Annotated in this window: 97 protein-coding genes (1 of these 97 only partly in view); 48 read left to right on the forward strand and 49 right to left on the reverse strand. The window is 49.5% G+C overall.

The genetic code is table 11. The features are described 5' to 3' along the window. Positions 1-661, reverse strand: partial view of an L-ribulose-5-phosphate 4-epimerase gene (locus tag ACN0TT_RS06865; protein WP_417761400.1) — the 5' portion only. 32 nt of this gene lie to the left of the window's left edge; only the first 661 of its 693 coding nucleotides appear in the window; it begins with the start codon at positions 659-661; its stop codon lies off the left edge, out of view. Next, on the reverse strand, positions 661-2,316 hold the full coding sequence (locus tag ACN0TT_RS06870) for a ribulokinase (RefSeq protein WP_417761401.1): 1,656 nt from the start codon (positions 2,314-2,316) through the stop codon (positions 661-663). The genes ACN0TT_RS06865 and ACN0TT_RS06870 overlap by 1 nt, the downstream gene beginning before the upstream one ends. 1,266 nt (positions 2,317-3,582) lie before the next feature. On the opposite strand from ACN0TT_RS06870, the gene ACN0TT_RS06875 reads away from it, so the two are divergent. Further along, entirely contained in the window at positions 3,583-4,986 is a 1,404-nt protein-coding gene (locus ACN0TT_RS06875; protein ID WP_417761402.1) for an anion permease, read from the forward strand. 67 nt (positions 4,987-5,053) lie between these two features. Beyond that, on the forward strand, positions 5,054-6,562 hold the full coding sequence (locus tag ACN0TT_RS06880; protein WP_417761403.1) for a fumarate hydratase: 1,509 nt from the start codon (positions 5,054-5,056) through the stop codon (positions 6,560-6,562). A gap of 223 nt (positions 6,563-6,785) precedes the next feature. Here the strand turns inward: ACN0TT_RS06880 and ACN0TT_RS06885 are convergent, their stop codons facing one another. The 4 genes from ACN0TT_RS06885 to ACN0TT_RS06900 all read right to left on the reverse strand — a co-directional run bounded on the left by ACN0TT_RS06885 (position 6,786) and on the right by ACN0TT_RS06900 (position 8,216). Then, complete coding sequence (locus ACN0TT_RS06885; protein ID WP_417761404.1) at positions 6,786-6,956, reverse strand: energy transducer TonB; 171 nt, start codon at positions 6,954-6,956, stop codon at positions 6,786-6,788. Continuing rightward, positions 6,953-7,162, reverse strand: coding sequence for a hypothetical protein (locus tag ACN0TT_RS06890; protein WP_417761405.1), 210 nt, complete (start codon positions 7,160-7,162; stop codon positions 6,953-6,955). The genes ACN0TT_RS06885 and ACN0TT_RS06890 overlap by 4 nt, the downstream gene beginning before the upstream one ends. A gap of 161 nt (positions 7,163-7,323) precedes the next feature. Next, on the reverse strand, positions 7,324-7,674 hold the full coding sequence (locus tag ACN0TT_RS06895; protein WP_417761406.1) for a hypothetical protein: 351 nt from the start codon (positions 7,672-7,674) through the stop codon (positions 7,324-7,326). A 23-nt stretch (positions 7,675-7,697) separates the two neighbouring features. Then, the gene (locus ACN0TT_RS06900; protein WP_417761407.1) at positions 7,698-8,216 is read right to left on the reverse strand and encodes a GNAT family N-acetyltransferase; all 519 of its coding nucleotides are present in this window, start codon (positions 8,214-8,216) and stop codon (positions 7,698-7,700) included. Positions 8,217-8,352: 136 nt separating this feature from the next. Between ACN0TT_RS06900 and ACN0TT_RS06905 the strand changes: the two genes are divergently transcribed. Then, on the forward strand, positions 8,353-9,294 hold the full coding sequence (locus ACN0TT_RS06905) for a GGDEF domain-containing protein (RefSeq protein ID WP_417761408.1): 942 nt from the start codon (positions 8,353-8,355) through the stop codon (positions 9,292-9,294). Positions 9,295-9,379: 85 nt separating this feature from the next. After that, entirely contained in the window at positions 9,380-9,880 is a 501-nt protein-coding gene (locus ACN0TT_RS06910; RefSeq protein WP_417761409.1) for an META domain-containing protein, read from the forward strand. A gap of 28 nt (positions 9,881-9,908) precedes the next feature. Here the strand turns inward: ACN0TT_RS06910 and ACN0TT_RS06915 are convergent, their stop codons facing one another. Further along, entirely contained in the window at positions 9,909-10,169 is a 261-nt protein-coding gene (locus ACN0TT_RS06915; RefSeq protein ID WP_417761410.1) for a hypothetical protein, read from the reverse strand. Between the two features lie 191 nt (positions 10,170-10,360). Between ACN0TT_RS06915 and ACN0TT_RS06920 the strand changes: the two genes are divergently transcribed. The 6 genes from ACN0TT_RS06920 to ACN0TT_RS06945 all read left to right on the forward strand — a co-directional run bounded on the left by ACN0TT_RS06920 (position 10,361) and on the right by ACN0TT_RS06945 (position 14,860). Next, on the forward strand, positions 10,361-10,810 hold the full coding sequence (locus ACN0TT_RS06920) for a GNAT family N-acetyltransferase (protein WP_417761411.1): 450 nt from the start codon (positions 10,361-10,363) through the stop codon (positions 10,808-10,810). Further along, the gene (gene yjjX, locus ACN0TT_RS06925) at positions 10,810-11,343 is read left to right on the forward strand and encodes an inosine/xanthosine triphosphatase (protein ID WP_417761493.1); all 534 of its coding nucleotides are present in this window, start codon (positions 10,810-10,812) and stop codon (positions 11,341-11,343) included. The genes ACN0TT_RS06920 and yjjX overlap by 1 nt, the downstream gene beginning before the upstream one ends. A gap of 15 nt (positions 11,344-11,358) precedes the next feature. Beyond that, entirely contained in the window at positions 11,359-11,979 is a 621-nt protein-coding gene (locus ACN0TT_RS06930) for a GNAT family N-acetyltransferase (RefSeq protein ID WP_417761412.1), read from the forward strand. 86 nt (positions 11,980-12,065) lie between these two features. After that, the gene (locus tag ACN0TT_RS06935; protein WP_417761413.1) at positions 12,066-13,103 is read left to right on the forward strand and encodes an NADP(H)-dependent aldo-keto reductase; all 1,038 of its coding nucleotides are present in this window, start codon (positions 12,066-12,068) and stop codon (positions 13,101-13,103) included. Positions 13,104-13,187: 84 nt separating this feature from the next. Then, complete coding sequence (locus ACN0TT_RS06940) at positions 13,188-14,414, forward strand: aminotransferase class V-fold PLP-dependent enzyme (protein ID WP_417761414.1); 1,227 nt, start codon at positions 13,188-13,190, stop codon at positions 14,412-14,414. Between the two features lie 5 nt (positions 14,415-14,419). Continuing rightward, positions 14,420-14,860, forward strand: coding sequence for a SufE family protein (locus tag ACN0TT_RS06945; protein WP_417761415.1), 441 nt, complete (start codon positions 14,420-14,422; stop codon positions 14,858-14,860). A 68-nt stretch (positions 14,861-14,928) separates the two neighbouring features. Here ACN0TT_RS06945 and fdhE read toward each other — a convergent pair whose 3' ends face one another. Genes fdhE through fdnG form a run of 4 tightly spaced genes read right to left on the reverse strand, consistent with a single transcriptional unit; the run spans position 14,929 to position 20,384 of the window. After that, entirely contained in the window at positions 14,929-15,828 is a 900-nt protein-coding gene (gene fdhE, locus ACN0TT_RS06950; protein ID WP_417761416.1) for a formate dehydrogenase accessory protein FdhE, read from the reverse strand. A 1-nt stretch (position 15,829) separates the two neighbouring features. Then, on the reverse strand, positions 15,830-16,456 hold the full coding sequence (locus ACN0TT_RS06955; protein ID WP_417761417.1) for a formate dehydrogenase subunit gamma: 627 nt from the start codon (positions 16,454-16,456) through the stop codon (positions 15,830-15,832). Next, positions 16,453-17,364: a formate dehydrogenase subunit beta gene (fdxH, locus tag ACN0TT_RS06960; RefSeq protein WP_417761418.1), complete on the reverse strand. Its 912-nt coding sequence runs from the start codon at positions 17,362-17,364 to the stop codon at positions 16,453-16,455. The genes ACN0TT_RS06955 and fdxH overlap by 4 nt, the downstream gene beginning before the upstream one ends. A gap of 2 nt (positions 17,365-17,366) precedes the next feature. After that, positions 17,367-20,384, reverse strand: a complete 3,018-nt coding sequence (gene fdnG / locus ACN0TT_RS06965) for a formate dehydrogenase-N subunit alpha (protein WP_417761494.1) — start codon at positions 20,382-20,384, stop codon at positions 17,367-17,369. A 1,122-nt stretch (positions 20,385-21,506) separates the two neighbouring features. Between fdnG and ACN0TT_RS06970 the strand changes: the two genes are divergently transcribed. Continuing rightward, positions 21,507-21,659 (forward strand): hypothetical protein, encoded by a 153-nt coding sequence (locus ACN0TT_RS06970; RefSeq protein ID WP_417761419.1) that lies wholly within the window; start codon positions 21,507-21,509, stop codon positions 21,657-21,659. A gap of 314 nt (positions 21,660-21,973) precedes the next feature. Here the strand turns inward: ACN0TT_RS06970 and ACN0TT_RS06975 are convergent, their stop codons facing one another. The 4 genes from ACN0TT_RS06975 to ACN0TT_RS06990 all read right to left on the reverse strand — a co-directional run bounded on the left by ACN0TT_RS06975 (position 21,974) and on the right by ACN0TT_RS06990 (position 26,392). Next, complete coding sequence (locus ACN0TT_RS06975) at positions 21,974-22,579, reverse strand: HupE/UreJ family protein (RefSeq protein WP_417761420.1); 606 nt, start codon at positions 22,577-22,579, stop codon at positions 21,974-21,976. A 133-nt stretch (positions 22,580-22,712) separates the two neighbouring features. Beyond that, positions 22,713-23,030 (reverse strand): hypothetical protein, encoded by a 318-nt coding sequence (locus tag ACN0TT_RS06980; protein ID WP_417761421.1) that lies wholly within the window; start codon positions 23,028-23,030, stop codon positions 22,713-22,715. 434 nt (positions 23,031-23,464) lie between these two features. Beyond that, the gene (locus ACN0TT_RS06985; protein WP_417761422.1) at positions 23,465-25,369 is read right to left on the reverse strand and encodes a peptidase U32 family protein; all 1,905 of its coding nucleotides are present in this window, start codon (positions 25,367-25,369) and stop codon (positions 23,465-23,467) included. A gap of 123 nt (positions 25,370-25,492) precedes the next feature. Continuing rightward, entirely contained in the window at positions 25,493-26,392 is a 900-nt protein-coding gene (locus ACN0TT_RS06990; protein ID WP_417761423.1) for a LysR family transcriptional regulator, read from the reverse strand. Between the two features lie 222 nt (positions 26,393-26,614). Here ACN0TT_RS06990 and ACN0TT_RS06995 point away from each other — a divergent pair, with 222 nt between their 5' ends. Beyond that, positions 26,615-27,139, forward strand: a complete 525-nt coding sequence (locus ACN0TT_RS06995) for an NAD(P)H-dependent oxidoreductase (protein ID WP_417761495.1) — start codon at positions 26,615-26,617, stop codon at positions 27,137-27,139. Positions 27,140-27,323: 184 nt separating this feature from the next. Here ACN0TT_RS06995 and ACN0TT_RS07000 read toward each other — a convergent pair whose 3' ends face one another. Both ACN0TT_RS07000 and ACN0TT_RS07005 read right to left on the reverse strand, forming a co-directional pair. Beyond that, positions 27,324-27,854 carry a hypothetical protein gene (locus tag ACN0TT_RS07000; protein WP_417761424.1) on the reverse strand — a complete coding sequence of 177 codons (531 nt, stop codon included), beginning with the start codon at positions 27,852-27,854 and terminating at the stop codon, positions 27,324-27,326. A gap of 220 nt (positions 27,855-28,074) precedes the next feature. After that, a complete protein-coding gene (locus ACN0TT_RS07005; protein WP_417761425.1) occupies positions 28,075-28,350 on the reverse strand; it encodes a hypothetical protein in 276 nt (91 codons plus the stop codon). A gap of 250 nt (positions 28,351-28,600) precedes the next feature. Between ACN0TT_RS07005 and ACN0TT_RS07010 the strand changes: the two genes are divergently transcribed. Both ACN0TT_RS07010 and ACN0TT_RS07015 read left to right on the forward strand, forming a co-directional pair. Beyond that, entirely contained in the window at positions 28,601-29,764 is a 1,164-nt protein-coding gene (locus tag ACN0TT_RS07010; RefSeq protein ID WP_417761426.1) for an ABC transporter substrate-binding protein, read from the forward strand. Positions 29,765-29,793: 29 nt separating this feature from the next. Then, positions 29,794-31,875: a methyl-accepting chemotaxis protein gene (locus ACN0TT_RS07015; protein WP_417761427.1), complete on the forward strand. Its 2,082-nt coding sequence runs from the start codon at positions 29,794-29,796 to the stop codon at positions 31,873-31,875. 85 nt (positions 31,876-31,960) lie between these two features. Here the strand turns inward: ACN0TT_RS07015 and ACN0TT_RS07020 are convergent, their stop codons facing one another. The 6 genes from ACN0TT_RS07020 to ACN0TT_RS07045 form a co-directional block, all read right to left on the reverse strand. Then, positions 31,961-32,317, reverse strand: a complete 357-nt coding sequence (locus ACN0TT_RS07020; protein ID WP_417761428.1) for a hypothetical protein — start codon at positions 32,315-32,317, stop codon at positions 31,961-31,963. 72 nt (positions 32,318-32,389) lie between these two features. Further along, positions 32,390-32,800 (reverse strand): hypothetical protein, encoded by a 411-nt coding sequence (locus ACN0TT_RS07025; RefSeq protein ID WP_417761429.1) that lies wholly within the window; start codon positions 32,798-32,800, stop codon positions 32,390-32,392. Between the two features lie 424 nt (positions 32,801-33,224). Beyond that, positions 33,225-34,475 (reverse strand): tyrosine--tRNA ligase, encoded by a 1,251-nt coding sequence (gene tyrS / locus ACN0TT_RS07030; protein WP_417761430.1) that lies wholly within the window; start codon positions 34,473-34,475, stop codon positions 33,225-33,227. Positions 34,476-34,566: 91 nt separating this feature from the next. Next, a complete protein-coding gene (locus ACN0TT_RS07035; RefSeq protein WP_417761431.1) occupies positions 34,567-35,367 on the reverse strand; it encodes a response regulator transcription factor in 801 nt (266 codons plus the stop codon). Positions 35,368-35,592: 225 nt separating this feature from the next. Further along, the gene (locus ACN0TT_RS07040; protein WP_417761496.1) at positions 35,593-36,303 is read right to left on the reverse strand and encodes a 16S rRNA pseudouridine(516) synthase; all 711 of its coding nucleotides are present in this window, start codon (positions 36,301-36,303) and stop codon (positions 35,593-35,595) included. Further along, positions 36,293-36,940, reverse strand: a complete 648-nt coding sequence (locus ACN0TT_RS07045; RefSeq protein WP_417761432.1) for a helix-turn-helix transcriptional regulator — start codon at positions 36,938-36,940, stop codon at positions 36,293-36,295. Before ACN0TT_RS07045 ends, ACN0TT_RS07040 begins: the two co-directional genes overlap by 11 nt. A gap of 126 nt (positions 36,941-37,066) precedes the next feature. Between ACN0TT_RS07045 and ACN0TT_RS07050 the strand changes: the two genes are divergently transcribed. Together ACN0TT_RS07050 and ACN0TT_RS07055 are read left to right on the forward strand one after the other, a co-directional pair. Next, a complete protein-coding gene (locus tag ACN0TT_RS07050) occupies positions 37,067-37,669 on the forward strand; it encodes an NADPH-dependent FMN reductase (RefSeq protein ID WP_417761433.1) in 603 nt (200 codons plus the stop codon). A gap of 10 nt (positions 37,670-37,679) precedes the next feature. Next, entirely contained in the window at positions 37,680-38,099 is a 420-nt protein-coding gene (locus tag ACN0TT_RS07055) for a VOC family protein (RefSeq protein WP_417761434.1), read from the forward strand. 61 nt (positions 38,100-38,160) lie between these two features. Here ACN0TT_RS07055 and folM read toward each other — a convergent pair whose 3' ends face one another. Both folM and ung read right to left on the reverse strand, forming a co-directional pair. Continuing rightward, the gene (folM, locus tag ACN0TT_RS07060; protein ID WP_417761435.1) at positions 38,161-38,865 is read right to left on the reverse strand and encodes a dihydromonapterin reductase; all 705 of its coding nucleotides are present in this window, start codon (positions 38,863-38,865) and stop codon (positions 38,161-38,163) included. Positions 38,866-38,891: 26 nt separating this feature from the next. Further along, positions 38,892-39,560 (reverse strand): uracil-DNA glycosylase, encoded by a 669-nt coding sequence (ung, locus tag ACN0TT_RS07065; RefSeq protein ID WP_417761436.1) that lies wholly within the window; start codon positions 39,558-39,560, stop codon positions 38,892-38,894. 147 nt (positions 39,561-39,707) lie between these two features. Here ung and ACN0TT_RS07070 point away from each other — a divergent pair, with 147 nt between their 5' ends. Together ACN0TT_RS07070 and ACN0TT_RS07075 are read left to right on the forward strand one after the other, a co-directional pair. Further along, complete coding sequence (locus ACN0TT_RS07070; protein ID WP_417761437.1) at positions 39,708-40,097, forward strand: tautomerase family protein; 390 nt, start codon at positions 39,708-39,710, stop codon at positions 40,095-40,097. A 105-nt stretch (positions 40,098-40,202) separates the two neighbouring features. Beyond that, on the forward strand, positions 40,203-40,529 hold the full coding sequence (locus ACN0TT_RS07075; protein ID WP_417761438.1) for a DUF3144 domain-containing protein: 327 nt from the start codon (positions 40,203-40,205) through the stop codon (positions 40,527-40,529). Positions 40,530-40,631: 102 nt separating this feature from the next. Here ACN0TT_RS07075 and ACN0TT_RS07080 read toward each other — a convergent pair whose 3' ends face one another. Then, positions 40,632-41,648 carry a zinc-binding alcohol dehydrogenase family protein gene (locus ACN0TT_RS07080; protein ID WP_417761439.1) on the reverse strand — a complete coding sequence of 339 codons (1,017 nt, stop codon included), beginning with the start codon at positions 41,646-41,648 and terminating at the stop codon, positions 40,632-40,634. Positions 41,649-41,772: 124 nt separating this feature from the next. Between ACN0TT_RS07080 and ACN0TT_RS07085 the strand changes: the two genes are divergently transcribed. Then, the gene (locus ACN0TT_RS07085; RefSeq protein ID WP_417761440.1) at positions 41,773-42,666 is read left to right on the forward strand and encodes a LysR family transcriptional regulator; all 894 of its coding nucleotides are present in this window, start codon (positions 41,773-41,775) and stop codon (positions 42,664-42,666) included. 27 nt (positions 42,667-42,693) lie between these two features. Here ACN0TT_RS07085 and ACN0TT_RS07090 read toward each other — a convergent pair whose 3' ends face one another. From ACN0TT_RS07090 to hemG, 3 genes are all read right to left on the reverse strand, one after another. Next, positions 42,694-43,311 carry a LysE family translocator gene (locus tag ACN0TT_RS07090; RefSeq protein ID WP_417761441.1) on the reverse strand — a complete coding sequence of 206 codons (618 nt, stop codon included), beginning with the start codon at positions 43,309-43,311 and terminating at the stop codon, positions 42,694-42,696. A gap of 353 nt (positions 43,312-43,664) precedes the next feature. Continuing rightward, positions 43,665-44,180, reverse strand: a complete 516-nt coding sequence (locus tag ACN0TT_RS07095) for a cytochrome b/b6 domain-containing protein (protein ID WP_417761442.1) — start codon at positions 44,178-44,180, stop codon at positions 43,665-43,667. Positions 44,181-44,189: 9 nt separating this feature from the next. After that, entirely contained in the window at positions 44,190-44,711 is a 522-nt protein-coding gene (hemG, locus tag ACN0TT_RS07100) for a menaquinone-dependent protoporphyrinogen IX dehydrogenase (RefSeq protein WP_417761443.1), read from the reverse strand. Between the two features lie 369 nt (positions 44,712-45,080). Here hemG and ACN0TT_RS07105 point away from each other — a divergent pair, with 369 nt between their 5' ends. Further along, positions 45,081-45,923, forward strand: coding sequence for a TIGR03899 family protein (locus ACN0TT_RS07105; protein ID WP_417761444.1), 843 nt, complete (start codon positions 45,081-45,083; stop codon positions 45,921-45,923). A gap of 64 nt (positions 45,924-45,987) precedes the next feature. Here the strand turns inward: ACN0TT_RS07105 and cobA are convergent, their stop codons facing one another. Continuing rightward, positions 45,988-46,809, reverse strand: coding sequence for a uroporphyrinogen-III C-methyltransferase (gene cobA, locus ACN0TT_RS07110; protein ID WP_417761445.1), 822 nt, complete (start codon positions 46,807-46,809; stop codon positions 45,988-45,990). Positions 46,810-47,216: 407 nt separating this feature from the next. Here cobA and ACN0TT_RS07115 point away from each other — a divergent pair, with 407 nt between their 5' ends. Continuing rightward, positions 47,217-48,092 carry a phospholipase A gene (locus ACN0TT_RS07115; protein WP_417761497.1) on the forward strand — a complete coding sequence of 292 codons (876 nt, stop codon included), beginning with the start codon at positions 47,217-47,219 and terminating at the stop codon, positions 48,090-48,092. 26 nt (positions 48,093-48,118) lie between these two features. Then, positions 48,119-49,516 carry a hypothetical protein gene (locus ACN0TT_RS07120; protein WP_417761446.1) on the forward strand — a complete coding sequence of 466 codons (1,398 nt, stop codon included), beginning with the start codon at positions 48,119-48,121 and terminating at the stop codon, positions 49,514-49,516. A 592-nt stretch (positions 49,517-50,108) separates the two neighbouring features. Here the strand turns inward: ACN0TT_RS07120 and ACN0TT_RS07125 are convergent. The 3 genes from ACN0TT_RS07125 to ACN0TT_RS07135 are packed head-to-tail and all read right to left on the reverse strand — an operon-like array spanning position 50,109 to position 54,395. Continuing rightward, entirely contained in the window at positions 50,109-50,864 is a 756-nt protein-coding gene (locus ACN0TT_RS07125) for a phosphoadenylyl-sulfate reductase (RefSeq protein ID WP_417761447.1), read from the reverse strand. Beyond that, positions 50,857-52,551, reverse strand: a complete 1,695-nt coding sequence (gene cysI / locus ACN0TT_RS07130; protein WP_417761448.1) for an assimilatory sulfite reductase (NADPH) hemoprotein subunit — start codon at positions 52,549-52,551, stop codon at positions 50,857-50,859. The genes ACN0TT_RS07125 and cysI overlap by 8 nt, the downstream gene beginning before the upstream one ends. A 56-nt stretch (positions 52,552-52,607) precedes the next feature. Further along, positions 52,608-54,395, reverse strand: coding sequence for an assimilatory sulfite reductase (NADPH) flavoprotein subunit (locus ACN0TT_RS07135; protein ID WP_417761449.1), 1,788 nt, complete (start codon positions 54,393-54,395; stop codon positions 52,608-52,610). Positions 54,396-54,810: 415 nt separating this feature from the next. Here ACN0TT_RS07135 and ACN0TT_RS07140 point away from each other — a divergent pair, with 415 nt between their 5' ends. Further along, a complete protein-coding gene (locus ACN0TT_RS07140; RefSeq protein ID WP_417761450.1) occupies positions 54,811-56,337 on the forward strand; it encodes a Re/Si-specific NAD(P)(+) transhydrogenase subunit alpha in 1,527 nt (508 codons plus the stop codon). An 11-nt stretch (positions 56,338-56,348) separates the two neighbouring features. Further along, positions 56,349-57,833 carry a Re/Si-specific NAD(P)(+) transhydrogenase subunit beta gene (gene pntB, locus ACN0TT_RS07145; protein WP_417761451.1) on the forward strand — a complete coding sequence of 495 codons (1,485 nt, stop codon included), beginning with the start codon at positions 56,349-56,351 and terminating at the stop codon, positions 57,831-57,833. Between the two features lie 66 nt (positions 57,834-57,899). On the opposite strand, the gene ACN0TT_RS07150 is transcribed toward pntB, so the two are convergent. The 7 genes from ACN0TT_RS07150 to hldE all read right to left on the reverse strand — a co-directional run bounded on the left by ACN0TT_RS07150 (position 57,900) and on the right by hldE (position 63,881). Then, positions 57,900-58,490, reverse strand: coding sequence for a hypothetical protein (locus ACN0TT_RS07150; protein WP_417761452.1), 591 nt, complete (start codon positions 58,488-58,490; stop codon positions 57,900-57,902). 48 nt (positions 58,491-58,538) lie between these two features. After that, entirely contained in the window at positions 58,539-58,883 is a 345-nt protein-coding gene (locus tag ACN0TT_RS07155) for a hypothetical protein (protein ID WP_417761453.1), read from the reverse strand. 372 nt (positions 58,884-59,255) lie between these two features. Further along, positions 59,256-60,356: a rhomboid family intramembrane serine protease gene (locus ACN0TT_RS07160; protein ID WP_417761454.1), complete on the reverse strand. Its 1,101-nt coding sequence runs from the start codon at positions 60,354-60,356 to the stop codon at positions 59,256-59,258. Between the two features lie 8 nt (positions 60,357-60,364). Continuing rightward, complete coding sequence (locus ACN0TT_RS07165) at positions 60,365-60,937, reverse strand: hypothetical protein (protein WP_417761455.1); 573 nt, start codon at positions 60,935-60,937, stop codon at positions 60,365-60,367. Positions 60,938-61,017: 80 nt separating this feature from the next. Beyond that, positions 61,018-61,491 carry a TetR family transcriptional regulator gene (locus tag ACN0TT_RS07170; RefSeq protein ID WP_417761456.1) on the reverse strand — a complete coding sequence of 158 codons (474 nt, stop codon included), beginning with the start codon at positions 61,489-61,491 and terminating at the stop codon, positions 61,018-61,020. Positions 61,492-61,601: 110 nt separating this feature from the next. Beyond that, the gene (locus ACN0TT_RS07175) at positions 61,602-62,450 is read right to left on the reverse strand and encodes a hypothetical protein (protein WP_417761457.1); all 849 of its coding nucleotides are present in this window, start codon (positions 62,448-62,450) and stop codon (positions 61,602-61,604) included. Then, positions 62,451-63,881 carry a bifunctional D-glycero-beta-D-manno-heptose-7-phosphate kinase/D-glycero-beta-D-manno-heptose 1-phosphate adenylyltransferase HldE gene (gene hldE, locus ACN0TT_RS07180; RefSeq protein WP_417761458.1) on the reverse strand — a complete coding sequence of 477 codons (1,431 nt, stop codon included), beginning with the start codon at positions 63,879-63,881 and terminating at the stop codon, positions 62,451-62,453. 105 nt (positions 63,882-63,986) lie between these two features. On the opposite strand from hldE, the gene ACN0TT_RS07185 reads away from it, so the two are divergent. Then, positions 63,987-64,913 (forward strand): LpxL/LpxP family Kdo(2)-lipid IV(A) lauroyl/palmitoleoyl acyltransferase, encoded by a 927-nt coding sequence (locus ACN0TT_RS07185; protein WP_417761459.1) that lies wholly within the window; start codon positions 63,987-63,989, stop codon positions 64,911-64,913. Positions 64,914-64,921: 8 nt separating this feature from the next. Here the strand turns inward: ACN0TT_RS07185 and ACN0TT_RS07190 are convergent, their stop codons facing one another. After that, entirely contained in the window at positions 64,922-66,649 is a 1,728-nt protein-coding gene (locus ACN0TT_RS07190) for a potassium/proton antiporter (RefSeq protein ID WP_417761460.1), read from the reverse strand. A gap of 747 nt (positions 66,650-67,396) precedes the next feature. Here ACN0TT_RS07190 and ACN0TT_RS07195 point away from each other — a divergent pair. Beyond that, a complete protein-coding gene (locus tag ACN0TT_RS07195) occupies positions 67,397-68,308 on the forward strand; it encodes a L,D-transpeptidase family protein (RefSeq protein ID WP_417761498.1) in 912 nt (303 codons plus the stop codon). Between the two features lie 63 nt (positions 68,309-68,371). Here the strand turns inward: ACN0TT_RS07195 and ACN0TT_RS07200 are convergent, their stop codons facing one another. Then, positions 68,372-69,178: a M14 family metallocarboxypeptidase gene (locus ACN0TT_RS07200; RefSeq protein ID WP_417761461.1), complete on the reverse strand. Its 807-nt coding sequence runs from the start codon at positions 69,176-69,178 to the stop codon at positions 68,372-68,374. 98 nt (positions 69,179-69,276) lie between these two features. After that, positions 69,277-72,135: a bifunctional [glutamate--ammonia ligase]-adenylyl-L-tyrosine phosphorylase/[glutamate--ammonia-ligase] adenylyltransferase gene (gene glnE / locus ACN0TT_RS07205; protein ID WP_417761462.1), complete on the reverse strand. Its 2,859-nt coding sequence runs from the start codon at positions 72,133-72,135 to the stop codon at positions 69,277-69,279. Between the two features lie 215 nt (positions 72,136-72,350). Here glnE and ACN0TT_RS07210 point away from each other — a divergent pair, with 215 nt between their 5' ends. The 8 genes from ACN0TT_RS07210 to ACN0TT_RS07245 all read left to right on the forward strand — a co-directional run bounded on the left by ACN0TT_RS07210 (position 72,351) and on the right by ACN0TT_RS07245 (position 79,016). Next, complete coding sequence (locus ACN0TT_RS07210; RefSeq protein WP_417761463.1) at positions 72,351-73,301, forward strand: hypothetical protein; 951 nt, start codon at positions 72,351-72,353, stop codon at positions 73,299-73,301. 24 nt (positions 73,302-73,325) lie between these two features. After that, entirely contained in the window at positions 73,326-74,225 is a 900-nt protein-coding gene (locus ACN0TT_RS07215; protein WP_417761464.1) for a DUF350 domain-containing protein, read from the forward strand. A gap of 3 nt (positions 74,226-74,228) precedes the next feature. Then, positions 74,229-75,947, forward strand: a complete 1,719-nt coding sequence (locus tag ACN0TT_RS07220; RefSeq protein WP_417761465.1) for a polyamine aminopropyltransferase — start codon at positions 74,229-74,231, stop codon at positions 75,945-75,947. Between the two features lie 78 nt (positions 75,948-76,025). After that, positions 76,026-76,439, forward strand: a complete 414-nt coding sequence (locus ACN0TT_RS07225) for a YjfI family protein (protein ID WP_417761466.1) — start codon at positions 76,026-76,028, stop codon at positions 76,437-76,439. A 10-nt stretch (positions 76,440-76,449) separates the two neighbouring features. Further along, complete coding sequence (locus tag ACN0TT_RS07230; protein WP_417761467.1) at positions 76,450-77,142, forward strand: PspA/IM30 family protein; 693 nt, start codon at positions 76,450-76,452, stop codon at positions 77,140-77,142. Positions 77,143-77,144: 2 nt separating this feature from the next. Continuing rightward, positions 77,145-77,798 carry a hypothetical protein gene (locus ACN0TT_RS07235; RefSeq protein WP_417761468.1) on the forward strand — a complete coding sequence of 218 codons (654 nt, stop codon included), beginning with the start codon at positions 77,145-77,147 and terminating at the stop codon, positions 77,796-77,798. 6 nt (positions 77,799-77,804) lie between these two features. Then, positions 77,805-78,134 (forward strand): hypothetical protein, encoded by a 330-nt coding sequence (locus ACN0TT_RS07240; RefSeq protein WP_417761469.1) that lies wholly within the window; start codon positions 77,805-77,807, stop codon positions 78,132-78,134. 63 nt (positions 78,135-78,197) lie between these two features. Continuing rightward, the gene (locus ACN0TT_RS07245; protein ID WP_417761470.1) at positions 78,198-79,016 is read left to right on the forward strand and encodes an ion transporter; all 819 of its coding nucleotides are present in this window, start codon (positions 78,198-78,200) and stop codon (positions 79,014-79,016) included. 34 nt (positions 79,017-79,050) lie between these two features. Here ACN0TT_RS07245 and ACN0TT_RS07250 read toward each other — a convergent pair whose 3' ends face one another. Beyond that, the gene (locus ACN0TT_RS07250; RefSeq protein WP_417761471.1) at positions 79,051-80,013 is read right to left on the reverse strand and encodes an inorganic triphosphatase; all 963 of its coding nucleotides are present in this window, start codon (positions 80,011-80,013) and stop codon (positions 79,051-79,053) included. A gap of 229 nt (positions 80,014-80,242) precedes the next feature. Between ACN0TT_RS07250 and ACN0TT_RS07255 the strand changes: the two genes are divergently transcribed. From ACN0TT_RS07255 to putA, 4 genes are all read left to right on the forward strand, one after another. After that, on the forward strand, positions 80,243-80,923 hold the full coding sequence (locus ACN0TT_RS07255) for a TIGR00153 family protein (protein ID WP_417761472.1): 681 nt from the start codon (positions 80,243-80,245) through the stop codon (positions 80,921-80,923). 28 nt (positions 80,924-80,951) lie between these two features. After that, positions 80,952-82,220: an inorganic phosphate transporter gene (locus tag ACN0TT_RS07260; RefSeq protein ID WP_417761473.1), complete on the forward strand. Its 1,269-nt coding sequence runs from the start codon at positions 80,952-80,954 to the stop codon at positions 82,218-82,220. 128 nt (positions 82,221-82,348) lie between these two features. Beyond that, the gene (locus ACN0TT_RS07265) at positions 82,349-82,927 is read left to right on the forward strand and encodes a TIGR04211 family SH3 domain-containing protein (protein WP_417761474.1); all 579 of its coding nucleotides are present in this window, start codon (positions 82,349-82,351) and stop codon (positions 82,925-82,927) included. A gap of 250 nt (positions 82,928-83,177) precedes the next feature. Continuing rightward, positions 83,178-86,351, forward strand: coding sequence for a bifunctional proline dehydrogenase/L-glutamate gamma-semialdehyde dehydrogenase PutA (gene putA, locus ACN0TT_RS07270; RefSeq protein ID WP_417761475.1), 3,174 nt, complete (start codon positions 83,178-83,180; stop codon positions 86,349-86,351). Positions 86,352-86,423: 72 nt separating this feature from the next. Here the strand turns inward: putA and ACN0TT_RS07275 are convergent, their stop codons facing one another. Next, complete coding sequence (locus ACN0TT_RS07275; RefSeq protein ID WP_417761476.1) at positions 86,424-87,653, reverse strand: dicarboxylate/amino acid:cation symporter; 1,230 nt, start codon at positions 87,651-87,653, stop codon at positions 86,424-86,426. 503 nt (positions 87,654-88,156) lie between these two features. On the opposite strand from ACN0TT_RS07275, the gene ACN0TT_RS07280 reads away from it, so the two are divergent. Then, complete coding sequence (locus ACN0TT_RS07280) at positions 88,157-88,333, forward strand: helix-turn-helix domain-containing protein (protein ID WP_417761477.1); 177 nt, start codon at positions 88,157-88,159, stop codon at positions 88,331-88,333. A 63-nt stretch (positions 88,334-88,396) separates the two neighbouring features. Here the strand turns inward: ACN0TT_RS07280 and cydC are convergent, their stop codons facing one another. After that, a complete protein-coding gene (cydC, locus tag ACN0TT_RS07285) occupies positions 88,397-90,118 on the reverse strand; it encodes a heme ABC transporter ATP-binding protein/permease CydC (protein ID WP_417761478.1) in 1,722 nt (573 codons plus the stop codon). Next, a complete protein-coding gene (gene cydD / locus ACN0TT_RS07290; protein WP_417761479.1) occupies positions 90,118-91,929 on the reverse strand; it encodes a heme ABC transporter permease/ATP-binding protein CydD in 1,812 nt (603 codons plus the stop codon). Before cydD ends, cydC begins: the two co-directional genes overlap by 1 nt. Positions 91,930-92,209: 280 nt before the next feature. Here cydD and ACN0TT_RS07295 point away from each other — a divergent pair, with 280 nt between their 5' ends. Then, positions 92,210-93,778: a DEAD/DEAH box helicase gene (locus tag ACN0TT_RS07295; RefSeq protein WP_417761480.1), complete on the forward strand. Its 1,569-nt coding sequence runs from the start codon at positions 92,210-92,212 to the stop codon at positions 93,776-93,778. 53 nt (positions 93,779-93,831) lie between these two features. Here ACN0TT_RS07295 and ACN0TT_RS07300 read toward each other — a convergent pair whose 3' ends face one another. After that, complete coding sequence (locus tag ACN0TT_RS07300; RefSeq protein ID WP_417761481.1) at positions 93,832-94,887, reverse strand: DUF3626 domain-containing protein; 1,056 nt, start codon at positions 94,885-94,887, stop codon at positions 93,832-93,834. Positions 94,888-95,646: 759 nt separating this feature from the next. On the opposite strand from ACN0TT_RS07300, the gene ACN0TT_RS07305 reads away from it, so the two are divergent. From ACN0TT_RS07305 to ACN0TT_RS07330, 6 genes are all read left to right on the forward strand, one after another. Next, positions 95,647-96,039, forward strand: coding sequence for a hypothetical protein (locus ACN0TT_RS07305; protein WP_417761482.1), 393 nt, complete (start codon positions 95,647-95,649; stop codon positions 96,037-96,039). 67 nt (positions 96,040-96,106) lie between these two features. Further along, on the forward strand, positions 96,107-96,667 hold the full coding sequence (locus ACN0TT_RS07310) for a hypothetical protein (RefSeq protein ID WP_417761483.1): 561 nt from the start codon (positions 96,107-96,109) through the stop codon (positions 96,665-96,667). Next, positions 96,664-96,915: a hypothetical protein gene (locus tag ACN0TT_RS07315; protein ID WP_417761484.1), complete on the forward strand. Its 252-nt coding sequence runs from the start codon at positions 96,664-96,666 to the stop codon at positions 96,913-96,915. Before ACN0TT_RS07310 ends, ACN0TT_RS07315 begins: the two co-directional genes overlap by 4 nt. Positions 96,916-96,996: 81 nt before the next feature. Beyond that, positions 96,997-97,269 (forward strand): hypothetical protein, encoded by a 273-nt coding sequence (locus ACN0TT_RS07320; RefSeq protein ID WP_417761485.1) that lies wholly within the window; start codon positions 96,997-96,999, stop codon positions 97,267-97,269. 55 nt (positions 97,270-97,324) lie between these two features. Then, the gene (locus ACN0TT_RS07325; protein WP_417761486.1) at positions 97,325-97,852 is read left to right on the forward strand and encodes a M23 family metallopeptidase; all 528 of its coding nucleotides are present in this window, start codon (positions 97,325-97,327) and stop codon (positions 97,850-97,852) included. Between the two features lie 101 nt (positions 97,853-97,953). Continuing rightward, positions 97,954-98,421 carry a DUF2127 domain-containing protein gene (locus ACN0TT_RS07330; RefSeq protein ID WP_417761487.1) on the forward strand — a complete coding sequence of 156 codons (468 nt, stop codon included), beginning with the start codon at positions 97,954-97,956 and terminating at the stop codon, positions 98,419-98,421. 78 nt (positions 98,422-98,499) lie between these two features. Here ACN0TT_RS07330 and ggt read toward each other — a convergent pair whose 3' ends face one another. Further along, positions 98,500-100,284 (reverse strand): gamma-glutamyltransferase, encoded by a 1,785-nt coding sequence (gene ggt, locus ACN0TT_RS07335; RefSeq protein ID WP_417761488.1) that lies wholly within the window; start codon positions 100,282-100,284, stop codon positions 98,500-98,502. A 407-nt stretch (positions 100,285-100,691) separates the two neighbouring features. Between ggt and ACN0TT_RS07340 the strand changes: the two genes are divergently transcribed. Both ACN0TT_RS07340 and ACN0TT_RS07345 read left to right on the forward strand, forming a co-directional pair. Further along, positions 100,692-101,201 (forward strand): GFA family protein, encoded by a 510-nt coding sequence (locus tag ACN0TT_RS07340; protein ID WP_417761489.1) that lies wholly within the window; start codon positions 100,692-100,694, stop codon positions 101,199-101,201. 218 nt (positions 101,202-101,419) lie between these two features. Beyond that, positions 101,420-104,510: DUF4132 domain-containing protein (locus ACN0TT_RS07345; protein ID WP_417761490.1), on the forward strand; the 3,091-nt coding region annotated here is incomplete at its 3' end.

The following is a 104,510-nucleotide window of genomic DNA, read 5'->3' on the forward strand; positions in this document are numbered from 1 at the left end:
GCTTTCTGTAATAATGCTTGTCTGCGATTGCTTGGCTCAACAAAGTGCCTTGTGGCGCCAGTGTACGAGTCAGATAAGACATCTTAGCAATCTCTTCCAACAGCGCAGCGTGGTATACCGATTTAGCTGCATCCGCGCCCCAAGTAAACGGCGCATGACCAGCAACCAGCACCATCGGAGCGGCTTGGTAGTCTTTGTCTTTATAACAATCAGTGATTTGCACACCGGTTTCTTCTTCGTAGTCACGGGTGATCTGCTCAGCAGTCATTTCTGCTGTGCATGGGATCTCGCCGTAAACGAAGTCAGCGTGAGTCGTACCTAAGCATGGGATAGCTAATTTAGCCTGTGCCCAAGCAGTAGCATAGGTAGAGTGAGTGTGGGTCACACCGCCGATGTTTTCAAAGTGACGATACAGGTGGGTGTGGGTTTTGGTATCGGAAGAAGGACGCATTTTGCCTTCTACGATGTTGTTTTCCAAATCCACAATCACCAAATCTTCTGGCTGTAACTTATCGTAAGATACGCCACTTGGCTTAATAGCGATCACACCTTTGTCGCGATCGATCTGAGATACGTTACCAAAGGTGTAAATCACCAAATTACGGGTTTGCAACTCCATGTTGGCTTCATAAGCCTGGCGTTTGAGTTCTTTGTAACTCATTATTTTGCTCCGTTAACGTACTGACCCAGCGCCTGATATTTTTTATACAGGCGGTCATACACGGCTGCATTTTCAGGAATAGGTTGATAGGTTTTACATACAGGTGACGCCATCACAGCCTGCGCCTGTTCAACGGTGTCAAATTCACCCGCCGCGACAGCAGCAAAGATTGCTGCACCGAGCGCACAGCTCTGGTCACTTTCCAATACTTCAATTTGGCAGTTCCACACATCGGCACAAGTCTGCATGACGAAATCTGACTTCTTAGAGATACCGCCGATGGTCACAACTGACTCAATGTTCACGCCTTCTTCGCGGAAACGTTCAGTAATTGCACGCGCACCAAACGCGGTGGCTTCTACCAAACCACGGAAGATTTGTGGGGCGCTACTGCCCATTTTCAAACCCGTGATGGCCATGCTGACGCCTTGGTCGGCATCAGGAGTACGACGGCCGTTAACCCAATCCAGCGCGGTAATACCGTGTTCGCTGATCGGCAATTTAGCGGCGGCGTTAGACATTGCCAGCAGCGTTTTATCTTCGAATGCTTGCGCTAGTGCAGCTTGGTCAACACCTTCGATGGTTGGCAATACTTCGCGAATCGGCCACAACAGCAGGTTTTTGAACCATGCATATAGGTCACCAAACGCTGATTGACCGGCTTCTAAGCCAATCATGCCTGGCAATACTGAGCCATCCACTTGACCACAGATACCGCGTACTGATTTACCCGCCAGCTGCTCTTTTGAGGTCACAGTGATATCACAGGTTGAGGTACCCATAACCTTGGTCAGCACGCCTGGGCGTACTTTGGCTGCAACCGCGCCCATGTGGCAGTCGAACGCGCCATAACCGATAGCAATACCCGCAGGCAGACCCAATTTAGTCGCCCACTCTTCAGTCAGGTGACCTGCCACTTCGCCTGCTGTTTGGGTAGCAGGATTCAGTGTGTCAGCCAGACCGTCTAACAATGGGTCGATACCAACAAAGAATTCGTTAGGTGGGAAACCGCCCCACTCTTCGTTCCACATGATTTTATGGCCAGCTGCGCAGCGACCCATGCGGAATTTTTCTGGGTGGGTAGTCCCCGCCAGAATCGCGGTGATCCAGTCACAGTGTTCAACCCATGAGTAGGTTGCTTCACGTACTTTGGCATCACTACGATAAACGTGCAGCGCTTTAGCCCAGAACCACTCAGACGAGTAGATACCGCCCATGTGTTTGAGGTAGTTCACTGAGTTTTCGCTAGCAGCTTTGGTAATTTCAGCCGCTTCGGCAATCGCTGTGTGGTCTTTCCACAACACGAACATGGCATTTGGGTTTTCAGCAAACTCTGGCGTCAATGCCAATGGCACGCCGTCTTTGTTCACTGCCACTGGGGTAGACCCGGTCGTATCGAAGCTCACGCCGATAACGCGGTCAGCGGCACCTGCGGGTGCAACTTTCCACAGACCTTGGATCACTTGCTCCAAGCTATCGAGGTAATCGAGTGGATGTTGACGGAATTGATCCTTGGACGGCTCGCAATACAAGCCTTTGGACCATCTTGGATAATAAATCAAATGGCTAGCCACCTCTTCACCAGTTGAGGTGTCTACCAATAGGGCTCTGACGGAGTCTGAACCGTAGTCCAAACCTAAGGCATAACGAGACATAACAAACCCTTCGCTTAAACTGAATAATGGCTGAAATAAGTCAATCTTGAACAAATTGTATGATAATAAGACCAAGGCATACTTGTAAAGATACTCCTTGAATTATCCTGCTATTGCCAAACTGCTACCCAGCTCTAAAACTAATGTCATTTTGTGACCAAGCTATAGGCTTGCTATTGCTTTCGCAAATGCTAATTTTCCACCATTATCGTACAAATCACCAGCACTTTATTGGTGATCTTTTCCGATGACTAGCATCGATAAGAACGATGAAAAAACCTGCCACAACGGGGAGTAAGCAATGAATAACCCAAGTGATAATGAGCGCGAATTCTAGCCTGAAACCAGCAGTAGATGGAAATTTATTTGTATAATTTTATGATAATTAACATCGAAATAATTCAGCTAATTTTTTGCTGGGTTTTGTGATCTTGATATTAGCAATCACTCAAACCTACGGTAGCTAGGGGCTGTTTATCTTTAGTGTTTAATTTTTGTTCAAATTAAACGCATTATGAGCAAGGCGCAGCCAGTGACGCTTAGTCAACTAAGCAAACTGGAGGCAACAAAGTTCAAGATGCGCTTAAAGAGGAAGAATGTAGGCGACGTGCGAAGGAAGGTGCGAATAAGTCCCGTGCGGGCTCTGCGGGGCGCGACGACTTGTTCGCCCCCTAAGTTACCGGATCAGATCACGCCATCACCACAGCTGTCCTTTGCACAGTGCCATTTCTATTACCGCTTTTTACCCAAACGCACCTAAGCCAATGACTCAAGCAGGTTGAACCACGGTTGCTTACCACTAACTGGCGAAGGTGCTGTGAGCTTATTGGTTAATTCGCGCACCTCTATTTCGGTTAACAAGCGATCCTATTCACAGTTTTATATTTTTCATGTTTATAAAGCTGAGTGTTTTGGTCGGGCTTTAGTTAGCGAAGTCACACTAATTTCGCTGAAAAAATAACAACCATCTGGCATCAACTGAGGGAAGATAAATAGGGGAAAATTTAAAGTTATTTAATAACAGTTGGTTACAACATTAAAATCTCAACAACCGGCCAGAACCACAACTTTCTTTGCTAACTATCAATAACTTTCATAACTAGTAAAAAATCATCAAAAGCAAACAAATTTACGAATGAATTAGGCTCGCCAATTTAAATCCATCATTCAGTTACTGTTATTACGCGGCGCAGGTTGAACGACCTGTTTAGTGTAAAAACGAACGAACTAATTTAATTATTTTAACTACAGTAATTGGTGCTTACCATGAATAAAAAACTCATCTCATGGCTGATTATTTTGGCAGTTGGGTGTGGGATCTGGTTCACTCCAGTACCAGCAGGGGTAGACCCTAATGCCTGGCATTTGTTAGCAGTGTTTGTTGCCACTGTATTGGGTTTGATTCTCGAACCAATCCCAATGGGTGCAGTAGCTATTTGTGGTATTGCAGCCACAGCAGTTACCGGCACACTGACTATCAAAGAGTCATTAACCGGCTTCTCAAACCACGTCATCTGGTTGATTGTGATGGCATTCTTCATCTCCCGCGCCTTCATTAAGAGTGGTTTAGGCGCACGTATCGGCTACATCTTTATGAAGCTGATGGGTAAACGTACGCTGACCTTATCTTATGGCCTACTGCTGACAGATACTCTGCTGGCACCGGCCATTCCATCGAACACTGCGCGTACTGGCGGCATTGTATTCCCACTGGCAAACTCAGTGGCTGATGCATATGGTTCTCGCGCAGATGAAGGTACGTCTAAGAAGCTAGGGAGCTTCTTGATGACCACCGTTTTCAACGGTACCACCATCACTGGTGCCATGTTCTTAACCGGTATGGCTGCTAACCCATTAGCAGCGAAACTGGCTGGCGACATGGGCATTGAAATCACTTGGGGAGGGTGGGCGTTAGCCGCCATCGTACCAGGGATTGTGTCACTGATTGCTATGCCGTTGATCGCCTACATGATCAATAAACCAGAGATCACCGCCACACCACAAGCACCACAAATTGCTGCAAAAGCACTGGCTGACATGGGCAAAGTAAAGCTGTCAGAGTGGGTAACATTGGGCACTTTTATTGCGCTGATCGCGCTGTGGATTGGCGGTCCATCATTTGGACTGAACGGCACCACCGCTGCAATGATTGGTTTGATTATTCTAGTGAACGCTAACGTACTTAGCTGGGACGATGTGCTGAAAGAAAAAGGCGCTTGGAACACCTTAGTATGGTTCTCCGCACTGGTGATGATGGCAACCTTCCTGAACAAACTGGGGTTAATCAAATGGTTTGGTACTTCAATTGCCGCCACACTGACCGGCCTTGATTGGCCAACAGCGCTGGCATCTCTGGTCGTTATCTACTTCTTTATCCACTACGCATTTGCCTCACAAACTGCCCACGTAGCGGCATTGTACTCTGTGTTCCTCGCAGTAGCTGTACAAATGGGCGCCCCTGGCGTAATGGCAGCACTTATCTTTGGTATGGTTTCTAACCTGATGGGCTGTGGTACTCACTACGGCGCAGGTCCAGCCCCCATCCTGTTCGGTGCTGGCCACACTTCACTGCCAAAATGGTGGGGCATCGGCCTTGTCATGGGTATCTCACAACTGCTGATTTGGGGCGTCGTTGGCGGTATCTGGTGGAAAGTGATTGGTCTGTACTAATCAATTATAGCGGCACCGAGGCGCACGCTTCGGTGCTCGGGTTCTTCAAAAGAGCAAAGGGAACGTCATGACTATTATTAAAAAAGCTGACTTCATCGATAGTATCGAAGAGGCACTGCAATACATCTCTTACTATCACCCACTCGACTTTGTTAAAGCGTTAGAAAAAGCCTACAACGCTGAGCAGAGCCAAGCGGCCAAAGATGCTATTGCACAAATCCTGATCAACTCGCGTATGGCTGCGGAAGGCAAACGTCCAATCTGCCAAGATACCGGTATCGTGACTTGCTTCGTGAAGATCGGTATGAATGTACAGTGGGATAGCGATATGACTGTACAAGAGATGGTGGATGAAGGCACACGCCGTGCTTACACCAGCACCACTAACCCACTGCGTTTATCGGTAGTGGCAGATCCTGCTGGCGCACGTAAGAACACCAAAACCAACGCTCCTGCGGTAGTGCACATCGACATGGTGCCAGGCGACAAAGTGGACGTCATGATTGCGGCCAAGGGCGGTGGTTCTGAAAACAAAACCAAAATGGTGATGTTGAACCCATCAGACGACGTAGCAGCTTGGGTAGAAAAAATGGTGCCGGTGATGGGCGCTGGCTGGTGTCCTCCTGGCATGCTGGGTATCGGTATCGGCGGTACTGCCGAGAAAGCGGCGGTTATGGCAAAAGAAGCGCTGATGGACCCAGTAGATATCCATGAACTGATGGAAAAAGGCGCGGAAACCACCGAAGAAAAACTGCGTTTAGATATCTTCAAACGCGTAAATGACTTAGGTATTGGTGCCCAAGGTCTGGGTGGTTTGACTACGATTCTGGATGTTAAAATCAAGACGGCACCAACACACGCTGCATCAAAACCTGTATGTATCATCCCTAACTGCGCGGCCACTCGCCACGTACACTTCCACTTGGATGGCACAGGACCTGCTGATCTGACCCCGCCAAAATTGGAAGACTGGCCAGAAGTCACTTGGGAAGTGGGCGAAAACGTGCGTCGCGTTAACGTTAACGACCTGAAAAAAGCTGACGTCTCCGAATGGAAAGCAGGTGAGACAGTATTACTGTCAGGCAAAATTCTGACTGGCCGTGACGCTGCCCATAAACGTATTCAAGACATGCTGGCGCGCGGTGAAGACTTCCCTGTCGACTTTAAAGATCGCTTCATTTACTACGTTGGCCCAGTTGACGCCGTTGGCGACGAAGTTGTTGGTCCTGCAGGCCCAACAACCTCAACCCGTATGGACAAGTTCTCTGACATGATGTTGGAACAAGCGGGTCTGATGGGCATGATCGGTAAAGCTGACCGTGGCGAAGCCACTGTTGAATGCATCAAGAAAAACAAAGCGGTTTATTTGATGGCAGTTGGCGGCGCGGCTTACTTAGTGGCAAAAGCCATTAAAGCTGCACGTACCGTCGCTTTTGCTGACTTAGGTATGGAAGCCATCTACGAGTTTGATGTCGTCGATATGCCAGTGACCGTCGCGGTTGACTCCGAAGGTAACAACCTGCACAAAACTGGTCCAGAAATCTGGAAACTGAAAATCGCTGAAATGAACAAGTAATTCAGCCACAGCAGATGAGTCGCCTCTCGTCCCTTGGACGGCTCATCATTCATGCTAAAAAAGCCTACTGCAGTTTGCTCGTGCGGTAGGCTCTTTGTTGATCTTTGGGGCTAAAAAACTGCGCTAATGATTGCCAGCAAGCTGCGGGACTTTGCCGAAATTGCAGTGCGAACTAGCTTCAGCAAGATTACCTCTTGAACCCGACGTCACTTTAAAATCCAATTCAATACTGGTCAGCACTGGCACCTTTATTCTCATTGGCTGCAGTTGCCTGCCAACGCCACTTCTTCAATGCAGCCACCGCTTGGTAATCAAACACGCCCTTCGGGAAACAGTTGGTAATTTGGTAGCCGACCATTTCACCATTGCTACCAATGCCTACCGTTGCCGTCACACAGCCTGATAAGCCCGCCTCGCCGCAGCAATACTGTACTCAGGCTCAACACGCTTTACCGCCAGCCAATACTGATCGACGAGATCCTTTCTAGCCTCACTGCTGAGATCGACATATTTGATTTGGTTGGGGTCTGGTCGATCTGCCACCGTTTTACAACCTGCAAGCGCAACCACCAGCAACACTAAGCCATATTTACTTCGCATATTAAGATGTCCTTATCCCACACTAACACTGGACGGCCACCAGCTCTTTAAGACTGCCCTGCAGCAGATTGCAGCCGCAGCGGATATAACAAAGTGGGGCTAAATTGTAACCAGTTTTTTGTCACCTGAGCCTAAGGCACATAGCGGCGCAATGAGGGGCATTAATAACAGTGATCGAAATGCGCTGTTTCCATGCACATAAAAGCAAGTTGCGCCTCGGGTAACACCGCCACGTCCAGCGTTTGTATTTGCTGCACGATCTGCGATTCCTGCAGCAACGCTAGCTGTGCTTGCGCAGCATTATCCGCTCCACAATCGAGCCAGAACTCACCTAACTGCAGCACAAAATGATGTCGAGGGGCGGAATGCAGACTTACCTCTTTCACTGTTGCCGTCAGTTGCTGGTGCGCTAACGTGGAATACAGAAATCTGGCCATATCAAAGCTCGATAGTGACAGTTTAGCTGTCCGCTCAATCAAGCCTTGTATTTGCTGACGACTCACCTCGGTCATAGGTCACTCCTCACGGTTGAACGCTAATCTTGCAGCAGATAGAAATCACGCCCAGCCAAGGTCATAAAATCCACTATCTGCATGTTGGCATGCTGGCAATGAGCTTTCAGCGAGCGCTCGTTATGCTCGGCCACTAACGCCATCACCTGCCCTGCCACCTTGGCTCTAGCAGCAGCATACAGTAACTTAAACGCGCCAGTACCACGGGCAGCTGGCGCTAACCACACGGGCCCACACACGCTGAGCTTGGCCCAATTGAGCACAATGTCGTTAGTGGCACAGCGGCGGCTTAACTCACGGTATAGCACGGCAGATTGATGGAAAGAAAACGGCGCCATAATAAGATATCCCTGTACCTTTGCATCAATTTCTAACAACCAAATGGCCTGTAGTTGCAGCAACTGCTTGAGCTGCTGTTCATTAAAAAAATCACCTGAGATGCCTTGCTGCAACTCAGCCGCAGAAAACTCATCAAATGTGGCCTGCTGCTCTAACGCTTGAATGGTGGTCAGGTCGACCAAAGTAGCGGTTCTTATCTGCATAACTTATTAATTTTAAAAACCTTAGCTAATTTATATTCATGCTAGCTATATAATATTCCCTAGTGAATTAAGTTGCATAAATGCAATAAAATCACCACACTTAAATACACTTTAATAACATCATGCGGATCCCATCATGCTGCCAGATACCGTCAAGCCAGGCAAAAGCCTACTGGAAGCGGACTCCTATGGATTGAATCTCGTACGCTGGATGCAGCAATGTGAGTTGATGAAGCACTATTATCAAGCAGATCGCGTTTTCGTGCTGCAAAAAACTGATACTGGCTTCGAAATTATTGTTAGTGCTGCAGATGCACACATGCGTTTTGTGCCCGGTAAACACTTCGACGACGATAGTGCACTGCTACAACAGATGATCAGTAGTGATACCGAAGGGCTCAACCTCGACTTAACTCAAACGGAGGTCGGTGCGCTTCCCAAAGAATTTAATGATGCGCTGTGCCTGCTATCACGCCCAGTGGCTTGGCCAGATGGTTCAGAGTTTGGTTGTTTGTGTGTGGTTAATGCCCATGCCAATGAGATCCAGCACGTATCGCCAATGATGCTAGAGCCGTTCCAAATTTTGCTGCAACAAGATCTCGCCCTGCTGTGCCAAAACCACCGTATTGAAGCACTCTCAATGCGTGACCCGACCACGGGCATGCTCAACCAATATGGTTTCATTATGATGGCACCACGGCAGCTCAATCTCGGCCGCCGTTTTGGTGCCCACTGTGGCATTATTTTCTTTGAACTGTGCTATGAAGAATCGCTGGATGCTGACACCAAGCAAAAAGGCCATCGCGAGTTATCGCGGCTATTAGTCAGTACCCTGCGCGCCGCCGATATGGCAGCACTCTATGACGACAACAAATTTGTACTGTTAGTGTTTGTCGACCTTGAGCGCGATTTAAAACACATCGTCCATCGAGTACAAAAGCAGTTTGCGCTTTCGCCACTGCCAATGACCTTAGATGCCAGTAGTCAGTTCTTTGCCCCTGACTCTACCGCTAAGCTCGCGCCAATGTTGGACGAAGCGTTAGCGGGGCTCAATTCAGTAAAAACGGCTCAGCAATAGACCGAGAAAAATAACCAAATAGCAACAGCTAGTTACCGTTTGCGGCTTATTACTAACACTAAGCCGCAAAAAAACGATTATTAGCATGGTTTTTTGCTTCCACTTTAGTAGAAGAATTGCCAAACTAACCACCTGCATTAATTTCTATTTCGTCGTCATGGTTAAAGCGTTTGTTATTCTTGCCCTGTCAACCATTATCGGTGGTTGCCAGACGCCTATCTCAGACAGTCAGTACACCCAAGATCTGTTGGGCAAATGGCGCATCAGCAATATCAATCAACACAAAGCCCCCGCCTACAGCACTGCCTATCTGCAATTTGCAGCCGACGGCATGTTAACTGGCAATAATAGCTGTAACGAATTTCAGGGAAGTTATCAGTTGCATGGTCAGCAACTGCAAATTGCCGCCAACCAAGGCACGATGAAAGCCTGTGTAGATGCGCTAATGGCACAACAGCAGCAGTTAGACCTGACGTTGCCACAGGTGGCGCAAGTAAGTGTAGCGGGCAATAAATTGCTATTGTTAGACGGTGACCGTAATGTGCTCGTTAAGCTCGTCAAAGAGCAAAACGACATGTTACAGTAACGTGTATGGTAACGCGTAGGCAGTGAGCTTACGCGTCAAAACGTACCTCATGGGCGAGATCAAAACGAGTCGGATATAACGATGCAGGCGGCTCATCACGCTCAACCAAGTAATCCCAGTAATCATTATCAAACTTATGGAACACGCCAGACTGTTTGATTTCTTCACGATTAATACACCACCACCAAACGGGCGCCCACAAGCCAAGTGTGGCTGCCGTTAGCACAAAGTGCAGTAAATTAATAATCAGCAAACGCTGGTTTGCTTTTGATTTTATTACTCTTTTCACGGTAACGCTCCGATAACATTTACTTGCTACCGTCCCTAGCACTGTCTATTTACCGCACAATTATACTTTTACATAGACTTTAGTCTAATAAGAATTTGCTATAAAAAATTAACAGATTCTGATTTGCCAGCGACCGCCAGTGGCTGCTAGATTGGCGCCACTTTTTCCGAATTTGCTGAAGTAACCACAGAATGTTGATACGTAAAGGACGCCAACAAGATTTAGCCGATATCGTTGCCTTTAATCAGGCGATGGCATTTGAGACCGAAGGGCTTGAACTGGACGCGGCAACACTTGAACGTGGCGTACAAACCTTATTGGAACAGCCAACACGCGGCTTTTATTTAGTGGCGGAACAACACGGTGAGATCGCAGCTTCGCTGATGGTGACCTTTGAGTGGAGTGATTGGCGCGCCAAAGATTACTACTGGATCCAAAGCGTTTATGTTAAACCCGCCTTCCGCCGCCAAGGCTTGTATCGTGCGCTTTATCAACAGGTGAAACAGCTCGCCGCCGACAATGGCAGCGCCGCCAGTTTCCGCCTCTACGTAGAACACGATAACCTAGTCGCGCAATCGACCTACCAAGCACTTGGTATGGAGCAAAGCCATTACCTGATGTTTGAAGAAAAGCCGGAGTAATCATGAGCGACATTATTACTATCGTGGTTGGCTCCACCAATCCCGTTAAAGTGAATGCCGCCAAAGCGGTGGTTGCCACTCTGCATCCCGCAAGCAGCATTACGGTACAAGCGGTCAAAGCGCCTTCCGGCGTGGCCGACCAGCCGATGACCGACAGCGAAACTAAGCAAGGGGCGATCAATCGAGTGCAATGGTGCCGCGACCATTATCAAGCGGATTACTACCTCAGCATGGAAGGCGGCGTTGATCAGTTTGAACAAGGGCCAGCCACCTTTGCCTACGTCACCATCGCCACCCAAGATAGATTGTGTGTCGGTCGCACCGCCCATCTGCCATTGCCACAACAAGTGTTTGATAAACTAGGCGAACAGGAACTGGGCGATCTTATGGATGCGCTGTTTAATACGGTGAATGTCAAACAAGCTGGCGGGGCTATAGGCTTGTTGACGCAAGGCCATGCCAGCCGCGAGAGTATCTACACTTCAGCGCTGATCCTTGCGAGTGCGCCACTGCGATTTAGCGAGCTGTATTAATCGTTGCACTTAGCTATGGCGCAAGCTATGTTGGTGGCTATTCGGCCACCTCATATTTTGCCCCTCATCATGTCTGACCGTACTCACGCAATTCCCCCCAAAGCACTGGTTCCCGCCAAACAAGCTTGGCGTTGGCGCGTTACACCTAACATCAATATTCGCCCCATCAGTAGCGCCGATAATGCGGCCATGGCGGGCATTATTCGAACAGTATCGGCGGAATATCAACTTACGCCCGAGAAAGGCTACAGCGTAGCGGATGCGAGTCTAGATCAACTGGCTGAAGTATATGCACCAGCAGGCGCTATCTATCTAGTGATTGAGCAACAGAGTCACATCATGGGCGGTTGCGGCATTGCACCGCTGGCAGGTGTAGCCGATACCTGTGAGCTACAAAAGATGTATTTTATGCCGCAAATTCGTGGTCACGGCCTGGCTAGTGCGATTGCAAAATTGTGTATGAACTTCGCCCGCGACTATGGTTATCAGCAGATTTATCTGGAAACAACCCATTTATTACCGGAAGCGCTTCGGCTCTACTATCACTTAGGTTTTCGGCAGTTACCGCAGCATCTTGGCAATACTGGCCACTGTGTGTGCGAGATCCCTATGCTTAAGCCACTACAAGCTGGATAAAATTGCAGCAGCTAGACGCTAGCTATCTGGGCAGCTTAGTAAAAACTTGCTAGCTTGGGATCTCACCTAAGCTACGGGAGTGTTTAATGGAGTATCGCCGAATTCCCCATACTAGCCTTGATGTCAGCCAGTTGTGTCTGGGCACCATGACATGGGGGCAACAAAATAGTCAGGCTGATGCCTTTGCACAACTGGACTGTGCCATCGGCGCCGGTATCAACTTTATTGATACTGCCGAAATGTACCCGGTACCTCCCAAATCCGAAACCCAAGGTGCCACCGAAACCATTTTGGGCGAGTATCTGCGCAGTCGTAAAAACCGCGACAAACTGATTATTGCCACCAAAGTGGCGGGGCCGGGTCGCTGTGATTATATTCGCCCCAACATGGCATTGGACTGGAACAATATTCACGCCGCGGTGGATGCCTCATTGGAACGTCTGGGCATTGATACTATCGATCTGTATCAGATCCACTGGCCACAACGGCACACTAACTTCTTTGGTGAGATGTACTATCCCGATGCGCCGCGTGAAACCAAATCCTCAATTTTAGAATCCCTAGAAGCGCTGGCCGAAGTGATCCGCATGGGCAAGGTGCGCTATATCGGCGTATCGAACGAAACCCCATGGGGCGTGATGAAGTATCTGCAACTGGCTGAGAAACACAGCCTGCCGCGCATCGTCACAGTGCAAAATCCCTATAGCCTGCTCAACCGCAGCTATGAAGTGGGCATGAGCGAAGTGAGCCATCGCGAAGAGTTACCGTTGCTGGCCTACTCGCCACTCGCGTTTGGCACGTTAACGGGCAAATACCTTAATGGTCAGTCACCCGAAAATGCCCGCCTGACCTTGTTTGAGCGGTTCTCCCGCTACACAGGTACCGAACAAGCCATCAAGGCGACTGAGGCATATGTAAATTTGGCGCATAAACTCAACTTAAGCCCAGCCCAATTGGCGTTAGCTTGGGTTAACAGTCGGCCATTTGTCGGTAGCAATATTATTGGTGCCACTAGTGTGGCGCAGTTAGAGCAGAACATTGGCAGTCTTGAACTGGTATTGACGCCTGAGATACTGGCCGATCTGGAAGCCATTTCGACCGAGTTTCGTATTCCCTGCCCATAAGGTGCAGCGCAAATCCCTTGCAATAGGCGGCAGAATCTTTGAAGATCTGCCGCCTAATATGTTATCGCAACCCTGTCGCCTGCTATGAACCACGCTGCCATTCGCTCTCAGTTTCCGCTGCTCAATCGCCAGCAGGAGGAGCAAGACTATCCACTGTGCTATTTAGACAGTGCCGCCACAGCGCAAAAACCTGCGTCTGTATTGCAAGCGATGGATGATTTTTATCGCCAGCACAATGCCAATGTGCATCGCGGCGCTTATCAATTATCGGCAGCGGCCACCGCTGCCGTTGAAGCCAGCCGCGATAAAGTGCAACGGTTTATCCACGCAGCGCATCGCCAAGAGGTGATTTTTAGCCACGGCACCACTGAATCGCTCAACATGCTAGCTTATGGATTAGAGCCACAACTGCAGGTAGGTGATCTTATCCTGGTCGACAGCGCCGCCCATCACGCCAATATCGTGCCATGGCAACAGCTCGCGCAGCGCACTCGTGCGCACGTGCAACCGCTGCCACTCAATGATGAACTGTGCTTAGATGACGCCGCCTTTAATGCCTTGTTAGCCAAGCGCCCCAAGATTGTGGCGTTAGGCCATGTGTCCAATGTCCTTGGTACCGTGAATGACATCGCCGCCCTCACCCAACGTATTCGTGCCGCTGGCGCGATTAGCGTGGTGGATGGTGCACAAGCCATAGCGCATCTACCCGTGGATGTACAAGCCTTAGGCTGTGATTTTTACGCTTTCTCTGGCCATAAAATGTATGGTCCAACGGGGGTGGGAATTTTGTGGGGTAAGCTCGCCCAGTTAGATAAATTGGCACCGATGCTTACCGGTGGTGAGATGATTAAACACGTCAGCTTCAGTGGTACCACCTTTGGCGCATTACCACACCGATTAGAAGCCGGTACTCCGCCCATTGCTGAGATTATCGGCCTCGCTGCTGCGATAGATTTTCTCATACAGTTCGCCCATGCACAAAGCCACCAATATGAGCAACAGCTACTACAGCAATTGCGAGACGGGCTAGCCGCCATGCCAGAAGTCGAACTGTACGCCGCTCACGCTAACAATGTGGGGGCGCTAGCGTTTAATATTCGTGGTGAACACCATCACGATGTCGGCGCCCTGCTCGACCAGCAAGGGATCGCCATTCGCTGCGGCCATCACTGCGCCATGCCGTTAATGTCGCTGATGGCGCTCAACGGCTGCTGCCGCGTATCATTAGGCATCTACAATAATGAGCAAGATGTCGCCCGTTTTCTGGCGGCGTTGCAACAAACCATCGCCCTGCTCACCGAGGACACTTAAGCCCAATGCAGTTACCCGTAGAACAGTTTCTTGAGTTTGATCAGCAATGTACGCCTCTGCTACAAGACGCCGCCATTAAAGTTGCTAATGCTAAGCAGTGGCAGGACAAATATCGTTTGTTAATGCAGCTGGGCAAACTATTGCCCGCCGTTGATGATGCCGCTAAAACCGAGGCTGCACGGGTAGACGGTTGTGAAAGTGCCGCGTGGCTGTTTCACTTTCCATTGGGTGACCTGCATCTATTTTTAGCGGATAGTGATGCGCGTATCGTTAAAGGGTTGATCGTGCTATTACTGGCGGCAACCAATGGTAAAACGGCTGAAGAGATCCACGCATTTGATGCTAGCGCTTACTTTGCTGAACTCGGCTTAGCTGGCCAACTAAGCCCATCACGCAGTAACGGTTTATACGCCCTAGCGGCCCAGATTAAACGCCTCGCCCAATAAAAGAAAAAGCCATGACAACGGAGAGTATTGCCATGGCCGGTATGGGAAACTCATTAACCCGCGATAGGTTAAATTGTCATTTCATCGGCTAGCACGAACGGATTGACTGTAGTTGCATGGAACCCCTCGTCAGATAACTTAGCATCCAAGCCCATAGAGGCTAAGTCGTCGGCGACAGTGTCCATTCGTGGGTCGAGATTTAAAAACAACATTTTGGTATAACCGTGGCAATCGTCGCAGCTTTCAATGCGGATTGGCGCCTGATGCTTCTCAAACGACCATAAACTCATCTCTTGCGCTTGATTACAACTGCTGCAGTGAGCACGCACAAAATGCCATTCAGTTTCACACAAACTGCAATGTAGGTAGCGCAAGCCTTCGCGTGGTTTATCAACCACAACGCTGGCTACTGGGTGGCTACCGCACACCGGACACATTGGTTGCTGTTTGATCTGTGCGACATCCATACGGCTGATCACTGCTGGAGCCCAATGGCTCCAATAAACAGATAACGCGGCCCATAAAAATAAACGATATTCCGCAGGGACTTGGCTGAATTTACCTTGCAACAAACTGCCACCCCACTGTTGTAGCTGTTCGGGCGTTTGGCGGATCAATTGCCGAATCACCTGCACGACATTGCTTGGTGCGGTATCAAGCAGTTCACTGAGTAGCAGCTGGAGTTGGGCTATCCAGTAACCGCTAGTTTGAATACCTTGCAATGGCATCGCGGCGGCGGTGTTAATATCTGGCGCTGGCCCCATGTCGGTGTCGCAAAGGGTTTGCTGGGTTGACACCACCAAGCGGCATAACGCCAGATAATCAGCCAGCGGAGAATCCTTAGCAAGCTCAGCTAAACGCTCTGCGCGGCGTTGATAAATCTCTTTAGGGTTAGCCGCAATCAGCGGTTTGATAGCTAAAGGCGATTTATCGGCAAAACTCATTTGGATCTCGCTGGCAACACTCATTTTATTTATCCTTATGTTCTTCTTCTAACATCATAGGGTGATGTTTACGCGCCCAAGCTTTTGACACTTTGCCGTACAACATGCCCGTAATAGAGCCTTCAATCCAGCAAGCCATCCATACGTGAACCACTAGAGCGATCAGCATCAGGATGCCGCAAGCTGAGTGGATCAGTGTGGCCCAGTTCACCGCTTCAGCAGAGAACATTGGCGCAAAGTATGGTTGCCACATCATGATACCGGTGACGATGAACGCCAATACGAAAATCACGAAGGCTCGGAACAACATTTTTTGACCAGGGTTGTAGTGACCCACGGGTGGAATATTGTCTTCTTTTTGCAGAAGCACCCAAACCACGGCCTTCATCCACGGCAAATCGTACTTGTTCCATTTGTTATGGCTATAGTAACGCATCAGCATTACCGCCAACAAAGCAACCATCACCAGACCGAAGAACGGGTGCATGATTTTTGCCAGTTGTGGGGTGCCAACAATGCCACTCAACCACTGAAACGATGGAAAGAAGAACGAAAACCCCGTTAAGAATGTCACTAAGCCAACAAATACGATGGTCCAGTGGCAGAGTCGGTCAATGAGCTTATGACGAACAATCATCTCTTGCTTACTCATTGCTTTTCCTCCTCTTTTTCAGCCGCGGCGTCGATGTCGATATAGCCAGGCTGATCTTCCTCAACAATGTTACGGCCCACGGTGATGCGGTGCAGCAACGCAAAACCCGCGGTAGCCAACAAGCCAGCAGTACCTAATGGTTTCAACCAATCCTGACGGATTTCGGTAGCTGCAGGAACCACTGGGTCAGCAGGCATACCATAAGTGTCAGGTTTATTAATGTCGTGCAGAATCATCATGTAGTGAGTACCGCCCACGCCTTCTGGGTTGTACAAGCCCGCATTAGTGAAACCACGGTCTTTCAATTGAGCTACACGTTTTTCTGCGTAGAACAGCATGTCTTCACGAGTACCGAAACGCAGAGCACCCACAGTACAAGTTTTCACACATGATGGTTCCAAGCCCACGGCCAAGCGGTCAGAACACAACGTACATTTGTAGGCTTTGTTATCTGTTTTGCTGATTTTAGGCACGTTGAACGGACAAGCACTGGCGCAATAACCACAACCGATACATTTGTCTGAATCAAAGTCCACAGTACCGTTAGCGTGTTGAACGATAGCGCCACCTGTAGAACAGGCTTTCAAACACGCTGGGTCAGCACAGTGCATACAGGCAGTGTGGGTGAACTGCCAACGCAGTTTGTTATCATCCATCACTTCGTGATACTGCATGATGTTCCAGCTTTCTGGCGTCAGCGTCATTGGGTTTTGATAGCTGCCTTGGAAAGTGCCTACTTCTTCACGTAGGTCATTCCATTCAGAGCAAGCAACCTGACACGCTTTACAGCCAGTACATTTAGTGGCGTCGAACAGTTTAGTGACTTCTTTCACACCACCAGTGCGCGCTTGCGCAGAGGGGGTAATGTCGGTAGTGCCAGAGCGACGGATAATATCTTGAGTAGCCATAATTAGAAGCCCTCCGCTTTAGCAATATTCACAAGGAATGCTTTGTACTCTGGAGTTTGCGTATTGGCATCTCCGACCGCCGAGGTCAGCTCGTTAACGATGTAACTCTTCTGAGTCAGCGCTTCATAGCTACCGTGACGTGGAATACCGATGGTGTGTACTTTCTTACCTTGTACATCCAAGGGTTGCAGACGTTTAGTGACATACGCTTTGGTGATGATGTGTGAACGTTTAGAGGTCACTTTCACCCAATCACCGTTAGCAATGCCTTTCTCTGCCGCCAAGACTTCATCGATTTCGATAAAGTGTTGTGGCTGAGTAATCGCGGCCAAGCGACAGTGCGTCGTCCAGTTGTTGAAGTGTTCTGTCATTGAGTAAGTCGTACCTACATATGGGAACTCTTCATTAGTACCAAAGGTTTCACGCATACCTTTGAACATACGAGCAACAGGGTTGTTAGTCACTTTTGGATGCAATGGGTTAGCAGCCAGTGGTGATTCAAACGGCTCATAGTGCTCAGGGAACGGACCATCTTTCAAATCGCGCAGGGCAAACAGATGACCAACACCGTCAGCTTGCATGATGAATGGATGGGCAGAGTCTTCTGCATTCAACTTAGCGTTAAAGTCAGGTACGTCGATACCTTGCCATTTGCCTTCTTTGTACTCGAGCAGTACGCGGCTTGGATCACGTGGTTTACCGTGAACGTCGCAAGATGCGCGGTTGTACAAAATACGGCGGTTAGCAGGCCATGCGAATGACCAGTTAGGTGTAATACCTTTACCTGATGGGTCGCTGTTATCACGACGAGCCATCATGTTGCCTTGTTCGGTCCATTGACCGGTGTAGATCCAGATACCACAAGAGGTTGAACCATCAGCTTTCAACTCAGAGAAGCTATTGAGCAGCTTACCAGTGTTGAGGTCATAACCGTTCATCTCTTTGGCCAGCTCTTCTGAGCTTGGTTCATGCTCGATAACATAATCCCATTTGATCGCTTCGATAGGTTCTGGCAGACGGCCGCCTTCTTCACGATACAAACGTTTCAGTTCCAGCATGATGCCAGACAGAATCGCTGGATCTGACAGCGCTTCACCGGGTGGGTTAGCGCCTTTCCAGTGCCATTGCAACCAACGACCAGAGTTAGCGATAGAACCACTTTCTTCAGCAAAACACGTCGTTGGCAGACGGAATACTTCAGTTTGGATGTTGGCAGTATCAACGTCGTTGAATTGACCCGCGTTACGCCAGAAGCTTGAAGTTTCGTTCGCCAGTGCATCTAGAATTACCAAGAACTTCAGGTTTGATAAGCCTTTAGACACTTTTTGTTTGTCTGGCTGAGAGTTCAAGGTGTTGATGCCTTGGATGAAGTAACCGTTAACTTCACCGTGAACCATCATGTCGATCTGTTTATTGATATCGTACTGTTGGTCCCATTTTGGTAACCAGTCGTAACCGAAATCGTTTTCAGCGGTCGCGTGTTCACCATAGAAAGATTTCAGCAGTGATACGGTAAATGCTGGATAGTTATGCCAGTAGTTAGTTGAACCAGGACGCAGCTGTTTAGGCGTGTAGTGGTTCAAATAAGCTTCTAGGTTGATATCGACATCGTTTGGTAGCTTCAAATAACCAGGTAGACCTTGGCACAGCAGCGCTAAGTCAGTTGCACCTTGTACGTTAGAGTGACCACGCAGTGCGTTAACACCACCGCCCATCACGCCCATGTTACCCAGCAGCAATTGGATCATCGCCATAGTACGGATGTTTTGTGCACCCACACTGTGTTGTGTCCAACCCAATGCATACAGGAAGGTCGCCGCTTTGTTATCTACGTGAGTTGCACCAATCTGTTTACATACATCTAAGTATGCATCTTTAGGTGTACCAGTGATTTCAGATACGGTATCTGGAGTGTAGCGATCAACGTGTTTTTTCAACAAGTTCAATACGCAACGAGGGTGACTCATGGTTGGATCAACTTTAGCGTAGCCTTCGTCGTCCAACTCATAGAACCAAGAAGATTGGTCATAAGTGTTAGTGGTTTCATCAAAACCACTGAACAAACCTTCGTTGAAGTCAAAGTCTTCACGCACGATAAATGGCGCGTTGGTATAGGCTTTTACGTATTCAACGTTGATTTGATTGTTTTCTAACAGATAACGAATCATCCCCAACAGGAAAGTGATGTCAGTACCTGAACGCAGTGGGGCGTAGGTATCAGCCACAGCCGCACTACGGTTGAAACGTGGGTCAACCACAATCAAGCGCGCGTTGTTGTGTTCCATCGCTTCGGTTACCCAGCCAAAACCTACTGGGTGAGCTTCTGCTGCGTTACCGCCCATCACAATTGCTAGGTCGGTATTTTTCATATCGGCCCAGTGGTTGGTCATCGCACCACGACCGAAGGTCGGTGCCATAGCGGCAGGTGTTGGCGCATGACATACGCGGGCGATGTTATCTAAGCCCAGCATACCGATTGCACGACCAAACTTGTGAGTCATGAAACAACCTTCGTTAGCCTGAGCTGACGAGGTCATCATGCCTAAACTGGTCAAACGGTTAACGGTTTGGCCTTTAGCGTTCTTCTCAACGAGGTTCGCATCACGTTCGTCTTTTACCAGACGAGCAATACGTTTAAACGCTTCATCCCAACTGATACGTTGCCATTTATCACTACCTGGCGCGCGTACTTCTGGGTATTTGAGTCGATGAGGACTATTCACGTAATCCACCAACCCAGCGCCTTTAGGACATAATGCGCCGCGGTTGATTGGGTTATCTGCATCACCTTCAATGTGGAAGATGTGTTGTTCAGCATTTTTGCCATTGCTGCTGTGGCTATACATCAATAAGCCGCAGCCTACAGAACAATAGCAGCAGTTGTTGCGCGTCTCTTTCGCTCTGAGCAGTTTAAACTCTCTGACTGCAGCGAATGCCTTTTCAGACATCAAGCCCAGTGCAGAGATGGCAGAAGTTGCAGCTCCTGCAGCACAGAGTTTGAAAAACTGTCGTCTGTTCATTGTCATTTCACACACTCTCTTTTTATGTGCTTTCCTACTGCGGCGAGTGTGCCGCAGGCTTGAGTTCCAGCGGTGCTTTAACTCATGCACGAAGTATCCATAAAAATAACAACCGATGACAAATAACGACACGTGACTTATGTCACACTTGAATTTTATGAGAATATTAACCCGTAAAATTATTAAAAATAAGAATTAAAACCCAAAACTAACAATTATTTCAAAACAAAAAACTTAATTGACGTTTTTTAATGCTGGACATTTTGTCTGGTAAAAATGTCCACTCTGCCTCAAATTTTCCGTTACACCATTTGCATATGTGACTTACATCACCAATTCATCCCTTTCCGCCCTGCAACACCCATAAAATTAGCAAAACCTTATTTGTGAGCCGCCTCTCATTTCCCTTACTTTTATTGTGTGAACTAAGCTAACCTTCAATTATTTAAGCAGTTGTGAGCAATTTCCAGCCTCAAATCCTGGCAGTAAAACGGGACCCAAGTGACCTTGATCGCTAGGGGCTGTTTATCTTTGCTGATTGTTTTTCAGCAGATAGCACGTGATTTAAGCAAGGCAGGTGATGTGCCGTGTAGTTATTCTCCACCAACAGCGCCTAACGCTGAATAAATTGCGCGCTGTCGCTGCCCTAAGGGTTCATTTAAACGCCTGCTGAACTTTGTTGCGCCCAGCTTGCTTAGTTGACTAAGCGTCGCAGGTCTCGCCTCGTTCAAAACGCGTTTAGTTTGAACAAAAATTAAACACTAAAGATAAACAGCCCCAGCCAATTTTGCTGCTATTGAGGGACATCAAGTTAATAATGAGCTAAATGGAATGTTGAATTAGAGCAAATGCACTTCATCGTGGCACCGCTCACCAATTTGGTGCAAAAGTCCGACCACGCCAACACCAAGAAACATACTAATACACTGTATTTGTTATTATTTTACTTTTGGCATGCGAACTGCTTTATAAAAGGCGAACTATAAAACAGGCACTTAAAGTCTGTCGCTCCATCGAATGTGTATCTACAAACTCAGTATGAGTGCACCGAGTTTGTCAGCATCACCGGGTAATGACACCCTAAGTATTACGTAAATCAGGTAATACTTAGGGTGATTTTTTTTGGCCATTATTAACCCCATGATGAGTAAGTTCCTCGCCATTAACGTGCCCTTGCAGCACATAACCCGCCAGCAGCATACCTACTCAGCACAGCATTTTTATCACGGTTATTTTGCACAACTGGATCGCCAACCAAATGCCGGCAACACGTAACGCGTTCACTCGCCTCCAGCCATAGATAAATAACGACCAATCTACGACGCATACAGCGCCTAGAGTCATAAGCATGGGAATATGGGTAATAACCAGATAGCTCAACAGGCACTGACTAACAACCAACACCGAGACACCAGCTGTTAGCTCCTGACTTACGCTTTTAGCTTATGGCTTACAACTTACAACTTAAGACTTAAAACTTACCGCTTAAGCTTACTATCGCTGGTAACTCGCTACTCGTAGCCCGCAGCTCACTATCATCTGTAAAAAAAAGACCGCCGCAGCGGTCTTTTCACAATTGACCACACAAGTTAACGTATTAGCACCAACAAGAAGCCAGCGGCCAACATCAGTCCCCCGTAACCAAGTGCAATATTGCGATGCTGAGTCTTCACGAGTGCATAGCAAGCACTTTCACCTAAAAGACAACAGAGAATTCCTGCAGTGACCAGCGGTCCGCCAAGTAACAATAGCTGGTCGCTGACAGTGGTAGATGAAAGTGGACCTAGATGAGCAAAGCTATAGCCAAAGGCAAACGCCAACACACCAGTTAAGGCTATCGCCCCGTGTACCGACCAACGCACGTTGCCAGCGACTAACATACCGATCAAGAATACCGCCAGTAACATTCCCTCTTCTGCAAAAATCATTGCGACGGTGGCGTGTTGTGTGGCTAATCCACACAGAAGTAGCACCGAAAAACTTAAGGGTAATGCCCAGAGGGCTCGACCGCCTATCTGCATCGCCCAAATACCGACCCCCACCATAAATAATATGATGGCGATGGATTGCCAAAGCGGAAACATTGGCAATTCAGGGGACAGCATTGGCGCATATGCAAACCAACACAAAGATAAAACCAACAAAGTGATAGGAAGTCGGAACGGATGTTCAGCAAGTGCAGTTAAAGTGCGCATACATACCTCGCTATTGGCCTGTGATACACAACTACACCTTAGAAGCATTTTGTTACAACTGGTATGACCTGCTTCAAAAAATGAACAATTCTTTAGCTAAGCTACTGCCTACTTTAGTCTTAGATGAACCGTTTTAGCTACACTGATGCCCTGCTAATGGTAAACGCTCTTCGGCAAATTCATGAGAATAACGCTTGCCAGTGATCACCATTTCATCGCCTTGTAATTGAAACTGTGGCCGCAACATCCAGTCGATACGCCCTAAGAACTGCAATTGATAACGCCCTAAAGGTTTTGGACATTCCAAGTAGACGTAGTGATAACCCTTCGCCATAGCACCAGAGTTACCGGTATCGATGTAGAATTGCTGTTGTCCCAGTTGCAGCTCATTACGATTTTGAGAGACGTAAACTATCTCTGGTGGATTTAACATCAGTCCAATAGCTAACATAGGTATTTGCACCACAGAGATAATGCAAAGCAGCATGATTGTAAGTGTGGGGTAACGTAGTTTGGTCGTAAAATTCGGAAACAAATACAACAGCAGCGCGACGCATATTGCACTCAGAACAAACAACAACTTTAGAACAACTAGGTAGCTATGAATCAACTCCATTCGCATGGGCGAGTGCCAATTCAACCCCCAAAGGGTGCTAGCAGAAAAGGATTCCAACAAGGGAAATAGCACTAAACACCACAACACTATCCAAACTCTGTACTTTACAATCCATTGCCACATACAGCTGGTTCCTTGTCCTATTTACGCTAACTAACCCCTCGTCATTGTTAAATTACCATAAAACAACTACACAGCTAGTGCATGACAGTACGCAAAAAAAAAGCCGACACTAAGGTCGGCTTCGATAACACAGCTTACTGCTGCCATTACAGACGGTTGCTGCCCACCACCATCATTTCGCATTTCTGGCAATCAAATACCAGTTTGAGCGTATCGCTGCCGACTTCCAGCACCATTGGCTCAGCTTTGATCCCCGGCGTTTCTTTCGGGCACAGGTTAAAGCTGTAGCGCAGGCAGTGTTTAGTGATCATCAACGGTGCATCGTTCAGCACTTGGTTCTTCTCATACGCGGCGTCGATCTCAATCACGCCATGTTGTTTGTAGAAGCTTTCCGCTTTATCGTTGAGTACGTTGCCCAAGAAGTTCAAATGCTTCTGCGGATAAGCGGCTTCAGCACTACGCGGCCATTGTGGCGGACGTTGATAGTTATCGACGCGGTATTGCTCAAACGCCTCAATCGCTTCTCGGCGCAGTGCATTTAGCTGACCAGCAGGCACGAACCAAGGCTGTGAAGTGGCAATCTCCACCTTACGAGCGTGGTAACGGGTACCACCGAGTTTGGCCAAGCCTTTTTGCTGCTGGGCAATGGTTTTGTCTGCGTCATTGGCGGCTTGTTTTTCTAGCTCGGCCGCCACTTCAATTTGATGACCATGGTCATCGCTAACCCGCACACCTAAGCCGCTGTCAGTATCAAACAGAGTGATATCGACGTTAATCAAACGCTTCGATGATTCTTTGCTCAGTACCGATTCAAAATCATGGTCGAGGTTACGGAACAGCTCCATGCCCACACGCAGATCGCTCGGTACCTGGTTCGCCAAATAGGCACGGTTACCGTCGGCGCGGTTAACCCGCAGGCCGCTGAGCTTGGCATCAGAGTGAATCGCTTTTTGGAAGTCGATAGTGAAGTAACACAAACCATCACCGTTGTGCAGCTGTTCAACTTCACTGCCGCTGTGGTCAATCTCCAGCCAATCCTTGCCAATGGCGGTAACTTTACCAGCTGACTGGCCTAGATATTTCGGCGTGCGGAAATCATTCAAACCGCCGTGGCGTTGATTAACAAAGTAATCGGTTTTACCACGGTTAAAGCTTTTATCGGGATTCGGTACGAAGGTGTATTCACAACGACCATGGGATGCTGCCTGCAACGCTGGATTGCGATCCAAAATCTTATCCAACTGCTGGCGATAGTGCGCAGTCACGTTTTTCACGTAACTCAAATCTTTCAGACGGCCTTCAATCTTGAATGAACGAATACCCGCGTTGATCAGCGCATCCAAGTTATCGGCTTGGTTGTTGTCTTTCAGTGACAATAGGTGTTGGTTTTCCGCCAGTTGTTCACCATCACGGGTTTTCAAATTACAGGGCAGACGGCACATCTGCGAGCATTCGCCACGGTTGGCAGAACGCTTAGAAAATGCATGGCTCAAGTTACACAAGCCGGAGTAACTCACGCACAGTGCACCGTGGATAAAGAACTCCAAGCGCGTTTTAACGGTGGCAGCAATATCGGCAATCTGCTGTAAGCTCAGCTCACGCGCCAACACCACTTGCGAAAAGCCCACTTGCTCCATAAACGCCACTTTTTCAGGCGTGCGGTTATCGGTTTGGGTACTGGCATGCAGCGCAATAGGCGGCAGATCTAGCTGCAATACCCCCATGTCCTGCACAATTAACGCATCAACGCCAGCATCATATAACTGATGTACCAAGGCATCGGCTTGTTCCAGCTCAGCATCGGACATAATGGTATTGAGCGCCACAAACACCTGCGCACCGTAACCGTGGGCAAACTCACTCAAACGGGCAATATCACTCACGCTGTTACCGGCAGTAGCTCGCGCGCCAAAGGCTGGGCCACCAATATAAACCGCATCCGCGCCGTGGCGAATGGCTTCAATACCGTAGTCGGCGTTTTTAGCAGGTGACAGCAGTTCCAGCTTGTTATCCAGAATGATGTCGTTGCTTGGCGTGTAGATCTGCACCATGTTGAGCTGTTTCCAATATTAGCGAGGCGCGGAGTATAGCAAAAATCCGCCAATGACACAGATCACAATTTGTCGCACGGCTCAGGCAACGACTGAATTACGCGGCGCTGACCACGCTGGTTGTTATTCATCAAATGCCATCGCGCTGATCTGCTGTCTCAACCAACGTTGGCCGTTGTGTCCGTGATTGCGTTCATGCCAGAACATCCCCACCGAAAAGCCAGTGGCCGCTATCGGCGGCGGAACTTGTGTTAAGTCACTGCGGTGACGCACTAAGCGCCGCGGTAGCAAAGCCACCAGCTCGGACTGTGCTAATAATTCTGGCACCAATAGAAATGAGGTGACCGACACAACTACCTTGCGTGTATAACCTTGCGCCGCCAGCAATTGGTCTATAGGCGTGCTAAATACACCGCCATCAAGTGATACCACCACATGTTCTAGTTGCAGATAGTCAGCCAAACTGATGTTATCTCGCAGTTTGGGATGATGTTGACGACCTACCAACACGTAATCTTCATCAAATAGCGGTTTACTGCGTAATGCTAACGGCGCTTCGCTCGGTGACATCAGCGCTAAATCAACATCACCATCACGCATCTGCTGCGCTAATCGTTGCGGTTGCAGCGCACACAAACTCAGTTTGATATTGGGTGCCTGTTGGCGCAGACGCTGAATCATCTGGATACCGATGGCGCTTTGCAAATAATCGGTGCAGGCGATGGTAGCCGTTAACGGTGATAGCCAGGGCTCAAAATGCTGGTGGCTGGTCAAGGTTGCCCGTACCTCAGCCAATGCTTGTTGCAACGGCACCTGCAAAGCTTGCGCCTTGGCGGTCGGTGTCATGCCGCGTTTCGCAGGCAATAGCAGTTGGTCATCAAACAACTGCCTTAAGCGAGCCAATTGGGCACTAACGGCGGGTTGGCTAAGGTGCAAACGCTCCGCCGCTTTGGTGACATTCAGCTCCTGCAATAAGGTTTCTAAGGTCACCAGCAAGTTGAGATCCAACCGTTTATCATCCATAAAAATGATACCTACTCATAAAATCTTTAATTTCATTTATACCTCAGGATTGGTCACTGTAGCTGCACTGGTGCCATCGCGCTATGCAATCTGCCAACAATGAAAGAGAAAATTATGAATAAAACCGTATTAGTGGTGTTCGCCCATCCAGAGCCCAGCTCGTTAACCCGCCAACTGGCAGCTACCTCAGTGCAAACCTTAACCTAGCAAGGGCATACGGTACTGCAATCCGATCTGTACCAAATGCAGTGGAAAGCAACCTTTGACGCCGCCGACTTTCCCAGTCGCAGTGATGCGCAGCGGCTCAATTTCATTGCTGAGTCACAACATGCATTCACTTATGGTCAGCAAACGGCAGATGTGGCAGCGGAACAACAAAAGCTATTGGCGGCCGACGCGGTGATTTTTCATTTTCCGCTGTGGTGGTTTGCTATGCCCGCCATACTCAAAGGCTGGTTTGACCGCGTGTATGCCTACGGTTTTGCTTATGGTTACCGCAATGCGGGCAATCGCTACCGTTACGGTGATGGCGTATTTGCGGGAAAACGCGCGCTATTATTGGTGATGGTTGGTGGGCCACAAAGTGATTACGCACCACGCGGCATTAATGGGCCGTTAGATGAACTGCTATTCCCCGTGACCCACGGTACGCTGTTCTTTCCCGGCTTTGAGGTGCTGCCAACCCACGCCATTTATGGTGCGGGCAAGCTCGACCAAGCAGCCACACAATCTGTCCTTGCCACTTGACAGCTCAGGTTAACGCAGCTATTTGATGAGCGGCCAATACCATTCCGGCGGCAAAATAGCGCTGACTATCAAGATAATCAGCTACATCCTGCGCTTGCCATTGGCGCGACAGGCGTAAGTATTCATAGCGAGCAGATGAAATAAATCGGCATGACGACCAATTGTTTAGTTGCCGTCTTAATGCTTAATAGCCGCTGGCGTAGAACGGCCGCGCGCTAAAGTTTTCTCCTTGATGCTCAACCACCACGGGGAAATAGGCACGATACGTGCGGTCTAAAATCTCATCGCTAACCCACAATAGATAACTGTGGTCATCCAACTGGCCTTTCAGGCGGATGTCGATGATGTGTTGCTCTTCGCTAAAGCGTAACGTGCCCTGCTCGCTGATATTAAACATCGCGCTAAACACCATGTTTTCCCCCGCTCTGCGGCCGACCGAGGTAGGAATAGCGCGAATGCGCAGTTGATCAGCAATTTGCTGCAACACCGCTGCGGGTTCATCCACCGGCGTTAGCGTGGGCGTCAGTGAACATTGCAGATATTCAGATGCCATCATCATGTTGACGGTAGTTTCTGCAATGTTCTCACTGGCACGCAAGGCATTGTAGTGCTCGCAGTCTTTCACACTCGCACCTGATGCCATAACGATGGCATTTTTCGGTGCCGCATGGGCCAAAGGTGTTAATAGACAAGCTAGCAGTAATAGATTTCGCACAGCGTATTCCTTAAATCCGTTTAAATAGGTCAAAATTCAGCGGCGCCAGTGTAGCGAAAACGACGGTAAAAAACATCATTACAACTGCTAATTCAATCACATGCTGGTAGTTTTGCGATAAATTTAGAGTAGGTTTATGCTCCAAATACGGTGTTACCAGCCCCAAAAAAAATATTAAAAATGTCAGGACACAAATTTAACCGAATGCGCCAAAAACTCGTCAGTCTCTCAGCAACTGCAAATACTGCTCAAGCGAGCGAACAATGTGCAATTGCTCTTCGGGTCGCAGCTGCAAGCGGATCTGTTGTTCTGCACCATTGATTTCACAAAACAATGACAAGCCATCGTCATACGGCACAAAGTTAGCGCCGATAAACAGCAGCGTTGTCCCCTCGGGATAAGTGTCGTTATCGTAATCCACGAAAGACTGCATCACACGGTAGGTTTGCCCTGCGTTAAGGTGAGCATATTGTTTATCTAATTGACGGCTATCCATAAATGACTCCACAGACTCTCAGAAATATCAACATATTAAACTTTAACCTACTGATATACATAATATAAAAAATTCAGTTCTGTCTGCCGAAGTTAACACATATAACCAGTTCACGTTTAGCCCAAGATGCGATGCGAATAAGCTCAACACCCACCACACTTTTGTCTAATTTTTACACGCACTTGCAACTTAAAAATCTCTTCTATACTAACTATTCGCCCTAATCAACCATCAACTCAAGGTACTTATTATGCCTAGCATTAGAACCCTTCTGTCTGCTGTAGTTGTGATGACTGCGCTATCTGCAAGCGCAAATTCGTTTGCCGAAACCATCAAAGTCGGTATGTCGGCGGCACTAACAGGCCCCGCTTCAGCGCTAGGTAATGGCGTGCGCGATGGCATTGAAAGTTACTTCAAACGCGTCAATGCCGCAGGTGGTGTTAACGGCAACATGATTGAACTAACCGCGTTAGATGATGGTTATGAGCCAGATCGTGCTGCGCCCAACATGGACCAACTTATTGACCAAGGAAAAGTGCTGGCCGTATTAGGTAACGTAGGCACGCCGACCGCCATTGTGACCGTGCCTATTGCTAACGCCAAGAAAACCTTACTGTTTGGTGCCTACACTGGCGCAGGCGTGCTACGTAAAAGTCCGCCAGATCGTTACATCATCAACTATCGTGCTAGCTATGCAGAAGAAACTGCAGCGATGGTTAAAGGCTTACTTGCCAGCGGCATCAAAGCTGAGGAAATCGCCTTCTTTACCCAAAACGATGGTTATGGTGACGCGGGCTATAATGGTGGCATCGCCGCATTGAAAGCCGAAGGGTTCAACGACACGGACAAACTCGCGCATGGCCGTTACCCACGTAACACCACCAATGTGGAGCAAGGCCTAGGAACGATTCTAGATGCCGAAGTCGAACCTAAGGCCATTATTATGGTGGGAGCCTATGCCCCATGTGCCGCATTTATTCGTCAAGCCAAGCAAGATCTACCCGACACCAAGTTCTTAAACGTTTCATTTGTTGGCAGTATTCCATTACTTAAAGCCCTAGGAGATCAAGCTGATGGCGTCATAGTCACCCAAGTGGTGCCACATTATGAGGCAGACCTACCCGGTGTGAACGATTACCGTAAAGACCTACAAGCCTATAAAGCGGGTGCTCAGCCTGACTTTGTCTCACTAGAAGGCTACCTGTTAGCAAAAATATTTGTCGAAGGTTTGAAGAAAGCACCAGCGCTGGATCGTGAAGGCATCATCAAAGGCTTAGAAAGTCTTAACCAGTTAGATATCGGTATCAATGTCCCCGTATCGTTCAGTAGTAGCAGTCATCAAGCGAGCCATAAAGTATGGCCAACGGTGATCAAGAACGGTAAGTACGAAATTCTTAATTGGTCCGAACTGTAGTCAATTATTCTATTTCACGGGAGGCACCTATGTTTCGACTGTCAATTAGACTGTTGCTCATGATGCTGTCAGTTACCGCCTTAACCTCGGTTATTGTCGTGGCAGGCATGATGTTCTGGATGAGTAACGTCGCTGGTTCGTTGAGCGATTCCATGACACGCTTTGCGGGAGAATCGGAACAACTGATTGATTTAGGACAGGATGCCTCAAAAATGCTGGCAGAAACCTTAAACATAGGTTCTGCCACCGAATTACAACAACTTAATACACCGCCAGAAACACAGTCCTATGCCGATATCAGCCAGCAACAACCGCAATTAACTGCGTTATTAATGCAGTTTAATCAAAGCGAACAGGCGCTTTACCAACTTAAGCAAGCATTGCTGACAAACCGCTTAGCCATTGCGGAGTTGTCGACCAAGGCTGAACAGCAAGTCGAGCTGGTGCAAACGTCAGCAGGCAGTTTGCTTGGCAAAATATCGCTGCAGGATAAACGTGAAAAACGTACGCTAAAACGTGCTTATCAGCAGCTCCCTAGCAGCCCAGATAACGAACAATGGCGGGTATTAACCAGCAGTATGATGGGCTTTATTGAAGGTGATTTTGACAAAGTCGCCAATGCGGCGAGAAAACTTACTGAAGCCATCGCTAAACTAAACACCCTCACCTATGCACTACAAAGTGCGCCCACAGAATCTATCTTGCTCAACTTAGAGAAAAATACCGCGGCACCACTGCTCGCCTTGATCAACGACCAGCTTGCCACGCTGCAAAGCTTTGCTGGTGAAGATGCCGATTTATTGGCATTGGTTAATACGATCAATAAGGAAAAAGACGAACTTTATCAGCAACTTTTTGGTGAAACGTCTATTAAGTCACTACGCAAAAGTAATATTGAATTGCAACAGCAAATGCAGGATGACAGCCTTGCCATTGCAAAACTCGCCGAGCAAGTGCGCGAACTGTCTCAGCAACAAGTGAATCAAGCTCAGCAGCAAAATAGCCAAGCTTTCAATCAGGCCAATAGCACCATTCAACGCCTCAACAGCAGTAGCATCGTGGTGTGTATTGTGGTGATAGTACTGCTGGCTTTGGCCTCCATCGCCATTACTCGGTTTGTTACCAAGCCACTGGATACCATTACTAACGCACTCGCCGATATTGCCCAAGGTGAAGGAGATCTCACACGGCGGTTATCAGTATCTGGCGTGGCAGAAGCCGTCAGTATGTCTCAGCACTTCAATAACTTTATCAGCCGCTTACAGGACACAATTCTTTCCGTTGCCGACGTAGAACGGCAACTGAGCAACACCGTTGCCGCCACCAAAGAGATAGCCGAACGTAGCCATCAACATATTCAACGCCAAAGCAGTGAGACGACATCAGTCGCAGCAGCAGTAGAGGAGCTATCACAAAGTTTTGCCGATTCCGCCGCGGCTGCGAGCCAAGCATTAGCTGCCACCCAACAAGCCTATGAAGAAGCCATCGCTGGTCAATCAACCGTCACTACATCGGCCAAAACCGTGGAGCAATTGGCAAATCGTATCGAACGTGGAGTCGCGGCGATGGAACGCCTCACCGAAACCAGTCGTCAAGTTATGAGTGTGTTATCGGTCATTCGCGACATTACCGAACAAACCAATTTACTCGCACTAAATGCCGCAATCGAAGCTGCTCGAGCGGGTGACCATGGCCGCGGTTTTGCCGTCGTGGCTGATGAGGTGCGCAAACTCGCAGGACGAACTCAGGCATCGGCAAAAGAGATTGCCGATATTTTGGAAGTATTCAATCAAGAATCACAAAGCACCTTAACCATCATGGCCGAAGGACGCGAGCAAGTGCACGAGAGCGTCAATCGCTCGGGAGACGTAGCACAAGCATTTAGCAGTATTAGTAGTAACGTGCTATCAATCCGCGACCTTAACGAACACATAGCCTCCACCACACAATCGCAAAATGAGGCCGCCCACTCAGCAGCGCAAAGTGTGGAACAAATCAACGTGATCAGCGAAGAAACACGCAGTACCGCCAATGAGATCAAAACCTCGGCTGAACAGCTCGGCGTATTGTCTAGCAACTTGCACCGATCACTAAATCGCTTTCGTTTTTGAGGGATAACGTCATTACGTTACGCAAAAGGCCACAAACGTGGCCTTATTAATGTGCGATTACAGCATCAAATAATCGCAGCAACTATCACCCCACAAGCCTACAGCTCATGCCCTGTGCAATGATAATAATCGGCTGCGAGTGATATTCAGGGGTAAAACGATAAATGTTGTAACCCATTTCAACCTCATAGCGTAAGTTCAACGCTACCAGCTCATCACCTTCCGGCATATCGAACACTACCTTGGAGGTATCAGATTGCCACTCAAAGGGACCAAAATAACCAGCGACCTGTTTAAAGGTCAGCAGCAACTCCCACGAATAACATAAGTCTATGCCACCACGAATCACCACATCACTACCGCTATAACTTGCGACTTGAAAATCACACCACAACTTGTTTCTGATGAGCTTATCGGTCTCAGCCACCGTGTTACTTTGCATTAATTTTCCACCGGCTCGGCCTGAACACCCAAGCGCCACAACAAACCAATCTTGATTGCAGTACCTGCTGCTTTACTCAGCAAAATACACTTCATCTAACAGGCCAGCATCATTGAACTTGAACTGCAATTCTCGAGTGGCGCACTGCAAAATGCTATTAGCGATTAGCCGATATTCCAACTGCTGCTGTGTCAGCAACGCTTGCAACTCCACACAGGTGGCATGAGTTATCTCCTGCCCCCACAGCTGCAGCGGCCATAAAGTTTTCAGTTGAAACATGCACACTCGGCAGTCTTCGGTTGGGCGTTCATCAATCTCGCCCCGAAACCCGACCAACAGCCCTTTAAAGTAGAGAAAATTTTCAAGATTGCCGCCCATCCAATCTTCATAGCACGCTGGCTGCCCCCACGCCGAAATGACTTCACTAGGCGACGCACCAAACTTAATCGGCCCGAATCCATTACTAAGGGATATTTCATACATATTTGAGCTTCCATGACATATAGCGTACAGCCAACCATCACCGCAGCAGCGACTCCACTGATGCTGACGTAAAAATGCGAGTCACGGATAGTAACCAAGGTGACGTTATAGTCACAAGTACGACGTTTTCATTTGCTATTGCAATATTCGATGTATTTGATCTATTGCATATTTTTGCCAAACCAGCGTAGAGAATATGTACAGTGTGAAAGGGAATTTACGGAAGGAGCCACAACGTAAAGCCACTGAGCGATTATCTTAGGCATCTAACCAAAATTAGCTGACACCTTCTGCTGTTATCCCCCTTTCTTTTCTGGATTGTTGTAATTATTTACGCAGTCAAACACAGCGATACTAAAAGTATCACGCTCAACCTTCATACGATAGCTAAACCGCATTACCTTTGCTGCCACTTATTGCTAGTTTATTTGCGTTTAATTAAGCAAAAATGCTTCTTACCACGCTGAATTAGCCAGTATTGATCAAACAGTGGAAAACCTACCTGTGAATTATCTGGTGTTATTTTTTCACCATTTATACTAATTGCATTGCTTTCGATTAACTCTCTGGCGACACGTTTTGATTTAGCTAACCCTGACTCAACCAACAATTCTACAATATCTTGCTGAGTGCTTTCGATACTTGGAATACCATCCAATTCTAATTGTCTGATTTCATTATGATTTAGATTCTCAACACTACCTGTAAACAATGCTTGTGTAATACGCTCTGCGCTGATTAGCCCTGATTCACCGTGAACAAAACGAGTCATATTTTGCGCCAAAATCCTTTGTGCCTCGGGTTTGCCGTCTCTGGTTTTATCCTGCAATTCTATATTATCGATTTCATCACAGGACAAGAATGTGTAGTATCGAAGAAGGTTATAAACATCGGTATCCTCTGTGGATAACCAGAACTGATAAAACATATATGGCGATGTTTTTTCCGGATCAAGCCAAACGGCTCCGCCTTCTGTTTTACCAAATTTAGTACCGTCAGATTTAGTTATCAAAGGTAGGGTTAAACCAAACACTTGTTCGCCATTATGACGACGTGTTAAGTCAATACCACTGACGATATTTCCCCATTGGTCATTGCCACCAATTTGTAAGCTGCAACCATGGTTTCGGTTAAGCACTGAAAAATCGTAGGACTGGAGTAAACTGTAACTAAACTCTGTAAATGAAATGCCCTGTTCAGGTCTTTGTAATCGTTGCTTTACGGACTCACGGCTAATCATACTGTTGACTGAAAAATGCTTACCGACATCACGAAAGAAATCGATGACATTAATATTTCTCATCCAGTCAGCGTTATTGACGATGGTCATTGGTTTGCTTAAATGAGGAGCTAACAACTGCTCAATTTGAGTAGTAAGACCTTTGACCCAATCGGCTACCGTTTTTTCAGGATTCAAACTGCGTTCTACAGCTTTAAAACTTGGGTCGCCAATCATACCTGTAGCGCCACCAATAAGCGCTAATGCTTGATGTCCGGCATCTTGAAAACGTTTGAGCATAATAAGTGGAACTAAATGTCCAATATGAAGACTACCAGCGGTGGGATCGAAACCGCAGTAAACTGTTTGTGGCAGGCTAAGTTGTTGCTGTATTTGGTCTAAATCACTGGCTTGAGCAATTAATCCGCGCGTCTGTAGTTCCTGAATGAGTGTCATCTATAGCGTCTTATCTGTATGAATAATGTGATATACAGATTACGAATAGAAATTTATGCGCGATATATCCCTAAAGGGATAATAGATTAATTTAGTGGGTAATAATATGATTGAGAAAAATTTGGAAAAGTTCACTGAGAGATGCCACCCTTAGCTGAGCATAGATACGCTTTCGATGGTTTTTTACTGTTCCTTCTGTAATGTTTAACTGTTTTGCGATTTCTTTAGTATCAAGTCCTTGCAATATTAAACGGGCGATTTGTTTCTCTCTAGTTGAAAGCAAATCTTTACCAAAAGAACGTAGGCCATCTTCTATGAACTCTCGTCTTTGGGCTGTGTAAGACTCAGGGGAAAAGACTGGTTCTGCAAGAAGAAATTCAGTTTGTTTCCAGTGTTGTTGACATAGCGACTGAATAACTGCGAAGTATGATTTTAACGTCTCAACATTTAATAACGAAAATGAATTTCTTGTATGGATGCAACCTAAATAGATAACAACCCAGCGAGTTGCTTCAACTTTAATGAGAATACTTACCTCATCTTTCCAGCCTGTTTGCAGGTAAAATTGATTGCAGTATGTTTGATAGTCCAAATCCCGTTTGACTATGTCTTTTAATGAAAAAACACCTTGCTTTTCATCAATGGTGAGCATTTTGTAGAAGGGGTCATCTTGAAATGCAGAAGTGAGGTAACGGTTGAAAAGTAATTCTCGGTTATTTTCAATGGAATCGTAAAGATAAATGGGGTGTTTTCCTTTACGCAGGCCGAGCATCACTGCGCAGTCATAATTCACTATCGAAGCGATGAAAGCCATTAACTTAGACGTAAAACTCGGTGATTTCAGAGAGGAAATTGAGTCAGCGAGTAGATTACTAAATTGTAATTCTGACATACCGTATTGGACGAAAAATAGAGACTCTAAGCATAACGTAATTAACGAGGGCCTTCAAAAATCTGATCAGACCATTTTGCGACGTGGGGCGCCTTCGTGTTTCCAAAGGGACGAGCATCGCCCTTTGGCTCTGGTGTGGAACGAGCAGTTCACGACTTTAGTAACCGCAGTTTGCATAAGCGAAGCCTAAGCTTTGCAAACATAGCTTGGCTGACACCAGCCAAACTAGCCGACCGAGGCAATCTCCTCCGCCGTCAGCAACCGCGCTTGCCCTTCTGGCAAACTATCATCCAACACAATCTGCCCCACCTGATAACGATGCAGTGCCACGACTGGATTGCGAAAGCGGCCAAACATGCGCTTGATTTGGTGATACTTACCTTCAGTAAGCACCACATCAGCCACATAGTCTGAGATTATCGTCAGTTCAGCCGGTGCGGTGGTAATGCCTTCAAAATCAAAATAGAAGCCGTCACGGAAGGCGCTAATGTAAGCGTCAGTTAGCGGATTTTGCAGCGTCACGCGATAGTGTTTGCGCTTGCTGGCCGAAGGTTGGGCAATCGCCTCGCTCCAACGCGAATCATTGGTGAGCAGCAATAAACCTGTGGTGTATTTGTCCAGCCTGCCCGCAATATGTAGTTGCTGCGTTTGGGCTATCTCGGGCAGTAAACTCAATGCGGTTTGATGCTCGGCATCGCTGGTGGCACTGACCACGCCCGCAGGCTTGTGCAACAGCCAATAGGCTGGCGTCAGTGACTGCAATAACTCACCACGGCATTCGATGCGGCTGAACTCATTAATGATGATATCAACACTGCGGCAACGCTCACCATCTAGCAATACTTCACCTTGGCGGATCCACTGTTGTGCCTGCTTACTGGGCACTTGTAGCCGACTCGCCAAAAAGCGGTCGATGCGTCCCCGTTTACTGTTCATCAGGGCAAGACTCAGCGTTGGTGTGCGGCGTGATGCGGTAGGCGCAGCGGCGTGAGCCATCCAAAATATGTTCCATACGTTCAACCGTTGCCAACGGTTGCAGTAAGGTTTGAAACAGTTGTAACTCCGAGCGGCAGAAGTTGAGGCAATGGCTGGCGGCACTACATATAGGACAGTGATTTTCCAATAGAAAATACACACCATCCTCAACGGCTACACTGGCCATGTAACCTTCTTCGGTACGCTTTTGTGCCAGCGCGGCAAGCTGGGCGGCGAGCTCCTGATGTGGTGCAATCGCACTGGCATACAACTGCTGTTGCCGTTTTTCGCGGTGTTGGATCAGTTGCTCCATACCGCTATCGCCAAACACGCTTTTAACCGATTCGATCAACTGCACACTCAACTCATCATGGCGGTCAGCAAACAGCGATTGGCTGGCTTCCGCTAGTAACCAGTAGCGTGTCGGCCGACCTCGCCCTTCAATGCGATCTTCTACGGTGACCAGTTGCTGTTGCGCTAACGCCTGCAAGTGCTGGCGTACGCCCATGCTGGTGAGTTGCAACATGTCGGCCAACATTTTGGCGGTCTGAGGCCCGTTAACCTTAAGAATATTGACGATTTTATCTGCAGTTTTCATCTTACCTCCGCCCCGCCATTATGCCGTGACCACAGATTAAATAAAGTTTTTTGTTTATTTTATATTTACAAGAATAAATAAAGAGATTACCTTACAAAATAATTAATAAACAAAAAGGTTTATAAAATGAAATTATTGATTGTTAGCGCGAGCCAACGCAGCCCGTCACAAACTCAGCGAGTGGCAAGCTATCTGGCTGAAAATGCACAACAACATGGTTTTGAGCAGATTGAGCTATTAGCGCTTTGTCGAGCAAATTTACCTTTTTGGGACGGCGATGATGCTCACCGTGGTGAACAGTGGCCACACATTGATAAACAGGTGCAAGCCGCCGATGCGCTGGTGCTGTTAACGCCAGAATGGGGTGGCATGGCCTCGCCGTTACTTAAAAATTTTCTGCTGATGTGCGACAAGCAGCAAACCGCTCATAAACCTGCGCTACTGGTGGCGGTGGTTGGCGGGATCAGCGGTGCGTATCCCATCAGTGAATTGCGTATGAATGCTCTAAAAAATAATAAGTTAGTGGCCATTCCTGACCACTTGATCATTCGCAACGTCAAACAGATGCTGCATGTAGACATTCAAAATAGGCATGACCAGCAACTGCGTGAGCGCATCCACTACAGCTTGCACATGTTGGCGCAATACTCTCAGGCGCTGACGCCGATCCGCACGGCTCACATCGGTACCCCTTATCCCAAACAACAAGAATACCTATACGGCATGTAAGGAGAACACCATGGTCTATTTGGAACATTTAAATTTAGTGGTTAACGATATTCCCGCCGCCATACAGTTTTACCAAGCCGCGTTTCCGCACTGGCGCGTACGCGGTGGAGGCGAGCAGATGTGGTACGGCAAATCGCGGCAGTGGCTGCACTTAGGCGATGATTATCAATATCTCACGCTGAATGACGATGGCGAAGGCCGTAACCGCGATCTCAGCGGACATCAAACCGGCTTAGCGCACTTTGCGTTTGTTACCGATAACCTCGCGGCATTGATTGAGCGGATGCAGCAAGCAGGACACCAAGTCGCTAAACCCGGTGATGAAACAGGGCCACGGCGCAACGTTTATTACTTAGATCCGGCTGGGTTTGAAGTGGAATTTGTAGAGTATCGCACCGATATTCCGAGCGAACGTAACACCTATCAATAACGCGTAAATCGGTGCTGCCGCTGAGTCTTGCTCACGCTTAGCGGCGGCACCACCTCTCTCGCTATTTCAGCGTGCGCCCACCATCAAGGTGCAAACACTGACCAGTGATATAACCACTGTTCAGCAGGTAATGCACGGCATCGATAAACTCTTGCTCGCCGCCTTCTTTTGGCAATAACGCTTTGGTCAGCGTTTTCGCGCGGTATTGCTCATCATCATCGGCGTTAAACAACATCAGCGCTGGGGCGATGCTGTTCACTTTCACCTGCGGTGCCAGCTTGGCAGCAAATGACTGCGTTAGGTTTTCCAACGCCGCTTTACTGGCCGCATAAGCTAAATGCTTAGCACTGCCCTTTTGCGCCACATAATCGGTGACATGAATAATGTCACTGCTGGCCGTTATGCCTTGTTGCAGCAACGGCGCCAAGGCGAGGTTGAGCAGGTACGGCACCCGCGCATGAATGCCGAGCATGGTATCGAATACTTTGGCTGGTTCAGCAGACTTTTCCGATAGCCAATCCGATGCGTTATGCACAATGGCACGCAGTGCAGCATGGTTTTGCGTAATATCCGTAATAAACTGCTGTAGCGCGACATCATCCAGCAGATCCAACTGATGCAGCTCAGCGCCGCTATCGCGTAGCGTTTGCAGTTGCGGATAGTCACTGCGATACGTACCTATCACCTGCTCACCTTGCGCCAACAGCGCTGTCGCTAGGGCAAAACCTAAGCGCTTGCCCACCCCTGTAATCAATATTGCAGCCATAGTCGGTTCCTTATGCGAGACGTGGCTTATGGCAGTTGTGGTTGCCAGTCGATAGGCGCTTGACCCCATGCCACCAGCTGGCGGTTAATTTCAGAAAAGTGCTTACAACCAAAAAAGCCACGATAGGCCGACAGCGGCGATGGATGCGGGCCACTGATAATACGGTGGCGCTGTGCATCTAAACGCTGGCCCTTTTTCTGCGCATGCCCGCCCCACAGCACAAAAATCTTAGGTGTTTCGTGTGCGTTGAGCAGATCTATCACATGGTCAGTGAAAGTCTCCCAGCCCGCTTTGGCATGCGAATGGGCTTTGCCCTGTTCCACCGTAAGTACGGTATTGAGCATCAACATGCCCTGCTTGGCCCAGCTTTCTAAAAAGCCGTGCTGAGGGATGTCAAAACCATCAATGTCGGTCGCCAACTCTTTATACATATTAGCTAACGATGGCGGTGCTTTAATGCCGGGTTTGACCGAGAAACACAAGCCATGCGCTTGATCTGGGCCGTGATACGGATCTTGCCCCAATAACACTACGCGCACTTGCGCCAACGGGGTTAACTCAAAGGCGCGAAACACTTCGTTTTCTGGCGGGTAGATCGCTTTGCCACTGGCGCGCTCATTGGCGACAAACTCGGTGAGTTTTTGAAAATACGGCTGCTGCTGTTCAGCGGCAATGAAGTCAGCCCATTGTTGCATGATGATCGATTGTCCAAGCGTCGAATTGTGTGCCCGTAGCTTAGAGATGCAAAGCAATGGATACAAGCCGAAGTTTCAGCGTACAGCACGTGCATCTCGGCCGTGTGAGCCGTACAATGCCTTTTTAAGTACACGGGGGAAATACACATGCCGTTGTTAGTTTTTGATGTGGTAGAAGGCCAAAACGTTAGCGATCTGCGCAAAATGCTCGATTGCGCCCATCAAGTGGTATTAGAAGTGTTCCAAGTACCAGCACGCGATCGCTACCAGATCGTCAATGAACACAAAGCCGGTTTAATGGTGATTGAAGACACTGGCCTAGGTTTTGAACGTTCACGACAGATGACGGTAGTGCGCGTATTTACCAGCCCGCGCTCACAAGAGCAAAAGCACCTGTTTATGCGCCGTTTAGCGGAAGAACTGCAGGAACAATGCGGCATCCGTGGCGAAGATTTAATGATCTCTTTCTTCAGCAATACCCGTGAAGATTGGAGCTTTGGTATGGGTGAAGCACAATACGCGACGGGCAAGTTATAAGCCGTATTAGCTATCACTAAAATATCTGCTGAGATATGCCGCGCTTTGCTTTAGAATTGCGCGATTTTCATAACAACCGTAATGACGACCTGAGAGAGCGGACAGATGACAGACGCCAAAAAAGACACCACCATTTTTGAACTGGCCGATCAATTTATTGCGCTTGCCAATGAGTTAAGCCAAACCGAGCAAGATGTCGGCAAAGTCGGCACTGCGTTGCGTTTTGCCGCTGCCCGCTATAACGCATTCGAGGCAGCCATCAAATCATCCGATTTGGCCAAAGAGAAAGATAGCGCACTAGCGTGGTTCAGCAACGAATACCGTGAAATGCTGCAAGACAACTTGCAAGATCACATTGCTAATCCACCGCAAGCGCCAGCAAATGATGCTGCGGCAGACGACGATAACGGTGTGCAACATTTTCAGCCGTAAGCCACGTTAACAACGCCATAAAAAAAGGGGCCACATCGTAGTGCCCCTTTTATTTTGCGTGCGATTTATGACCGCGGCATGAGTGACCTGATGGTCACGCAGTTAGTCTTCAAAACCACTCAACACAATCTTGCCGCGCGCTTGATGGCTTTCTAACAACTCATGCGCCCGCAGAATGTTGGCGGCATTAATACTGCCAAAACGCTCAGTGGCGGTAGTGCGGATTTTACCGTTGTCGGCCAAACTGGCCATTTCAGTGAGAATGTCATGCTGGCGCTGCATATCTTCGGTAGAGAACATGGAGCGGGTGTACATAAACTCCCAGTGCAATGACAAGCTTTTACGCTTCAACAGTTTGAGATCAAACACTTGTGGGTCATCAATCAGCCCGAGCTTACCTTGCGGTTTCAAGGCGGCAACAATGCGTTCGATGTGATCGTCGGTATTGTTGAGCGATGCCACATATTGCACACCGTCGATACCGAGCGCACTCAGTTGTGGCGCAAAGTCTTGGTGGTGGTCGATAACATAATCGGCACCGAGTTCAGTTAACCACTGTTTGGAGGCATCACGTCCGGCGGTGGCAATCACGGTGACATCAGTGAGCGTTTTCGCCAACTGCACCATGATGGAACCCACACCACCGGCGGCTCCGACGATCAACAAATATTGCAGTGTTGCATGTTCAGCAGGGAGTTGTAAGCGATCAAACAACAGTTCCCATGCGGTCAGTGCCGTCAGAGGCAGCGCGGCGGCTTCGGCATCGCTAAACGTATTAGGGGCTTTAGCGGCAATGCGTTCATCCACCAACTGGAACTCGGCATTACTGCCCGGACGGGTTAAGTCACCGGCGTACCACACGCGGTCGCCTACCTCAAATAAACTCACTTCGCTGCCGACAGCGGTGACGACACCCACGGCATCCCACCCCAGCACTTTGTAGCTGTTCGCTTCGGCACTGGCATTGCTACGGATTTTGGTATCCACCGGATTTATTGAGATGGCATTGACCTGCACCAACAGATCGTGGGCGGCAGGCGTCGGCATGGGTAACTCGATATCCGTTAATGTCTGTTCGGCACCTAGGGCATGTGCTTGTTGATAACCAATCGCTTTCATGGGGTTGTCCTTTATCGCGATAGAAAGAGTACTGCTAATCTAACGGGGATTGCTGCCTTGAAAAACCGGTAAAATTAAATAATAGTTTCAAATGATTTTTGAAAATAACACTCTAGGCATCCGCATGTTGAAAGGACTGCAAGACCTACAGATCCTCTTGGAAACTGCGCGACAAGGCAGTCTATCCAACGTGGCACGCTCAATGGATATGACGCCAGCGGCGATCAGTGCCGCCATTAAACGGGTGGAGCAACAACTCGGCACCACGCTGTTTATTCGTTCCACCCGCAGCTTACGGCTTACCCCACAAGGCGAGCAGTATCTGCAGCAATGTGAGCATGCACTCACCACGCTGAACAACGCCGAAGCGCAACTGCATTCGCAACAAGCCACACTACAAGGGCAGCTGCAACTGTCGTTACCTTCTGATCTCGGACGTCATCAATTTATGCAGTTGCTGGATGAGTTTCTTAGCTTGTATCCGCAGGTGTCACTTAAGTTGCAGGTGAGCGATCACTTAAGCAACCTGTATCGACAGCCATTGGATCTGTTGATCCGTTATGGTGTGCCGCCGGACTCCAACTTGATTTTGCTGCCCTTATTGGCGGATAACTGCCGAGTATTATGTGCCGCGCCTGCTTACCTTGCCCGCTACGGCGAGCCAAGCTCGCCACTCGATTTGGATCAGCACAACTGCTTGTGCTTTATGTTGGCTGACCGCCTACACAACCGCTGGCAGTTTAGCCGTGCCGGAGAAGTGCTGAGTGTTGAAGTGAATGGTGATCGCAGTGCCGATGATGGCGAAATGGTGCATCGCTGGGCACTGGCTGGGCACGGCATTGCCTATAAATCGCGCTTAGATATTGCCGACGATTTAGCTGCGGGAAGATTAGTGCCACTGTGCCAAGGTTGGCGAGGCGAAGCGGCACCGCTAAATATGCTGGTGCCAGATAGATGCCAGTTATCGCCGTTGATTAAGGCGCTGCAGCAGTTTCTACTGAAGCGCCTCAAGCAATAGCGAGCTAATGCCGCTCAGAGTGATGTGCTAGAACAGCGATAACAGCACCCGCAGCGCCAGTAGCAGTAGCACCACACCGGTGATTTTATCGATCAACTGAGCTTTGGCGCGCAGTTTGTCGAGCACGCTTGGCTGCGACAGCATAAAGGCAATGATGGTGTACCACATACCGTCCACAATCACTGGCGTCAGCACAATCAAACTCTTGCCGCCGCTATGTTGTGCCGCCAACACAAACTGACTAAACAGCGCCATAAAAAACAGCATGATTTTCGGGTTCAATAACGATATTGCAAAACCATCGCGTGCCGCCGCCCATAAAGAAACGGCGGCACCTCCTGACAGCTTTTGCTGCATGCCGCCCTGCGCAGCTAACGCTTTCCAACCCAACCACGCTAAATACAGGCCACCGGCTAAAGCAATCGCCTTAAATACCAGCGGATAGTGTTTCAGTAACGCCGCTAAGCCCAACAAGGTGATCAGTGCATAGATACCAATACCAATCGAATGTGCCCACGCACAGGCAATACCACGGCTACGGCCACCACCCAAGGTATGACGCACCACCATGGCTAAACTTGGCCCGGGCGACATCGCCCCTAAGGCACTAATGGCTAATAACCCCAGCCACATGCTGAAACTCATGCTCTTTCCTCAATCATCGCGACAGGCTGTTTATCTTTAGTGTTTAATTTGAACAAAATTAAACACTAAAGATAAACAGCCCCTAAGTCCGCCACTATAGCCTAATTCCTCCTAATGGCCGAGATAACAAGCAAGGAACAGCAGCAAAATGGCGCCGCTTGAGGTCGTTGTAGCAAACGTACTTGGCAATTTAGCGCGTGATAAAAATACCCATCAAGATTTGCCCAACCATGCAGGAAAGCAACAGTAGAGGGCAGATTCGATCAGGGATTGAGGTAGGAGAATAAGCACAGCAGAACAAGCAGGTAGGGTTGTAGCGGTTGACGACAATAATACCGCCATCACTCACAGCATTAATCGCGCACCATATCAATGAGATGGCTTAGCGCGCACACCACATGCACAATCAGCAAACCAATAAACCAATGGGCGGCACTGTGGTGCCACAAGCGCCAACTCGCCGCAGCCTCACTGCCTTGCGTAAAAAACCACAGGGTGCCAGTTGCACTGGTCGCCACTAACGACAGCACGGTAAAGCCTTCAATTAAGCTAAATAGGCCTGCACCACCAGCGGAAGGGATTTTAGCTTTAGCCAGCCCTTTAATGTCGTCAATGATGGGACGCCACTGTAACGCTAACCACGGAAAATATAAGCGCCAGCGGCCATGTACGCAGAGTTTGCCCAAGAACAACAACGACAGCAGCGCCACCACAAAGCCCAACCCCACATGGGATAGATCCCAAAAGCTGGCGTTGGTAGGAATACGCCGCAGCATCATCAACTTGGTGCTACCAATCAGTATTAGCGCACATAACACCATTGCCAATAGATGTACTGACTGCACTAACAGCGCAATAAGCCGTTTCATCGCTTTCTCCTAGGCCGCTGCAAATTGTTGCGCAAAGCGGTTCACTTTCTGCCAATCGGTGAATTCAACGCAGGTATGCCGATCGGTTGGGCCTTTGGTAATCCACATGATAAAGCGGATAATATTGCGATCCATGGCACCGTAACCTTGATAATCCAAGTTGCCGCCAAACACGGCCATCAACTGCGGTTTCCAACCAGACTTTTCCAGAAATGCCTGCATGTATGGATTGGTTTCAGGGGTATTTTTAGCGGGCTTACGCGCCACTAAACTCACCGAAAAGAACCCCGTAATTTTGCTATCCAGCAACGCCTGATGCTCACGAATAAAATCATACACATTAGCGCGATGTTTACCGTGACGAATACTGGCGCCAATCAACACCTTGTCAAATTCACTTAGCGCAGGCGCTTCATCAATCGCCGCCATAGTGACCTGTTCGCCGCACTGGCGTAGTTGCTCTGCCATGGCGTTGCAAATTTTTAACGTTTGCCCGTGGACGGTGGAGTATAAAATCAGTGTATTAATCACTTTAACCCCTGCATATTTATAAAGTTAATTAACGCTATGTTAGGGGCATAATGCCATAATTTTCATGAAACAGATCACGCGGGCCTATCACGGCTAGCAGCAATCCGCCGAATTCAAGACCAGTTCACAAAAAGCTATAGAAACATTAACGTAACACGATTAACCTGTTGGTTATTAGCTAGGGGTTACGCGAATAAATCTTCGCGACACTCTGGATTTGTCAGCAATAGCAGTTCAAGGCAACTCACTGCGGGTTTGCTGGAGCAAGGCTGCTGATGTGCCATGTCATCACGCTCCAGCACCGAGTAAACGCAGGCTCACTCAAAGATAGCCAAGCCACACCGAACTGTCGAATGGATGCCCGATGTTATGACCAGCCAAAGTGATTTACACAGCAGCGAACCGCAAGTTGACAGCCATTTAGAGATGTCGGCGCGCAAAAAGGTATTACGCTTGAGTCGGCAGCTTGGGCTGGCATCAGAAGGCGATTATCGACCGGCCAACGCATCGATTTTGCAGCGCGCGGAAATGCGCCAGCAAAAGCAGTTGGTGCAGCGACAGCACAATATAGAAACCATCTATTCCCTCACGTTAAGTTACACCCCATCCGATGTGACAGGCGTTGATCTCGACCCCGACTGGCTAAACCAATTTCTGCAGATGGCAGAGCAGATCAACAATCGCACCATGCAGGATTTGTGGGCGCGCATTCTGGCTAGCGAAGTAGTCAACCCCGGTAACTTTAGTGTGCGCACCCTAGAAACGCTGACCAAACTCACCCTGAAAGAGGCGCATATTCTGGAAAAAGCGTTAGGTATGGCAGTGAAGATCAATCAAGAATCGCGCTTAAAGCTCCTCAGCGGCTATCGTCGCACTGGCGGCATTGGCCAATATTTTCGTAAACAGACCGCGGTGAATTTAGGCTTATCCAACTTTGGCATGCCCTATTCGCACCTACTGACATTGGTCGACGCCGGTTTACTGCATCGCGGCGATTTTGAAACCGGACTGCTGCCAGCAAAAGCGCCGATTGAACTGCATTTTCCCGCCAGTAAGATCACCTTAAAACCTAAGTCAGGTTATCTGCTGTTTAGCTATTACCGCTTGAGTCCGGTGGGGGAAGAGTTGGCGATGCTGGTGCCGCCCAAAATTGATGAACACTATATTGGTGCAATCAAGGCACTGTTTGCTAAAGACTTTACCGTGGAATAATGCTCAGCTACAGCAATAAAAACGCCGCGATGACCGCGGCGTAAATTGAGCTGACGAGCGGCGATTAATTCTCTTGCAGTTGCGCTACCGTGGCACTGATATCGGCAGTCGCCGTAGTCTGCTCAAACCAATTTAACTCACTGGATAAACTGACCACTTCACCAATCATGATCAATGCAGGCATTTGCAGCTCTGGCGTTTGCGCCAAGGCATCTAACTCTGACAATTTACCGATAAAACTACGTTGCTGTGGGGTGCTAGCTTTAGAGATAATCGCCACAGGAGTCTCTGCCGCGCGTCCAGCTTGCAACAAACCTTGTTGAATGGTGGCCGCGTTAATAATGCCCATGTAAATAACTAAGGTATTATCCGCCTGTGCATAGTGGTGCCAATCCACTGGTTGGCCTTGCTTCTGACAATGGCCAGTAATAAAGGTCACTGAGCGAACAAAGTCGCGGTGCGTCAACGGAATACCTGCATAAGCCGAGGCGCCAGAGGCGGCGGTAATGCCGGGCACCACCTCAAAGTCGATATCAGCTTCAATCAACGCTTGTAGCTCCTCGCCCCCTCGGCCGAAGATAAACGGATCGCCACCTTTTAAGCGGATCACTTTCGAACGGGTATAGGCTTTAGTGACTAACAGACGGTTGATTTCGGACTGGGCAGCGCTGTGTTTACCCGCACGCTTACCGACTTTGATCTTCTCCGCATGGCTCGGGATTAATGCCAAAATATCTTCACTAACCAAGGCATCATATAACACCACATCAGCGGACTTGAGCAAACGCCACGCCTTGACTGTCAGCAAATCTACATCGCCTGGGCCTGCGCCCAGCAAGTAAACTTTGCCTTTGGTTTGGTTATCTGACAGATGTAGCAGTGTCATCGCGCTCTCTCCGCTCGAGTAATAACAGCACTATAACGACAGATTTAAGCGCATATAAATATAAATTAATTAGTTTTTATAACCATTAGCGATATAAGAGCGAAAACTATCGCAGTACCATGGTGAGATTTGGTGCAAATTAAACAGCTTAGCAACGTGACGCCGTTCCAACCTAGCGTCACTAAGCCTCACCGCATTTGAACTGCGTATTGAGCACCTTGCTTACTACAACTCGCTAACAAACCCTCAATCAGTTACTTACACAAAACTGTTCAAATAGCATTGTCAGTGTCATGATGAGTTGCACGATGCTACACTCCGACAGCGACAATTAGATCCAAGTCATTGACTAAAAAGGGAGTTAACAGTTTATGCACTTTAGATTTTCATCTATGTTGTATTTCGCTATGACCAGCCTGTTGCTCAGTCATTATAGTTGGGCAGCCGACGAGCAAGAGTCAGAACCGTCACTACTCGATAAACGCGTTGAGCAGGAGTTAGAAACCTCAGAACAACCGTTTGTCATCACACCACATAAAGTCAATTATCTATTACCGTTTACCTATAACTCATCCGTCAATGACGCGCCGTTTCAAGAAGAGATGGATCGTGATGGCTACGAGTTAGACAATGTTGAAGCTAAGTTTCAAATTAGCTTTAAGTTCCCGCTGGCCTATAACGTGTTTGGTGACAACGGCCACCTGTTTTTCGCCTACACTAACCAATCTTGGTGGCAGGTTTATAACAAAGATATCTCCTCCCCCTTTCGTGAAACCAATCATGAACCAGAATTGTTCATGTTGTTTAACAACGATTGGAAAATCGGCAATTTCACCAACTCGTTTTGGGGTTTTGGTGCGGTGCATCAATCTAATGGTCGCTCCGGCCTATTATCACGCAGTTGGAATCGTATTTACGGCAAGATGATTTTTGATAACGGCCCGTGGGCGCTGCAATTAAAAGCGTGGTGGCGCATTCCCGAAAGCGAGAAAGATAATATTAATGATGCGCGCGGTGACGACAATCCAGACATCAACCGCTACATGGGCAACTTTGAATTCACCACGCTGTATGGTTTAGATAAGCATCGCTTTAGTTTGATGCTGCGTAACAACCTGCGTAGCGACAATAAAGGCGCGGTGCAGTTTACCTGGAGCTATCCGCTTGTGGGCAATTTACGCCTATATACTCAATACTTTAATGGTTATGGTGAAAGCCTTATCGACTACAATGTACATTTACAACGGATCGGCATCGGTATCTCATTAAACGATCTTCTCTAACGGCCAATAACAACGCGAGTGCAGTAGTGCCAAATAGTGATTTTAAAGTCATTCTCTATCTATTTTGGATGGCGCTACTGGTAAGCGCCCTGCAACTCGCCCGTTTTTTATTACAAGATCCGAGCGAGTTGACGACTCTTACCCATGCTCAGTTACAACAAGATCTGCAGCAGCTAGAGCAGGAATTATTAAGTTATAGCGCCTTCGGCACCCTCAACCCTGAATTAAAACAGCAATTGGCCACTCAGCGCGCCGTGGTCGAACAACGTTATCCCAAACAACTGAGCCGCTTTCAGCTCTCTGCCGAAGTAGCCAAGATGGTCGCGCTACTTGATGATCCCGGCAGCAGCGTCGGCAATTGGCGCACGGCTGCACGCCTCCCCGCCACACTACAGCCGATGGACCAACACTGGTTAGCATTGAATGATGCAGAGCGACCCCTTGACGCTAAACTGCCGTTTATCACCCATATTGATGGCGTGCCAATGAGCCGCTGGGAAAGCGCAGCCAAAGCGTTTTTACCTAGTAACGCCTCGCCGCAGCAACTGGCGCAGTTGCTCAGCCACACCTACCTGCTACGACAACAAATCGGATTACCAGATGCCGCCAATGTACGCTTAACCCTGAGCGACTTGCAGCATGATCAACGTTCAATCCTTAAACCGCTATCACCGGCTCGTTTAGCACAACAACTACCGATGAGTCGCTGGCGCTTGCTGTCGCCAGAGGTGCAATTACTGCAAACCAACGACCTCGACCTGTTTGAAAATAACCGCCAACTCAGACTCGACTTACAAAAAGCGCAACGAGCGGCGACCTTAGTGATAGATCTGCGCCATGCCAACGGCCTGAGCAACGCGCTCACGCTGCAACTGGCAAAATCTCATGTCAGACCATCCAGCCAACCGTCTGGCTTTGGTCGTTATAAACGCCACCCGAAGCTACGCAGTGATACGTTGGCAGCCTACGGCTATCAGCCGTTGTCGCAGTTTACGTTATTCCCAGCACTCAAAGTGGTATTGTTACAAGCAGAGCAGCCGAAGCTGAGCGAGTTCTTTGCTCGGCCACCGTTACTGACACCCAAGCAAACACCTGAAGAGTCTCAGCAGCAGTTGCTGTTACTGATTGGCCCAGATTGTCGTTTGGAATGTGAATGGTTAGCGCATGCCGCGGCCAACTGGCCCAACACTTTGCTGCTGGGTACCGATACCAGCGGTGATTATGGCCGCCGTTACACGTTCAGGCTGCCAGCCAGCAATCTTAATGTGACGATTAGCGCTTCGCTGGCCTATGACCATTATGGCAACTTGCTATCGGGTAAAGGCACTCAGGTGGATATTGATGTGGCAGATAGTAAAAATGTTAACTGGCCAATGCTGCTAGAGGCGTTGCGCCAATACCAACAACAATCGGTGGCTCCTTAAACACAAAATCCCGGAAAACCTAGGGGCTGTTTATCTTTGCTGGTTGTTTTTGCAGTAGACAGAGCGTGGTTTAGGCAAGGCAGGTGATGTGCCGTGGAGTTATTCTCCACAAATATCACCTAACGCTGAATAAATGGCGCTCTGTCACTGCCCGCAGGGTTCATTTAAACGCATCCTGAACTTTGTTGCCTCCAGTTTGCTTAGTTGACTAAGCATCACTGGCTGCGCCTTGCTCATAACGCGTTTAATTTGAAAAAAAAGATAAACAGCCCCTACAGAGCCTTCCGGGATTGCGAACACTTTGATGCTGCGCTAACAAGCCAATCAAAGCCAGCGTCACTACATCTAGATCACCCCCAACGAGTCATCAGATTTAGCCGTCAATTCAAGGCCAAATTCGCTGCCTGCCACAGGCGATTTTTCAAACGAAAAACAGATACAGCTGCCATTGAATTTCCCCTCCGGGACTTTTGAGTATAACGCCTTTTTTTTAACGTTGAACAGCGGTTAACACCTTGTGCAAGTTATTCATTTAAATTACTTAAAATAAACTCAATAACATTTTAACATAAATTACACAGGTGTTGGCTGACTAAATCTCGTAGTGCAGACCACATTCACGTTTCAAACCGTTGAAGCGTGTTTCCTCTTCTAACATGCCAGGTTCCAGCGGCTTGGTAGAATGGGTATCGCCGACAGAGACATAGTTTTCATACCACAGTGGGTGGTATGGCAGTTCGTGATCGGTCAGATACAGATGCACATCGCGATCAGTCCAATCGATAATCGGCAGTAACTTATAACGCTCACCATGAATAGCCAACATCGGCAGCGCTTCACGGGTGGATGCTTGCGTGCGGCGCAGGCCAGCAAACCAACTTCCTACCTGCAACTCTTCCAGCGCGTGTTTCATCGGCTCAACTTTGTTCATGCGGTTATATAGCTCTAACCCTTCTAAGCCTTTTTCCCACAGTTTGCCAAAGCGCGCTTCCTGCCATGCTGGCGTTAATTCAGAGCGATAGATCTTCAAGTTCAGCTTTAAGCGCTCGGTTAACTCATCAATAAAGCGATAAGTTTCCGGAAACAGGTAGCCCGTGTCGGTCAGGATCACCGGAATATCTGACTGTTGGTTGCAGAGCAGATGCAACATCACCGCCGCCTGAATACCAAAACTGGACGACAGCGCATGGGTGCCGGGCAGATATGCCAGCCCCCAAGCCACTCGCTGCTCTGCCGTTAACGCTTGCAGATAGCGGTTAATCTGTTCCAACTGCAGCGCTTGCTGCTGTTTATCTTGTTGCAGCAGCGCGACTAAATCGGCACTGCTGACGGGAGATGCATTAGCCATGAAAATCCTTAGCAGCATCGATCACTGCTTTGACAACGCCGACACGCACGACAAAGTCACCAAAGCTTTCATCTGCGTTACGCTCGCTGGCGTATCGGCCAAATAAACCGTCTAGATCTTCGAGGATTTCAGCTTCCTGAATATTCTCACGCACCATTTTGTTCAGACGGGTTCCTTCAAAATTGGCACCTAAATAGAGGTTGTAACGTCCCGGTGCTTTACCCACTAAGCCGATTTCAGCAGCAAATGGGCGAGCACAACCGTTCGGACAACCGGTCATACGTACCACAATCGGTAATTCGCTGATGCCGTGCTTGGCCTGTAGCGCTTCCACCTTGGTCATAAACTCAGGGAAGTAACGCTCAGATTCCGCCATTGCCAGCGGACACGTTGGCAACGCCACGCAGGCAATCGAGTGCTCACGGGTGGTGGTCAGCAGATCGCCGAGCAAACCGTATTCACGCGCCATGGCTTCAATACGATCTTTCTCAGACGCTGGTACTCCTGCAATGATCATGTTCTGGTTGGCCGTCATACGGAAATCGCCTTTATGCACTTTGGCAATCTCACGCAAACCGGTTTGTAGCATTTTGCCTGGTTCATCTTTGATGCGGCCGCATTCAATGAAGAAGGTCAGATGCCATTGGTCATCAATCCCTTTGACCCAGCCAAAGCGATCGCCACGATCTCGCAATACCACATCGCGTTTTGGCTGGAATTTCACGCCAGCGCGCTTTTCCACTTCCGCTTTAAATGCGTCGTAGCCGTGGTCAACAATGGTGTATTTCAGACGGGCACGTTTACGGTTAACTCGGTTACCCCAATCGCGTTGGGTTGTCACCACGGCTTCAGCAAACTTAATCACGTCTTCTTTGTTGATAAAGCCAAAGTCATCGGCCAAGCGTGGGAAGGTTTCCACTTCGCCATGGGTCGAGCCCATACCGCCACCAGCGGTGAGGTTGAAGCCGACCAACTGGCCGTTCTCTTCAATGGCGATTAAGCCAAAATCGTTGGTGTACACATCCACATCGTTATCCGGTGGTACAGCAACCGCCATTTTGAACTTACGTGGCAGATAAGTATCACCGTAAATCGGTTCCACTTCCTCTTCGGTGCTCAGCAACTTTTCCTTATCCAACCAGATCTCGGCATAGGCTTGAGTGTGCGGCAGCATGTGTTCAGACAGATGCTTAGCAATTTCGTACACCTCGGCATGCAGTTCAGACTGCACCGGATTTGGGTTGCACATCACGTTACGGTTCACGTCGCCACAGGCGGCAATCGCGTCCAGAGTGGCGCGATCTAAGCCCTGCACTAACTGTTTCAAGTTGCGCTTTGGAATGCCGTGATATTGAAAGGTCTGACGGGTGGTCAAACGGATGCTGTTAGAAGTGGTCAGTTGCCGTGAAATATCATCGACCGCCAACCACTGCTCGGCACTACACACACCACCCGGCACGCGTGCGCGCAGCATAAAGCTATACAGCGGTTCCAGTTTTTGCTCTTTACGCTCATTGCGCAGATCACGGTCATCCTGCATATAGGTACCGTGAAACTTAAGCACTTGCACATCGTCTTCGCTGATAGCACCAGTGACAGGGTCGGCGATGCCTGCTTCGATGGTGCCGCGCAGATGACGACTACGCGCCTTGATATATTCGTTTGCCGCTAGTTTTTGCTCACTCATGACTTACTCTCTTATTCGGCTGTTAGCAGGTTAGGCTGATTTAAACGTGGCCTAACTCAGTACACATCTTTCTGGAAGCGGCCAGCGGCGCGCAGTTGTTCTAACCATTCACTAGCGCCGGTCTGGTCCATCTCGCCAAACTCAGCCACAACTTCAACTAAGGCCTGCTGTACATCTTTGGCCATACGGTCGGCATCACCACACAGATACAGATGCGCGCCCTGCTGCAGCCATTGCCACAATTCAGCACCTTGCTGTTTGATGCGATGTTGTACGTAAATTTTCTCTTGCTGATCGCGGGAAAACGCCAGTGAGATTTTCGACAATACGCCCGATTTTAGGTACTGCTGCCACTCAGTTTGATAGAGGAAATCTTGCTCAAAATGCGGATTACCGAAGAACAACCAGTTTTGACCCGCTTCATCTTGGCTAGCACGCTGCTGCATAAAGGCACGGAATGGTGCCACTCCTGTGCCAGGGCCAATCATGATTACTGGCGTTTGCGGATTCTCCGGCAAACGGAAGTGTTTATTCCGTTCCACATACACTTTCACTGGCGCGCCTTCTTCAGCGTAGGTCAAAAAGCGTGATGCACCGCCGTAACGCACTTCACCATTGCGCTCATCGGCGACGAGACCAACGGTGAGATGCACTTCGGTGTCTACTTCACTCTGCGCTGAAGCAATAGAGTACAAACGTGGCGTGAGAGGCCGCAGTGCATCCACCAACGTTTGCGCGTCGATGTTATTCAATGGGAACAGTTGCTGCAGGTCGGCCACTTGGTGACTGCGCACAAATTCGCGGGTTTGGGTTTTATCTTCGACAATCGCCAGTAACTCTTGCGCTTGAGATTGCTCAGCCCAGAACTTAACTAACCCCGGATACAGTTGGGTTAACTCTTTGTGTTCCAGCAGCGCTTGCTTGAGGCTCACTCTCTCTTTAGCCACGATCACTGGCGTTGCGCCGTCCAACTGCCATGCGCTCAACAGCGAATCAACTAATACATCATCATTATTAAAGTACACGCCCAGCGCGTCACCCGGCTGGTAAGTAATGCCTGAGTCACCTAAATCGATCTCGACATGGCGCGTATCTTTCACTGAGTCACGGCTGGTGAGTTTTTGGCTCACCATAATCTCGGCGGTGTACGGCTGTTGCTTGCTGTATTGGGATGTCGTTTCGGCAAACGGTACAGAAGGCGATGCCGCACTGGCACTGCTTGATTGCGCCAGCAAAGGTTTAGCCGCAGCAATCACTTCGGTTTGCCATGTCTCGCTAGCTTGTTGATAGTCTAAATCGCAATCAAGCCGTGGCAATAATGGCGCTGCGCCCAGCTTAGCCAAGCGCTCATCAAACTCTTTTCCGGTCTGGCAGAAGAATTCATAGGAAGAATCGCCTAGACTCAATACTGCATATCGTACGCCGTCCAGTTTAGGCGCGCGTTTTGAGGCTAAAAACTTGTGTAACTCAATAGCATCGTCCGGCGCTTCGCCTTCACCTTGAGTGCTCACAACGACGGCCAACAAGGTCTCTTGCTTAAGATTACGGCTGTTGTAGTCCCCCATAGAAACCAAGTTAACCGCCAATCCGGCAGCCTTAGCTTGGTTAGCTAATTCGGTAGCAACACCACGACTATTACCAGTTTGACTGCCATAAAGAATTGTTAATTTACTGTTATTTTCAACAGTAGCAACAGTAGCTGGGGTTGCGTTAGCAGTTGCCGCTAAATAACCGCTTACCCAAGCGAGTTGGACCGGCGTTAATTGCGCCGACAATTGCTTAAGCGTCTCAACCTGTTGTGCTGACAACGGTGACGCCAATGATGACAGATCGTTAAGTGACATGAGCTCAGCCTTCCATTATAGGTATGCACGCAAGCTTAGCGCCGCTTTGACCGGTTAAAAAAGAATAAAATTTACTTTTTTATTCGTATTTGGAATATGCGATTGAGGTCATTTAAGTTAAAAAAATGTGTGCTGGTGCAAAGATTTTGCTCCGACCAGTACAGATTCACGCCGCTTTGCGATTCAGCGCTTGTTTCCGATGCTGGAGTTGCCAAAATGGCTCTAGCACGAATGTGCCATGAAGGAAAGTTACGCACTCACAATCCAACTTCCCGTTCATGCGGAGCAACAAGTAACAGTCGAATATATCGATTACAAAGCGTATATTGATTGATTCCGACCTATACAACAGATCGTTTTTCTGCGCGTTTCAAGCAACAGGAAGGCGTTAATTATTCAAAATCAGGGAATAGTCATGCAAATTGGAATACCGAGAGAAAGTCTCGCCGGTGAGACTCGGGTCGCTGCAACCCCTGCCACCGTAGAGCAACTAAAAAAGCTCGGCTTCGAAGTTACTGTTCAAGCGGGCGCGGGGGCGTTGTCCAGCTTTGATGATAAGGCCTTTGAAGCTGCCGGAGCCACTGTGGCCCCAGACGTATGGCAAGCCGACCTGATCTTCAAGGTCAATGCACCCACCGAAGAAGAGATTGGCCAAATCAAAGATGGGGCAACTCTGGTGAGCTTCATCTGGCCAGCACAGAATCCTGAGCTGGTAGAGAAGCTGTCTCAACGCAACATCAATGTGATGGCAATGGACATGGTGCCGCGTATATCACGCGCTCAATCTCTGGATGCTTTGTCATCTATGGCTAACATTGGTGGTTACCGTGCGGTGGTAGAAGCTGCCCACGAGTTTGGCCGCTTCTTTACTGGTCAAATTACCGCAGCGGGTAAAGTGCCACCAGCCAAGGTGTTGGTGATTGGTGCTGGGGTAGCGGGTCTGGCAGCCATTGGTGCCGCGGGTTCGTTAGGCGCCGTGGTTCGCGCCTTCGACACGCGCCTCGAAGTGGCAGAACAGATTGAATCTATGGGCGGTCAATTCCTCAAACTCGAGTTTGACGAAGACGGCTCATCATCTGACGGTTACGCCAAAGTAATGTCAGAGGAATTTATCAAAGCGGAAATGGCCTTGTTTGCTGAACAAGCCAAAGAAGTGGATATCATCATCACCACCGCACTGATCCCAGGTCGCCCAGCGCCACGGCTGATCACCAAAGAGATGGTGGATTCAATGAAGCCCGGCTCAGTGATCGTCGATATGGCGGCACAAACTGGCGGTAACTGCGAATACACCAAACCGGGTGAGCTGTTTGTTACCGACAACGGCGTGAAAATTATTGGTTATACCGATTTGCCGGGACGTCTGCCAGCGCAATCGTCACAACTTTACGGCACTAACCTCGTCAACCTGATGAAGTTAATGTGTAAAGAAAAAGATGGCAATGCAGTGCTCGACTTTGAAGACACGGTAATGCGCAATATGACCGTGGTCAAAGCGGGTGAAGTGACCTTCCCGCCACCAGCGATTTCCGTGTCGGCCGCACCGCAAAAACCTGCGGCTAAAGCTGCGCCAGCAAAAGACGACACGCCAAAACCTCCATCAAAACTCAAATACATTTTGGGTGCGGTGGGAATGGTGGCTTTTGCTGCGGTGGCCTCAGTGGCACCAGCGGAATTTTTGTCGCACTTCACCGTGTTTATGCTCGCCTGTGTGGTGGGTTACTACGTGGTGTGGAACGTATCGCACTCGTTGCATACCCCATTGATGTCCGTCACGAACGCGATTTCTGGCATTATTGTGGTGGGTGCACTGTTACAGATTGGCCAAGGCTCATCATTGGTGACCGCGCTTGCCTTTGTGGCGGTATTGATTGCCAGCATCAACATCTTCGGTGGTTTCACCGTGACTCAGCGCATGCTGAAGATGTTCCGTAAAGGTTAAGGGGGTTTATCGTGTCTCAAGGACTGGTTACAGCAGCCTATATTATTTCGGCGCTGTGTTTTATTTTGAGTTTGGCTGGCTTATCTAAGCAAGAAAGCGCTAAGCAAGGTAACTACTTAGGGGTTATCGGCATGGCGATTGCGCTGATTGCCACCATTTTAAACCCTGCTACCAGCGGTGTGACCTGGATTATTTTGGCTATGGTGATCGGCGGCGCGATTGGCGTACGTTTAGCACTGAAAGTTGAAATGACTCAGATGCCAGAACTGGTGGCCATTCTGCACAGCTTTGTGGGTCTGGCGGCGGTATTAGTCGGCTTTAACAGCTTGATTGACCTGCATCCAGCAGCAACCTCAGCAGTGGTAGTGAATGCCGGAGCGGATCTGCAAACCACATTGAATGCGGTTAAAGAAGCTTACGAAGAAGCGGCGGCAGCGGCGTCACATCAAGCGCTGACTGGCGCGATGCTGAACATCCACTTGGTCGAGATCTTCCTCGGCATCTTTATCGGTGCAGTGACCTTTACTGGCTCTATCGTGGCGTTCGGTAAGCTGCGCGGGGTGATTTCATCGAAACCTTTGATGTTGCCCCAACGCCATAAACTGAACCTGCTGGCGGTGGTCGTATCATTGGCGCTGTTGCTGTACTTCGTACACACTGGCGGTAGTACCATCGCCGTGCTCATCATGACGCTGATCGCCCTCGCCTTTGGCTGGCATCTGGTAGCATCGATTGGCGGCGCGGATATGCCAGTAGTGGTGTCAATGCTGAACTCCTACTCAGGTTGGGCAGCGGCAGCGGCAGGCTTTATGCTGTCGAACGACCTGCTGATTGTCACTGGTGCGCTGGTTGGCTCATCCGGTGCAATTCTGTCGTACATCATGTGTAAAGCAATGAACCGTTCATTTATCTCGGTGATTGCTGGCGGTTTCGGTACTGACGGTGCCGTATCAACAGGTGATGAAGAGATGGGCGAATACCGCGAAACTACCGCTGAAGAAGTGGCGGAAATGCTGAAAAATTCCAGCTCAGTGATTATCACTCCGGGATACGGCATGGCGGTAGCACAAGCGCAATACCCAGTAGCAGAAATCACCTCGAAGCTGCGGGCAGCAGGAGTTAACGTGCGCTTTGGTATTCACCCTGTTGCAGGGCGTTTGCCAGGTCACATGAACGTGCTGCTGGCTGAAGCGAAAGTGCCGTACGACATCGTGTTGGAAATGGACGAAATCAACGATGATTTCGAGTCAACCGATACCGTGTTGGTGATTGGTGCCAACGATACCGTTAACCCTGCGGCATCGGAAGATCCAAGTAGCCCAATTGCAGGTATGCCAGTGCTGGAAGTGTGGAAAGCGACTAACGTTATCGCCTTCAAACGCTCTATGAACACAGGCTATGCCGGTGTACAAAATCCACTGTTCTTTAAAGACAATACTCAAATGCTATTTGGTGATGCTAAAGACTCAGTCACGGCGATTTTGAACGCGCTGTAATAATGCCGCCGATTTGCCATTAAAAAAGCCGATGCATCTGCATCGGCTTTTTTGTAAGGCTCGCGCCTAGCCATTAATCACTTGTTTTTCCAAGTTATGGCTTTGGCGAATTTGCTGCAAAATATTCAGCACACTAACCTCATGCTGAGCATTCGGTTGTTGGCGCATACGCTGCAAAATATCTTCTGCGGCTAACAATCCGCAAACGTTACCACGCTGATTAATCACCAACAGAAAGTCACGTTGCACACTACGGAAGCTGGCCAGTACATCGGCCACGGTGGCATCGGCTAACTCATCTTCGGCAACCGCCAACATCTCATAACGTGGCAGCATCATATCTGATACGGTCCAGCTTGATGGGCCATGGGCCTTATCAACGTACTTAGCCAAACTATCAGCAGATAACCAGTTACGGCCAACAATGCCCAAAAACTCGTGGCGCTCATTAACCACATAGTTAATCTGACTGTTCTCGGCGTCCATGATATTGAACGCCTCAGGGGCTGGCATATTCGCGGGTAAGGCCATGCGCAGTTGATGATCAAAAGACATCATAGCGTCAGTGGCAGGAGATTCAGCGCTCAGCGCAGCTACCGCAGTAGACTGGGCTAAAGTTTGCGTATCGTTCAAACAAAAGGTTGATAATGTTTTCATTGTGCACCTCTGCAAAAATTTTCATTTTTTTAGTTCGCTTGATTTGGATTAGGCCAATCCAGTCAACGGTGGTGCACGGCTCGGCGCCATAAAATAGCGCGGTAGGACATGACGAGATGAGGCCAACGTCGTTGACACTATCTCTTTTAGCAGGGCAAAACGCGCCTGCGGTTTGGCTCGCTTTTGGGGCTCCAGCGGCTCGAATGACTCTGATAAGCTTTCTGGCACAACCATGGCACTGGTCAGGATGTGGGCCTGAACAGCACGATGCTCATCAGAGCTGAGAACTGTTTGGTGTAATGGATTAATCCGTGACGCACCGGCAGCAGATAGCACCAGCGTCAGGGCAACGCCAAGGATAAATAGTGCTATGTTTCTTTGCCAGTTGCGCATGTTTGTGATCTACCTCACAGTTACACCTTGGCATTGACACTAGCACGAAGATTCGATAGGGAGCAACTAAAACCCTTGCAAACGACTAAAGATTTTTTACGCTGACCTAATCGATAAAACAGAAAGAGAGACCCACTAGCGCTGCTGGCCAAGTTGGCCATGTCGCACACTGGAGCGATAACACATTGAAGTGCATTTAATTAAATAACTGCTTGATGATGACCACTATTAGCTAGCTTTGGTACACATGCTCTAGCCTAAAATGCTGACAAGAGGTCACCCACAACCTGACGTAGCCACGCTGCCGGTCGATACAGCACGGCTACGCTCACGATCTCAGGCACTAACCTGATAGTAATTAAGCCGCTGAAGTTATTTAGTTGGCCGCGCGTCACGCCGCCAACGCAGAACACCTTGGTGCATAAGTGCTACCATTGGATTATTAGCGAACACTGCGGCTCGATAGCGCCAGCCGATCACTAAGCCTGCCACAAACCCGCCGATGTGCGCCCAATAAGCCACACCAACGCCCGCTTGCCATAAGCCCCAAAAGTTCATGCCCAGCCAGATGATGAAATACCACTGTACAGGCAGGCGTAACTGCACCACCAACAACATAAATGACAACTTGGCATTACGAAACCACAGCATGTACATGCCAAACAATCCAGCGATGGCACCACTCGCGCCGATCATCGGCACGGTAGAACTGGGATCAGCAGCGATGTGGGCGAATGCCGCCACCAGTCCGCATAGCAGATATAGCAACAGATAACGCACGCGCCCCAACACATCTTCTAAGTTGTCACCGATGATGTAGAGGAAGTACATATTACCGATAATGTGCAGATAACCGCCGTGCAAAAACATATGCGTTAGCAACGTCCACGGTTGCTCGCCTTGGAGCAGCAGTGCTGGCGTGAGTGACAGTTCAGCTTGGTAAGGTGCCAACCAGCCAACTTGCAGTTGGTAGCAGGCAAACATAAAGATGTTGAGCAATATCAATGCCCATGTCACCCATGGCCGGCCTTTAGGTTTAAGATTGGTTTCAACGGGCAGTTTTAAGAGAAACTGGAACAGCCAAGCGCCCATACCAAGTTTGCCTTGCAATTGCTTGATGAAGTCAGCCGCGTTGGGCGTATCGACCACCACTGAGCGCGCCGCTTGTTCGACCCAAGTGCCTGCGCAGTCTAAGCAGCGCTGCACCTCGACCTCAACACCATTTAGCAGGTAGAAACGCCCTAGTTTTGAGCGACATTTGGGGCAAGCTCGGCGGTCATAACCGATGAAATCACCGAGCGACGATTCAAGTTTGACGTCATCGTAACCGTTATCTGCGCTAGATAGGCTGCTATCAAGCTCGCCATCATCAAACCACATACCGCCGCAGCGGCCGCATAAATCAACCTTTTCGCCGTGAAATTCGGCAGACTGCAAGCGTTCAAAACGACAATTAGGACAATGAGCTGCCATGTTCCACCCTACACGCCGACGTTGCTTTGTTTGAGCTCGAATGCGAGATCTTGATAGTTATGTTCCAACTTCGGCAGTGTCTCGCTCTGCATCTTGGAGCATAAAGCTTCTAACTCGTCTAAACCTTGGCTACGCATCATCTCGCGCGCTTCCATCCGTTGCAGCAACACGCCCACTTGCAGATAGAACTGACGGATTGGCGTAAGCAGCTCGCTCGGGGTTTGCAAAGTATTAGGGGAATACTTCATGTTAGTCCACACAAAGTCAGCTAAGTGTGGATGAACACGTTCCAGATAAGGAGGCCGATTTTCACGAGTGGTTTTGACATAGTTGAGCAGAATGTCGACATTCTCGCTAACTTCATCATGCAATGAACGGCGTAGATAATAGTTGGTTTGAGCATCGTCGATGTTATCGAAGGCAATGGCTTGGTTAAGCCCTTCTCGCCCCGCCAGATATACCCCGGCAACGGTAGCAACAATCATAAACGCTTGGCTAATCCAAAAGCTGGTTCTCGCCAATTCACTATTGTCGAGGCGCACGGTTTTACTCCGCTCGACCACCTTGGTTCCATCGTTCAACGTCTTTCTCCACTCTCAGCTAAATTTTGCGAGCCGATATACTAGCGAAAACGTGACGAGATGACTACGAAAACGACGGACTACGCCGCTAAGCTTTGCTCTGCCAGCAGGGTAACGGCACTGCGCCCCAGCAGTTCGCTCACCAATTTGCAGCCCGCCTCGCCAAAGTGGCGCCGCGCGTGCGAACGAGTCACCTCGATGGCTTCAAACTGTTGTACTTCAACACCCGCTCGAGCGCAGAAATTGAAAAATAATCGCAGCACCGCGCGTAACTCAGCTACATCTAGTGCGTTGAGCCAACTCAGCTCAAACCGCTCAAGGCTGGCAAAATCTAACGCGGCTACAAAAAATTCGGCAATACGGCCGTTAAGTGCTAACAGAAAATCGATTTTACGAGGGAAATGGTGGGAGATGCCAGTACGACTGACACCCGTTGCGTCAGACAAGGTACTGTATGACATATTGTCATACCCAATGGTTAAAATTTGCTGTAACGCTGCATCTTCAATTTGACGAATTGTCAGCGCTGTTTCAACTTTGGAACGCTTGGCCATCAACAGCCCTCTAACAAGCTCAATGTAGTGGGAATTAGAGCTTAACAAAGGCGCTTAACCAATAGCCAACAGCTTAAAGTTACTTTAGTTACGTATGGGCGAAGATCGCGTTATTTGGTAGCAGCACGATGTTTTTCCAGCAAATTCTGCTCGGTCATCCAGCGTTCGGCCGCCGAATCCCCCATCACCCGGCGCAAAGTATCGCCGATCACTTGCCCTAATGTGGCTCGGCGCCAACTCATATAATCCGGCAGTGATTGCCAACGCCCCATACCAAATAACCGCTGTAACAAGCCGGAAAACTCCTGCAACTCATCAGCGTTATAACGTTTGGTGGCACGAAACATCGGCAGCAACCATGCGGCAAAGCTGCTGTGTTGCAGCTGCTGCACATCAACATTAGCTAATTGCGGCGCCAGATATAGCGCTGTCCAATGGGAGAAGTTTTCGATATCGGCAAACACCGCCATATTTCGGCGATCCAACTGCTGTCTTGCCAGCACCAGCTCGCCCGTTTCCTGCACACTGCGCCACAACATATAACAATCGGCTAGCCATTCATGTTCTAACGGCGTCAAGTTATTGGGCAGTTGTCCCTGATACTGTAGATGGGTGATGACTAAGTGGCCTAACTCATGCCATAAGGTGAGTTCCGCCTGCTGCGCTAACGGCAATTGGTAGACAGTATCGTTCCATAACGCGCTGATACTGTGATTAAGGCGGTCGGGCGCCCAGAGGATGATGCCAGCAAATTGCTCGCCATCGGTGGACATCGCCATGGCAGCGCGCAAGCCAAGCTGCCGCTGCACGGTGGACAACTTGGCCGGAAACCGGCGCTGATATTGAGCCGGGATAGCTGCTAAGCATTGGGTGTATTGCTCTGGCGGGCAGACTAACGCTTGGCGGTCCCCCACATCACTCCAAAACAAACTGCTCGCCAGCATCCCTGCAATCAACATTTAAGGTTTATCCATGATGCGTTGGATAATCGCCGTGGTGGAGATGCCATCTTCAAAACCGAGCACTTTCACGCTACCACCCGCAGCGATCACTTCCTGCCCACCAGCGATCTCCTCAACCCGATAATCACCGCCTTTGACCAGCAAGTCTGGCAACAAACGGGCGATTAAACGCTGTGGGGTGTCTTCGCTAAACGGCACCACCCAATCGACAGCAGCCAGTCCCGCCAATACCGCCATACGGCGCTCAACGTTGTTGACCGGACGACCGTCACCTTTGAGACGTTTCACCGAAGCATCATCGTTGACCGCTACAATCAAACGGTCACCGAGGGCGCGCGCATCTTTCAGATAAGACACGTGACCAGCATGCAAAATATCAAAACAGCCGTTGGTCATCACAATACGCTCACCGCGTAGGCGAGCTTGTTCCATGGCGTAAGCCAACTGCTCTTCACTCACCACGCCAAAACCGCTTTCACCTTGGTGGGTTGATAATGCTTCAATCAACTCAATACGGCTAACGGTCGATGTACCAAGCTTGCCGACCACCACACCCGCAGCGGTGTTGGCGATAGCGCACGCTTGTGGCAGATCGCTGCCTGCAGCCAGTGCAGTCGCCAACGTTGAAATCACCGTATCACCGGCACCAGTAACATCATAAACTTCACGTGCCACCGTCGGAATATGCAACTCATGACCATCACGGGTAATCAAGGTCATGCCTTTTTCAGAGCGAGTGACTAGCATCGCTTCTAACTCATGTTGAGCGATCAAACCGCGCGCTTTCTCCACCAAGTCGGCTTCAGAAGTTACCGCGCCGACCACCGCTTCAAATTCGCTCATATTCGGGGTGATCAGCGTCGCACCGTGGTAGCGGGCAAAGTCGCTGCCTTTAGGGTCAACCAACACTTTCACACCTTGTTCACGCGCTTTAGCAATAAAGGCACGCGGGTCAGCGATGGCGCCTTTGGCATAGTCAGACAGAATCGCCACATGGCAGTTTGCTAATAACGCTTCCGCTTGAGTGAGCATCTCAGCGCTTTGGCTGGCGGTAAATGGCTCTTCAAAGTCGAGGCGGATCAGTTGCTGGTTACGGCTGAGCACGCGCAATTTAGTGATAGTTGGCTTATCTTCTACTTGCAGCCATGCAGGGCTAACACCTTGAGCCTTAAGGCCATTCGTCAGCGCAGTAGCGGTATCATCGGTACCAACAATCCCGCTCAGCGCCGCTTGTCCCCCCAACGCAGCGATGTTGAGCGCCACGTTGGCAGCACCACCGGGACGGTCTTCAATCTGATTGATTTTTACCACGGGCACAGGCGCTTCAGGAGAGATACGTCCCGTTGGCCCAACCCAATAGCGGTCGAGCATCACATCGCCAACCACTAATACGCGAGCTTTTTCAAACGGTGGCAGGGTCACTTTCATTTAAGACAATCCGAACAAGGCTAAATTTAGTGTGGGATTGTACCGAATTTTTGCGTGAAATTGCGCTAGAATAACCGCTAATTTTTATTGTGGGTAAAGTAAAACGTGGTCGAGAAAGCACAATTTTCAAAACAGTTGCTGCATCCAAAATATTGGTTGCTGTGGTTTGGGGTCGGCTTAACACATCTGCTGACACTATTGCCAATGAAGTTACAAATGCGTTTAGGTGCGCTTTTTGGCCGAATGGCAATGCCATTTGCTAAAAGCCGAGTGAACACTGCCAGACGCAATTTAGAGCTGTGTTTTCCGCAGATGGCAGCAGCCGAGCGGGAGCAGTTGCTTAAACGTAACTTTGAAGAAACCGGTAAAGCGATTTTCGACACCATTAACGCTTGGTGGTGGTCAAACAACCGCATTCAAAAACATATGACTATCAAAGGCCAAGAATATGTGCAGCAAACGCTGGACGCAGGCCAAGGGGTGATTCTGTTTGCGGTGCACTGCTTGCCACTGGAAATGGGCGCCCGTATTTTTGGCCAGTTTAATCCGGGCGTGGGCGTATATCGACCGCATAACCATCCAGTGATGGAATACCTGCAAGTGAAAGGCCGTTTACGCTCCAACAAGGCACTGATCCCCAAACGCGATCTACGCCAAATGGTGCGTAGCCTGCGCGCACCAAACGTGATTTGGTATACCGCCGATCAGGATTTTGGCCGTTCTAGCGCGATCTTTATTCCGTTCTTTGCTGTACCAAATGCTGCCACCATCACCGGAGGCACTACGCTCGCGAAACTGGGTAAAGCCAAAGTGTTACCATTTTTTGTGGAGCGTAATGCTGATGATAACGGCTACACCATTGAGATTGAGCCGCCGTTGGACAACTATCCTGGTGAGAGTGAAGAAGCCGATGCCATTCGCGGCAACGGCATCATCGAACGGCTGATCTCACGCAATATGACCCAATATATGTGGTTACATCGCCGTTTTAAAACTCGGCCAGAAAAGAGCGATCCCTCACTCTACAAATAAGATGACCACTACTCCGCTTGGGTTGGTAGACGAATACCAACCCGAGTAACCTCCCCAAGTTGTACTTCTGACACAATCCAACCAATCCCTTGCCACATAAAATGATCGCCAACCACTGGCGAGCTGCCCAGTTGCTCTTTCACGAGCTCACCCACCGTCATCAGTTGATGATCTTCATCCAATAAGAAGCCGTAGACTATCGCCATATCGGCCAGCAGCACGTCCATGGTCATGAAGAAATCACCAAAGAAACGCGGAACATTGGTTTTTTCCGGCGCCTCACTAAACATACGACTCAGAGCATCAAGGTCAGATTCTTTGGCCAGCACACACAAAGTATCGCCCGCTTTCAACGTGGTACTACCGGAGGGGTGCATTAGTTGATTATCACGAAATACGGCGGCGATACGGGTGTCGTTGGGCATGCTCAATTGCCGCAACGGCTCACCGATACACCATTTACTTTCACTGAGTTTGTAGACGAAGATTTCCCACTCGCTGGCGGGATAGATCTCCACCCCTGAGCGCGATACTGGTTCTGGCTTAGGTGGCAACTCCACCTTGGCTAAACGCGCCGCATAGGTCAACGTACTGCCCTGTAACAGCAGCGACACCAACACCACAAAGAACGCCAAGTTGAAATACAGCTGAGCGTGCGGCAAGCCCGCCATCATTGGAAACACCGCCAAAATAATTGGCACCGCACCACGCAACCCCACCCACGAGATAAAGTGAATTTGCCGCGCTTGAAAGCGCCGAAACGGCGCTAAGCTAATCCATACCGCCGCAGGGCGGGCGATAAAGATCATCCCGAACGCCAACACAAACCCTGGCAATGCTACAGCTTCTAAATCGGTCGGCGTCATCAATAGTCCCAACACTAAGAACATACCGATCTGACTCACCCAAGTCATACCATCGAGCACACTCAAAATCGCATGTTTACTGCGAGTCGCGCGGTTGCCAACGAATAGGCCGGTAAGATAGATAGATAAAATGCCACTGCCACCTAAGGCATTAGAAATGGCGTAAACAATCAAGCCGCCACTCAATACCAGAATAGAGTACAGCCCTTCCGGCAGTTGAGTGCGATTGACCAAGCGCCAGATTAACCAGCCGCCGATCAGCCCAAGCAGAGCACCAAATCCAAACTGTTTGATAAAGCTCAGCAGCAGTTGGCCCGCAGAAACATCATTAGTGCTCGACGCGAGGATACTAATCAAAGTCACCGTAAGGAATACCGCCATCGGGTCGTTACTACCCGATTCAATCTCCAACGTAGAACCAACCCGCTCGTTGATTGGCCGACCTTTGAGCAAACTAAATACCGCCGCGGCGTCGGTCGACCCGACGATGGCGCCAAGCAACATGCCTTGCAACCAATTTAGGCCAAATAGATAACTGGCCAGCAAGCCAGTGAGACAGGTAGTGATCACCACGCCCACGGTAGCTAACGACAATGCCGGCCACAATGCGACACGAAAACTGGCGACGCGCGTCCGCATACCGCCGTCCAGCAGAATCACCGCCAGCGCAAGGTTACTGACTAAGTAGGCGATGGAGTAGTCATTAAACACAATGCCGCCGGGGCCATCTTCGCCCGCCAGCAAGCCAACACCAAGAAACACCACCAAAATAGGAATGCCGAGTTTAGAAGAGAGCGGACTAAGCAATACACTGATAGCAGCTAATAAAGCACCGACCAGAAAAAAGCTGTTTATCGTGTTTGCATCCATGACGACTCCTTCTACATCAAACCAATCTCAAGCAAATTACCCCTATAGCTATAGAATTTAGCATAAAAAGTGATTATCCGAATGATTTTTAATTAATTTTCATTATTTAAAAACACAATTATTGCAGCAAATCAGTAACATTTAATCAATGATATAAGCTATTTACACCCGTTACTGTTAGTGCAAACAGCCAACTTTTCAAAATTGCCTTTTACCTACCGAGACTTAGTGAGAGTGCAAGCAAATCTTCACGACAGTCTGGATCGGCAAGCCACAGCTGTTCTAAGCCGCTAACTGCAAATTGGCGCTTGGCAACGTTGGCTAACGACGAAATGCGTTAGCGTCCAAATCCACGTAGGCCGTTGCATTAGCGTTCAGCCCGCCAATACATGAAACATGTTTGCCGCTAAGAATACTCGTTCGGCAAAAGTGCACCGACTAGCTGCACGAAATACCATGACCTCGGTAAAACGTCAACCAGAAGACATTAACCGTTCACTCCGCGTGTTGTTAGCGCTGACATGCCTGCCCGACGCTCAATACATTCTCCCCTTGATGGGTGAAAACCTGTAAATTTGCGCATCAATTTTTCATTGAAGTAACGCCGGTGTAAAAAGCGACAAATACAGTTGGGTTTCTTTAACGATTTCACTAGAATAGAGCCCTCGCGCTCAGTTCAGGCTGGCCTAAGTTTGGCAAGTTAAGCTGAGTTCAATGGAAGGCATTAATAAAAAGCTGAAAGGTTGTATGAAGACGTCGATAATCAGCGCCCTATTATTGGGACTCACCACTCTCTCAACTGCGCTTGTCGCCAAAGAATATCCGTTACCCAGTGAAGGCAGTCGCCTCATCGGCCATAACGAATATTATGTTGTGCCACATAAGAAGCTGACTCTGGAGGGGATCGCTGCCGATTTCCAACTGGGGCTGACCAATATGATGGAAGCCAACCCTAGCGTCGATCCATTTTTGCCTCATCCGCAAAGTACGCTGGTCATTCCGCACCAACTGATCCTGCCTGATGCGCCCAAAGAAGGCATCGTCATCAACGTGGCGGAGATGCGCCTGTATTACTATCCTAAAGGCCGCAACGTGGTGGAAGTCTTGCCTATCGGCATCGGCCAACTCGGCACTGATACGCCAGAGAACTGGGTAACTAAGATCCGCCGCAAGAAAGCTAATCCAACGTGGACGCCAACCGCCAAAATGCATAAGGAATATGCTGCCCGCGGTGAAAGTTTACCAAAAGTTTGGCCAGCCGGCCCAGATAACCCGATGGGATTATTTGCGTTGTACTTGGGCAACTTGTATGCCATTCATGGCACCAATGCCAGTTTCGGGATTGGCCTGCGCGTAAGCCACGGTTGTGTGCGTTTACGCAATGATGATATCGAATATCTATTCAAATCTGTGCCTGTCGGCACCCGCGTGCAGTTTGTCAATCAGCCAGTCAAAGCGACGGTTGAACCGAACGGCCGCCGCTACCTTGAAGTGCACAATCCGTTGTCGCAAACTCAAGAGGAGTTTAACTCTGAGTCGCCTGCGGTACTGCAATTGACACCGAAAATGGTGCGTTTCATCGCCGATAAAGATACTCACTCACACGTACTGAAACGTGTGCTGGATGACCGCAGCGGTATTCCAACCCAGATTAACTAAGCGGTAATTACTATTAAAAAAGCCTGCAACGTTGCAGGCTTTTTTATTAGGTAAATCATAGTATTAATGCGCTAACGTGTAGTCTACAAACCGTTGCATTACCGCACTGTTTGCCAAAATACGGCGGTCGAAATTCTGGGTGGCTGGCGTTTCGCTACATGCGCCTACTTTCGCCCCGCTGCGTACTAACCAAGCTTCAAACGAACTATCAAAATGGTTAAAGATAAAACCATTCTCCACTGGACAGCCGTCAATATCATCATCCTGTGCCACATCAAACGACTCAGCCAACGCCCCCAACAACTGTTGGCTAAAGCTGCCCGGCTGTTGCCGCGGCTCAAATGAGTAGAGATAAGTACGAGTTTGCAGCACGTCTTCATGGCACGTCAAAATGCCATCTTTACTAGCCGCCTGCAGCAACTGCGCACTTTCTAGCAGGATCTTACCTTCTACCGTGGGCTTGGCATCATCGACACCGGCCAGATAACCGCGGTTGGGGTTTTCGCCAAAGATATTGAAGCGATGCCCCTTAATAAAGCCGGTAGGGTTATTCAACGGTAACAGTGATAAGTTGACCTGCTCAAACAGCTCTGGCGATAAGCCTGACAAAAAGTGCAACATGCCCCATGGCCCTGCCGCTTCTTCACCATGGAAGCCGGAACTGATCAAGATTGACGGTAAACCTGCCGAGGCTTTCGGTGACTGCAGCAGCAGCAACGGATGACCTTCAACTTTACCCAAAGTGCGAGGTTTTAGGTTCAGTCGTTGACACTCTTCATCAAGCAACGCCATGTAGCGTTCAATGTCATGACTTTCACAGGTAAAAATTTCAGATTGCCAGCTGTAACGCTGATAGGGAGAGCGACTCATCCATACATTCCTTTGAACTTACTTCGCTGCCATTTTAACAGCTCACGATTTTTATGCCTTACAAATCATCATGTGGATTTTTCACGTTAATCGCTTGATCAAACGCGAATCCCCAACACATCTTGGTAGATCTCAATCACCTGTGTGGCCGACTGGCGCACTTGTTCCCAAGGCAACTGTGTCGGCTTACCTGCTAACGTTAAATGGTGGCTCTCATCGCGTAGATGGCAATAGATCTGCGTTAATGCTTGGGCGCACATGACAGGGATTAACTCTAACTCGGCAGCCACTTCAAAGATGCGTACATTATCCGACCACATACAGAGTTCAGCATATTGATGGGCATTCGCCAGCACTAAATACTGCGCAATAAATTCAATATCAGCGATACCACCCGCGCTCTGTTTCAGGTCGAACATCTCTTTCGGCACTTTCAGCAGGTGCTCGCGCATTTTAAGGCGCATTTGGTGGACTTGCTCCGCCAACGGCTGCGGCTCGCGTTGCATACTCAGCACATTATTGCGAATATCGGCAAAGCGTTCAGCAAGGGCATTATCACCATAAATAAAGCGTGCCCGCACTAATGCTTGATGCTCCCAAGTCCATGCTTCTTGCTGTTGATACTCGGCAAAACTGTCGATACTGCTGACTAACAGTCCCGCCGCGCCACTCGGCCGCAAGCGTAAATCTACATCGTACAAGATGCCAGACACAGTGCGAGTAGAGAACAGGTGCTGAATGCGTTGTGCGAGCTTGGCGTAAAACAGGCCGACTTCAATCTGTCGCTCACCATTGGTGGTGCCTTCAACCGCATTGTGCAGAAACACTAAGTCGAGGTCGGAACCATAACCCAGCTCAATACCGCCCAACTTGCCATACCCCACCACGGCAAACGCCATATCTCCCGCACGAATATCTTGCGGTTCACCAAAGCGTTCCGTCACCTGTTGCCAAGCGTAGTGCACCACTTGCTCGATTAATGCCTCGGCCAAGAACGTCAAGTGGTCGCTCACCTCCATCACTGGCAGCACGCCCGTAACATCGGCAGCGGCAATTTTTAACTGCTGTGACAACTTGAATTGGCGCATACCTTCCATCAGTTGTTCCATATCATCAGCGGGAATACGCAGCAGATATTGGCGTAACTCACTGGCGTAATCGTCCAATGAGGTAGTGTTATACAACTGGGCGGGTTCAATCAGCTCATCAAGCAACATCGGGAACCGTGCCAGCTCAGAGGCAATCCACGGACTGGCACTACACAGGCTGATCAACTGCTGACGAGCGCCAGGGTTTTCGTAAAGCAATTCAAGATAGGTGGTGCGGGTAAGGATCTGCTCCAGTACGCCACACACCGGCTTAAAGGCATCGGCTGGCGCATTGGTTAAACCGATCTCTTCCAGCAGCTTCGGCATTAGCTTATCTAACGTTTCACGGCCGCGCGGCCCAATCGAACGACGTCCGACAGTGTCTTTCCACGCAAATAACGTGTCGGCTAATGAGTCGTCCTCAAAGCCATGCTCGGCGAGCAGCAGTTTGGCATCTTCAAGATGTGGCGCGCACCACAGCTGCACGGTCCAGCAATCATAAACCGCTTCGCTACTTTCCTCACCCCCGACCGCATCGCGGAAGTAGCGGTGGATCTTAGTCATCGCGGCTTCAATATTGGCGCGCAGCTCCGCCTCATTGGCGGTATCGGTGGCATAACACAATCGGTGCCAATCTAAGGCGTTATCTGGCAGAGTTTGTGTCTGTTTATCATTAATCGCTTGCAGCAGGTTTTCCACTTGCCGCAGTAACGAATAGGCACTACGCAGTTCCTCAGCGGCAAAGTAGTCGAGCTGATGAAAGTGATATAAGGCGCCAATCGCTTCATAAATGCTTTGGCAGCGAAGCTCCGGCTCTCGGCCACCACGAATTAACTGGAAACTTTGCACCACGAACTCGACCTCGCGGATCCCACCGGCCCCAAGTTTGATGTTGTCGGTCAGTTGCCGACGACGTACTTCTTGGGCAATCAGTTGCTTCATGCGGCGCAGTGAATCAATAGCAGAAAAGTCGATGTAGCGGCGATAGATAAATGGCCGCAGCAGATCATGTAGCTGATCAGAAAAATGATTCCATGGCCCCAGCGCGCGCGCTTTCACCATGGCGTACCGTTCCCACTCGCGGCCTTGCTCTTGATAATAATCTTCCAGCGCGCTGTAGCTCACTACCAGCGGGCCACTTTCACCGTACGGCCGTAAGCGCATATCGACACGGAACACAAAACCATCCGTGGTCACTTGCCCCAGCAAATTAACGAGACGCTGCCCCATACGGATAAAGAACTGCTGGTTGTCGAGAGTGCGGCGGCCACCAACGGTTTCACCATGTTCTGGAAAGGTGAAAATCAGGTCGATGTCGGAGGAGAAATTGAGCTCGCGGCCACCGAGTTTGCCCATGCCGAGGATCATCAATGGCTGCGGTGTGCCCTGCTTATCGCATGGCGTACCGAGTGACTGACACATATCGTTATACAGCCAATCGCGCGCGGCAATAATCAGCGCTTCAGCTAATACTGACAGGTCCAGCAAGGCATTTTCTAGTGGTGATAGGCAGAGAAAATCGCACCAAGCTAAGCGCACCATCTGCTTATTACGGTATTGACGCAATACCTGTTTGGCTTGTTCTTCGGTGCTAGCCTCTTGCATTAATTCATGCAATACCGCGGTAAAATTTTGTCGTTCTGGGTGGTTAAACCCGTGCTGAAAAAACTCGCCAATCCATTCGGGATGACGGCACAGTTGCTCGGCGACAAAGTCACTTAGCCCCAACACACGGCGCAAGCTAGCTAACTGCTCAGGCAGCAGTTGCTCCCACTCCGGCCACACTTGCTGCAGCTGAGCGAGGTGTTTATCTGCGACTTGATTGACGAGCCCAGAATCATAGTCCGTGCGCTGTGCGTTCATTCCCATTTAGCCCCACTAATTTTTGTTCGACATAATATGTCAAAAAATGTTATAGATCCGCGTACTCTTCGTTTGTATCATGCACATGACTCGACATTATGTGCTGGTATAGTTATCGATTGATGAGTACCAGTCGGACAGGTTACACCAACTCAACGCATGAGCCTATGGCAGGATGAGAACAGTGTGTTTAGGCTAATGTTAAATTAAATGGAGATTACATGGCGAGGATGTTAATCCGAGTTTTCGGCATATTTTTGCTGCTGTCCCTCGTAGGATGCGGGGATAATACTGCCGAAGAGATTGCCCAATATCAGCAGCTCGATAGTCAACGGCTCAACAGCTTGAGTCAAAAGTTAGATAACAACGAAATTCGTAATGCCATGTTGTTAAAGCAATATGCGCAAATTTTGAAGAATGAACGCAGCGATCTAGCCCCATTACTTGATCAACTAGCGCTGGATGCCACCAAAGATGGCCCAAGCTTTAAAGCGTTGGTACAGCGTCTAGACGATGCCAAACATACCCCCAACTTCCCTGACAAATCGGCACAACTTCAGGAATTAAAAGATATCTACGATGCCACTGAACCTAATCAGTTCAACGATCTGCTGTCAGATCAGGTCAACGTGATTGCCGACATGTCTAATGGCAAGTTAGCGCGGGTAAATGCCATCAGCCCAGCAGCGTCAAAAAATGCCAATAATGCAGAAGACTTTGGCGCCGGTAGCCAATTGGTCGGTAACCCTAATTATGGCCACTGGCAAACCAACAGCAGCGGCATGTCGTTTTGGGAATGGTATGGCATGTATTCCATGTTCAATAGCATTTTCAACCGCCCAATCTATTACGACAGCTGGTCGCGTCATCGCGATTATAGCTATTACAACGACGTAGGCCGTTATCGCTACACCTCACCGAACCAACGCAAAGCGCAAGATCGTGTCTATCAACGCACGCAAAAGCAGTTCAGTAATCAAGGTAAACGCTTTGAAAGCCCCTATGCTAAATCACGTACTGGTTCTACTGCATTGTCACGCCAAAGCCGCAGCACACCTGCCCCCACGGCGTCTCGTAGCAGTGGCAGCACGTTCCGTTCTAACTACGCCAAGGACAGCAGTTTTAGAAACTCTAGTTCGCGCACTTCCCGTGGCATTAGCCGCGGTAAATAACTGACAAAGATACAAGGAATAACAATGACGCTTTTTCAGGAATTCGGTATTACACAGGAACTGGCGATTATCCTCGCCATCGACCTCGGCATCGCCGTTCTGCTGTTAACACTGATGCGCTACATGCAAGGCTGGAGTGCAAAAGTAAACAGCCGTGACGAACTGGCTGTACGCGATAACTTTGCTTTTGGTATTAGCACTGCAGGTGCTGTCGGCGCGTTAGGTATTGTGCTTACTGGGGCCATTACTGGGGCCGCCGCACATAGCTACGCCCAAGAAGCTATCGGCATGGCCGCCTACGGTATTTGCGGTTTGCTGCTGATTAAATTCGGTCGCTATGTGCACGATAAAATCGCTCTCAACCAAGTGGATAAAACCGCAGCGATTTTGAAAGGCAACATTCCAGTGGCGATTGTTGACGCCGCTGCTGCCATGGCTACCGCGTTGGTGATCCGCGCGGTATTAATTTGGGCGGAAGATTTAACCATTAATACTTTCATCGCCATCTTCAGCGCCTTTGCGGTATCGCAATTGATGTTGGTGGTATTAACCCGCGCGCTGGAAATCTTCTACCGCCGTCGTAACCAAGGGCATTCACTGCAACAAGCATTGGAAGAAGGCAATACCGCACTGGCACTACGTCACGCGGGTTCTATGCTGGCGATGGGCTTTACCTTTAATGCGGCCAGCCATTTCATGGTGTATGACCCAACCACCTATGTGACCAACCTGATCGGCTGGTTTGTATTTTCACTGATGATGCTGTTGGTATTAAGCATTCTGCTGTGGATTGTTAAAAAACTGGTGTTGGCACGTATTGACCTGTCTGACGAAATTGAACGCCAACAAAACATCGGTTTGGCGGCAGTAGAGATGGCAATCAGCATCTCGATTGCGGTGGTTATGACAGGATTGATGGCGTAAGTTATGGCCGAAAATACCATGCAGGCGAAGTCGCGGCGTGGTCCTCACTGGTTTGATGATGCCCTACTGCTGGGCATCATGGGGATCCTCGCGGCCTGCGGCCTAATTTACGAATACCTCCTATCCCACTACGCTGGTCGCGTACTTGGTGCACTGGAAGCCGCCATCTACACCATGATCGGTCTGATGATCGTATCAATGGGCTTTGGTGCCTTTGCGGCACGTCATATCAAGTCAGCTTTCACCGGTTTTGCCATTCTCGAACTCACCGTGGCGCTGATGGGCTCGTTGGCCATTTTAGTCACCGCCGCCATCATCGGTTTTGGTCATGCGTTGCCTAAAATTGTGGCCGAGACCCTAGGTTTACCGCCTGACCAACTGCCTAACGGCGGTTTCATTGGTGATTTTCAAGAGTGGGCGGTTTATCTGCCGTATGTATGGGGCGTATTGCTCGGTCTGATGATCGGCATGGAGATCCCGCTGATTGCTCGCGTACGCCAAGCCTTATCGCAAGAGCATCTACTGCATAATGCAGGCACTATCTACGGCGCGGATTATATCGGCGCTGGCATTGGTGCAGCGATTTGGGTCGCCTTTATGCTGGCATTGGATACACAGCTGGCAGCGTCTCTGACCGCGGCGTTTAACCTGCTCGCCGGACTGCTATTTATTCTGCGCTTCCGTAAACGGATTAAGGCCGCCAAATGGTTGTTGCTCGGCCACAGTTTTGCCGCAGGCGTGCTGCTGTTGCTGGCGATTAAAGGCCCGTTTTGGGAACAGAGTTTCAACAACCTGCTGTATCAAGACAATGTGATTTATGCCAAAGCTACCCGCTTTCAGCAGATCAATTTCACCGAACGTTTGATGGGCAACAAACTACCACCGGCGTACAGTTTGTATCTCAATGGCCGCTTACAGTTTTCGTCGATTGATGAACACATCTATCACGCTTATTTGGTGCATCCGACCATGGCAGCCAGTGCCCGTCACGATAACATTCTGGTGATTGGCGGCGGTGATGGTTTGGCGTTAAAACAGATCTTTAAATGGCAACCGAAACATATCACTTTGGTAGATTTGGACGCTGAGATGATTAAGCTGTTTTCCGATCCGCCAGAAGAGATGCCGCAACGTTTGCGCCAAGCCTTGCTTAAACTCAATGGCAATGCATTTCATGATCCGCGTGTGCATGTGATGATTGATGACGCGTTCAACGGCGTAGACAAACTGATTGCCAAAGGGGAGAAGTACGACACTGTGATTGTCGATCTGCCCGACCCATCGCACCCCGATCTCAATAAGCTCTATTCCGATATGTTTTATCGTAAATTAGGACAACTGCTGAGTGCAGATGGCGCGATCACCATTCAATCCACCTCGCCGTACCATGCGACAAAAGCATTTTTATCTGTTGGTAAAACGCTGGCGGCAGCGGGGTTTGATGTAAAGCAGTATCACCATAACGTACCAAGTTTTGGTGAATGGGGTTGGACGATAGGCACATTACAAGGGCAAAATGCGGAGCAACGGCTATGGCCAATGCAGGAGCTGCCCGTGCCAGACTCATGGTTAACACCAGATTTGGTGCGCGCATCGTTTGCGTTTCCAAAAGGCTTTTACAGTAAGTTAGACCAAGTGAAAGTGAACGAGTTAGGCTCCATGCAGCTATATCATTATCACCTGCAAGCATGGAAAGATACGCAGGGGATTGCCACGTTTTAAATAGTCGAGATAACACTTGACATATTATGTCTCAGTGTTATCTTAATCCACAGACATAATATGTCAGCGAGGAAAGAGATGAATATTCACACTATTGCCAACCATCTTAACGGGATTGGCGACGGCAGTTCTACTGGCTTTCAGTTTGACTGCTACCCCATTGATGGGGACGTGGAAGTATTGCAAGTGAATGTGGTTGGCCGTGAAGAGTTACCGATTTTTGTATCGGTCACCGAGAGCCAAGTGCTGTGCATCAGTTATCTGTGGGGTGAAGAGGAAGTGATTCCAGAAAGCCGGACCGAAATGTTTGAAACCATGTTGAGTTTCAACATTCCCATGCCGCTGTCTTCATTCGCAAAAATAGACGACAAATATGTACTGTTCGGTGCATTGTCGCTCGAATCCAGCATGCTGGAGATTGAACAAGAATTGTCAGTACTGTCAGACAACTGTCTGGAAGTTATCGACGAAATGGCCGACTTTTTGAAATAAGGAGCCCATCATGGGTATTTTGAATAAAATTTTAACTGCATTCCGCGGTGGCGCCACTGAAGTCGGCCAAAGCATTGTCGACGCAAACGCTACCCGTATTTTTGAACAAGAGATCCGCGACGCGGAGAAACATCTGACCAAAGCCAAACGTGAATTAACTGACGTGATGGCCAAAGAGATGCAAGCGGCACGTGAAATCGAACGTCTGAAACGCTCTATCGCTGAACATGAAGGTTATGCCACCCAAGCGCTGGAAAAAGGTAACGAGTCACTGGCGTTAGAAGTGGCACAAAAAATTGCTGAGCTAGAGCAGCAGCTGGAAGAACAAACCACAGCTAACCAAAGCTTTAGTGCTCATGCCGCCCGCTTGAAAGAGCTTGTTAAGAAAACAGAACGTCAGTTGGCCGACTATCAACGTCAGCTATCGATGGTTAAAACCACTGAAAGCGTACAGAAAGCAACGGCATCGATTACCGATTCATTTGCCTCAAGCAACTCTAAACTGCTGAATGCAAAAGATTCTTTAGAGCGCATCAAGGCACGTCAACAACAGTTTGATGACCGCTTGAAAGCTTCTGAAGACTTGGAAGCTGAAAACAGCGATGCCTCACTAAAGGCCAAACTGGCTGAAGCTGGTATCGGCGAACAGAAAAGCAGTGCCAGCGATGTGCTGGAACGTTTGAAAGCGAAGAAAGGAGCCTAAGGATGGGCTTCTTTGGCAAGCTGTTCGGTAACGATGATGAACAACCAGCACGGCAGCTGAATCATCCATCACAACTCAACGTGGGTGATATGATCACCCTCGATGACAGTTTTGCCCTGCCCCCGCAGCTGCGGGGGCAGCAATTACGCGTTGAGTTGGTCAATACTTACGAATTTGAACGTGAACATACTCCGGAATGGGTGCTCAAAGGGAAACTTGGTGATACTCTGTTTATGGGACTCGACGATGACGATGAAGTCTGGTTGAGTTTCTCCATAAAACTGCCGCGTGCTGATGTTGAAGCCTTGTTCGATATGGATACCTTTGCTGAAATTTTTGCAGAGCCAGGAGAAGCTGAGCTATCTCCACGGCCACTCACCAAAGACACCGAAATATTCGCACAATGGCTAGGCGAGCAGTACTACCAAACAGGGTTCGCACGGTTTGGATACTTCCACAAAAAAGATTATCGCAATGGTAAACCTTCGCAATATGTGGAAAATAATCCCGGTGAACCTTTTGAATCCTATGAGTTATTGGATAGCCAGGAAACTCACGCCATCGAGATCGAAGTGTATGAAGGCGGTGACACTGATGTCATGCTGACGCTCTATCGACCGTTGAGTGATATTCGAGAATATTGGCCCGGAGATTAGAGACGAATGAGTAAAGACCACCCATTACCGGAAACTTGGCTGCAAAACCAAAAAGCAGCCAAGGCTACCCAGGTTGCTTTTGACCTAGATGAACATTTCCAGTATTCCATCCGCAAAGCCGCGTTGGATCGGGGGGTCAGCCCATCAGACCAAATCCGCATGATTTTGGGGCTCAGCGTTTCACGCCGCCCCAAACGTCCTCGTCTCACCGTATCACTCAGCGCTGAAGATTACGTACTCCTCGCCGAAAAATATGGGCTGCCACCTGATGCACAGCTTGATATCAAAAAACGTGTGTTAGAAGATCTGGTGGATTACGTTAACGACCAGAAATAAACCCATTTACAGTTAGGGTAATAATTTCTAACCTAGTTGTACTCGACACTAACGCTACAGCTTATGCCCATCAAACACCGTTGGAACATTGGTAACGAACTTGTCAGCCCCTTCGAACTGGCGATGATGATGTTGTCATTTATCTCCGTCATTCTGATTTTGCTGATGGTGCTAGTGCCGATGGATAAAGAAACCAAGCGTTTGCTGTTTCTTATCGATAGCGGCATCTGTGTCATTTTTCTGCTGAATTTCTTTGTCGGCTTAATTCGCGCTAAGCAAAAGGTCAAATATCTGCAACTGCACTGGATTGATTTTGTCGCCAGTATTCCCGCGATTGAGCCGCTACGTTTAGCCAGATTGTTCCAAATTCTGCGGGTTATACGCCTGATCCGCATGAGCCGTTCGATCATCGGCATGCTACTCAAGCAACGCCGCCAAGCCACCTTAGCCAGCTTGATGGTGGCGATGGTCACCATTATGGCGTTCTCCTCAGTGCTAATGCTATTGGTCGAAAACGGTGTCCCCGGCGCTAATATTAAATCGGCAGAAGATGCCATCTGGTGGTCATTGGTCACCATCTCCACCGTCGGCTACGGTGATTTTTACCCGGTGACCACTATTGGCCATGTCATCGGTGGCGTGGTGATTGTGTGTGGGGTGAGCTTCTTCGGGGTGATTTCCGGTTATATGGCATCAATATTTGTGGCGCCAGATGAACAGGAGCAGTTAGAGTCGCAACGCAAAGAGATGCGCGAAGAGATGGATCAAGTGCTGAAACGGATGGAGCACAACCAGCGGCAGATGATGTTGGAGATTGCCGAACTGAAAACCGCGCTCTACCAAGCCACGCCTTCTGAGCAACCACCACCATCATCCAACTAAGTTGCTACTGCGATAGTAGTAACATTGTCACTTGTTACGCTTCTAACAATAATGCCAACAACTGCAGCTGTAGTTGACCATAGTACAACTGCTGTTGCAGTTGTTTAAGACGTTGTGCGGCAGGGAGTTCACTGTCCACTTGTAACTCACCAATCAACCACAAGCTCAATTCCGCAATCGGTTCCTCTAACGCTTTGAGTTGTAACACTCGCGGCAGCTGCGCCAACAGCTCTGCAAGCCACAGCCAATACTGTTGCGATTTGGCTGGCTCATCGGCGAACACACTAATCGCCTCCTCCAAGGTTTGCCATTCGGCCAATAAGCTCGCCAAGTTCAGTTGCGCCAATGCTGGAGCCTTTGGCTCTGCCAAGGCTTGTTGACCAGCCAAACGATAACCGCGTTGCGCCTTACTGGCTTTGCCTAAGCGCACAGGAACCGCGCGGGCTACCTGCATGGCCAACGTAAGTAATGCCGCAGGCTGGCCGTTAAACAGTTCAAATTCTACCTCACATATCGCTGTTCGGTCGCCAGCGGCACTAATGTTGCCGTGGTCAAACGCAACCTCAACCTCGGCGTCTTGCCGCTGAATAAGCCAAGTCGTGCGCTGAAAATCTGTACTAAAAAGACAGGTCAATGCTTGCTGCAACTGCGCAATATCGGTGTGCGCTGGCCAAATCTCTGCTGGAAATAACGCCAACTGAGGCTGTTCACCCTGGATGGCGACATTATACTCAGGCCGACTATGCAAGCCGCCAATCACCTGCCCTGCGGTTTTTATCGTCTGCTCCAACGCTCCATTGCAGCCACGGACGCGTAGCCCCATTTCTAACTTACGCAAGGCCAACTCAGGCGTATCAAAATAGCGGTTAACCAATAGCTTTTCTTGGCCTTCATATGTTCCAGCCAATTGATTTATAGCGGCTTTTAAAGAGGGTACCTGCTCAGGATCGAGCATGAGTTTGAGTTCGATTTCTTGTGGTTGCTGTTCGTTTGACATGCGATTCGTAGCTCACTTCTTCATTAAATATTCATATAACTGTCATACTAATTAGCGAATGTCACACAAATGTCATAAAACTGTCTTACCCTTTTGCAGCCTTGATATATAGCCCAAATATATTAAAACTGATCTTGTGTAGGAAAAAACACAGTTTCAATAAGTGGACGCATGGGGTAACATTCGCCCGCGTTTCCAATCGTGGAATAAGCTGAGTAGGTAAACGGCTATGCCAGTAAACTCTATTTTAGGCGTGTTCGCTAAGTCGCCAATTAAACCGCTGCAAGAGCACATTGACAAGGTATACGATTGTGCATCATTGCTGGTACCTTTTTTTGAGGCAACCATTGCTGGTGATTGGGACAGTGCTGTCACCATCCGCAAAACCATCAGTCAGGAAGAACGTGACGCAGATACGCTGAAACGTGAAATCCGCCTGACATTGCCTGGTGGTCTATTTATGCCCGTTGAGCGTACCGACTTGTTGGAACTATTAACCCAACAAGACAAAATCGCCAACAAGGCTAAAGACATTTCAGGTCGTATAATCGGCCGCCAACTGCTTGTACCACAAGCAATCCAAACTCCCTTCATCGCCTATCTGCAGCGCTGTTTAGATGCTGTTGCCTTGGCAAAAGAAGCGATTAATGAACTTGACGACCTGCTTGAAGCTGGCTTCCGTGGCCGCGAAGTTGAGCTGGTTGCCAAAATGATTAGCGAGCTTGATGTCATTGAAGAAGATACTGACGAACTGCAAATTCAGGTTCGCCGGCAGCTTTATGCGCTTGAAGCAGGCTTGAGTCCAATCGACGTGATGTTCCTGTACAAGATTATCGAATGGGTCGGGGATCTTGCTGATCTCGCGGAACGCGTTGGGTCTCGTCTCGAGCTTATGCTTGCTCGCGTCTAAAGAAGAATAACTTTTACAAGGTTACAGTATGGTTGAGGTATTAGTAACTAACGGTCCGTGGTTGATCGGAATTGCTGCTGTTTTTGGATTTCTTATGGCGTGGGGGATTGGCGCCAACGATGTAGCGAATGCGATGGGCACTTCAGTAGGTGCCAACGCAGTAACCATTAAACAGGCGATTATTATCGCAATGATTTTTGAATTTGCTGGGGCTTATCTTGCGGGAGGCGAGGTAACTAGCACAATTCGAAATGGCATTATTGATTCAAACTATTTTACCGATTCACCAGAACTATTAGTGTACGGCATGATCTCTTCGCTGCTCGCCGCAGGTATCTGGTTGGTTGCAGCGTCAGCCCTAGGTTGGCCAGTGTCCACCACGCACTCTATTGTTGGTGCCATCATTGGTTTCGCCGCCGTGGGTGTGGGCTATGAGTCGGTATCTTGGGGTAAAGTCGTCGGTATTGTTGGTTCGTGGATTATCACACCCGCTATCTCAGGTTTTATCGCCTTCTGTATTTTCCAAAGCGTACAACGGTTGATTTTCAACACTGATGATCCACTGAGAAACGCTAAAAAGTACGTCCCTTTTTATATGGCGCTGGCAGCATTTGTGATGTCGCTGGTCACCATTATTAAAGGCTTGAAACACGTTGGCCTGCATCTAACCACCATCGAAGCATACGCCGTAGCGCTGTTGATTGCTGTCGTTGTTGGTCTGTGTGGCAAGGTGCTAATCTCTCGTTTAAAAATGAGCGAGAAGCCAGAACGCCAAGCCAACTACAACAACGTAGAACGCGTGTTCGGTTTGCTGATGATTGTGACCGCCTGTTGTATGGCATTTGCCCACGGTTCTAACGACGTGGCCAACGCCATTGGCCCATTGGCAGCCGTTGTTTCTGTAGTGAGCAGTGGTGGCGAGATCTCTAGTAAAGCATCGTTGGTGTGGTGGATTCTGCCACTGGGTGCCTTTGGTATCGTTTGTGGGCTGGCTATCTTTGGTAAGCGCGTGATGCAAACCATTGGTAAGAACATCACTCACCTGACGCCAAGCCGTGGTTTTGCTGCTGAACTCGCTGCAGCAAGTACTGTTGTTATCGCTTCAGGTACTGGTTTGCCAATCTCTACCACCCAAACATTGGTAGGCGCCGTACTCGGTGTTGGTATGGCACGTGGTATCGCGGCCATCAACATCGGTGTGGTACGTAACATCGTTGTATCTTGGGTAGTGACACTGCCTGCAGGTGCTGGTTTATCTATCCTGTTCTTCTTTACCATTAAGGGCGTGTTCAGCTAAGCCGTTCACTGCTCGCAAAATCAGGATAAATCAAACTGATAAAGAGGGAAGCCAATGGCTTCCCTCTTGCATTTGTAAGGTAAGATCCCCTAGCATGGGTTCAACACTGACAAAAAGAGAGCATACCCGTGCTGAGAGGGATTTTACTCATTGGAGCCTTACTGTTCACATCGGCCACAATTGCTGCGGAACAAACTGGCTATATTTCTGACGATATCTTTATTTATATCCATGGTGGGCCAGGTAATCAGTACCGCATTTTGGGCAGTATTGAAGCCGGAGAAAAAGTGACCTTGTTAGGGGACACCCAAGATGATTACAGTCACATTGTCGACCACAAAGGCCGTGATGGTTGGGTAAAAACCGACTCTCTCGTGCAACACCCCTCTTTCCGCTACCAATTGCCAGCGTTACAAGAGCAGTTAAAGCAGCAGCAGCAAAAGCTGCAAGGTGCTTTGAGTGAAAAAGGCAGTGCTGATTCTCAGGTTGATCACCTTAGTTCTGAACTCGCCGATACCAAAGCCGCTTTACAACGTGCCAACAAAGAACGTGACGATGCCAAGAAACAGTTAGCGGAACTGCACAACAATGACAAATACAAAATGTGGCGTGAAGGTGGCGTCATAGCAGCCATAGGCGCACTGATAGCCGTGGTGCTAGTGTACCTGCCAAGGCCACGAGCGAAGAAACGCGATCGCTGGTTCTAAGCCGTATAGATTTACTGACAAAGCAGTGTTTTTTAAACACTGCTTTTTTGTTTTTGCTATGTAAATCAGATTGAAAAACTTAGTAACCAAACAATCGCCACAATAGCTCTTAGTACAGTGTGGTAGATCACGTTTTGCGGGTATAATCGCAGCGCGCAAGCGCCCGATGGTCAATAAAAACTACAAGCGCAATTTGCGATTGAGATGTTTAGCAGCCTTTAATGCCTCAATGGCTTGGATGGATAAAATTATGTTTAAAGCGAGCGAAGTACTTGCTGGCTATTATGACAATGCCACTCTCGACCAGCTTTTCACCGCAATCAGCGATAACTACATCGTCGATGAAGATAGCTACCTCAAACAGCTGATCACCCTAGTTCCTGCCGATGAGCCGACTATAACTCGCGTGACGCAACGCGCCCACGATTTAGTCGCCAGTGTGCGTCAGTACGACAAAAAAGGCCTTACCGTTGGTATTGATGCCTTTTTACAGCAATACAGCTTAGAAACCCAAGAAGGCATCATTTTGATGTGCCTTGCCGAAGCCCTGTTGCGCATTCCCGATGCCGCCACCGCCGATGCTCTGATTGAAGATAAACTCTCTGGCGCGAAGTGGGATGAACACTTGTCAAAGAGTGATTCAGTATTAGTTAACGCCTCCACTTGGGGGCTGATGCTGACCGGCAAAATCATCAAACTCGACCGCAACATCGATGGTAAGCCAAGCAACTTATTAAAACGCTTAGTTAACCGTGTTGGTGAGCCGGTGATCCGTCAAGCGATGTACGCCGCGATGAAGATCATGGGCAAGCAATTCGTCCTTGGTCGCACCGTTAAAGAAGCGCTCAAAAACAGTGAAGCCACCCGTAAACTGGGTTACACCCATTCGTACGATATGCTGGGTGAAGCCGCGCTTACCGCCAAAGATGCACAAAAGTACTTTGAAGATTACAGCTATGCCATTAATGAGCTGGGCGCTAATCCGTACAATGAGAACGACGCGCCACGACCAACCATCTCCATTAAGCTATCGGCATTGCATCCACGTTACGAGGTTGCCAACAAAGACCGTGTAATGACAGAGTTGTACCAAACGGTCATCCGTTTGATTGAGCAGGCGCGGCGCCTCAATGTCGGTATCCAAATTGATGCTGAAGAAGTTGACCGTCTGGAACTGTCCCTTGAACTGTTTCAAAAACTCTACACCTCCGACGCCGCCAAAGGCTGGGGCTTACTTGGCTTAGTAGTGCAAGCCTATTCCAAACGGGCGCTGCCGGTGTTGTTGTGGATTAATAAATTGGCTCACAGCCAAGGCGACATCATTCCGGTACGTTTGGTGAAAGGCGCCTACTGGGACAGCGAGCTGAAATGGGCTCAACAAGCAGGCGAAGCGGGTTATCCGCTATATACCCGCAAAGCCAATACCGACATTTCCTATCTGGCCTGTGCACGCTTTTTGCTGTCTGATAAAACCAAGGGCGCCATCTACCCGCAGTTTGCCACTCACAATGCGCAAACCGTGGCCGCCATTAGTGATATCGCGGGTGAGCGCGCTTTTGAATTCCAACGTCTGCACGGCATGGGACAAGAGCTATACGACACCTTACTGGCACAAAACAAGCAGCGCTCAGTGCGGATCTACGCACCGATTGGCGCTCACAAAGAGCTGCTACCTTACTTAGTACGCCGCCTGCTGGAAAATGGCGCGAACAGCTCCTTTGTTCACAAATTGGTTGATCCAAAAACGCCTATTGAATCGCTGACACAGCATCCACTGCAGAGCGTTAGCAAATACACCACCCTGGCAAATAACAAAATCGCCCTACCCGCCGACATCTATGGCGCGCAGCGTAAAAACTCCAAGGGATTAAATATGGACATCATTTCAGAATCGACGCCATTTTTTAAAGCGCTGGCGGCGTTCAACGACCATCAATGGCAAGCAGGCCCGCTGGTCAATGGTACGCAGCTCAATGGCAAGCAACAAACTGTGGTGAGCCCTTATGACACCACCCAAACCGTGGGCAGTGTGACCTTGGCTGACGACAGCGCTATAGAACAAGCCTTAGCAGGCGCCACGGCGGCATTTCCAACTTGGTGTCGCACGCCGGTTGCACAGCGTGCTACCGCATTGCAAAAACTGGCCGATTTGCTGGAAGAACACCGCGATGAACTGATCGTCCTGTGTACTCGCGAAGCCGGTAAAAGCCTGCAAGACGGTATTGATGAAGTCCGTGAAGCAGTCGATTTCTGCCGTTATTACGCCATCAATGCCAAGCAGATGATGAGCAAACCTGAGCTGCTACAAGGCCCAACGGGAGAGCTGAACGAACTGTTCCTGCAGGGCAGAGGGGTATTTGTCTGTATCAGCCCATGGAACTTCCCGCTGGCAATCTTCTTAGGTCAGATCACTGCCGCGTTAGCAACCGGTAACACCGTCATTGCTAAACCGGCCGAACAAACCTGCTTGATTGGTTTCCGCGCGGTGCAATTGGCGCACGAAGCAGGCATTCCTACAGATGTGCTGCAATATCTGCCTGGTAGTGGCAACGTGGGCGCCAAGTTGACGGCTGACGAGCATATCGGCGGTGTGTGCTTTACTGGTTCTACCGGCACTGCCAAAGCGATTAACCGCACACTTGCCAACCGTGACGGCGCGATTATTCCGCTGATTGCTGAAACCGGCGGTCAAAATGCCATGGTGGTTGATTCCACCTCGCAGCCAGAGCAAGTGGTCGGTGACGTGGTGGCTTCATCCTTCACCAGCGCAGGTCAACGTTGTTCCGCATTGCGTGTGCTATATGTGCAGCACGATGTGGCTGACCGCGTGGAAGAGATCCTCAAAGGCGCCATGGAACAGCTGACAATCGGTTACCCTGGCGATGTGAAAACCGATGTTGGCCCGGTGATCGATGCCACGGCTAAATCGAACCTTAACGGTCATATTGAACACATCAAGCAAGTTGGTCGTTTGCTCAAGCAGGTGGAACTGCCAGCAAGCTGCGCTAACGGTCACTTTGTGGCCCCGACGGCAGTAGAGATTGAGTCCATCAAAGTGCTGGAGAAAGAGCAGTTTGGCCCGATTCTGCACATTGTGCGTTATCACGCCGAAGACTTGGCGCAGGTGATCGACGAGATCAACAGCACCGGTTACGGCTTGACGCTGGGCATTCACAGCCGCAACGAAACCCATGCGCTGCAAATTGCCGATAAAGTGAACGTGGGCAACGTTTACATTAACCGTAACCAGATTGGTGCGGTGGTGGGTGTGCAACCATTCGGCGGCCAAGGCTTGTCGGGCACCGGCCCTAAAGCGGGTGGCCCACACTACCTACAACGCTTTGTGACAGAAAAAACTCGCACCAACAACATCACTGCGATTGGTGGTAACGCCACACTGCTTGCCTTGGGCGACAGCGAATAGATTCCGTAGCACTAAACGTCAAAAGCCACCGCATTGCATGCGGTGGCTTTTTGTTAGCAAGACGATAGCGGTTTAGGCGGCGTCTTTCGGAGCATACTTATCAACAATCACGGCACATGCCGCGTCACCGGTGATGTTTAGCGCGGTACGGATCATGTCAAAGATACGATCCAGAGCGAACAGCAACGGCAAGCCATCAATCGGGATCCCTGCAGACATCAACACCGCCACCACGAGGAAAGTTGGCCCCGGCACACCAGCCTGACCAATCGCTCCTAAAGTTGAGGTCAAAATAATTGCCGCGTACGCCATCATGCTCAAATCAACCTGATACATCTGCGCAAAGAATATCGCCACTAAACCGTAGTAAATCGCGTTACCGCTCATATTGATGGTTGCGCCCAATGGCAACACAAACGATGCAGTAGCGTTGCTGACTTTTAACTCCTCCTCCACGGTTTGCATATTCACTGGCAACGTCGCCATAGACGAGGCCGTGGATAACGCCATCACCTGCGGTTTTTTCATCAAAAAGATGAAACGACGGGCCGAGACGGGCGACAAGAAATGCACCAGCAGCGGATAGACCACAAAGCCGAAGATGAAGATGCCAGCGACGTAAATCCAGAACAGATTGAGTACCACTTCGAGACGCTCAAAGCCATAGGTGCCCACCGCTTCAGCCATCAAACCAAATACCCCTAACGGCGCGATGATCATCACTTTAGTGATCATCCACACCAGCGCTTCCAATATAGTGCTCAAGCCTTTTTGTACTTGTTTAGCGCCATCGCCTTTTACCTTGGTCAACGCGATACCGAAGAAGATACTGAACACCAAAATCTGAATGATGTTACCGCTGGTCATCGACTCAAACACGTTGGTTGGGATCATGCCGATGATGGTATCAACCGCACCAGCAATTTTACCGTCGGCAGCGGTGACTTGAATCATGTCGCTAGTTTGCGCCACATTAGAAAAGTCGGCCGTCGCGCCAGGCTTAAGCCAAACTCCAAGCCCGATGGCCAATACCACCGCCAGCGCAGACGTGATCAGAAAAAAAGCAAAGGTAGTGATACCAATTTTACCCGCTGATGGGCTGTCACCTAAGCTGGCGGCGCCAACCACGATCGCCACTAGTACTAGCGGGATCACCAACATCTTAATCAACGAGATAAACAGCGTACCAAGCGGTGCAAAAACGGCGGCATCTGCGCCCATGAGGTGCCCAACGACGGCACCAACCAGCATGGCAATCACCACTTGCATGCCAATGCTGCTAAGCCACTTCTTCATTTTCATTATTATGGTCTTCCAATTGTTATTCTTACGGCCGTGTAGGATGCCGGCCAACGCGATAAAGCCAAGACGTTAACACAGAAAAATAGCCAATAGCAGCAAAATCCCGTATCAAAAGATTAACATTACCTTTTCCCGCGTGGCTGAAAATCACCGCGGGAGTAATTTTTGCGGATGAATAGGGGCTGTTTATCTTTGCTGATTGTTTTTGCAGCAGGCAGCGAGTGATTTAGGCAAGGCAGGTGATGTGCCGTGTAGTTATTCTCCACCAACAGCACCTAACGCTGAATAAATTGCGCGCTGTTGCTGCCCGAAGGGTTCATTTAAACGCCTCCTGAACGTTGTTGCGCCCAGCTTGCTTAGTTGACTAAGCGTCGCAGGTCTCGCCTCGTTCATAATGCGTTTAATTTGAACAAAAATTAAACACTAAAGATCAACAGCCCCTTAGCAAAGCCAACATAGCCTGACTATACTTTCGCAGACATTCTCGACTCAGGAGACAGTTTATGAATAAAGCTATGCTGACGCTGGAAGAGGTCTGCGCGCTATTGGACAAGACGCCCACTACCATCAAACGCTACGCACGTGAAAACCTGCTGAGCAGCGTCAAGGAGAACGACCAGTTGATGTTTCCCGCTGAAGAGGTGCATCGTTATTTAGCGCTCTCCAAGAAACTCGGCTAACCACAAGCCATACGTAAAAGGACGCCCACAGGCGTCCTTTTACGTTAATCACCAAGCATTGTGTTAATGCAGTTTTTTATAAAGCGCGCTGTAGGCCGGCTCATTGGCAAATAGCACATCGTGGTTGCCTGAGGCCACAATCTTACCGCCATCCAATAAATGGATTTGATCCATCTGCGCCATGCCAGTTAAACGATGGCTGATCATCAACAAAGTTTTACCTTGCGCATGGGCGAACAGTAGCTTGAGGATCTCCTGCTCATTACGGCGATCTAGCCCTTCGGTAGGTTCATCAAGCAGCAGGATTGGCGCATCACGCAGCAACGCCCGCGCCACACCAATACGGCGTTGTTCGCCACCCGATAACTGGCGACCACCCTCACCTATCCAAGCTTTCAATCCCTGCCCGTCCAGCAAGTGACCTAAGCCCACTTGGGTTAATACCTCGGCCAAGCGCTCATCTGTCAGTTTAGTGGCTGAGGCCATCTGCAGGTTATCGCGTAATGTGCCCGCCAGCAGCGCCACCCGTTGACTGACCACCGTGATTGCATCACGTAGTTGCGTTTCGGTGAACTGCTCAACAGGTGTACCGTCCAGCAAGATTTGCCCAGCTTGTGGTAGCCATTGCCGCGTCAACAACGCTAACAAGGTGGATTTACCGCAACCGGTTTTACCCAACAGTGCCACTTTGCTACCAGCAGCAATAGCGAGATCCAACTGCTGCAAAATTGGCTGCTGCGGCTGATAAGCAAACTCGATGCCCTGCAGCGTGATAGCCCCCTGGTGCACTTGCGCAGCACTGCTGGCAGGAAACACGATATCCGCCTGTTGCTGTGTGATTTCACTCACCCGCTCTGCAGCCAGCAGACAGGATGATAGATGCTGAAACGCCCCCGCGAGCGGCATCATCATTTCAAACACCGCCAGCGCGCAAAAAACGGGCAATGCCATCATCGGTCCCGGCGGAATATCACTACCGACACCATCGGCAGCAAACCATAGCATTAACAGTAAAATAGTGCCGTGAAATACAATCAAGGCCGCTTGGCTTAAGCCTGTCACACTCGCCATAGCACGCTGGCTGGCAAGCCATTGCTGTTCATCGGCATCTAACTTGGCCCGCTGTGTCGCACTGGCACCAAATAACGCTAATTCTGCTTGCCCCGCCAGCCAGCCCAACAGGCCGATACGATATTGACGGCGACCATTGAGCACCGCCGTGCCCGGTTGTTTACCCAGACGATAAAACACCAAAGGCAGCACTAACCATGCCAGCAGCAAACCACCACAAAGGATCAGCGCCAGCGTCCAATCAAACCAACCGATAAACCCGAACAGACACACCAACATCACCGCAAATGCAGTCAATGGGGTGAGTAAGCGCAAGTAAAGATGATCCAGCGTATCAATATCCGCCACCAAACGATTGAGCAGATCGGCGCGGCGCATACCGGCTAAGTTGCGCTCACTCAACGGCAACAGTGACTTCCACGCCCATTGGCGCAGGTCAGTCAAAATACGAAAAGTGGCTTCGTGCGTCATCAAACGCTCACCGTAACGGCTAGCGGTGCGGGCGATTGAGAAACCTCGTACACCGCCGGCGGGGGTAAAATAGTTCATCGCCACGCCACTTAACCCCGCCACGGCCGCCGCCGACAAGAACCAACCGGATAGCGATAGCAAACCAATCCCGGCAGCTAAAGTGGTTACCGTCAGCAACAGGCCAAGGCTCATCATCCCCCACTGGCGACGGAACAAACGCAAAAATGGCAATAAGACTTTCATTATTGTGCGCCTCCTGCTGGGGTTAACGTTGGTAATTCGCCATCATCCAACGAGGCTTGTAGCGGTAGCTCTTGTAGCATCTGTTGGAATACACCCGCTTGTTCACTGAGTTGTGCGACTGTGCCCTGCTGTACAATGACGCCATCTGCCAGTACCCACACTTGATCCATATTCGCCAGTTGGTCTAAACGATGGGTGATCATCAAGCAGGCGTTATTGCAGAGTGCCTGTTGCAGTGCCGCCAGCACCCATTGCTCGTTTTGGCTATCTAAACTGGCACTCGGTTCATCCAGTAACAGCAATGGCGCTTGCTTGGCTAAGGTACGCGCCAACGAAATTCGCTGCGCTTGGCCGACAGACAAACCACCGCTGAACTCGCCAATGAGATGCGCCAACCCTGCTGGTTGTGCTTTGACAAAATCCGCCACCCGCGCTTGCGCGAGGTAGTGCCACAGCTGCTCATCACTCAGTTGCTCATTTCCCATACGCAGGTTTTGTGCAATCGAGCCATAAAACAGTTGTGGGTTTTGTCCGAGCCAGCCGAGCTGTTGGCGCCACGCGGCCATGTCCAGCTGCCGCAGCTCGATACCGTTGATGGTGAGTGACCCTTCATACGGCAAAAAGCCAAGTAGCACGTTGAGCAAACTGGTTTTGCCCGCCCCGCTAGGCCCGACTAGCGCCACTTTTTGTTGAGGTGCGATAGCGAATGACATCGGCCCTGCCAACAGCACACCATCCATACTTAACACCTTAAGATCACGCGCCTGAATGCGGATATCGCCTGCGGGTAACGCTTGTGTTCCTTGCGCTAATGGCTCCGGCGCGGCCAACAACTCCATGATAGATTCCGCGGCACCAATGGCTTGCGCTTTGGCGTGGTAATGGCTGCCCAAATCCCGCAGCGGCTGATAAAACTCGGGCGCCATAATCAAAATAAACATGCCGGTAAACAGCGAAATTGGCGCGCCGTAGTGGCCGAAATTCAATTCGCCCAAATAGCTAAAGCCAAAGTACACCGCTAGTACCGCAATCGAAACCGCGGCAAAAAACTCCAACACCGCCGAGCTTAAAAATGCTAAACGCAGCACTGCCATTGTCCGTTCACGAAACGCTTCCGAAGCCTTGGCAATCGCTTGTTCCTCTGCCGCCGCGCGGTTGAAAAGCTTGAGCGTAGACAGCGCTTTCAGGCGATCCATAAAGTGGCCACTCAGTTGCTGCAACGCGCTAAAATTGCGGCGGTTAGCATCGGCAGCGCCCATGCCCACCAAAATCATAAATAATGGAATGAGCGGCGCGGTAACGAGCAGAATGACCCCAGCCATCCAGTTCAGCGGAAAGGCACAACACAGAATGATCAGCGGAATAAACCCGGCAAGCGTCATCTGCGGCAGGTAGCGGGCGTAGAAGTCATGCAGATCTTCCACCTGCTCCAACACAATACTGGCCCAAGCACCCGCTGGCTTACCGTTAACAAAGGCCGGGCCAAGACGGCTGAGCTTATTGAGTATGGCGGAACGCACTTCGCTACGCAGTCGCCTGCCAGCCTCAAAGCTGACACGTTCACGCACAAAAGCCACCATGGCACGCACGACCAGCAACCCGCCTAATCCCAGTACGTGATAGCCAAATTGCTCACGCGGCGCCGAGTCAATAATTACGCCGTGTAATACGGTGGCTAACAGCCACGCTTGCGCCACCAGCAACGCACCGTTAAACACACCTAACAACATTGAGAATTTAAGATAAGCGCCACACGCGCCTTGTTGGTCACGCAGCCACTTCGCGAGTTGTTTTTCGAGGGATTTATCCATGAATTATGACGTTAAAACAGCATGTTATTGAGACTAAGACCGCCAAGCAGAGCATCGGTTCGATACGCTTGACCATCAGCCGAAAATTCGATAGGCGCCAGTATCGCAGGCATTGCGACGGGAATAAACCTCAGCGGATGATTTTTGGCGATGGATTACAAATAATGCCAAGTAACGCATAGGTGACATAGCTTAGCCAACGCTTTTGAGCTACACTTGCGGCCCGCCTAATACAGGCCAATTGTTTCTAGGCTTTGCGCCAATCAACTGAGTATTCTGCATGAGTTTTGCCTCTCTCGGCTTATCCGCACCCATTCTTAACGCAATCGATGACATGGGCTACACCACTCCGTCGCCCATCCAAGCACAAGCTATTCCGCCCGTACTTGAAGGCCGTGATGTGATGGCCGCCGCGCAAACAGGCACAGGTAAAACTGCCGCGTTTGCGCTACCTATGCTGCAACGGCTCGATAAAGGCCGTCGCCCAGCAGCAGGTCATATTCGCGCCTTGGTGCTCACACCCACCCGTGAACTGGCCGCGCAAATTGCCGAAAACGTCGATCTGTTTAGTAAGAACCTGCGCCTGCGTCATTCGCTAGCATTTGGTGGGGTGTCGATCAATCCGCAGATGTTGGCGCTGCGCCGTGGTGTCGATATTCAGGTAGCAACGCCAGGCCGCTTGCTCGATCTGTATCAGCAAAACGCGATCAAATTTGACCAGCTAGAGATGCTGGTACTGGATGAAGCCGACCGCATGCTGGACATGGGTTTTATTCATGACATTCGCCGCATTCTGGCGCTGCTGCCAGCGAAACGGCAAAACCTGCTGTTCAGTGCCACCTTCTCGGACGAGATCCGCGAACTGGCTAAGGGCATCGTCCATAATCCGGTTCAAGTGTCAGTTACGCCACCTAACAGCACTGCTGAGCGCGTCACTCAAACCTTGTATCCGATGGATAAAGGTCACAAAACCAACGCGCTGATCAAACTGATCAACGATGAAGATTGGCAGCAAGTATTGGTATTTATGCGCACCAAACACGGTGCCAACCGTCTAGCGAAAAAGCTGGAATCGACCAACATTACCGCTGCAGCAATTCATGGCAATAAAAGCCAAGGCGCGCGCACCAAAGCACTGGCCGATTTTAAATCGGGCGCAGTGCGGGTATTGGTAGCCACCGATATCGCCGCCCGCGGATTGGACATCGACCAACTGCCGCAAGTGGTTAACTTTGAGCTGCCTAACGTGGCGGAAGATTACGTTCACCGTATCGGCCGGACTGGGCGTGCTGGAGCGTCTGGCCATGCCATTTCATTGGTGTGCGATGAAGAGCTGAAATCGTTAGCCGATATCGAAAACTTGCTGCGTCAACATATTCCACGACAAGAACTGGCCGGCTTCGAAGCCAGCAAACCACTGGCGGAAACGCGCTTACGTGCCAACGGTCCGAAAAAACCGAAGAAGCCCAAAAAGCCAAAAGAAACTGTGCTATTGGATAGCAATGACGCCGCAAAACCAGCCGATGCCAATGGCGGCGGTGAACGTCGTAAACCACAACGGGATCATCGTGCAGGCAATCAAGCGGGCGACCGCAAGCCGCAGCGTGATAATGGCAATCGCCAACGTGCAGGTAACAATTCGAGTAAAAATACTGCGGGGAATAGCGGCCAAGGCCGTAACGACGAACGCCAGCCTGCGGCTAAGCGTAACGATAACCGTCGCCCACGGGATAACAATCAAACGGCCAATAAAGACGGCGCTAAACCGCGTCAGAATGATGGTCGCCCAAGCAACCGTGGTAGAAATCAGGCAAATGGCAGCAAGCCTAAAGGCAACGCCAACCGTTAAGGCATCAACGTAAAAGGGAACCGATGGGTTCCCTTTTTCATGCAAGATGAACGCTATTTCGCGGGGTTCGCCGCGCCGTAACGCACCAACACATGCCACAACAATTTGAGTAACTGCATCACCTCGCCTTGACTACCAAACTCGCGCCATTGTTTAGGCTGACGGCTGACCGATGCGGCCGCAGCGCCGATAGCGGCGGCGGAGAGTTCACCATTGGGCGCTACTTTTTCCGCCAACGCTGGCATACGTGCACCACGAAAATCACTCGGCACGCTCTCCACCGCCATGCGATAGCCCTGATGCCAGCCCAACTGCAAATTATAACGTTGGCACAACTGTGCCATCTGCTCGCCAATCTCAGTGCCTTGGTAACAACTGTCGGCCACTAAATGGGTCACATCCCGCGCTAATTGCAGTTCACCGTGATATTGCGCCTCAACATAATGATCTAAGTTACGACTCAGCGGCTGCGCAAATCGCGCTGCGACCCCTTGTGGTAACTGATCACACAGATAGGCCACCAAAGCTGCGGGACGCAGCGGATAGCGGCCAAGAGCAGTATCACGCTCAAAGCTTTCGTTAAACAGCGCGGCAAACACGCTTTCAAAGCTGTTTAAGGTGCCACGTTCACGCGGCTCGCGGCAGGAGTCTAAGTAGCAAAAACTGCACTGTTCCATCAGCGCTGGTGTCGACAGCAAATAGCAACTGCCAAACCGCGCCGCAGCACCACTTTGATGCAGCCCGACATCCAACGCACCATATTTCGGCCGATTGCGAGCACCGACATAACAGTTACCGAACTGCTGGTTTTCCCAATGATCGCGCGCGCCACCCAGCTGCGGTGATAATTTTGCAGTAGATACTCGGGTTTCAAACTGGGTGCGATAAATACCATCATGCAACAAGCCAGCAATCACTGGCCAGCCACGGGTATCAAGGTGATCAGGATGGAAATGAAATGCGATACGACCAAACTCGGCCAGATTGAGCAAAGCATGGTTTAAACGCGCCGTATCAATAGCCGACATCAGCTGCACATTACGAATTAACGCCAATGCTGCCTCTCGATCTGCCATCACCTGCTGCCGAATAAAATCGATCGCGCTCATATACTGCCTTTCCTTTGCCGAATCTTATCAAGATACTGCATTCATAGGTTTTTTGTTAGCGGCTGGCGTGGATTCTTCAGCGGTCATACAGCATTTTTTTAAGAGAGGTAGCAACACGGCACAAGCGGTGTGATTTAGCAGCAAGTGAGATAGCGCAGGTAAGGCTCGTTATGTCGAGATTGACGCCGCCATTACGTCACCACATCCATCGGCAAGGAGCGAGCCCCCTCCGCTATGCCCTGAGTTTTTCGACTCACCACAACACTGCCATGCACTCAACCCACCGCTCGGGTTTGTCGATGTTTAGCGTTCGTGCTGCTATCAGCAGCAACATCAAAAAATGCGAGGGGCTGTTTATCTTTAGTGTTTATTTTTTGTTCAAATTAAACGCATTATGAACGAGGCGAGACCAGCGACGCTTAGTCAACTAAGCAAGCTGGGCGCAACAAAGTTCAGAGTGCGTTTAAATGAACCCTTCGGGCAGCGACAGCGCGCAATTTATTCAGCGTTAGGCGCTGTTTGTGGAGAATAACTACACGGCACATCACCTGCCTTGCCTAAATCACGCGCTGCCTGCTGCAAAAACAATCAGCAAAGATAAACAGCCCCTAACAAGTTGTTAAGTAATCGGTCTAAAAACGTGCTGGCAAGCTGACACGCATAGAGTCATAGGAAAAAAGGTGATAAGTTTGTTGCCCGAAAGGAAGTGATATCAGCGCGAGTTTTTACCTCTGCGCTCTCAAGGAAAAGTCATTGCTTATGAACGCCATTCAAACATTGGGTGATAAGGTCACCGCTGAGCTCACAGATTCAAACCTCACCAAGGCTACCGATGACCAGCTAGCTAAGTACCTAAGTGACTTTCCAGCTCTTCCCGCAGAATACCTCTGCTTGTTAAAAGAGCTTGGCTACGGCAGTTATGGTCAGATGGGATTCGTTATCTACGGTGGTCCCCTTAGCCCCGATGAAATATTTGATTCAGCCACGGCCACCGCACTAGAAGGCTGTATCTTGGTTGGTGATGATTACTCTGGTGGAATGATTGGTTACCAACGTACCGACAATGGTTATGTTTTCAAACAGTTTGACCATCATGAAATTATCGATATTGAACCCACGAATCTCATAGACTTTCTAATAGAAAATCTATGAGATTCGTCACCGTGTTAAACCGCTAGGGGCCAAACTGATATGGTTCTGCAACAAAATGAGCGTCAAAATGGAATTAGACACCCTATCCAACAAACAACTGATTGCCGCCCTTAAAGCCTGTGCCACGTTAGATATTGCACTGTGTGAAGAGGCGCATATAAGAAGCTTCGCTTACCAAGCTGACTGGCAACCCGGCATAGACATCGCCACCTATGACAATGGCGGTGGTGATAACCTCCTTATCATCATCAAAGGCGACGCAATACTCATCAAAGGCTTCGACCATGAATCTGAGGTAAGTCCTTATGCCCAAGAGGAGTATGGCATCTGGCCCGGCATTTACGATGGCGCTCCCGCGGAGCTGTTAGCCATGTTGGATAACGACGCGTTCGAGAGGGATGATGTCACCTTCTGCTTTTGGCGCACCACCAATACGGGCACCTGGCAACAAGGCCCTGTTGAGTTTCCAAACAACGAGGATGACGGCAGTAACTGGCTACTAGCTGCAATCAGAACCACGGCGAAAGAGTTCATTGACTATGCAACCTATTACTACCAAGACGATTTCAATAAAATGACCCCAGCTAAAGTGCATCAAGTATTCAAACAATATGAGTTAGCTCAATGACCATGGCTTTCATTAAAATCTCTCAGATTGAATCGATCGCCAAGGCGGAAAACGCCTTCCATCGACTGGTAGACATTGCCTATGTGGAGGAGGTTGGCAGCGATTACATCCTCGCTATCCCTGATAATCCCGATCTCAGTGATCCCGCAGAATTTGAATGGCTTAAATCGATCATTGAGCGAGTGATGCATGACGCTGGTGAAAAGCATGTACAGATAGACAAGCTGACTCAGAATGAAGCGAGCTGATGTCAACATTTGCATGTCAATACGGCATCCGCTACATGCGTTGCAGCCTTAATTAGCACTAGACCGAGAAATAGCACAGCGATGGCACCACAAAATAAAGCGCCCTACCAACCACCAAAGCAGTTAAAGCAATGGCGCAATGATATTCCCAATGGAGAGTTGTACAGCGTGTACATCACCGATGATAACAAGCTATGGTTTACCTCTGGCCGCTTTGCCCACGCGTCTGGCGCATGCAGTGTAGACATCGCCGACTTTTTAGCAGGGCAGCTCAACAAGCAGGTTAGGCAAGGCGTGTTTGCTGAAATCATCACCTATCTTCAGCAGCACACAACCACAACCAACCAGCACTAACACAAGTATTGGCAGACAACATCGTTTGAGCACGACATAGCAAGGATACATCACTATGGTAAAACGGATACTGCTGCTGTTGGGCATCATCATTGTGTTAGGCTTCGTCATCCCCGAACCACGCACGATCCCGGTGCAACACGCCACCAGCGCCGATTGGAACAGCAACACCTTTTGGTATGAACCTTGGGGCACCTCCGGCGTCCACAAAGGGATTGATATCTTTGCGACGCAAGGCACAGCTGTCATCAGTGCCACCCATCAAGTGATTTTATATCGAGGGCAATGGCGCAAAGGCGGTAACGTGATCATCGCACTCGGGCCGAAATGGCGCCTGCACTACTATGCTCACCTTGCCAGTATCGACACTGATGGACATTATTTCATCCCGCAAGGAAGCCAAATAGGTACGGTCGGTGCGACGGGTAATGCCCAAGGTAAACCGCCACATCTGCACTACAGCCTTATATCGTTAATACCTTATGTGTGGTTGATGGACGCGACCACACAAGGATACAAGAAGGCGTTCTACTTAAATCCCATCACCTATCTGACGCGCAGCGCCAAATCTGAGCATTATTAAACTCGAATTAACGCTAACCAGTGGCGATGTTAATGGTGGTTTACGGTTAACTCGACATAAAATAGACAAAGCGAATATATGCCCAGCTTTGAGGAAATAAGATGGCAACAGCCAAAAAAGGCTTAAAAGTGATTGCCGCGTTAGAAGCGTTTAAAGGTGTGCTGTCATTGCTGGTTGGCTGCGGCCTTCATGTTTTGGCCGGACGCAACCTACAACAGTTAGCCGAGTCATTAGTCACCCATGCGCATCTCAATCCCGCCAGCCATCTGCCGAGTGTGTTTATTCAAACCGTAGGCGACATACCAAATCACGATGTTGGCCTAGTGGCTATCGGCGCATTTGCATACGCGGCTATCCGCTTTATTGAAGCCTATGGCTTATGGAAAGCTTACCTCTGGACGGAATGGTTTGCCTTAGCCAGTGGCGCTATCTACCTACCATTTGAAATCTATGAGCTATTGGTCCGTACCAACGTGCTAACCGCAGTAGTACTGGCGGTGAACATCGCGGTAGTGTGGTACATGGCACGGATACTGTTCACACAAAAACACGAAAAAGCATTGGAGTAGTTTTAACGGTTGACCAAATGGGTCTCAGAAACAAAAGAACCCAGCATTGGCTGGGTTCTTTTCATTAGATTACAAGGCTTAGTAACCTACTGCCGCCCCTTGTGGGCGACGGGCGTCGTTAGCACCATAGATATACCCTTCACGTACTTTGCCTGATACGGCAGAGTCACTCAGGTTGGAGGCTTGCTCCTCTTTAATCACGCTTGGCAAACCCACCATAATCGCCTCGGCCGCACCCCATGGTTTTTTCTCAACCATGTTATAACCGCGTTCCTTTAAGATTTTCAGCGTATCAGGTGAAATACCACGGGTTTCGTAAATCACCACATCTGGCAGCCATTGTTGGTGAATACGTGGAGCGTTAACCGCTTCTTGCAGCGTCATGCCGTAATCAATCACATTCATTACGGTATTCAGTGTGATAGTGATAATCAATGAGCCACCAGGCGAACCTACCACCATAAAGGTTTTGCCATCTTTAGTGATGATGGTTGGCGACATCGATGACAGCGGGCGTTTGCCCGGCGCAATCGCATTCGCTTCGCCTTGTACCAACCCGAACATGTTTTTCTCACCCACTTTTGAGGTGAAATCGTCCATCTCGTCGTTCATCCAGAAACCATAACCCGGTGCCATCACCCCGGCGCCAAAGCGGCCGTTGATGGTGTAAGTGGTTGATACCGCGTTACCGGCTTTATCCAGCACAGAGTAATGCGTCGTTTGTGGCTTTTCATGTGGCGGAATGCCAGCGCCTAACTCGCTTGATGGGGTAGCTTTAACCGGATCGATCTTGGCACGGATCTCTGCGGCGTATTTTTTGCTCAGCAGTTTATCCATCGGCACGTTGACGTAATCAGGGTCACCTAGCAGGTTGTTACGATCGACAAACGCGTGGCGCATCGCTTCGGCAGTGTAGTGAATCGCATCAGCTGAGCCGTAACCCATAGACTTCAGATCATAACCTTCCAAAATATTCAGGATCTGGCACATGGTAGTGCCGCCTGAACTGGGTGGCGGTGCCGAGATAAAATCATAGCCACGATAAGAACAACGCACCGGTTCGCGCTCTTTAGCGACGTAGTTTTCAAAATCTTTCGCCGTCAGATAGCCACCGTTGGCTTTTGATGCCTGCTCAATCGCTTTAGGAATGTCGCCTTTGTAGAACGCATCAGGGCCTTTGGCAGCAATCAAATCTAAGGTTTTCGCCAGATTTTTCTGTACTAAACGATCGCCCGGTTGCAGCGGACTACCATCAGGACGCAAAAAGATTTTGGCGGCTTGTTTATCGCCACGCATTTTCTCAAGGCTAGTGTCGATCACATCCGTATCACCACGGGTCAAAATAAAGCCTTCACGGGCTAACTTGATTGCCGGCGCCATAATCTGTGCACGGGTCAGTTTGCCTGAACCGAATTTTTGCAGCGCCATCTCCATGCCACGTACGGTACCCGGAACGCCCACGGCGCCCCATCCAAGTAAGCTAGCATGTGGGATCAGGTTACCGTTTTCATCTTGGTACATGTTGGCGCTTGCCGCGGCGGGGGCCATTTCACGAAAATCAATGAAGTGATCTGAGCCATCGGCCATATGCAGCGTCATAAAGCCACCGCCGCCAATGTTACCGCAGCAGGAGTTAACCACCGCTTGGGCATAACCCACGGCTACCGCCGCATCAACCGCATTACCGCCCATTTTGAGTATTGCTACGCCCGCTTCAGAAGCAAACTTCTGAGAAGACACCACCATGCCATTTTTTGCTTCAACCGCTGGCAATGATGCTGCCGAGCTAAAAAAACTGGCCGCCGTCGCGCTGAGCGACAATGCCAGCAAAGATGCCTGCATTAGGCGTTTTTTATCATACATTTGAGTTTCCTAAACCTCTCCCGCAATAACCGTCAACCCTATGGCAGCGCCAGCAAAATAGCAATACAAGGCTGCAATAACCGCACAATTTCGACCAAATACTGCTATGCATGCAACCAGCCGCTAGCTAACATGCCAATGACACTCGCGCGCTGAAATTATCATCAGCAAAGGTCGTCCGTCTTGTATCCCGTCAGTAAGGCAAAGCGAGCTTAGATTGTCCAACCCTATTACTAACAAGGTTCGAATACGTCTTCGCCACACTCTGGATTTGTAACAGATTGGCAAGCTAACTGCGGACATGCTGGTGCATGGCGATGTTGACTAATGAAGGGATGCCGCAGCGTATACTTCATCGCAGAGCACACCCTGGACTTATTCGCACCGTTCCAAGGAGCGCATCCAAAATGCCCAGCCAATATCCATTACGCGGTCAATGTGACTGCGGCTATATTCAATACCAAATCAACTGTGAGCCGCTCGTCGTCCATTGTTGTCACTGCAGCTGGTGCCGCCGAGAGACGGGCTCCGCCTTCGCTATTAACGCTATGATTGAAGCCGACCAAGTGCAACTGCTGAGTGGCGAGCCTGTGCTAGTGAACACCCCCTCCAACAGTGGCAAAGGGCAGCAAATTGCACGCTGTCCTCACTGCCATGTCGCGCTGTGGAGCCATTATGCGGGCAGCGGTCCATTAACAAAATTTGTGCGTGTCGGCACCTTAGTAACACCAGAGGCATTGCCCCCTGACGTACATATTTTTACCGCCGACAAACTGCCGTGGGTACTACTACCGCAGCACGTTGCTGCATTTGAGATCTACTACGATCGCGACCAAGTCTGGCGCGAGAATAGCCTACAACGCTGGCAACAACTCCTGCCTAAAATTGCCGCTTGGCGCGCTACGCAAGCACACTAATACGACATTTATCCACAAGCCTCCGTCATGCAACGATGCGCAGGTTTGTGCAGCGGATTTCCCCTAGGAGCTCGCTTCGCTTGTCCTCATCTTTACTAATTTAGGGTTGTTTTCAAACGCGTTGCTGGGTATGTTTGCGGCTCGATGATTTCCAACCGAAATCTATGGATATTTAGGAAGCCCACGCGCAAGCGTGGCATGATGCAAGGAAGTTGTTCATGCTTAAGACGTTTATAAGCAAATTCGTTCCTCAACCAACCTCTCTCGAAAGTCTGCTTACCACCGCTTGCCATGGCTATGATGCCAGCAAAAAAGGTCTCGCAAAGCAAGTTGCCCACTATCTTAATACGGGCGAAGGCGCCGATTGCCTCCATGCGCTAGGCCAATTAACCGCTGGGAAAGGTAGCAACATGCCGGGGCACTTTGCGCCCGATAATGCCTATAAGCGAGATGAGAAAATCTTAGCCGCCATGCAGCAGGCCTTTGCTGATGAGCTAACGCACCAGCCCGCGTTTTTACATCGGTTAGCACTGGTGAATCAGGCACTGGGGATACGGGTTCACTTGCGTCATGTCGAATCCAACATTGACGGCTGGTTTGCGCATCTGCTGGTGTTTCTTAATGACCATGTGGAAGCGGTCAATGATGAAGCTGCGATCGCCCAGCTCCCTAACCGCCAAGAATTACTGGCAGTGCTGCGTGAGTTTGAACTGCCAGAGTGGTATATCGATGCCTACATTCTCGAACGTACCCACTGGCGCTATGGCGATGACTACGCCAACTACCTGCTAAAACAGGCGGATTGGCCTGCTATCTGCGCCGAGCCTGCCTACTATCAACAACTGGTACAACTGCATGCTGAGGGACGCAACACCCTGTGCAATGTACTAGCCGAACAAGCACAACTCAGTAATGATTTACTGCCGTTGCTACTGCAACTTGCGGCAGATAAGTCCAATAAAGTACGTAAATCAGCACTGCACACTCTGAATAAAATTGATGAAACCACACGGCTGAACTACCTAAGCGAACATTTCCTTGCGGCAAATACCGCCACGCGCGGCTATTGGGTGGCTACGGCAGCTGACTGTGCGTCAGCTCAGCCATTACTTGAAAGTTGGCTCGCCACTGAAAAAGTCGCCTCGGTGAAGAAACTCCTCAGCCAAACACTTGAACAGTGCCAGCTCAAGCAACAAAGCGAAAACTTTAGCTGGGAACTCCCCAGCTATAGCACCGTGAGCTTTGATAAAACATTTCCCGCCCATTGGCTTGATGACTGCATGCAAGCCTTGCAGGAGATGATTAGCGAGACCAAAGCGGATATCGAAGATGCCAAACAAGCCGCACCAGACAGCTACCGAGCGAGGTATTTGGACAGATATCAAGCCAAATTGAAAGCGTACCAAGCGATTACTCGCCACCAAGTGGCCCAGTGGTTACAGCAGTTAGCCGACGGACAACCCCCCAGTTCCGATACCCTCGACACTATCATTCGTCATGCCAAATTATTGCAGCAACCCGATGTACAACTGCCGCACTTTTTCATGTTGGTAGGGCCACAAAATCGCTGGTTGCATCGATTATTAGATAACGACAACGCAAGCAAGATCATTCAAAACAGCATCAGTGATGTGCGGCAACTGTTGCCGTTCTTGCAAGAATTTCGCTTTGGCGCCACGGCTCTGACTAATCACTTGCTTAACCTACGTGGCAACCCAACGGGCACCTTGCCACAAGCTCTGGAAGCATTACCGCTGTGGCCACTGTTTGCTGAATATCCGCAAACGATGGAACTCGCCTTAGACGGCCAGTTAGCCACGCAGAGCACACCACAAGATAAAAGTGGCTCGCTCATTATTGACCGCCTCAATAACAGTAATAATCACGATGAAGCTGGCGTGACAGCGCAGGCGCTATTCCTGCTAGCCGATTTTCCAAAATTGCCGGCACACTGGTTGCAGCGGGTCTATCAACTGGCATTTGATAGCCGTAAACTGGTGCGGCAACAAGCACAGCTTACCGCCGAACAGCACGGCATCATCACCGCTAAAGTCGCTGAGGGGCTGCAATCTAGCAGCAAAGATACTCGCAGTGTTGCTGCGCAATGGTTGATCAAACTGCAGTTAACCGATGCGCAAACCGCCTTGCAGCAAGCCATCAAAAAAGAGAAAGACCTTGCCACCCGTGCGCAACTATTAGAAGCGCTACAGTTATGTGGCGGTGATATTAGCGAATTTACCTCATCAGCGGCATTAGCTGCCGAAGCGGCATTAGGCCTGAAAAAAGCGCCACCGAAAAGCATGGCATGGCTACAGCAAAGCGCTCTGCCCGCCTGCCAATTTGCCACTGGTGAGCCAGCGGCAGCGAGCACCATCTACTGGTGGTGTGTACTGGCCGTGAAGCTGAATCAGCCAGAAGGCAACAACCTACTGCGCTTGTATCTATCGCTGTTAGATAACGCTAGCCAAGCCCAACTGGCGCACTTTTTGTTGGCGGCATTTATTAGCCAGGATACTCGCGGCCCTAGCGACCAAGAAGCCCATGAATACGCTGAAGCCAACAAGCAAAATGAGTTTGCGATGTATCAACGCTGGGCACAATACGAGTGGGGCACTGAATACCAAAAACGTACTTTGGAAGATGCCTACAACGCCTGCTTTCAAACACGTAAAAAGCAACTGTTCGGCAGCGCCATCAAAGAGAAAGGGCTACTGGCACTGATTGCGGGCGGCAAGCCAAACGAGCTGTTAGCGCTGATCCAACCCTTCATGAAGCAGCACTATGTGCGCCGCGCCCAGATTGAAGCGATGCTCAGCGCCGTCGCTAACATTGATGATCCGGTGATCATCCAGTTCATTCTGGCGCTGGCGCGGCGCTACCGCACCAAGTCAGTACAAGAGCTGGCGCGGCAGTTGGTGGAACAAATCGCTAACCGTAACGGCTGGACCACCCATGAACTGGCCGACCGCACCATCCAAACCGCCGGTTTTGAAAATACCCAAGGGCCCACGCCGTTCAATTACGGTAAACGCACACTGTCATTGCAGCTGAGCGATGATTTGAAGTTCCAACTGCTCAATGAAGATGGTAAAGAGCTCAAAGCCCTGCCTCAGCCACGCAAAGACGACGATGAAGCGTCCGTCAAAGAAACCAAAACATGGTTTAGCAGCTGTAAAAAAGAGCTCAAACAGATCATTGAACAACAAACTGCGCGGCTCTACGAAGCCATGGCCACCGAACGCCACTGGCCTGCCAGTGATTGGCAAGAGTATCTGCATCAACACCCAGTGATGTTCCGCCTCCTGCTAC

Origin of the sequence: Shewanella sp. (assembly GCF_048265805.1) — a bacterium.
Classification (GTDB): Bacteria; Pseudomonadota; Gammaproteobacteria; order Enterobacterales; family Shewanellaceae; genus Shewanella.

What these genes read in the sequence shown, in the direction of transcription:
- ACN0TT_RS06870 (WP_417761401.1), bottom strand. Translation starts at nt 2,316, where the DNA reads ATGTCTCGTTATGCCTTAGGTTTGGACTACGGTTCAGACTCCGTCAGA.
- ACN0TT_RS06875 (WP_417761402.1), top strand. Translation starts at nt 3,583, where the DNA reads ATGAATAAAAAACTCATCTCATGGCTGATTATTTTGGCAGTTGGGTGT.
- ACN0TT_RS06880 (WP_417761403.1), top strand. Translation starts at nt 5,054, where the DNA reads ATGACTATTATTAAAAAAGCTGACTTCATCGATAGTATCGAAGAGGCA.
- ACN0TT_RS06890 (WP_417761405.1), bottom strand. Translation starts at nt 7,162, where the DNA reads ATGCGAAGTAAATATGGCTTAGTGTTGCTGGTGGTTGCGCTTGCAGGT.
- ACN0TT_RS06895 (WP_417761406.1), bottom strand. Translation starts at nt 7,674, where the DNA reads ATGACCGAGGTGAGTCGTCAGCAAATACAAGGCTTGATTGAGCGGACA.
- ACN0TT_RS06900 (WP_417761407.1), bottom strand. Translation starts at nt 8,216, where the DNA reads ATGCAGATAAGAACCGCTACTTTGGTCGACCTGACCACCATTCAAGCG.
- ACN0TT_RS06905 (WP_417761408.1), top strand. Translation starts at nt 8,353, where the DNA reads ATGCTGCCAGATACCGTCAAGCCAGGCAAAAGCCTACTGGAAGCGGAC.
- ACN0TT_RS06910 (WP_417761409.1), top strand. Translation starts at nt 9,380, where the DNA reads ATGGTTTTTTGCTTCCACTTTAGTAGAAGAATTGCCAAACTAACCACC.
- ACN0TT_RS06920 (WP_417761411.1), top strand. Translation starts at nt 10,361, where the DNA reads ATGTTGATACGTAAAGGACGCCAACAAGATTTAGCCGATATCGTTGCC.
- ACN0TT_RS06930 (WP_417761412.1), top strand. Translation starts at nt 11,359, where the DNA reads ATGGCGCAAGCTATGTTGGTGGCTATTCGGCCACCTCATATTTTGCCC.
- ACN0TT_RS06935 (WP_417761413.1), top strand. Translation starts at nt 12,066, where the DNA reads ATGGAGTATCGCCGAATTCCCCATACTAGCCTTGATGTCAGCCAGTTG.
- ACN0TT_RS06940 (WP_417761414.1), top strand. Translation starts at nt 13,188, where the DNA reads ATGAACCACGCTGCCATTCGCTCTCAGTTTCCGCTGCTCAATCGCCAG.
- ACN0TT_RS06945 (WP_417761415.1), top strand. Translation starts at nt 14,420, where the DNA reads ATGCAGTTACCCGTAGAACAGTTTCTTGAGTTTGATCAGCAATGTACG.
- fdhE (WP_417761416.1), bottom strand. Translation starts at nt 15,828, where the DNA reads ATGAGTGTTGCCAGCGAGATCCAAATGAGTTTTGCCGATAAATCGCCT.
- ACN0TT_RS06955 (WP_417761417.1), bottom strand. Translation starts at nt 16,456, where the DNA reads ATGAGTAAGCAAGAGATGATTGTTCGTCATAAGCTCATTGACCGACTC.
- fdxH (WP_417761418.1), bottom strand. Translation starts at nt 17,364, where the DNA reads ATGGCTACTCAAGATATTATCCGTCGCTCTGGCACTACCGACATTACC.
- fdnG (WP_417761494.1), bottom strand. Translation starts at nt 20,384, where the DNA reads ATGAACAGACGACAGTTTTTCAAACTCTGTGCTGCAGGAGCTGCAACT.
- ACN0TT_RS06975 (WP_417761420.1), bottom strand. Translation starts at nt 22,579, where the DNA reads ATGCGCACTTTAACTGCACTTGCTGAACATCCGTTCCGACTTCCTATC.
- ACN0TT_RS06980 (WP_417761421.1), bottom strand. Translation starts at nt 23,030, where the DNA reads ATGTTAGCTATTGGACTGATGTTAAATCCACCAGAGATAGTTTACGTC.
- ACN0TT_RS06985 (WP_417761422.1), bottom strand. Translation starts at nt 25,369, where the DNA reads ATGGTGCAGATCTACACGCCAAGCAACGACATCATTCTGGATAACAAG.
- ACN0TT_RS06990 (WP_417761423.1), bottom strand. Translation starts at nt 26,392, where the DNA reads ATGGATGATAAACGGTTGGATCTCAACTTGCTGGTGACCTTAGAAACC.
- ACN0TT_RS07005 (WP_417761425.1), bottom strand. Translation starts at nt 28,350, where the DNA reads ATGGATAGCCGTCAATTAGATAAACAATATGCTCACCTTAACGCAGGG.
- ACN0TT_RS07010 (WP_417761426.1), top strand. Translation starts at nt 28,601, where the DNA reads ATGCCTAGCATTAGAACCCTTCTGTCTGCTGTAGTTGTGATGACTGCG.
- ACN0TT_RS07015 (WP_417761427.1), top strand. Translation starts at nt 29,794, where the DNA reads ATGTTTCGACTGTCAATTAGACTGTTGCTCATGATGCTGTCAGTTACC.
- ACN0TT_RS07020 (WP_417761428.1), bottom strand. Translation starts at nt 32,317, where the DNA reads ATGCAAAGTAACACGGTGGCTGAGACCGATAAGCTCATCAGAAACAAG.
- ACN0TT_RS07025 (WP_417761429.1), bottom strand. Translation starts at nt 32,800, where the DNA reads ATGTATGAAATATCCCTTAGTAATGGATTCGGGCCGATTAAGTTTGGT.
- tyrS (WP_417761430.1), bottom strand. Translation starts at nt 34,475, where the DNA reads ATGACACTCATTCAGGAACTACAGACGCGCGGATTAATTGCTCAAGCC.
- ACN0TT_RS07035 (WP_417761431.1), bottom strand. Translation starts at nt 35,367, where the DNA reads ATGTCAGAATTACAATTTAGTAATCTACTCGCTGACTCAATTTCCTCT.
- ACN0TT_RS07040 (WP_417761496.1), bottom strand. Translation starts at nt 36,303, where the DNA reads ATGAACAGTAAACGGGGACGCATCGACCGCTTTTTGGCGAGTCGGCTA.
- ACN0TT_RS07045 (WP_417761432.1), bottom strand. Translation starts at nt 36,940, where the DNA reads ATGAAAACTGCAGATAAAATCGTCAATATTCTTAAGGTTAACGGGCCT.
- ACN0TT_RS07050 (WP_417761433.1), top strand. Translation starts at nt 37,067, where the DNA reads ATGAAATTATTGATTGTTAGCGCGAGCCAACGCAGCCCGTCACAAACT.
- ACN0TT_RS07055 (WP_417761434.1), top strand. Translation starts at nt 37,680, where the DNA reads ATGGTCTATTTGGAACATTTAAATTTAGTGGTTAACGATATTCCCGCC.
- folM (WP_417761435.1), bottom strand. Translation starts at nt 38,865, where the DNA reads ATGGCTGCAATATTGATTACAGGGGTGGGCAAGCGCTTAGGTTTTGCC.
- ung (WP_417761436.1), bottom strand. Translation starts at nt 39,560, where the DNA reads ATGCAACAATGGGCTGACTTCATTGCCGCTGAACAGCAGCAGCCGTAT.
- ACN0TT_RS07070 (WP_417761437.1), top strand. Translation starts at nt 39,708, where the DNA reads ATGCCGTTGTTAGTTTTTGATGTGGTAGAAGGCCAAAACGTTAGCGAT.
- ACN0TT_RS07075 (WP_417761438.1), top strand. Translation starts at nt 40,203, where the DNA reads ATGACAGACGCCAAAAAAGACACCACCATTTTTGAACTGGCCGATCAA.
- ACN0TT_RS07080 (WP_417761439.1), bottom strand. Translation starts at nt 41,648, where the DNA reads ATGAAAGCGATTGGTTATCAACAAGCACATGCCCTAGGTGCCGAACAG.
- ACN0TT_RS07085 (WP_417761440.1), top strand. Translation starts at nt 41,773, where the DNA reads ATGTTGAAAGGACTGCAAGACCTACAGATCCTCTTGGAAACTGCGCGA.
- ACN0TT_RS07090 (WP_417761441.1), bottom strand. Translation starts at nt 43,311, where the DNA reads ATGAGTTTCAGCATGTGGCTGGGGTTATTAGCCATTAGTGCCTTAGGG.
- ACN0TT_RS07095 (WP_417761442.1), bottom strand. Translation starts at nt 44,180, where the DNA reads ATGAAACGGCTTATTGCGCTGTTAGTGCAGTCAGTACATCTATTGGCA.
- ACN0TT_RS07105 (WP_417761444.1), top strand. Translation starts at nt 45,081, where the DNA reads ATGACCAGCCAAAGTGATTTACACAGCAGCGAACCGCAAGTTGACAGC.
- cobA (WP_417761445.1), bottom strand. Translation starts at nt 46,809, where the DNA reads ATGACACTGCTACATCTGTCAGATAACCAAACCAAAGGCAAAGTTTAC.
- ACN0TT_RS07115 (WP_417761497.1), top strand. Translation starts at nt 47,217, where the DNA reads ATGACCAGCCTGTTGCTCAGTCATTATAGTTGGGCAGCCGACGAGCAA.
- ACN0TT_RS07125 (WP_417761447.1), bottom strand. Translation starts at nt 50,864, where the DNA reads ATGGCTAATGCATCTCCCGTCAGCAGTGCCGATTTAGTCGCGCTGCTG.
- cysI (WP_417761448.1), bottom strand. Translation starts at nt 52,551, where the DNA reads ATGAGTGAGCAAAAACTAGCGGCAAACGAATATATCAAGGCGCGTAGT.
- ACN0TT_RS07135 (WP_417761449.1), bottom strand. Translation starts at nt 54,395, where the DNA reads ATGTCACTTAACGATCTGTCATCATTGGCGTCACCGTTGTCAGCACAA.
- ACN0TT_RS07140 (WP_417761450.1), top strand. Translation starts at nt 54,811, where the DNA reads ATGCAAATTGGAATACCGAGAGAAAGTCTCGCCGGTGAGACTCGGGTC.
- ACN0TT_RS07150 (WP_417761452.1), bottom strand. Translation starts at nt 58,490, where the DNA reads ATGAAAACATTATCAACCTTTTGTTTGAACGATACGCAAACTTTAGCC.
- ACN0TT_RS07155 (WP_417761453.1), bottom strand. Translation starts at nt 58,883, where the DNA reads ATGCGCAACTGGCAAAGAAACATAGCACTATTTATCCTTGGCGTTGCC.
- ACN0TT_RS07160 (WP_417761454.1), bottom strand. Translation starts at nt 60,356, where the DNA reads ATGGCAGCTCATTGTCCTAATTGTCGTTTTGAACGCTTGCAGTCTGCC.
- ACN0TT_RS07170 (WP_417761456.1), bottom strand. Translation starts at nt 61,491, where the DNA reads ATGGCCAAGCGTTCCAAAGTTGAAACAGCGCTGACAATTCGTCAAATT.
- ACN0TT_RS07175 (WP_417761457.1), bottom strand. Translation starts at nt 62,450, where the DNA reads ATGTTGATTGCAGGGATGCTGGCGAGCAGTTTGTTTTGGAGTGATGTG.
- hldE (WP_417761458.1), bottom strand. Translation starts at nt 63,881, where the DNA reads ATGAAAGTGACCCTGCCACCGTTTGAAAAAGCTCGCGTATTAGTGGTT.
- ACN0TT_RS07190 (WP_417761460.1), bottom strand. Translation starts at nt 66,649, where the DNA reads ATGGATGCAAACACGATAAACAGCTTTTTTCTGGTCGGTGCTTTATTA.
- ACN0TT_RS07195 (WP_417761498.1), top strand. Translation starts at nt 67,397, where the DNA reads ATGAAGACGTCGATAATCAGCGCCCTATTATTGGGACTCACCACTCTC.
- ACN0TT_RS07200 (WP_417761461.1), bottom strand. Translation starts at nt 69,178, where the DNA reads ATGAGTCGCTCTCCCTATCAGCGTTACAGCTGGCAATCTGAAATTTTT.
- glnE (WP_417761462.1), bottom strand. Translation starts at nt 72,135, where the DNA reads ATGGGAATGAACGCACAGCGCACGGACTATGATTCTGGGCTCGTCAAT.
- ACN0TT_RS07210 (WP_417761463.1), top strand. Translation starts at nt 72,351, where the DNA reads ATGGCGAGGATGTTAATCCGAGTTTTCGGCATATTTTTGCTGCTGTCC.
- ACN0TT_RS07215 (WP_417761464.1), top strand. Translation starts at nt 73,326, where the DNA reads ATGACGCTTTTTCAGGAATTCGGTATTACACAGGAACTGGCGATTATC.
- ACN0TT_RS07220 (WP_417761465.1), top strand. Translation starts at nt 74,229, where the DNA reads ATGGCCGAAAATACCATGCAGGCGAAGTCGCGGCGTGGTCCTCACTGG.
- ACN0TT_RS07225 (WP_417761466.1), top strand. Translation starts at nt 76,026, where the DNA reads ATGAATATTCACACTATTGCCAACCATCTTAACGGGATTGGCGACGGC.
- ACN0TT_RS07230 (WP_417761467.1), top strand. Translation starts at nt 76,450, where the DNA reads ATGGGTATTTTGAATAAAATTTTAACTGCATTCCGCGGTGGCGCCACT.
- ACN0TT_RS07235 (WP_417761468.1), top strand. Translation starts at nt 77,145, where the DNA reads ATGGGCTTCTTTGGCAAGCTGTTCGGTAACGATGATGAACAACCAGCA.
- ACN0TT_RS07240 (WP_417761469.1), top strand. Translation starts at nt 77,805, where the DNA reads ATGAGTAAAGACCACCCATTACCGGAAACTTGGCTGCAAAACCAAAAA.
- ACN0TT_RS07245 (WP_417761470.1), top strand. Translation starts at nt 78,198, where the DNA reads ATGCCCATCAAACACCGTTGGAACATTGGTAACGAACTTGTCAGCCCC.
- ACN0TT_RS07250 (WP_417761471.1), bottom strand. Translation starts at nt 80,013, where the DNA reads ATGTCAAACGAACAGCAACCACAAGAAATCGAACTCAAACTCATGCTC.
- ACN0TT_RS07255 (WP_417761472.1), top strand. Translation starts at nt 80,243, where the DNA reads ATGCCAGTAAACTCTATTTTAGGCGTGTTCGCTAAGTCGCCAATTAAA.
- ACN0TT_RS07260 (WP_417761473.1), top strand. Translation starts at nt 80,952, where the DNA reads ATGGTTGAGGTATTAGTAACTAACGGTCCGTGGTTGATCGGAATTGCT.
- putA (WP_417761475.1), top strand. Translation starts at nt 83,178, where the DNA reads ATGTTTAAAGCGAGCGAAGTACTTGCTGGCTATTATGACAATGCCACT.
- ACN0TT_RS07275 (WP_417761476.1), bottom strand. Translation starts at nt 87,653, where the DNA reads ATGAAAATGAAGAAGTGGCTTAGCAGCATTGGCATGCAAGTGGTGATT.
- ACN0TT_RS07280 (WP_417761477.1), top strand. Translation starts at nt 88,157, where the DNA reads ATGAATAAAGCTATGCTGACGCTGGAAGAGGTCTGCGCGCTATTGGAC.
- cydC (WP_417761478.1), bottom strand. Translation starts at nt 90,118, where the DNA reads ATGAAAGTCTTATTGCCATTTTTGCGTTTGTTCCGTCGCCAGTGGGGG.
- cydD (WP_417761479.1), bottom strand. Translation starts at nt 91,929, where the DNA reads ATGGATAAATCCCTCGAAAAACAACTCGCGAAGTGGCTGCGTGACCAA.
- ACN0TT_RS07295 (WP_417761480.1), top strand. Translation starts at nt 92,210, where the DNA reads ATGAGTTTTGCCTCTCTCGGCTTATCCGCACCCATTCTTAACGCAATC.
- ACN0TT_RS07300 (WP_417761481.1), bottom strand. Translation starts at nt 94,887, where the DNA reads ATGAGCGCGATCGATTTTATTCGGCAGCAGGTGATGGCAGATCGAGAG.
- ACN0TT_RS07305 (WP_417761482.1), top strand. Translation starts at nt 95,647, where the DNA reads ATGAACGCCATTCAAACATTGGGTGATAAGGTCACCGCTGAGCTCACA.
- ACN0TT_RS07310 (WP_417761483.1), top strand. Translation starts at nt 96,107, where the DNA reads ATGGAATTAGACACCCTATCCAACAAACAACTGATTGCCGCCCTTAAA.
- ACN0TT_RS07315 (WP_417761484.1), top strand. Translation starts at nt 96,664, where the DNA reads ATGACCATGGCTTTCATTAAAATCTCTCAGATTGAATCGATCGCCAAG.
- ACN0TT_RS07320 (WP_417761485.1), top strand. Translation starts at nt 96,997, where the DNA reads ATGGCACCACAAAATAAAGCGCCCTACCAACCACCAAAGCAGTTAAAG.
- ACN0TT_RS07325 (WP_417761486.1), top strand. Translation starts at nt 97,325, where the DNA reads ATGGTAAAACGGATACTGCTGCTGTTGGGCATCATCATTGTGTTAGGC.
- ACN0TT_RS07330 (WP_417761487.1), top strand. Translation starts at nt 97,954, where the DNA reads ATGGCAACAGCCAAAAAAGGCTTAAAAGTGATTGCCGCGTTAGAAGCG.
- ggt (WP_417761488.1), bottom strand. Translation starts at nt 100,284, where the DNA reads ATGTATGATAAAAAACGCCTAATGCAGGCATCTTTGCTGGCATTGTCG.
- ACN0TT_RS07340 (WP_417761489.1), top strand. Translation starts at nt 100,692, where the DNA reads ATGCCCAGCCAATATCCATTACGCGGTCAATGTGACTGCGGCTATATT.